Genomic DNA, 103,931 nt, shown 5'->3' on the forward strand with positions numbered 1-103,931 from the left:
AACACAAACCCCAAAACCCCCAAGAGGTTGAGGTCATAGGTTTAACACGGGCTGGAGGCCCCGCCCGGGCGGGCCCCCCCGGGCGGGCCCCCCCCGGCCGAGGCGCGTGTGCGCGCCGGCGCGGCGGGGTCCGTGCGGCGGCGCGGCGGGGTCCGTGCGGCGGCGCGGCGGGGTCCGTGCGGCGGCATGCGCCAACCTGGCCGACGCCCGGGTGCGCCGACGTGCGCAGCCCCGCGCGGGGCGGGCCCGCAAGCGTGCGGCGCCCACCCCGACGCGCGCTGCCCCCGCGGGGCAGGCTCCGACGCGCGCGCCGACCGCGCGCCCCGTCAGCGCTCCAGGACGAGAGCCAGCCCCTGCCCCACCCCGATGCACAGCGCCGCGAGCCCCGTGCCGGAGCCGGCCGCGGCGAGCTGGTGGGCGACCGCGCCGGCGAGGCGGGCGCCCGACGCGCCCAGCGGGTGGCCGATCGCGATGGCCCCGCCCCGGGGGTTGACCACCGCCGGGTCCAGTTCCGGCCACTCCGCGAGGCAGCCCAGCGCCTGCGCCGCGAACGCCTCGTTCAGCTCGAACACGTTCAGGTCGGCGAAGGACCGGTCCGCCTTCCCCAGCGCCCGCCGCACCGCCTCGACCGGGCCCAGCCCGAAGAGCTGCGGCTCGATCCCGGTCACGGCGGAGGCGCGGACCCGGGCCAGCGGCTCGCGTCCGGTCGCCCGCAGCCCCTCCTCGTCGACGAGGAGCAGCGCGGCGGCCCCGTCGTTGAGCGGGGAGGCGTTGCCCGCGGTGACCGTGCCCGTGGGGCGGAAGGCCGGCTTCAGCTTCGCCAGCGCCTCCATCGAGGTGGTGTCGCGGATGCACTCGTCCCGCGTCAGGTCGACGCCCTCGTAGCCGACCACCTCGGTGTCGTACAGGCCCTTCGCCCATGCCTCGGCCGCCCTGCGGTGGCTCTCCAGGGCGAAGGCGTCCTGCTGCTCGCGGCCGATGCCGTGCTTGTCGGCCACCTGCTCGGCGCCCTCGCCGAGCTGCACGGTCCACTCGGCGGGCATCTTGGGGTTGGTCATGCGCCAGCCGAGGGTGGTGGAGTGGAGCTGCTGGTGCCCGGCGGGGAAGGCGCGCTCGGGCTTCTGGAGCACCCAGGGCGCGCGGGACATGGACTCGACACCGCCGGCGATCGCCACCGAGGCGTCGCCGAGGGCGATGGCGCGGGCCGCCTGGACGACGGCCTCCAGGCCCGAGCCGCAGAGCCGGTTCACGGTGACCCCGGGCACGGAGACGGGCAGCCCGGCGAGGAGTACCGCCATCCGGGCGACATCGCGGTTGTCCTCGCCCGCGCCGTTGGCGTCGCCGAAGACGACGTCGTCGATCCGGGCCGGGTCGAGGTCCGGGGTGCGGTCCACCAGCGCCCGGACCACATGGGCGGCGAGGTCGTCGGGGCGGACGCCCGAGAGCGCACCCCCGAAGCGGCCGATCGGCGTGCGGACGGCGTCGACGATGTAGACGTCGCGGATGCTCATCGAGTTCTCTCCCGGGCCAGGACCCGGTCCCCCTGACGGACCGCGGTCCACTATCGAGTCGCCCGAGTCTGTGACGGGTGGTGCGCGGTGTCAACGTCCGCCGGGTTCGTGACCGGCCGCAGGGGGCGTGAAGACCGCCACGCCCGGCCGGGGACGCGCGCCTCAGAAGGCGTCCGCGTCGACCACCCGCACGGTCAGCCCGTAGTCCAGTTCCGCCCCGTCCACGAGCAGGGCCTCCACCGTGCGCGTCTCGGGGTCGATGTCGGCCTCGACGCCGTCGCCGACGAAACGCGGATAGCCCGAGGCGCCCTGCTCCCCGGTGGCGTCGACCACGGCCGACCGGATCGCGCTCTCGGCCGCCGCGACGGGGTCGTCGCTCTCGACGTGCTCCGGCAGGACGAGAATCCCGAAACGCTGCGGTTCGTTGCTCATGCAGGCGACGCTAGACACCCGGCCCCTCCCCCGCATGTCGTCGCGCCGCCCCCTCCCGGGGCCCGTCCGGGTCAGGCGGACTCGCGCGGGACGGGCAGGGCGGTCATCAGCTCGTAGCGGGCCGGCGGGAGGCCAGGCTCGCGCACGGCCCGGTCGACGAGGGCGGCGAGTGTGCCGCCGCCCATGGTGTCCAGGCGGACGGTGCTGAGCCGGGGCCGCAGCAGCCGGCCGAGGAGGAGGTCCCCGGCGCCGATCAGGGCCGTCTCGCGGGGCACGTCCACTCCCGCGTCCTGGAGGGCGCGCATCAGGAGCATGGCGTAGGCGTCGTCGTAGGCGTACACGGCGTCGAGGCCGAGGGAGCGCCAGCGCCCGGCGAGGGCGGCGGCCGACTGCTCCTCGTACGCCATCGGGAGCGGGACGGTCCGCGCGCCGGTCCCGGCGGCGGCGCCGCGGGCCCCGGCGAGCCGGGGCCGGGCGAGGCTCCCGGGGCCCGGCTCCTCGGGCAGGACCACGCCGATCGCGCGGCGGCCCCGGTGCAGCAGATGCCCGACGGCGCAGGCCCCGATGCGCCGCTGGTCCATCACCAGGGTGTGTGCGCCCTCGACCCCTTCGATGCCTTCGGCGGCGCCCGCCTCGCCCGCTCCGCCCGTGCCCAGGGTGACGACGGCGCGGGCACCGGAGCGCCGCAGGAGCATCACGCCGTGCGGGGTGGGCTGCGCCTCGCCGAGGCAGACGACGGCGACGGGGCGCAGCTCCGCCCAGGCCCGCGCGGCCTCGTCCCCGTCGAGGCCGAGGCTGCCGTACTGGACGACGGTGTAGTCCAGGAGCCGCAGCTCGGCGTGGAGTTCGTCGAGGAAGCCGGAGGGCAGCGCCCCGGCGGACTGGCGCGGCGCGGGTACGACGACGGTCCGGGTGCGGCCGGCGCGCAGGCTGCGGGCGGCGGCGTGCGGGACGTAGCCGAGTTCCTCGGCCGCCGCGCGGACCCGGTGCCGGGTCCGGTCGCTGATGCGGACCGAGGCGCTGTTGTTGAGGACGTACGAGACGGTGGCCCGGGAGACTCCGGCCAGCCGGGCGACGTCGGCACTGGTCGGGGCGGAGCGATTCACGGGCGGTTCGGGTGGTGGCTGCTGGCTCATCGCCCGGGCCATCCTTCCAGACCCGCGACACGTCGGATCACCCGCCTGGCCGGAATCAGGTGTCGTCGGCCTTCTCAACTCCCTTGTGGAGCAAGGGTGTTGGACATCGATGGTGGACGGGGGCCGGTGACCTCCGCGCACGGGCGACGGCCCGTGCAGCGGCGGATGGCCGGATCCGGCGGGAGAGGCCCGGAAAGTGTCCGGAAGGGCCCGGCGGACGTCCGGAAATCGAACGGTTGCGCAGGGGGCGGGCCCGGCTGGCACCGTACTCCCGCCGCCCGCGAGCCGCTTCGCCGGGCCCGGCAAGTCCCGGACCGGCCCGGCAAGTCCCGGACCGGTCGGTCCCGCGCCGGGCGGCCTCGGCCCGGTCGGTCCCGGACCGTCATCCCGGCCCGGACGGCTCCGGCCGGTCAGTCCCGCCCGGGCAGCCCCGGCCTGCGCAGCCCCGCGAACGCCGCGCGGAAGGCGCCCAGCGTCGCGCCCCCGCCCGTGCGGTCGAGCACCGCGAAGACGATCTCGTCGAAGTGGCCGCCGAACCGCGCGCCCGGCACCAGCAGCCCCCTGAACGCGCCCGCCACCTGCGCCGGGTCGCTGCGGAAGACTCCGCAGCCCCACGCTCCGAGGACGAGCCGCCGGTAGCCGCCCGCGACGGCGACCTCCAGCACGCGTTCGGCCCGGCGGGCCAGGACGGCGGGGATCCGGTGCGCCTCGTCCGGCGTGCGGCGGGCGATCACTCCCGCGTTCGGGGCGGGCGAGGTCAGGAAGCCGGCCTCGAACGGCTCCCGCAGCAGCCCGCCCCGGTCGTCCCGGAAGACGGGCACCGCCGGGGAGTGGATGACCCGGTCGGAGTAGAAGGGACTGCGGTCCTCGCGGTGGTGGGCGTAGTGCCCGGGGACCCGCAGGAGGGTCGTGTAGAGGGCGGAGGCCCGGCAGAGGGCCTCCTCCTGGGCCTGGGCGCCGTTGAGGTAGCCGCCGCCGGGGTTGCGCGCGGAGGCGAAGTTGAGCACCGCGACCGGGCCGGGCGCGGCCGAGGTCAGCCGGCGGGCGGCCTCGGTGCTGGACTCGCCGGTCACCTCGAAGGAGGTCGTCCGGTCGGTGCCGGGCACGACGTCCAGCGGGTCCGGGCCGTGCCCCCGGGTGGCGTCCGCCGATGCGGCGACGGCCTCGGCGATGCGGACCTCGTGGCCGTCCGGGAGGCGGTAGCCGCCCGCCGCGACGATCGCCTCGGTCTCCCGGGCGATGCCCCTCAGCCGCGCGCTCATCCTGTTCCCCCGGTGTTCACGATCCCGTTCACGACTGATCCGTCCCCCGTGTTCATGTCCGGCATCCTGATTGGTCCGGCGAGACGGGGGCAAGCGCATTTCGGCTGGCCGGAGGGCACTCTTGTGCGAACCGAAGGCCGTGGCTTTAGGTTGGCAGAGTCCCGCGCGGGATCCTTCGACCCCCGAGGAGTCGATCATGCGTCCGCCAGATACCGGGTGTTCCGAGGAGCGGCTGTCCGAGGAATCGGCCGAGGAGCTGCTGCGATGTATCTGCTTCAAGACGGGCCCGCCCCGCCGGGTCGGGGTGGAGGTCGAGTGGCTGGTCCATGATCCCGACCGCCCCTCCGTGCCCGTTCCGTCCGAACGCCTGGCGGCGGCGTTCGACGGGATACGGACCCTGCCGCTGGCCTCGGCCCTGACCTTCGAACCGGGCGGGCAGCTGGAGCTCAGCTCGCCGCCCGCCGGTTCGCTCGCCGAGTGCGTCGACCTCACCGCCACCGATCTCCGCGCCGTCCGCGCCGCCCTGCGCCCCGCCGGACTGGCCCTCGCGGGTTACGGTCTCGACCCCTGGCAGTCCCCGCGCCGACTGCTGCGAGAGCCGCGTTACGACGCGATGGAGCGCTTCCTCGACCGCTCCGGCCCCGCCGGGCGCACCATGATGTGCACCTCCGCCTCGGTCCAGGTCTGCCTGGACGCGGGCGAGGAGGAGCCGGGCCCCCTCGGCTTCGTCCGCCGCTGGCAGCTCGCCCATGTCCTGGGCGCCGTGCTGCTGGCCGCGTTCGCCAACTCCCCCGTCAGACAGGGCCGTCCCACCGGCTGGAAGTCGACCCGGCAGGCCGTGTGGAGCGCGCTCGCCCCGGTGCGGACGACGGCTCCGCCGCTGACGGCCGACCCCCGGGCGGACTGGGCGGCGTATGTGCTGGACGCGCCGGTGATGTGCGTGCGCCGGGCGGAGGGCCCCTGGCAGGTGCCCACCGGGCTCACCTTCCGCCAGTGGCTGCGCTCGGGCGCCCCGCGCCCGCCGGCCCGGGCGGACCTCGACTACCACCTGACCACCCTGTTCCCGCCGGTCCGGCCGCGCGGCCATCTGGAGTTGCGGATGCTCGACGCGCAGCCGGGCGAGGACGGCTGGACGGTCCCGCTCGCCGTGACCACGGCGCTCTTCGACGACCCGGAGGCGGCCGAGACCGTGTACCGGGCGGTCAAACCGCTGGCGGAGGCGGCCGGTTCGCTGCCCGCGCCGCAGAACCCGCTGTGGGTGACGGCGGCCCGCCGGGGCCTCGCCGACCCGGATCTGCGGGCCGCCGCCGTCCAGTGCTTCGGCGTCGCGCTGGAGTCCCTGGAGCGGACGGGGGCGCCGGACGCCCTGGCGGCCCGGGTCGCGGACTTCACCGAGCGGTATGTACGGCGCGGCCGCTGCCCCGGCGACGACCTGAGTCCTTCCCCCGTGGCCTGGGAGGCCGCCTCATGACCGACGAGCTGCGCCTGCGGGCGCTCGACGCGCTGACCGCCGCCCGGGCCCGGACCGCCGTGCTGACCTCCTGCGTCGACGACGGCGATCTGACCGCCCAGCACTCCCCGCTGATGTCGCCCCTGGTGTGGGACCTCGCGCACATCGGCAACCAGGAGGAGCAGTGGCTGCTGCGCACGGTGGGCCGGGCGGAGGCCCTGCGGCCGGACATCGACTCGATCTACGACGCCTTCGAACACCCCCGGGCGAGCCGGCCCACCCTGCCGCTGCTCGCCCCGGCGGAGGCCCGGACCTATGCCTCGGACGTCCGCGGGCGGGTGCTCGACATCCTGGAGAAGACGGAACTGGAGGGCTCCCGGCTGGTGGACGCGGGCTTCGCCTTCGGCATGATCGCCCAGCACGAGCAGCAGCACGACGAGACCATGCTGATCACCCACCAGTTGCGCAGGGGCCCGGCGGCCCTCACCGCGCCCGAGCCGCCCGACCATCCGCACGAGCCCCTGCCGGCGGAAGTGCTGGTACCCGGCGGCCCGTTCACCATGGGCACCTCCACCGAACCGTGGGCGCTGGACAACGAACGGCCCGCGCACCGGCGGGAGGTGGCCGCGTTCTGGATCGACACCGTGCCGGTGACCTGCGGGGCGTACCAGGAGTTCATCGCGGACGGCGGCTACGAGGACCCGCGCTGGTGGGCCCCGGCGGGCTGGGCGCAGATCCGTGAACACGGCATCGGCGCACCCCTGTTCTGGCGCCGGGAGGGCTCCGGCTGGGTGCGCCGCCGCTTCGGTGTCACGGAGGAGGTGCCGGCCGGGGAGCCGGTGCTGCATGTGAGCTGGTACGAGGCGGACGCGTACGCCCGCTGGGCGGGGCGCAGGCTGCCCACGGAGGCCGAGTGGGAGAAGGCGGCCCGCCACGATCCGGAGTCGGACCGCTCGCGCCGCTATCCGTGGGGCGACGCCGACCCGGGCCCCGCCCACGCCAACCTGGGGCAGCGGCATCTGCGCCCGGCGCGGGCGGGGGCGTACCCGGAGGGGGCGTCGCCGCTGGGGGTGCGGCAGTTGATCGGGGACGTGTGGGAGTGGACGGCGAGCGACTTCCTGCCGTACCCGGGCTTCGCCGCGTTCCCGTACCGCGAGTACTCGGAGGTGTTCTTCGGCCCGGAGCACAAGGTGCTGCGGGGCGGGGCCTTCGGGGTGGACGCGGTGGCCTGCCGGGGCACCTTCCGCAACTGGGACCTGCCGGTGCGACGCCAGATCTTCTCCGGCTTCCGCACGGCCCGGGACGCGGAGGTCCGCGGCGACGCCAAGGAGCCGCGCGGTTCGTCGGCGGGGCGCGGCTCTTCGACGCCGCGCGGCGCGGGAGGTTCCGTCTGATGTGCCGCCACCTCGCCTATCTCGGACCGTCCGTGCCGCTCGGCGCGCTGCTGGCGGAGCCGGAGCACGGGCTGGTGCGCCAGTCCTGGGCCCCGCGCCGGCAGCGGTACGGGACGGTCAACGCGGACGGCTTCGGCGTCGGCTGGTACGCGGGCGGGGACCCGGTCCCCGCCCGGTACCGGCGGGCCGGGCCGGTGTGGGCGGACCGGTCCTTCGCGGACCTGGCCCGGGTGGTGCGCTCCGGGGCGGTGCTCGCGGCGGTCCGGGACGCGACCCTGGCCGGGGCGGACGCGGAGGCCGCGGCGGCCCCGTTCGCCGCCGGGCCCTGGCTGTTCAGCCACAACGGGGCGGTGCCCGGCTGGCCGGACCCGATGGCGGACGTCGCCGCCGCGCTCCCGCCGGCCGCGCTGCTGTCGATGGAGGCGCGCACCGACTCGGCCCTGGTGTGGGCGCTGGTGCTGCACCGGCTGGACGCGGGCGACGGCCCGGACCGGGCCCTGGCCGAGACCGTCCGGGAGACGGCCGCGGCGGCCCCCGGCTCGCGGCTCAATCTGCTGCTCACCGACGGGCGCACCATCGCGGCGACCGCGTGGGGCGACACCCTCTGGTATCTCACCGGCCCCGCCGGCCGCACGGTGGTGGCCTCCGAGCCGTACGACGACGACCCCCGCTGGCAGGAGGTGCCGGACCGCACGCTGCTCACCGCGACGCGGACCGACCTCCGGCTGACCGAGCTCAAGGAGCCGACCCAGTGAGCCCGTTCCTGCTGACCCGTACCCTGCCCGAGGACGCCACGGACGCGGATCTGCGCGCCGATGTGCTCAACGGGCTGACCCGCACCCCCAAGGTGCTGCCGCCCAAGTGGTTCTACGACGCGCGCGGCAGCGAACTGTTCGAGGAGATCACCCGGCTCCCCGAGTACTACCCGACCCGCGCGGAGCGGGAGATCCTGGCGGACCGGGCCGGCGAGATCGCGGCGGCGACGGGCGCGCGGACGCTCGTGGAGCTGGGCTCGGGCTCGTCCGAGAAGACCCGCTACCTCCTCGACGCGCTCACGGACCTGCACACCTATGTGCCGGTGGACGTGAGCGAGAGCGCGCTGACGGGCGCGGCGGAGGCGCTGCTCGCGGAGCGTCCGGAGCTGTCGGTGCACGCGATCGTCGCCGACTTCACCCGGGGCCTGGTCCTGCCGGGCACGCCCGGGCCCCGGCTGGTGGCCTTCCTCGGCGGCACGATCGGGAACCTGCTGCCCGAGGAGCGCGCCCTGTTCCTGCGCTCGGTGCGCGACCTCCTCTCCCCCGGTGACGCGCTGCTGCTCGGCACGGACCTGGTGAAGGACGAGGACGTGCTGGTGCGGGCGTACGACGACGCGGCGGGGGTGACGGCCGAGTTCAACAAGAACGTCCTCGCCGTCCTGGCGCGGGAGCTGGACGCGGACGTGGACCCGGCGGACTTCGAGCATGTGGCCCGGTGGGACCGCGAGCAGGAGTGGATCGAGATGCGGCTGCGGGCGCGCTCGGCGCTGTCGGTGAAGATCCCGGAACTGGATCTGGTGGTGCCGTTCGAGGCGGGCGAGGAGCTGCGGACGGAGGTCTCGGCGAAGTTCCGTCAGGAGCGGGTGTGGGAGGAACTGGCTGCGGCCGGACTGGAGTTGGCGCACTGGTGGACGGACCGGGAGGGCCGGTTCGCGCTTTCGCTGGCGACGGCGAGCTGAGCGGTCCGGGCGAGTGAGCGCCGGTCGGCGCGGCAGGGTGCGGGGATCGGCGGCAGCAGCCGTATCTCCGCGGTGAGCCGCCCGGCCCGCGCGACCCGCCACAGCGAGACGGCCAGCGGGTCGTCCCCGACGAAGGCGGCGGCTCCGGTGGGCGTGTAGGCGAGGCGGACGGGCTGGACGGGGACGCCCGCGTCGAGCGCCGCCTGGAACGCGGCGGGCCGGAACCGCCCCTGCGCCCGGCCGCACCAGGTGGACCCCTCGGGAAACACGATCACCCGGGCGCCCCGGCGGAGCACGGCGGCGAGCTGTGCGACGGTACCGGGCAGCGCACGCAGCCGGTCCCGCTCCACGAACAACGTCCCCCCGCGCGCGGCGACCGCCCCGAGCACGGGCCAGCGCCGCACCTCCGCCTTGGCGAGCATCCGCCCGGGCAGCACGGCCGCGATCAGGGGGATGTCCAGCCAGGACACATGGTTGGACACGACGAGACACCCGGCAGCGGCCTCGACGCGAGGTTCCGGCGGGCCGCCCACCAGAAGTGGCGCCCCGGCGCCGGGCGGGCCCGGAGCCCAGGGTCCGGTCCGCCCGCGGGACACCGCCGGGCCCGGAACTCCGCCCGGCCCGGCGGCCGCACGCGGCGGCACCCCGGCACCGGGTCGGCCGCCGCCCACCGGGGGTGGCGGCGCCTGGACGGATGGCGGGGCCAGCCGGGGCACGGGCGTGCGGCCCGCCGAAGGGGGCGGCGCCTGGCCGCCGGGCCGACCGGCTGCCGGGCGTCGGGGCGGGCCCGGAGCCCAGGGGCCGGTCCGCCCGCGGGACACCGCCGGGCCCGGGCCCCCGCCCAGTCCCGAAGCCGCACGCGGCGGCACCCCGGCGCCGGGCCCGCCCTCGGCGACGATCCGGACGCGGACGCCGAACGCGCGCAGCACCGCGCGGGCCCAGGCGCGGGTGAGGCGGTGGCGGGCGGCGCGGCCCAGCAGCGCGGCGGCCGGGGCGAGGGCGATCCCCGCGGCGGTCACGGCGCAGCCGGCCGCCACCCGTCCGGCGGCCCGCAGGACACCCGCCGGACGCCCGTCCCCGGCCGCGCAACCGCCGGGCGTACAGGGCGCGGTGGGCAGCCAGGCCCCGGCCGCCCCGGAAGGCCCGCTCACGCGGGGGCCAGCGAGAGGAAGTGGCGCAGATAGCGGGGGTCGGTGCGACGCAGGGAGAGCAGGACGTACAGATCGGCGACCCCGAACTCCGGGTCGTGGGCGGGCGCCCCGCACACCCACGCGCCGAGGCGGAGGTAGCCGCGCAGCAGGGGCGGCAGTTCGGTGCGCCCGGCGGGCAGCGGGACACCGGCCGGGTTCCACAGCCGGTGCGGCGTGACCTGGTACTTCTCGGGGGCGAGATGGCGGCTGCGGACGGTCTCCCAGGTCGCGGCGGCGAGGGCGCCGCCGTCCGCGAGGGGCAGCGAGCAGCAGCCCGCCAGCCACTCGTGCCCGGCGCGGGTCATATAGCGGGCGAGGCCGGCCCAGATGAGGGCGATCACCGCGCCGTTGCGGTGCCGGGGGTGGACGCAGGAGCGGCCGACCTCGACCAGGTCGTGGCGGATCGGACCGAGCCGGGTGAGGTCGAACTCGCCCTCCGCGTAGAGCCGGCCGGCGATCCGGGCCCGGTCGGGCGGCAGGATGCGGTAGGTGCCGACGATCTCGCCGGTGGCCGCCTCGCGCACGAGGAGGTGGTCGCACCAGGCGTCGAAGGCGTCGCTGTCGAGGCCGGGTTCGGGGCCGTCGAGCCGTGCGCCCAGCTCCCCGGCGAAGACCTGGTGGCGCAGCCGCTGCGCGGCGCGCACCTCGTCCTGGTCGCGGGCGAGGGAGACCAGGTAGCGGGACCGGCCGTCCCGCTCCGGGGCAGCGGACACGACGGGAGCGGGCGCGGGGCCCGGCACGGCGGGTGCGGAGGCGGTCGCCGCAAGCGCAGAAGCGGCGGCGACGGACGCGGGTGCGGGACCCGGCACAGCGGGTGCGGGACCCGGCACGGCGGGCGCGGGGGCGACGGGGGTGGCGGGCATGGCGGCCTCCTGGGCGGACGAGGGGCCGGGCCGCGGGTGCGTCGGCCCGGCCCCTCGTTTCTTCCGCGCCCGGGAGGAATCGGCGTGACCGCCCGGCGGAGACCGGATGTGGGAACGCTGAACCCCGGGCGCGCCCCGCCGCGCCCCGACGTGCGCCCCCGCCCGCCCGTCAGGGCCGCAGCGCGGAGGTGATCCGGTCGGAGGCGCTGCGCGCGGCCGTCGCCGGGTCGGCGCCCTGGAGGACGGCGGTCATATAGGGCTTGATCGGGTTGTCCACCTCCACCTCGGCCCACTGCGGCGAACTCGGCGTGGCCCGCCCGCGCACCGCGCCCGCCGCCATCGCCGAGGTGCCCTCCGCCCCCTCCAGCTCCCCGGCCAGGGTGGTCTTGTTGGGCACATAGTTCATCGTGCGGGCCAGTTCGAGCTGCCACTCCTCGCCCGCGAGCGCGGAGACGACCTCCACCGCCGCCGCCCGCTCCTTCGACTTCTCGGGCACGATCAGGTCCGAGCCGCCGATGAAGACGGACCCGGGCGCCTCGGCCGACTTGCCGGGGACGGGGAAGAAGCCCAGCTTCCCCTTGAGTTCGGGGTTCGCCTTCTCGATGACGGTGGCCGCGCTCGGCACCGCGATCATCTGCGCGGTCCGGCCCTTGGCGAAGACCTGGGCCTGCGGCGGGGTCTCCTCGTCCGCGTCCTTGGGCCCGTCGCCGTGGGACTGGAGTTCCCGGTAGAACTCCATACCGCGCAGGGCCGCCTTGGAGTGCAGGGCGCCCTCCCACTCCCCGCCCTTCTCGACGGCGAGTTCACCGCCCTCGTCCCAGACGAAGCCCGCGAGGGTGTACCAGTCCTGGCCCGCCAGATAGATGCCGTCCTGGCTCGCGGTGTCCAGCTTCTCCGATATCTCCAGCCATTCGGCGCGCGTTGTCGGGGGCTCCTCGATGCCCGCCTCGGCGAACAGCTCCTTGTTGTAGATCACGACCCGGTTGGCCGCGTACCAGGGGATGCCGTACTGGGAGCCGTTGACGCTGCCGGGTTCGGCGAGGCCGGGCAGCCATTCGTCGCCGCCCAGATCGCGCACGGACTCCAGGGTGAGGTCGCGCAGCCCGCCGCTCTCCGCGTAACCGGCGACCTGGGTGTTGCCGACCTCGATGATCTCGGGGGTGTCCTTGCCCGCCAGGGCCTCGGTCACCTTCTTCCCGATGCCGGTCCACTCCTGGAAGGTGACATCCAGTTCGATGTCGGGATGCTCGTCCTCGAACGCCTCCGTGAAGCGGTTGAGGAAGTCCTCGGAAACGCTGTTCTGCATCAGCCAGACGCGGACCGTGCGCTGGTCGGAACCGCCGGGGACCATTCCGCACCCGCCCAGTGCGAGGGTGCACGCGAGCGCGGTGGACAGGACGAGGGCACGGTTCTTCACGAGGTCACCTTCTGCGTCGGGGCAACGAAGCGGAACCCGACGTGGGGGGAGGAGCTGACGCTCGCACGGGTGTGTGGCTGGATTTTGGTATGGACCAAAGGTCCGGTCAAGTCCGGAAAACCTGGCACCCCACGGCCGGGGGCCGGACTCGGTGATCACGGACGGCCACCGTGGGTGAGCCGCCCACTGGCCGAAACGTTCCGCCTCGGGATCGATCCTGCGGGTCGGTACGGAGCCGCGCCGCACGGCCGGGAGGCCGTCTCGCGGGACGGGAGCGGCTGGGGCACCGTGGAGGGAACGCACCGAGAGGAGCACGACACCCATGTCGAACCACACCTACCGCGTCACCGAGATCGTGGGCACGTCGACCGACGGCGTGGACCAGGCCATCCGCAACGGGATCGACCGCGCCTCGCAGACCCTGCGGGGCCTCGACTGGTTCGAGGTGACGCAGGTCCGGGGTCACATCGTCGACGGGCGGATCGAGCACTACCAGGTGGGCCTGAAGGTCGGATTCCGCCTGGAGGACGGCGCCTAGCGGACGCGGCGGGGCCGCACGGGGGCGGGGCCGCCTGGCCCCGCCCCCGTCTCAGGTCCGCCCCTCGCGCTCCTGCGCGTCCCGCATCGCGCGGCCCGTCGCCGCCGCGCCCCACTCCGCCCGCACCGTACGGAAACCGGCCCGGGCCGCGTCCTCGCACACCAGGGCGTCGTCGTCCACGAGCATCCGCACCTCCCGGGTCCGGGCGAGCCGGCGCAGGATCTCCAGCTTGGTCCTGCGGGCGGGCCTGCGGTCGGCGTTGCCCCGCATGAACACCCGCCCCTCGGGGAGTTCCCGCGCGGCCAGCCAGTCCAGGGTGTCCCGGCGGCAGCGCTCCGGCCGCCCGGTCAGGTAGACGACCTCGCACTCCCGCGCCGCCTCCCGGCACAGCCGGACGCCCTCCGCGAGCGGCGGGTCCTCGGGGGCGGCGGCGAAGAAACCGGTCCAGTCGCGCGGACTGCGCTCCAGGAAGTGCTGACGGTGCGCGGTGTCGGCGAGGGTCCCGTCGAGGTCGAAGACGGCCAGTGGCCTGCTGTCCCGTGTCACGGCCCCAGCCTAGAGCCGTCCGACCGCCCGGGCCGGGCCCGCACCCGCCCCGCCACCCGGGCGCGCCCCCGCCCGGGCGCACCGCGGCCGGTCGATGTCCGGGCCCGCCCCGGGCCCGGACGCACCACCCCCGCCCCGCCCGGAGGCCCCCGCCGGGAATCCCCGCTCCCCCGCCGCGTTGTACGAAGGGTGAGCGCCGTATCCGAGTTCCCCCCGCTGTCCCTCCTCGACCGGTCCCGCACCCGGGAGGGCGAGGACCCCGCCCGTGCCCTGCGGGAGACCGTGCGCCTCGCGCGGCACGCGGAGGCGCTGGGCTACCGGCGCTTCTGGGTCTCCGAGCACCACGGCGTGCCGGGCGTCGCGGGCTCCGCCCCGACCGTGCTGGCGGCCGCGGTCGCCGCCGCCACCGGCACCATCCGGGTGGGCACGGGCGGGGTGATGCTGCCGAACCACCGGCCCCTGGTGGTGGCCGAGCAGTTCGGGGTGCTGGAGTCCCTGTTCCCCGGCCGGATCGACATGGGCCTCGGGCGGTCCGTCGGCTTCACGGACGGCGTCCGCAGGGCGCTCGGCCGGGAGAAGGAGGACGCGGAGGACTTCGCGGGCCAACTCGACGAGCTGCTGGGCTGGTTCACCGGTACGCAGACCGCCCACCCGGGGGTGCGCGCCCGCCCGGCGGAGGGGCTGCGGGTGCCGCCGTTCGTGCTGGCCACCGGCGCGGGCGCGCGGACCGCCGCCGAGGCCGGGCTGCCCCTGGTCGTCGGCGACCTGCGCGGCCGGGACCGGCTGCTGGCGGCCGTGGACGCCTACCGCACCGGCTTCCGTCCCTCGGCGTGGGCGGAGCGGCCGTATGTGGTGGTATCCGGGACGGTCGCGGTCGCCGAAAGCGAGGAGGCGGCGCACCGGCTGCTGGCGCCGGAGGCGTGGTCGATGGCGTACTCCCGCACCCGCGGCACGTTTCCGCCCCTGCTGCCGCCCGAGCGGATCGAGGCCCTGGAGATGGCCGCGAAGGAACGCGACCTGTACACCTCCGGGCTGACGGGGCACATCGCGGGCACGGCGGACCGGGTGGCCGAGGAGCTGGCGAAGGCCGTGGCGGAGACCGGCGCCGACGAGGTGCTGGTGACCACGAGCACCCACGACCGGGCCGCCCTGCTGGACTCGCTGACCCGGCTGGCCGCCCTCGCGGGCCTCTCCCCCGCGCTGACCAGGCGGGATGCCGTCGACCCGGCCTAGACTTGGCCGTCATGCACACCCCCCACGACCCGTACGTCCGGGTCCGCGGCGCGCGGGAGCACAATCTGCGCGGCGTGGACGTCGACATCCCCCGGGACGCGCTGGTCGCGTTCACCGGGGTGTCCGGCTCCGGGAAGTCGTCCCTGGCCTTCGGCACGGTCTACGCGGAGGCCCAGCGGCGCTACTTCGAGTCCGTCGCCCCGTACGCGCGGCGGCTGATCCACCAGGTCGGCGCGCCGAAGGTCGGGGAGATCACCGGTCTGCCGCCCGCCGTGTCGCTGGAGCAGCGGCGCTCCGCCCCCACCTCCCGCTCCTCCGTCGGCACGGTCACCACCCTCTCCAACTCGCTGCGGATGCTGTACTCGCGGGCCGGTGACTACCCGCCGGGGGCCGCTCGGCTGGACTCGGACTCCTTCTCCCCGAACACGGCGGTGGGCGCCTGCCCCGAGTGCCACGGGCTCGGCCGGGTGCACCGCACCACGGAAGAACTGCTGGTGCCCGACCCCTCGCTGTCGATCCGGGAGGGCGCGATCGCCGCCTGGCCGGGGGCCTGGCAGGGCAAGAACCTGCGGGACGTGCTGGACGCGCTCGGGTACGACGTGGACCGGCCCTGGCGGGAGCTGGCGCCCGGGGACCGGGAGTGGATCCTGTTCACCGAGGAGCAACCGGTGGTCACCGTGCACCCGGTGCGGGACGCGGACCGTATCCAGCGCCCCTACCAGGGCACGTACACCAGTGCGCGCCGCCATGTGCTGCACACCTTCGCGGACTCCCGGAGCGCGGCGCTGCGGGCGCGGGCGGAGCGTTTCCTCGTCAGTGAGCCCTGTCCGGCGTGCGGGGGCAGCCGGCTGCGGCCGGAGGCGCTGGCGGTGACCTTCGCGGGCCGGACGGTCGCCGAGGCGGCGGCGCTACCGCTGACCGCGCTGGCGGAGCTGCTGACGTCCGGCCCGGACGGCGAGCCGGCGCGGGTGCTGACCGAGGATCTCCTCGCCCGGGTGGCGACCGTCACCGAACTGGGCCTCGGCCACCTCAGCCTGGACCGGACCACGCCCACCCTGTCCAGCGGGGAGCTCCAGCGGCTGCGGCTGGCGACGCAGTTGCGCTCCGGGCTGTTCGGGGTGGTGTACGTGCTGGACGAGCCGTCCGCGGGTCTGCATCCGGCGGACACCGAGGCGCTGCTGGTGGTGCTGGACCGGCTGAAGGCGGGCGGGAACTCGGTCTTCGTCGTGGAGCACCACATGGACGTGGTGCGGCGGGCGGACTGGCTGGTCGACGTGGGGCCGGGCGCGGGCGAGCACGGCGGGGAGGTGCTGCACAGCGGGCCGCTGGCGGATCTGGCGGGTGTGGACGCGTCGGTGACGCGGCGGTTCCTGTTCGGCGGCCGGGCCCCGGTGCGGCGGGAACGGCGGACGCCGTCCGGGTGGCTGACCCTGGGTCCGGTGACCCGGCACAATCTGCGCGAGCTGTCGGTGGAGCTGCCGCTCGGCGCGCTGACGGCGGTGACCGGGGTGTCGGGGTCGGGGTCGGGGAAGTCCACGCTGGTCGGCGCGATCACACCGGAACTGCCGGACGTGGGGCGGCTGGTGACGGTGGACCAGAAGCCGATCGGGCGGACGCCCCGCTCCAACCTGGCCACCTACACCGGCCTGTTCGACACGGTCCGCAAGCTGTTCGCGGCCACCCCGGGGGCCAGGGAGCGCGGGTACCGGGCGGGCCGGTTCTCGTTCAATGTGGCGGGCGGGCGCTGTGAGACCTGCCAGGGCGAGGGCTTCGTCACGGTGGAGCTGCTGTTCCTGCCGACGACGTACGCGCCCTGCCCCGACTGCGGCGGCGCGCGCTACAACCCCGAGACCCTCCAGGTGCGTTACCGGGAGCGGACCGTCGCCGAGGTGCTGGATCTGACGGTGGAGAAGGCGGCCGGCTTCCTCGCGGACGTGCCGGCGGCCGCGCGCAGTCTGCGGACCCTGCTGGACGTGGGGCTCGGCTATCTGCGCCTCGGGCAGCCGGCCACCGAGCTGTCGGGCGGTGAGGCGCAGCGGATCAAGCTGGCGAACGAGCTCCAGCGGGAGCGCCGGGGCCACACCCTCTATGTGCTGGACGAGCCGACGACCGGGCTGCACCCGGCGGATGTGGAGGTGCTGATGCGGCAGCTGCACGGGCTGGTGGACGCCGGGCACACGGTGGTGGTCGTGGAGCACGACATGGACGTGGTGGCCGGGGCGGACCGGGTGGTGGACATGGGGCCGGGCGGCGCGGAGGAGGGCGGCCGTGTGGTGGCGGCCGGGCCGCCGGAGACGGTGGCGGAGGCGGTGGGCAGCCGCACGGCGCCGTATCTGGCGGCGGCCCTGCGCGGCGGGGGCCCGGCCGGCGGTGCACAGCCGGCCGGGCCCCCACCTCCCGGGGCCGGGGGTCAGGCGGCCGTGTCGTAGGTGTAGTGGCGGGTGTGGTCGAGCATGTCGGCGGGGGTCACGTCGTTCCACGGCCGCATGGTGTCGTTGAGGGAGACCACGTTCGGGGTGCGCGTCGCGGGCAGATAGCGCGAGGCGGGGTGGCGGGCCTGCCAGTCGGCCCAGAGCTTGTCGATGAAGGCGTGGTGCATCCAGAACACCGGGTCGTTGGGCGAGACGCCGGTGCCCATCTGGCCGCCGACCCAGACATGGACCCGGTTGTGCAGGTTGACGCCGCGCCAGCCTTCGAGGTGGTTGCGGAAGCCGTCGGAGGCGCTGTTCCAGGGGGCCGCGTCGTAGACGGGCATGGCGAGGACGGAGTCGACCTCGGCGCGGGTGGGGAGCTGGGCGCCCCCGGCGCCGAGGGTGCGGCGCAGGAAGTCGCGGCCGTCGACGCGGACGGTGATGGGCCAGCGGCCGGAGGCCGCGCCGAAGGAGCCCTCCGTGACCTGCCCGTCGCGGGCGCGGCCGGTGCCGCCGAGGAAGTCCGGCGCCCAGAGCGAGGAGGCGGCGGTGCGGTCGGCGGTCCAGTCCCAGTAGGGCAGGGCCACGGTGGAGTCCACGGACTGGAGGGCCTGCTCGAACTCGATGAGGAATCTTCGGTGCCAGGGCAGGAAGGACGGCGAGCGGTGGCCCACCCGGGGCCCCTGGTCGGTGTCGCCCATGATGAAGCCGTTGTGCGTGGTGACGAAGGCGTCGTAGCGGCCGGAGCGCTTGAGCTCCAGCAGGGCGGCCACGAAGCGGCGCTTCTCGTCGGCGGTCAGCAGGGCCTGGTTCTTGCGTACGGTCATGGTGCGGGGCGCTCCGGCGTCAGGAGGAGAGGTCGAGGGGGACGAGGTCGGAGCCCTGGAGCTCCCGTACGGCGGCGCGGGCCACGTCGCGGGGGGTGCGGAAGGTCTCGTAGTGGTTGACGACGCTGATCCAGGTGCCGTCGGCGTTCCGCATCACATGCAGTTCGTCGCCGTCGACATGGACGCGGTAGCCGTCCCCGTGGCCGGTGTGGCCGGTCCCGTGGCCGGTCGTGCCGTGGCCGGTGTGGCCCGCCCCGTGCGCGGCGTGGTGGTCGTGGTGGCCGCCGCCGGTGGGAGCGGGGGCGCCCTGGATGCGGCGGCCCAGGTAGACCTCGTCGAAGACGGGCGGCCCGGCGGGGGTGCGCGGGCGCGGGGCGGACGAGGAGCGCGCGGTGCCGGCCGCGGCGCCGACGACGGCGAGGCCCGCTGCGGCGCCGGCGGCGCCCAGGGCTCGTCGGCGGGTGAGTCGGGACATGGAGGAACCCCCTGTGGGACATGCGTGCGGTGAGGCATGCGTGGTCGGACGGCGGTGTGGTCGGTACCGCCGCGGCATGCCTATCCGCTCGGGGGCGGAGGGGGTGAATCCGCCGGTGGGAGTTGGCCCGGATGCGGACAACTCGTCCCGCACCGTGCGGAATTCAACGAAGTCGATCTTGCTCCGGGCACACCCCGCCACCCCCGCCGGCAGAAATTCCTTCACCGCTAACGTCATCCAGCAGGAAAATCTCCTGCCTGAGTCCGGAACGAGTGGCCTTCTTCACTTCCCGAACATGTCCGGAACATATGCCGTCCCGGGGCTCACCGACGGGCCTTGCGGGTGGCCCGCAGCCACTCCCGGTTCATCGCCGCGATCGACGGCAGCGGGATGCCCTTCGGGCAGGCGGTCGCGCACTCGCCGGTCAGGGTGCAGCCGCCGAAGCCCTCCTCGTCCATCGCGGCCACCATGTCCAGCACCCGGGTCTCCCGCTCGGGCGCGCCCTGCGGCAGGACGTTGAGGTGGTTGACCTTGGCGGAGGTGAAGAGCATCGCCGAGCCGTTGGGGCAGGCCGCCACACAGGCCCCGCAGCCGATGCACTCGGCGTGCTCGAAGGCGGAGTCCGCGTCCGGCTTGGGCACGGGGGTGGCGTGCGCCTCGGGAGCCGCGCCGGTGGGGGCGCTGATGTAGCCGCCCGCCTGGATGACCCGGTCGAAGGCCGAGCGGTCGACGACGAGGTCCTTGACCACCGGGAAGGCCGCGGCCCGCCAGGGCTCGACGTCGATGGTGTCGCCGTCCGCGAAGGAGCGCATATGGAGCTGGCAGGTGGTGGTCCGCTCGGGGCCGTGGGCGTCGCCGTTGATGACCAGCGAGCAGGCGCCGCAGATGCCCTCGCGGCAGTCGTGGTCGAAGGCGACCGGGTCCTCCCCCCGCAGGATCAGGTCCTCGTTGAGGGTGTCGAGCATCTCCAGGAACGACATGTCCGGGGAGACGCCGTCGACCTCGTACTCGGCCATACCACCTTCGGCCTCGGCGTTCTTCTGGCGCCAGACGCGCAGGACGATCCTCATGCGTAGCTCCGCTGGGTGGGGTGGACGTACTCGAAGACGAGGTCCTCCTTGTGGAGGGCGGGCGCCTCGCCGGTGCCGCGGAACTCCCAGGCCGCCGCGTAGGCGAAGCCCTCGTCGTCCCGGGCGGCCTCGCCGTCGGGGGTCTGGGACTCCTCGCGGAAGTGGCCGCCGCAGGACTCGGTGCGGTGGAGGGCGTCGAGGCACATCAGCTCGGCGAGCTCCAGGTAGTCGACGACTCGGTTGGCCTTCTCCAGCGACTGGTTGAACTCCTCGCCGGTGCCGGGGACGGTGATCCGGCGCCAGAACTCCTCGCGGATCTGCGGGATGCGCGCCAGGGCCTTGCGGAGCCCCTCGTCGGTGCGGGCCATGCCGCAGTACTCCCACATCACCTCGCCGATCTCGCGGTGGAAGGAGTCGGGGGTGCGGTCGCCACGGACGGCGAGGAGCCGGGCGAGCCGGTCGCGGGTCTCGCCGGCCGCCTCGGCGACGGCCGGATGATCGCCGGCGACCGGGGTGAAGCCGCCGCGCGCCAGGTAGTCGTTGATGGTGGACGGCAGGACGAAGTAGCCGTCCGCGAGCCCCTGCATCAGCGCGGAGGCGCCGAGCCGGTTGGCGCCGTGGTCCGAGAAGTTGGCCTCGCCGATCGCGAACAGGCCCGGCACGGTGGTCTGGAGGTCGTAGTCGACCCAGAGCCCGCCCATCGTGTAGTGCACCGCCGGGTAGATCCGCATGGGCACCTCGTACGGATCCTCGTCGGTGATCCGCTGGTACATGTCGAAGAGGTTGCCGTACTTCGCCTCGACCGCCCCCCGGCCCATCCGGGCGATGGCGTCGGCGAAGTCCAGGTAGACGCCCTGCCCGCCCGGTCCCACTCCCCGGCCCTCGTCGCAGACGTTCTTCGCGGCGCGGGAGGCGATGTCACGCGGGACCAGGTTGCCGAAGGAGGGGTAGATGCGCTCCAGGTAGTAGTCGCGCTCCGCCTCGGGGATCTCGTGCGGCGGCCGGGTGTCGCCCTGCGCCTTCGGGACCCAGATCCGGCCGTCGTTGCGCAGCGACTCGCTCATCAGAGTCAGCTTGGACTGGTGGTCGCCGGTGCGCGGGATGCAGGTGGGGTGGATCTGGGTGAAGCAGGGGTTGGCGAAGTACGCCCCGCGCCGGTGGGCGCGCCAGACGGCGGTGGCGTTGGAGTTCATGGCGTTCGTCGACAGGTAGAAGACGTTGCCGTAACCGCCGGACGCCAGGACGACCGCGTCCGCGAGGTGGGTGGAGATCTCGCCGGTGACGAGGTCGCGGGCGACGATCCCGCGGGCCCGTCCGTCGACCACCACCAGGTCCAGCATCTCGGTGCGGGCGTGCAGGGTGACGGTCCCGGCCGCGATCTGCCGGGAGAGGGCCTGGTAGGCGCCGAGGAGGAGCTGCTGCCCGGTCTGGCCGCGGGCGTAGAAGGTCCGGGAGACCTGGACGCCGCCGAAGGAGCGGGTGTCCAGGAGGCCGCCGTACTCGCGGGCGAAGGGGACGCCCTGGGCGACGCACTGGTCGATGATCTCCACGGAGATCTGCGCGAGGCGGTGGACGTTGGACTCCCGGGCGCGGAAGTCGCCGCCCTTGACGGTGTCGTAGAAGAGGCGGTGGATCGAGTCGCCGTCGTTGCGGTAGTTCTTGGCCGCGTTGATGCCGCCCTGGGCGGCGATCGAGTGGGCCCGGCGCGGGGAGTCCTGGTAGCAGAACTGCTCGACGTGGTAGCCCTGTTCGGCGAGGGTGGCACCCGCGGCCCCGCCGGCCAGGCCGGTGCCGACCACGATCACGGTGTGCTTGCGCCGGTTGGCCGGGTTGACCAGCTTCGCCTGGAAGCGGCGGGTGTCCCAGCGGTCGGCGACGGGCCCCTCGGGGGCCTTGGTGTCGGCGATCGGCTCGCCGGCGGTGTAGTCCAGGTAGGTCATCTCAGCTCACGACTCCGGTCATGACGGCGACGGGTACGGCGACGAAGCCGGCGGTCAGGCCCAGCGCCAGCAGGTTGGCGGTGGCCTTCAGGGCGCGGTCCCGGCGGGCGTTGCCCGCGCCCAGGGTCTGGGCGGCGCTCCAGAAGCCGTGCCGGACGTGGAGGCCGACGGCGAGCATGGCGGTGAGGTAGATGACGTTGCCGTACCAGGTGGAGAAGGTGTCGACGACGTTCTCGTAGGGCCGCCCCTCCTGGAAGCCGCCGCTGTGGACGTGCCCGGTGGTCAGGTCGAGGATGTGCCAGACGATGAAGAGGGCCATGATGACCCCGCCCCAGCGCATGGTCCGGGTCGCGTAGCTCGCCCGGCGGCGCTTGTGCACATAGCCGGTGGGCCGCGCCCGCAGGTCCCGCCGGGTGAGCTGGTACGCGCTGACCGCGTGCGCGACGACGGCGGCGAGCAGCACGACCCGCACGATCCACAGCGCCCAGGAGTAGTGCAGGACCGGGGCGCCCATGGTGCGCAGCCAGTGTCCGTAGGAGTTGAACTCCTCGGGGCCGAAGAAGACCTTGAGGTTGCCCATCACATGGGCGACGAGATAGCCGAGCATCAGCAGCCCGCTGACGGCCATGACCGTCTTCTTGCCGATGGTCGACTGCCAGAAGGCGCGCACCGCGGACGGCCGCCGGCCCGCGCCGCCCGTCCCGGCCGTGCCACCCGTACCGCCGCCCGTGCCCGCCTGCGCCTTGCGTGTCCGCGTTGCCAGAGCCATGACGCCGACGCTAGGGCCGGGGCGGGTCAGTGGTCCAAGACATGATCCGGCTGATCCCGATAGGCAGGGCCTATAGAGTGGCGTTCATGCAGCTCCAGCAGCTCCGCTACTTCACCGCCGTCGCCGAGACCCTGCACTTCACCCGGGCAGCCGAGCGGGTGCATGTCTCGCAGCCCTCGCTCTCCCAGCAGATCCGGGCGCTGGAGCAGGAGCTGGGCGCGGACCTGTTCCGGCGGGCCCGGGGGAACATCGCCCTGACCGACGCCGGGGAGGCGCTGCTGCCGCTGGCCCGGCGGATTCTCGCGGACACCGAGACCGCGCGGCGGGAGGTGCAGGAGGTGGCCCAGCTGCGCCGGGGCCGGGTGCGGCTGGGGGCCACGCCGAGTCTGTGCACCGGGCTGCTGCCGCAGGTGCTGCGCACCTTCCACGACCGGCATCCGGGGATCGAGCTCCTGATCGAGGAGTCCGGCTCGCACGACCTGGTGCGGGCGCTGGCGCGCGGGGCGCTGGACCTGGCCCTGGTGGTGCTGCCGCTGCCGTCCTCCTCGCCGTCGCTGACCGCGGTGGAGCTGCTGCGGGAGGACCTGGTGGTGGTCTCCTCCCCGGCGGCCCCGGCCCCGGCGTCACCGCTGCGGATCGCCGATCTCGCGGGCGAGCCGCTGGTGATGTTCCGGCACGGCTACGACCTGCGGGACCTGACGGTGGCGGCCTGCCGGTCCGCCGGTTTCGAGCCCTCGTTCACGGTGGAGGGCGGCGAGATGGACGCGGTGCTGGGCTTCGTGCGGGCCGGGCTGGGGGTGGCCGTGGTCCCGGCGATGGTGGCCGAGGGGGCGGGCGGCGATCTGCGGGTGACCCGGCTGTCCGGTGCGGGGCTGCACCGGACGATCGCGCTGGCGCACCGCAGCGACGTGGAACCGCCGCGCGCGGCCCGGGAGTTGCAGCGGATGCTGCTGGCGTCCCGGGTGCACCGCCCGGTCCGGCCGGGCCGCGCGGGCTGATGCCTCGGCGGCGGTCCGCCGCCTTGCCGCGCCCGCGCTCAGACCGCGTCGGCCAGCAGCAGGGAGTGGATCCGGTCCGGCGCCCCGGGCCGGGCGTAGTACCAGCCCTGGGCCGTGTCGCAGCCCAGCTCCCGCAGCTGCTCCGCCTGCGCCCCCGTCTCCACGCCCTCCACGGTGACGGCCAGCTCCAGGCTGTGCGCGAGCGAGACGATCCCCTCCACGATCTTCAGGTCGACCGGGTCGCACGGGTGCTGCTGCATCCCCTGCGTGAAGGAACGATCCAGCTTCAGCACGCTCACCGGGAGCCGGCGCAGGTTGGCCAGGTTGGAGTACCCGGTGCCGAAGTCGTCGAGCGCGATGTCCACGCCCAGTTCCGCGAGTTGGCGCAGGGGCTTCAGCAGGTCCTCGTCCGCCCCTATCAGGGCCGACTCGGTGACCTCCAGGCACAGCGCGCCCGGGTCCAGACCGGACCGCTCCAGCACGTCGACCGTGTCCGCGACCAGCCCCGGGTGGGTGAGTTGCGCCGGGGAGAGGTTGACGTTGATCCGCAGCGGGCCGCCGTCGCTGTGCCGGGTGCTCCAGTAGCGGGCCTGGCGGACCGACTCCTCCAGCACCCAGCGGCCCAGCGGCACGATCAGCCCGGTGCGTTCGGCGAGCGGGATGAAGCGGTCCGGGCCGAGCACCCCGTGCTGCGGATGGCACCAGCGGACCAGGGCCTCGGCGCCGTGCACGGTGCCGTCCCCGAGGTGCACCAGCGGCTGGTACTCGATGAAGAACTCGCCCCGCTCCAGCGCGGCCGGCAGGGCGGTGGTCAGCCCGTGGCGGGTGATGGCCCGCGCGTCCGCCTCCGGGTCGGCCAGCTCGTAGCGGTTGCCGCCCGCCGACTTGGCCCGGTACATGGTGATGTCGGCGCTGCGCAGCACCTCCGCGCTGGTCCGCTCCCCCGCCGGGCCCTCGACGATGCCGATGCTGCCGCGCACGGTGAACTCGCGGCCGTCCACGTTGATCGGCGCGGAGAGCGCGCCCAGGATCCGGGCGGCCAGTTCGTCGACCTCGCGCTCGGTGTCGGGGCCGGTGGTCAGGGCCACGAACTCGTCGCCGCCGAGCCGGGCGACCATCTCGCCGGGGGCGGTGGCGCAGCTCTGGAGCCGGTCGGCGACCTCGACCAGCAGCCGGTCTCCGGTCGCGTGGCCGAGGCTGTCGTTGATGGCCTTGAAGCCGTCGAGGTCCAGGTAGCAGAGCCCGAAGCGGTTGCCGTCGCCGGCGGTGACGGCCTTCTCCAGGCGTTCGAAGAAGAGGGTGCGGTTGGGCAGCCCGGTGAGCGCGTCGTGGGTGGCCTCGTAGCGCAGCCGCAGATTGAGGAGCCGCCGCTCGGTGGTGTCCTCCATCAGGGCGAGCTGGTACTGCGGCACGCCCTCGGCGTCGCGCAGCAGGGAGACGGTGAGGTTGGTCCACAGGACCGTGCCGTCGCCCCGGTAGAAGGGCTTCTCGGTGCGGTAGTCCTCGCGTTCGCCGCGCACCAGCTCCCGGTACAGCTCCCAGACGTGGGGCCGGTCCTCGGGGTGGGCCCACTCGGTGAACCGGCGGCCGCGCACATGGTGCTCCAGGCCGCCGAACATCCGGGTCAGGGTGTCGTTGACCTCCAGCACATTGCCGTCGAGGTCCGCGATGGCGATGCCGATGGCGGCGCCCTCGAAGACGGCCCGGAAACGGACCTCGGTGTCGTGCATCGCCTGGAGGGCGTCGTTGCGGGCGAGCAGGGTGGAGCGGGCGATGGCCTCCTGCTCGGCGAGGGTCCGCTCGCGCAGCGCGTGGGCGAACCCGGCGGCCACCGCGTGCTGGAGGCGGGCGCACCGGGCGCGGCTCTCCTCGGCGCTGAGGCCGGGGTCGCCGCAGTAGAGGACGAGGTACGCGTCGATCACGCCGAGGGTGCGGCTGAGCGCGTCGGGGTCGGTGCAGTGGGCCTCCACCAGCGCCCGCCCGATCCGCTGCCCGGACTGGGGTGCGAACGGTCTCGCGTGCAGGGCCTCGCGCAGCTCCCGGGCCACGGGGAGCAGATGGCCCTCGAACTCGGGGCGGGTGAGCGAGGTGGCGGTGGCCGGGAAGATGGCCCGGCTCCAGATGGTCGCGAAGCGCCGGAGGCGGTCCTCGGGGGCGTCCGGTTCCACGGCTGGGCCCCCGGCCTGGGACGACGGCTGGTTCACGCCCGGCGCCCCACCCCTGAGAAGCCGGAGAAGGCGTAGGGGTCCTCCTGGCCGGCGTCGTCGCCGGGCCTCCAGCGCGCCAGGGGGACCAGCCCGGGTTCGACCATCTCGAATCCCTCGAAGAAGGCCGCGATCTCCTCGCGGCTGCGCATGACCAGCGGGTTGCGGATGTCGCGGTAGACCCCCACCGCGCCGCCCGCCTGCTCCTGGGGCACCGGGATGCCCTCGTAGGAGGCGTGGGTGAGGATCAGCAGACTGCCGGGCGCGAGCGCGTCGCGCAGGGCGGCGACGGCGGCGCGCGGGTCGTCGGCGTCCTCGACGAAGTGCAGTACGGCGACGAGGAGGAGGGCCACCGGCCGGTCCAGGTCGAGGAGTCCCTTGACCTCGGCGCTGTCCAGGATCTGGCCGGGCGCGCGCAGGTCGGCGGCGAGGACGGCCGCGTGCTCGTCGCCCTCCAGGAGGCTGCGGCTGTGGGCCACGGCGACCGGGTCGTGGTCGACGTAGACGACGCGCGCCCGGGGGTCGGACCGCCGGGCGACCTCGTGGACGTTGCCGAAGGTGGGGATGCCGGAGCCGATGTCGAGGAACTGGTCGATGCCCTCGGCGACGGCGAAGTCCACGGCGCGGCGCATGAAGGCCCGGTTCGCCTGCATGATCTTGGGCAGGCCCGGCAGGAACTCCATCGCCTTGCGCGCGGCTTCCCGGTCGGCCTCGAAGTTGTGCGAACCGCCCAGATAGAAATCGTAGATCCGGGACACGCTCGGCACCGATATGTCGATGCTCTGCGGTGCCCAGGCGGGTCGCTCCATCGATGTCTCCAACAAGTCGCCACGGCAGGGAGGCCACGTCCATGGCCGGTGTTCGAGCCGAGGCTACTGATCGCCCGCCAAGAGGGCGAGCCCAACCGGAAATTCGCGGTCCGTTCTTGGTCACACGTGCCGGTCACGGTCCTCTGTCATACGTGGACGTCATGCGCACGCGTCATGACGGGGCGTCACCGCCGCCCCGGCACGAGCCGCGGGCACGCGGACGGCCCGCCGCCGCGCCGAGGGACGCGAGGGCGGGCCGGCCACGGCCGGAGGCGCGACGTGGGGACTACTTGGGCGCTCCGACCGGCTTGCCCTCCGGGGAGATGGCGTACCAGGTGCCGCCGACGCCCTGGCCGTTGGTGTCGCCGGGCTTCTTGTCCCCGGCGAAGGTGTAGAGCGGCCAGCAGTCGATGGTCTGCTGCTTGATGCCGTCGGGCCGGTCGAAGGTGACATAGCCCTTCTTCAGGATGCCCTTGGTGTCGTTCTTGTCGACGGGCGCGACGACCGGCCACTTCTCCAGGCACTCACCGGTGCAGGCCGTCTTCATGGGCCAGGCGGAGTCCTTCATGAAGCGGTAGACGGTCATGCCGTTCTTGTCGACGACGACCTCGCCCAGCTTGGGGTCGTTGCGCACGGACAGCCCCGCCAGGTCGGCGGCCTCGCCGCCCGCGTCCTCACCGCCGGCGTCCCCGCCGCCCGCGCCCGGGGCGGCCTTCTTGCCGTCGGGGGCGGAGGCGTACCAGGTGCCGCCGACGCCCTGGCCGTTGACGTCACCGGCCTTGGTGTCCTTGGCGTAGCGGTACATCGGCCATCCGTCGATGGTGAGCTGCTTGCTGCCGTCCGCCCTGGTCACCTCGCCGATGAGGGAGGCGTCGACACCCGGGGCGGCGGTCGCGCCGCCGGCCGCGACGACGGGCCAGACCTTCGCGCAGTCGCCTTCGCAATTGGACTTCGGCGGCTTGGCCGTGTCCTTGTCGAAGCGGTAGAGGGTGAAGCCGGCGCTGTCGGTGACGACCTCGCCGATGTCGGGGCTGTCGAAGACGGCGAGCTGGCCGGCGGGCTTGGCCGCGGCCGCCGCCTCGCCTCCGCTGTCGGAGCCGTAGCCGCCGTAGCCGTCGCCGGGGGCCGCGGGGTTGGCCGCGCCGACCGCCTGGCCGTTGGGCGTCTGGTTGCCCTGGTCCTGACCGCACGCCGTCGTCAGCGCGAGTACAGCCGCCGCAGTCACCGCGAGCGAGGCGTTCCGCCAGGTGTTCATGTCCACTCCCGTTGTTCTTCAGGCTTCTCGAGCCGGTGGGGCGCCGCCGCGGCGCCCTTTCATGGCCCTAGGTACGGACACGGGGGCGAGGCGTGTTCAACCCGTTCGGAAATTTCTTCCGGGTCGCGGGAGCAAATGGTCGAAATCCCCTCGGCACCAGGCGAATTCCCCCACGCGGCGGAGCACGGAAATGGCTTGAACTGAACTCAACCGGAGGGCCCCGGCATCCCTCCGGGCCCCTCCGGGGGCCATCGGGGCGGGTTCACGGGCTCAGCGGAAGCCGTCGATGGCGGCCCGCACCCGCCCGCGCAGCGCCGAACTCCCCTTGTGCCCGGCGTCGTCGACGACGACGAGTTCGGCGCCGTCCCAGCCGCGGGCCAGCTCCCAGGCGGTGTCCAGGGGCGAGCTGAGGTCGAGACGCCCGTGGAAGAGGACGCCCGGGATGCCGTTCAGCCGCCCCGCGTTCGCGAGGAGTTCGCCCTCCGGCAGCCAGGCCCCGTGGGCGAAGTAGTGCGCGGTGATGCGCACGAAGGCGAGCCGGGCGGCGTCCGGGCGGCCGGCGTAGAGGTCGGGCGCGCCGTGCGGCTCCAGGGAGAGGACGGCGTCCTCCCAGCGGCACCACTCGGCCGCCGCGTGCTCCCGCACCGCCCGGTCGGGGCTCTCCATGCGCCGGGCGTAGGCGGCGACCAGGGCGCCGGGGCCCTCGGCCTCGGGCACGGCGGCCCGGAAGCGGTCCCACTGCTCGGGGAAGAAGCGGCCGGCCCCGTGGTACAGCCAGTCGGTCTCGGACCGCCGGGTGGTGGTCACCCCGTTGACGACGATGCCGGTGACCCGCTCGGGGTGGCGCTGGGCGTAGGCGAGGAGCAGGGTCGAGCCCCAGGAACCGCCGTACAGGACCCAGGAGTCGATTCCGAGCGCGGTGCGCAGCTTCTCCATGTCGGCGAGCAGATGGTGCGTGGTGTTGACGCTCATGTCGGCGGCCGGGTCCGAGGCGTGCGGGGTGCTGTGCCCGCAGCCGCGCTGGTCGAACAGGACGATCCGGTACGCCGCCGGGTCGAAGTAGCGGCGCATCCCCGGTGTGCACCCGGAGCCGGGGCCGCCGTGGACCACGAGCGCGGGCCTGCCCCGGGGGTTCCCGGACACCTCCCAGTGGACGAGGTTGCCGTCGCCGACGTCGAGCATCCCCTCCTCGTAGGGTTCGACGGGCGGATACAGCGCGTCGTCGTCCACGTCCCCGGCTCCTCGTCCTCTGTGTCCTCGCCCCTGCCCCGGCCGGCCACCCTATGTCCCGCCGCGCCATCGCCGTGGCCCACGCGCCCGCGCGCCTGTACCCCGCCGGGGCCGGTCTCCCACGCCGACCCGCCGTCCCCGTCCCCCTGTCGCACCAGCGGTATGACCCGTTTGCCCTACAGCGATCGCGGCGCACCGTGGCCGCTCGTAGCGTTTCGGTGATCGAGGAGCACCCCCCGACCTGCGCGGAAACGGTTCCCGCGGCTGCTCCTCGGGACCCGGAGGTCCGACCATGCGTGCGATACGTGCCGCATCCGCCGCTCTCGGAGCGGCCGCACTCGCCCTGTCCGCCCCCACCGCCGCCCACGCCGTGAACAACACGCCGTACGACTTCTCGGTGACCCCGTCCTCGGTGGCCGCCGGCGGCCGGGTGACGCTCACCGCGGGCGGCTGCCCCAGCACCACCACGGTGACCTCGGGTGTCTTCGACACCGTCACCATCCCCCGCAACGGCGCCGCGACGGCGGTCGTCGACTGGGACGCCCGGCCCGGCGCCGTCTACTCCGTGCAGTTCAACTGCACCGGACAGGTCGGCACCCTCGATCTGCGGATCGCCGGCGGCTCGTCCAGCCCCACCGCCAGCTCCACCCGCCCCGCCCAGACCATCGCCCCCTCGGGCGTGCGCGGCGGTGTGGGCGGCAGCGTCGACAGCATGAACACGGCGGAGATGGCGGCGGGCGGCGCCCTGGTCGCGGCCGCCGCCACGGCGACCGTCCTCGTGGTGCGCCGCCGTACCGCCGGCCGCCGTCACTGACGCGCCCGGCGTGCCCCCGCGGAGCCCGGCACCAGGGCCACCCACCCGTGGTGCACACCGAACGCCCGTCGCCCCGAGTCCTGTGCGGGTTCGGGGCGACGGGCGGTGGGCCGACCGGGAGGTTTCGGCCGATCAGACCTGGCCGCCGACCGTGCGGCGACGGCGGGCGATGAAGAGGCTGCCGCCCACCGCCGCCGTGGCGACCAGACCGGCGCCGATCGCCATCTCGGTGCTGCTGGGCCCGATGGACCCGCCGAGACCGCCCTGCGCACCGCCGCCGCGGCGGACGGTGAACGAGGCGCTGGCGGTCTGCGTGCTGTCGTTGCAGCGGACCGTCAGGTGGTAGTCGCCGGGCGAGGCGTTGTTGCGGACCCGGGCCGTGGCGGTCTGCTGACCGCGGTCGCCCCGGGAGAGGGTGGCGTCGGGGAAGGCGTTCGAACTGACGGTGCCACCGCGGTGGCAGCCGTCGACCGTGATCGTCAGGGTGCCTCCGGGGAACACCGTGGACGGGCTGACATGGACGTTCCTCGGGCCGTCCCCACCGCCGGCGGCGGCCAGTGGAGCGCCGAGCCCGACGGCCGCGAAGGCGGTCGCGGTCACCGCGAGAGCGCGTACAGCACGCATCGTTGAACCTCCAGGAAGACGCTCCGAAGCGGCGCTCCGGCAAAGTCGACGAGGACGTCTTCCATGACGAACCCTCACTGAGCACCGTCAACTACGCATTTCGGGCTTGGCCCGTCCCGGTGAGCCGACACGCCGTGCGGACGGACGGGTATCTGACGGAGTCGCAGGTCACAGACTGTCAGCAGTCGATTGTCCGATTACCCGGATGGGTCACCCCGACTGGCCCCGGCCACCCGTTCGCCCTTCCCTGATCGCCGCCCGGGGGAGGCGCACTTAGCGTGCCTGCATGCGCAATAAGGGGAGAACCGAACGGGACACCTTCGGCCGGCGGGTACCGCGCCCGTCGCCGTGGGGGATCCTGGCACTCGTCATGCTCAGCGGAATCGCCCTGATGAAGAACGGCGCGGACGTCGGCATGGGCCCGCCGCAGCCCGCCGCGGCGGCCTCCCGGAGCAATGGCACGGGAGAAACCTTCCTGCCGGTGCCGCTGGAGCCGCTGCCGTACGCACCGCCCGCCACGGTGCGCATCCCGTCGATCAAGGTCAACGCGCCGATCATGGACGTGGGCCTGGACGACAAGGGGTGGATCGCGGCGCCGCCCCCGCAGGACCCCAATCTGGCCGGCTGGTTCCAGAACGGCGTCGCCCCGGGCCAGCGCGGCACCTCCGTGATCGTCGGCCATGTCGACAACCAATCCGGGCCCGCCGTCTTCTACGGGCTGGGCTCGGTCGAGAAGGGCCAGCTGGTGGAGGTGCCGCGGCTCGACGGGCGGACCGCGGTCTTCGAGGTGTACGGCGTGGAGGTGTTCTCCAAGAACGACTTCCCCGGTGTGCGCGTCTACGGCGACACCGGGCAGCCGGAACTCCGGGTCATCACCTGCGGCGGGGGCTACTCGAAGGCCGACGGCTACGACGGCAACGTGGTGGTCTTCGCCCGGATGGTCAAGACCCGCTGACCGCGGCCGGGGGCCCGGCGACCGCCCCCGCCGCCGCTCCCCCGTCGCCACCGTCCCGCACCGCCGGCCCCCGGGTCAGCGGTGCGGGACGGTGATGTCGTAGCCCTCGTCGATCAGCCGGGGCAGATAGCGGCGCAGGGCGGCGACGCTCTGGGAGCGGTCCCCGCCCGCGTCGTGGGAGAGGACGACGACGCCGGGGGCCGCGCCGTCCAGGACCCGGCGGACGATCGTGTTGGTGCCGGGCTCGGTCCAGTCGAGGGTGTCCACGGTCCAGGCGAGCGGTTCCATCCCCAGTTCGGCGCCGATCTCGAACGAGTGCCGGTTCCACGCCCCGTAGGGCGCCCGGTACCAGAGCGGCGGCGCGCCGACCGCCTTCTCCACGACATCGCTGGTGCGGCCCAGCTCCCGGCGGATCGAGGACGGGGCCAGACCGGGCACCAGCGGGTGCGACCAGGTGTGGTTGCCGATCACATGACCGTCGTCGGACATCTCGCGCAGCAGGTCGGGGTTGTAGTCCGCCATCTCGCCGCAGACGAAGAACATCGCCCGCACCTCGTGCTCGCGCAGGGTTTTCAGGACGCCCGGGGTGTAGCGGGGGTCGGGGCCGTCGTCGAAGGTGAGCACCATCGTCCGGCCCTCGGCGGGCAGTTCGAGGAACGGGCGGGTGCGCACGGGCGGTGCCGCGCGGCGGGCGACGGGGGCCTGCGCGGTCATCGGCTGCAAGCGGTACGAGGACGCCCGCGGGGGCGGGGCCGCGGCGGCCCCCGGACCCTGGGCCGGGGGCGCCGGGGACGGCGGCTCGGACGGTCTCAGCGCCCGCTCGGGACCGCCACCGCTCTCGGCGGCGAAGAGCCCGCCGACGATCGCGGCCCCGCCGAGCGCGGCGGCCAGCCGGAGCGCCGAGCGGCGCGGGACGTGCAGCTCATCCTTTTTCATGGCCCACTGCTCGCACGCGCGGGGGCCGCCGCGGCCGACCGACACGGGCGGGCGGCGGATTCGACCCGATGGGAGCAACGGCGGCGCCGCCGTCCACGCCGCCGACGGGGCACGACCGCGCACCGCGCCGGGGGCCGGCCCGATAACCTCACCGGTGTGACGCGGCAACCGGCCCAGCGCTTCGAACGGGGCACCGACGGTCCGAAGGTGATCGTCGTCGGCCTGGACGGGTCCGACTCCTCGATGCGGGCCGCCGCCTACGCGAGCGGCCTCGCGCGCCGGCAGGGGGCACTGCTCGCCATCGTCTACGTGCAGCCGGTGATGCCGGCGGGGGCGGCGCTGGGCGCGCCGGGGGCCGTCACCACCGGGGAGACCGCCGAGGAGCTGGCGGCGGAGATCCGTGCGGCGGCGGAGCGGGTGCAGGGCATCTGGGACGTGCGCTGGGAGTTCCACACCCTCCGTGGGGACCCGTTCACGGGGCTGGTCGCGGCGGCCGGCGAACTGAAGGCGGACGCCGTGGTGGTGGGCGCCTCCGAGTCGGCGGGGCACCGGATCGTCGGCTCGGTCGCGGTCCGGCTGGTCAAGGCGGGGCGCTGGCCGGTGACCGTGGTCCCGTGACCGGGGCGGGCACGCGCTAGCGGCCTCGCACCAGGCCGTCGCGCTGGGCGCCCCGGCCGAGGGCGGCGGCGTCGATCTGGGCGAGGGCGGTGCGGTAGTCGGCCCGGCCGGGGTTGGCGTCGAGGGCGGCGGGCAGGGTGACGACCCGGCCGGCGACGGTGTCCATCCACTGCGGCACGTACTCGGCGCGGGTGACCTCCCAGCGTCCGCCGCGTGCGGTCGGGGGCGAGAAGGTGAAGCGGGCGAGGGTGCCCTGGTTGCCGCGCGGGTCGTGGGCACCGTCGTAGTTGATCATCGCGCCGGCGATCTGGTCGCCCATGCCGTACGCGATCCAGGTGCCGTTGACCTTCTCGTACGCCTGCGGGACATGGGCGTGGGTGCCGAGGATCAGGTCGATGTCGGGGCGGCCGCCGGTGGTGGAGGCGGTCAGGGAGCGGCCCAGGGAGAGCTGGCGCTCGTCGGGTTCCGTCTGCCACTCGGTGCCCCAGTGGAGGCTGACCACGACGATGTCGGCGCCCTCCCGCCGGGCGCGGCGGGCGTCGTCGAGGATGCGCTGCTCGTCGATGAGGGCGACGCTCCAGGGGCGGCCGGCGGGGACGGGGATGTCGTTGGTGCCGTAGGTGTAGGCGAGTTGGGCGACGGTGGCGCCGCCGGCGCTGAGCAGGGCGGGGCGGCGGGACTCGGCCTCGCTGCGGGCCGAGCCGGCGTGCCGGACGCCCGCCGCGTCGAGGGCGTCCAGGGTGCGGGCGATACCGGCGGCGCCGTCGTCCAGGGTGTGGTTGGAGGCCGTGGAGCAGGAGTCGTAGCCGGTGTCGGCGAGGGCGCGGGCGACCTCGGGCGGGGACTTGAAGGACGGGTAGCCGCTGTAGTCGCCGTCCGCGCCGTAGACCGTCTCCATATGGCAGATCGCCAGGTCGGCGCGGGAGACCACGGGGGCGACCCCGGCCAGCATGGGGCGGAAGTCGTAGCCCTTGCCGGCCGCGTCGGCGGCGGCCTGGGCGATCACCGAGTCATGGGGCAGGACGTCACCGCTGGCGACCAGGGTGAAGGGACGCTGGGCGGGGGTGGAGCCGGCGGCCGGGGTCGAGCCGGCGGTGGCGGTCCCGGTGGCCCGGGGCGGGTGCCCGGGGCCGGCGCACGCCGCCGCGCCGGTGAGGAGCAGGAGGGCGCAGGCGAGGGCGGTACGGCCGGGTCGCCGGGGGTGCCGGGGGGCCGGCGTCGTCCGTGGCATCACAGCATCCTCCGAATTATACGATTTACAGCTTTTGGGACTTTTTGACGACACAGGGGAGGGCGGGGGTGAGTCAAGCGACGCAGCGGTGAGTCGCCGGAACGGACCCGCCATGGCGGCACCGCGGACCGGGTGGGCACCGGCGGGTCCGGCCGACCGCTCACCGCACCACTCGCCGCTCGGAGCGACCGTTCGCCGACGCCCGCCGTCCGGCGACTGTCGCGGGGTGCGCGGATGCGTTCGTATACGCCACGGGACAGCGGCGACGGGTGAAAGGGTGTTGGCGAATGGCGACGGCGACCGCGACGACCGACGAACGGGCCATGGCGGAGCTCCAGCGCGAACACGGCCCCGCCCTGCTGAGCTTCCTGCTCGGACTCACCTACGGCGACCAGCAGCGCGCCGAGGACCTGCTCCAGGAGACCCTGGTGCGGGCGTGGCAGCACCCCGAGGCGTTCGACGCGCCCTATGAGTCGATGCGGCCCTGGCTGTTCACGGTCGGACGGCGGCTCGCCATCGACGCCCGTCGCTCACGACTGGCCCGGCCGGCCGAGATCGGCGACGGCGTCCTCGCCACCACCCCCGACCCGCTCGACCTCACCGAGTCCGCGGTCGCCGCGCTCGACGTACGGGCCGCCGTCGGGTCGCTCAGCCCCGAGCACCGGGCGGTGCTGGTGCAGATCTACTTCCACGGCCTGAGCGTCAACGAGGCCGCCGAGGTGCTGGGCATCCCGCCCGGGACCGTCAAGTCGCGCTCGCACTACGCGCTCCGCGCGCTCGCCCGCTGCCTGCCCGGGTACAGCCGGCGTCCGGTCACCACCGCCCCGAAGGCCACAGGGGGGACCCGGCGCCACTCCGACCACGGCCCGGGCCGCCCGGCATGCCGAACGTCACGCCGGAGTTGAGCCGAACGGGACACCTCGCCGTACCGGAAGGGGGAGGCTCGTGCTCGGGCCCCGGCCCCCCGCGGGCACGGCCTGCCGGCTCCGGTCCGTACCGGAACCGGGGCCCACGGCACAGGCGCGACCGGAGGACGGTGAGGACCATGCGGTTGGGAAGACCGGGCGGCACGGGCGGGCCTGGACTCGCCGTCCCGATGGCGTGGCTCTGCGCGGAGTACACGGCCGGGGAGATCCTGCGCGCGGCCGGGCTCGTGGGGCCCGGAACCATCGAGTTCCGGGCCGGTCACCGCTGCCTGGCGCTGACGATCCATCTGAGCGGCCGGGCGGGCCTCCCCTCCCCCGCCGCGGCCGGGCCGTGGCCCGACGAGCGGATCGACGCGGGGATCGACGGCTGGATCGAGCACACCGCGCACGGCCGCCCGTGGCCCCTCTGGGTCGCCCGGGAACTCGCCGACCGGGCCGGCCACGAACGGGACGGCGCCCCGGACCCAGACCTGGCGCTCGCCGTCGCCGCCTGGGAGTGGCTGCGCACCACCGAGGTGCACGCGGCCGACCTGGACGGCCTGACGCCCCTCACGCCCGGCGTCCCGCCGGTGGACGAGGGCCAGCGGGTGTGGACACCGGTCCGGCACCTGGGGCTCCCGCTCGCACATCTCGCACTGCACCTGTGGTGACGCCGGACCGCTGAACCGCCCGCCCGGCGCACCGTGCGCCCGTCCGCCCATCCGGCGCGCCGTGAGCCCGCCCGCCCGTCCGGCGCGGGCCCGTGCCCGCGCGACCGCGCCGTGGCTCAGCGCATGCCGCGTCCGCCCGCCGAGGAGTGCACGCCCGCCCGGTACTTGGGCACCCGGACGGTGATCTTCATTCCGGCGCCGACGGCCGTCTCGATGACCAGCCCGTGGTCGTCGCCGTACACCTGCCGCAGCCGTTCGTCGACATTGAGCAGGCCGATGCCCGAGGAGGCCCCCGCCTCCCCCGCGAGGATCGCCCGCAGGGCGTCCGGGTCCATGCCCACCCCGTCGTCCTCGATGGTCACCATGGCCTCGGCGCCCGCGTCCTGGGCGGCGATGGTGACCCGGCACTCGGAACGGGAGTCCTCCAGCCCGTGCTTGACCGCGTTCTCGACCAGCGGCTGGAGGCAGAGGAAGGGCAGGGTCACGGGCAGGACCTCGGGAGCCACCTGGAGGGTGACCTTCAGCCGGTCACCGAACCGGGCGCCGGCCAGGGCGAGGTACTGCTCGATGCAGCGCAGTTCGTCCGCGAGCTGGGTGAACTCGCCGTGCCGGCGGAACGAGTAGCGGGTGAAGTCGGCGAACTCCAGCAGCAGTTCCCGTGCGCGTTCCGGGTCGGTGCGCACGAAGGAGGCGATGGCGGCCAGCGAGTTGAAGATGAAGTGCGGGGAGATCTGGGCCCGCAGCGCGCGGATCTCCGCCTCGATCAGCCGGGTCCGCGAGCGGTCCAGTTCCGCCAGTTCCAGCTGGACGGAGACCCAGCGCGCGACTTCCGTCGCCGCCCGCACCAGCACCGCGGACTCCCGGGAGCCGTAGGCCACCAGGGTGCCGAGCACCCCCTCCTCGCCGGTCAGCGGGGCGATCACCACCCAGCGCAGCGGGCACTCCACGTCCGCGCACTCGGAGTGGACGCTGCGGCCCCGGCCCGACTCCAGGACCTCGGCGACCTTCGCCATCACCTGCTCGCGGTGGTGGTCGTCGCCCGGCCCGTCCCAGGCGAGCACGCCGTCCCGGTCGGTGAGGCAGAGCGCCTCGGTGCCCAGCAGGGACCGCAGCCGGCGGGCGGCCTTGCGGGCGGTGTCCTCGGTGAGCCCGGCCCGCAGCGGGGGTGCGGCGAGGGAAGCCGTGTGCAGGGTGTGGAAGGTGGCCAGCTCCACCGGGGTGCCGAGGTCGAGGTCGGGGCGGGCGGCCCGCCGGCCCGCGAACCTGCCGAGGGCGAAGCCGACGCCCAGCAGCAGGGCCGCGATCAGGACCGCCACCACGGCCTGTGCTCCGTTCACCGGCCCCCGCCCCTCGTCACCCGGTCCGCCGCTCTCTCGCCCCGCGCCGCCTCGCCCCGCGTGTCCTCCGTGCGCCCGTCGGTGCGGCCGCCGCCGGCCAGGTCCTCCGGGAGGTGCAGCCGCGCCAGGGTGGCGGCCGCGCCGGGCGGGATGTGGCGGGCGGTCGCCAGGGAGACGACCACCATGGTCAGAAAGCCCAGCGGCACCGACCACACCGCCGGCCAGGCCATCAGGGTGTGCCCCCAGCCCTCCGGGGCCAGCCCGGCGCGCGTCGCCATGACCGCCGTCAGGGCCGCGCCGCCGCCCGTGATCAGGCCCGCCGCCGCGCCCGGCGGGGTCAGCCCCCTCCACCAGATCCCGAGCACCAGCAGCGGGCAGAACGAGGAGGCGGAGACGGCGAAGGCGAGCCCCACCGCGTCCGCCACCGGTACGTCCCCCGTGACCACGGCCAGGGCCAGCGGGACCGCCATCGCGACCACGGTCGCCAGCCGGAAGTGGCGCACCCCGCGCGAGGGCAGCACGTCCTGGGTGAGGGTGCCCGCGACGGACATGGTCAGCCCGGACGCCGTCGACAGGAACGCGGCGAAGGCCCCGCCCGCCAGCAGCGCGCCGAGGAGATCGCCCGCGAGCCCGCCGATCACCCGGTCCGGCAGCACCAGGACCGCCGCGTCCGCCGCGCCGGTGAGGGCCAGCTCGGGGGCGTAGATCCGGCCGAGGGCGCCGAAGACCGGGGGCAGCAGGTAGAAGGCGCCGATCAGGCCGAGGACGACCAGGGTGGTGCGCCGGGCCGCCCGCCCGTTGGGGCTGGTGTAGAAGCGGACGGCGACATGCGGGAGCCCCATGGTGCCGAGGAAGGTCGCCAGGATGAGCCCGTAGGTGGCGTACAGCTGGGAGCCGTCCCGACCGCCGGACAGCGGCTGCGACCAGCTCACCGGGTCGGCGCCGGAGGCCGCCCGTTCCGGGACCTCCGCGCCCTTGGGCAGGCCCAGTTCGGCACCCGCCTCGATCCGGTGCGGCCCCTCCCCCAGGGTCACCCGCTCCCCCTGGTGGCGGACGCCGTCGACGGTGCCGGAGACGGTGAGGGTGAGCGGCCGGTCCAGTTCGACGCGGACGGTGTCGCCGACCCGGACGTCGGTGTGCTCGCGCAGCACGGCCGGCGCGTCGAACCGGGCGCGCGGGGCGTCGTCGCCCACCCAGGCGGCGACCAGGAAGAGGGCGGGCACCAGCAGGGCGGTGAGCTTCAGCCAGTACTGGAACGCCTGGACGAAGGTGATGCTGCGCATCCCGCCGGCCGCGACCGCCCCGGTGACGACCACCGCGACCACCAGCGACCCCAGCCAGTCGGGCGCCCCGGTCAGGATCTCCAGGGTGAGGCCCGCGCCCTGGAGCTGCGGCAGCAGATACAGCCAGGCGATCCCGACGACGAAGAGGCTGGCGAGCCGGCGCACGGCGGCGGACTCCAGCCGGGCCTCGGCGAAGTCGGAGAGAGTGTACGCGCCCGAGCGGCGCAGCGGGGCCGCGACCAGGACGAGCAGGACGAGGTATCCGGCGGTGTAGCCGACCGGGTACCAGAGCATGTCCGGCCCCTGGAGGAGGACCAGCCCGGCGATGCCGAGGAAGGAGGCGGCGGAGAGGTACTCGCCGCTGATGGCGGCCGCGTTGAGACCGGGCTTGACGGTGCGGGAGGCGACGTAGAAGTCGGAGGTGGTCCGGGATATCCGCAGGCCCAGGGCGCCGATGAGGACCGTGGCGAGCACCACGGCGGTGACGGCGGCCACCGCGTAGGTCTGGTTCACGGTCAGCGGCCCTCGACCAGCCGGGTGAAGTCCCGTTCGTTGCGTTCCGCGCGGCGCACGTACCAGCGGGCGAGGAGCCACATCACGGGGTAGACGCCGAAGCCGAGGGCGCCCCAGACGAGGGGCGCCGGGGAGTCGAGGCGGCCGCCGAGGGCGGCGGGCAGCGCGAAGAGCAGCGGCAGGGTGCCGACGAGCAGGGCCAGCATTCCGAGGGTCCAGAGCGCGGCCCGCAGCTGGCTGCGCATGAGGGACCGCACATAGGTGGTGCCGAGGGTGGTCTGCTCGCTGATCTCGTGGCGTGCCGGGGCGTGGCCGGGCGGGCGCCGGGTGCCGCGGGGCACACCGGTGACCACCTCGCGGCGCGGGGGGTGCTCTGCAGACATCGGCGTCCGCTCCAGCGTCTCTTCGTCGGTCGGCTCGGGCCCGGCACACCGGGCCCCCGGGGGAACAGGCCCCCGGGAGAAGGGGAGTCTACGCAGCGGCGATTACCGACGGTAGAGACCGGCGGTGACGGGCCCCGCACCGCCGGGCGTCCTGCGCAGGGGCCGGGCGGGCTCCGGGGCCGGACGAACGGCGCCCGGGCACGCCGAGCGGCCGGTGGGCCGGCTCGCGGGGGTCGTCGGCCCGGTCCGCGCGGCCGGAACCGGGCGTCGGCCGGGCTTCGGGTGCGCGGCGGGGCGGTGAGGCGGCTGCGCGCGGTGGGACTTCGGGCACGCAGCGCCCGGCTGCGCGCGCCCGAGGCAGGTCAGGCGCGGGGCAGTCAGGACGGGCGCCCGCCGGGGGCCGGTCAGGCGCGCGGGCCGCCGCCCGCCGGGCCCGCCGACTTGCCGCCGCGCGGTGCCATCAGCAGATCGCGGAGCTGGCGGGCGTGCCGGCGGCTCACCGCCAGCTCCGCCGAGCCGACCCGTACGCTCGTCGCCCCGGCGTCCAGCCGGAGTTCGTCGATCCGGGCGAGGGCCACCAGATGGCTGCGGTGGATGCGCACGAAACCGCGCGAGGCCCAGCGCTCCTCCAGCGTGGACAGCGGGATGCGCACCAGATGGCTGCCCTCGTCCGTGTGCAGGCGCGCGTAGTCGCCCTGCGCCTCGACATAGGCGATGTCGTCCACCGGGACGAACCGGGTCACCCCGCCCAGTTCGACGGGTATCTGGTCGCTGCCCGGTCCGGGCACCACCGGCGGCCCGGCGGTCCTGGCGCCGGGGACCGGGTCCGGCTGCCGTGCCCCGTCCCGGGTCTCCCGCTGGGCGAGGACCAGTTCCCGGACCCGGCGCACCGCCTCGGCGAGGCGTTCCCGGCGGACCGGCTTGAGGACGTAGTCCACCGCCTTGAGGTCGAACGCCTGCACGGCGAAGCCCTCGTGCGCGGTGACGAACACGATCTGGGGCGGGCGGGCGAACCCGGCGAGGAGCCGGGCCACGTCCAGTCCGGTGAGCCCGGCCATGTGGATGTCGAGGAAGACGACGTCGACCGCCTCCTCCCCGTCCGGCCCCGCGTCCAGGGCGCGCCCGATCCGGCGGAGCGCCTCCGTGGCGTCGGTGGCGCCCTCGGCGCTGCGGATCCGGGGGTCCGCGCGCAGGAGGTAGAGCAGCTCCTCCAGCGCCGGTTTCTCGTCGTCGACGGCCAGTACGCGCAGCATGCAGCGGAGTCTAGACACCCCGGCGGGCGCACGGGCGGGGGCCCGTTTGCGATCGCGTCCTTACCGTGACCAAGCGGTTGAGCAGAGTCCCCGTGCGCTGCGTATTCCAGGGTGACCGCCCGTAACACCAGCGCCCGAGGAGTGCCGATGACCCCCCAGCAGCCGCACGGCGATGTGGCAGCGTATGCGCTGGGCGTCCTGGAACCTGGTGACGCGTTCCGCTTCGAGGACCATCTCGCGGAGTGCGTGATGTGCGCGGTCCGGCTGACCGAGTTCACCGCCGTGGCGAGGGCCGTGGAGGATCTCGCGGGCCCCTCGCGCGAGCTGGTGACGCCCGCGCCGCAGCTCCTGGACCGCCTCACCGACCATGTCCGGGTCCGGCGCCGCCGGGAGAGCAGACGGCGGCTGCGGCTGGTCGCGGTGGCGGCGGCGCTGATCGTGGGACTGCCGGTCGGGGTCGCCGTGACGCAGGACTCCGGGCCGGTGGCCGTGCAGCGGGTGGTGGCGACCGACCCGGTCTCCGGGGTGCGGGCCTCCGTCGCCCTCCAGGACCACGGCTGGGGGACGTCCGTCGCCATGCGGCTCAGCGCGCTGCCGGGGCCGCGGACCTGCCGGCTCGTTGCGATCGGCAAGGACGGGACGGAGCATCCGGTGATGAGCTGGTGGGTTCCGGCGGAGGGCTACGGGGTCGGGGAGGCGACGGGCGAGAAGGCCGGTCCGCTGGACCTCCAGGGCGGAACGGTCCTGCACCCGGGCGAGATCGGGCGCTGGGAGGTCCGGGGGCAGAACGGGGAACGGCTGCTGTCCATCGGCGACTGACCGGGCGTGGCCCCCTGCCCCGGTGTCACTTCAGCAGGCGGGAGAGCCTGCGGTCCGCGAGCGGCTTGCCCCCGGTCTGGCAGGTCGGGCAGTACTGGAGGGACGAGTCGCTGAACGAGACCTCCCGCACGGTGTCCCCGCACACGGGACAGGGCTGCCCGGTGCGGCCGTGGACCCGCAGTCCGCTCTTCTTCTCGGACTTGAGGCTGCCCGCCGCGACCCCGCGCGAGCGCTCGACGGCGTCCCGGAGGGTGGTCCGCATCGCCTCGTAGAGGGCGGCGGTCTCGGCCTCGTCCAGGTTCTTGACCGGCTTGAACGGGGACATCCGGGCCGCGTGCAGGATCTCGTCGCTGTAGGCGTTGCCGATTCCGGCGATCATGCTCTGGTCCCGCAGCGCGCCCTTGAGCTGCCGCTTCTCCCCCGCGAGGACCCGGCGGAAGGCGTCGGGTCCGAAGTCGTCCGCGAGCGGGTCCGGGCCGAGGGAGGCGATCTGCGGCACATCGGCCACGTCCCGGACCAGGTGGACGGCGAGCCGCTTGGTGGTGCCCGCCTCGGTGAGGTCGAAGCCGCTGCCGTCGTCGAGCACGGTGCGCAGGGCGAGCGGGCCCTTGCCGGGGCGCGGGGGTGTCGCGGGGAACTCGTCCTTCCAGCGCAGCCAGCCGGCCCGGGCGAGATGGATCACCAGATGGAGCCCGCCGGCCCCGATGTCCAGCCACTTCCCGTGCCGTTCGACGCCGGTGACCTCGGCGCCCTCGATCGCGCTCAGGGGCGGGTCGTAGGTCTTGAGCACGCTGATGGCCAGGGGCACGACGCGGGCGACGAAGCGTCCGTCCAGACGGTCGGCGAGAAAGCCCCGCAGGGCCTCGACCTCGGGCAGCTCGGGCATGCCTCCACCCTGCCGCACGGCGCGGCGGCCCGCGCGGTGTGCGGCACGTCTTCTCGTGCCGGGCTACCGGGGTGCGGGGGCGCGGTCGTCGGCCGGGGCGGGCGCGGTCGGGGGCGCCCGGCCGACGCCGGGCTCGGCCCGCCCGGTCCGATGCCCCGGCCACGCGGGTACCGGGGTGCGGCCGGGCAAGGGCGCCGCGGGCCTGGCCCGTCGGGCCTTGTGGGCCCGGGCTACCGCTGGGGTGCCGGCACGGGGCGGCCGGAGGATCCCGGGGCCGGCCCGGCCGGGGCGGTGGGTGGTGCGTCCGCGTGGACCGCCGCGCCCAGCGCGGCGAGTTCCGTGGTCAGCGCCGCCGCCAGGCGGTCCACGTCCGGGACCGCCTCGCCGTCGGCGACCAGGCCCGCGTGGACGCGCCCGCCGTGGGTGGTGAGGGCGATCGCGAGGGACTGGCCCCGCGCGAGCGGGGCCATCGGGTACAGCGCGTGCAGCGGGCAGCCGCCGAAGGAGAGGGCCGCGCGCGGGAGCGGGACGCTGGTGACGAGGACGTCGAACAGCATCCGGGCCGCCCCGCCCGCCAGCGACGCGCCGAGGCGGTGGGCCAGGGGCGGGAGCTGGTCGGCGAGCAGGGCCACCGCCCCCGCGCCCCGTGCGGGCCCGGCCGCCTTGTTGCGGTCCATCGCCTCGCGCACCGCGCGCAGCCGCAGCAGCGGGTCGGGTTCGGCGACCGGCAGGTCCAGGAGGTAGGCGGAGAGCTTGTTGCCCGAGCCGGGCGGGCCCCCGGGGCGGCGGCGTGAGACGGGCACCAGGGCGCGCGGGCCGACGCCCGGGAGCGCGTCGCCGCGTTCGCGCAGCCAGCGCCCGAGCCCGCCGGCGACCACCGCGAGCAGCACGTCGTTGGCCGTGCCGCCCGCCGCGCGCCGCACGGCGTGCACCGCGTCCAGGGGCAGCACGGCGGTGCCGAGCCGGCGGGTGCCGCTGGGGGCGGCGCTCAGGGCCCGGGGCCCGCGCGGGTCGAGCCGGCTGGCCCGGACGACGGAGGCCCCGACGCCCACCGCCCGGCCCAGCTCCTCCATCCGCGACAGCGCGAACCCCGCGAGCCGCCCCGGTCCGGCCGACCAGGAGCGCGGGGGCACCGGGCGGGGGCGGCGGGTGCCGGTGGTGCGGGCGTCGGCGATCTCGTCGAAGATCCCCGCGCCGATGGCCACCGCGCGCATACCGTCCGCGAGGGCGTGGTGCAGCTTGACGAGGACGGCGAAGCGCCGCCCGTCCGCGGACCGGAGGAGATACATCTCCCAGGGCGGGCGGCCCCGTTCGAGGGGGCGCCCCATCAGCCCGCCCGCCGCGGCGGTCGCGGCGGCCTCGAAGTCCTCGCCGTCCAGGCGCACCTCGTGGACGTGCCGCCGGACGTCGAAGTCGCCGTCGGTGCTCCACGCGGAGCCGCCGACGGGCAGCAGGACGTCGCGCACCCGCATCCGCAGCCGGGGGACGGCGGCCGCGCGGGCGGCCAGCAGGGCGAGGAGGTCGCGCTCGGGAGCGGCGGGACGGGCGAGGCCGGCCGGGCCCGCGTCGAAGACCGCCAGGGCACCGAGGTGCATGGGATGGCCGTCCGATTCCAGGTGCCAGAACGCCAGGTCGAGCGGGGCGAGAAGCTCAGTGCTCACGGTGGTCCTCACTGTCACGGAGGCCGGGGGTGTCCGGAGACCCGGCGAGCACGAGTCAATCGCCTACGGTCGGTTACGGTCAAGTACGGTCCATTCACGTACGGTTAACAACCATCCGGTTGACACCGCCGGCGGCCGCCCGGCACGGCCCGTCAGGGCGCCTCGCGGTCCGGGATGGCGAACTCGCACCACACGCACTTGCCGCTGCCGCGCGACTCCACGCCCCAGGCGTCGGAGATCCGGTCCACCAGCATCAGGCCCCGCCCGGAGACCCCGGACTCCCCCGCGTCCCGGCGGCGCGGCAGGGCGCTGGAGCGGTCCTCGACCTCCACGCGCAGGCGACGTCCCGGACCGGAGAGCACCCGCGCGGTGACGACCGCGCCGCCGTCGGTGTGCATCAGGGCGTTGGTGATGAGTTCGTCGGCGGCGAGTTCGATCTCGTCGGCCCGGTCCCCGGCCCCCCAGGCGCGGACCGCGGCCCGGACCATGTGCCGGGAGGAGCGCAGCGCCTCGGGGTCGTTCTGGGCGACGTGCTGCTGGAGGCGGCCGCCGGCCTGCGGGGCGACGGCGCCCCGGCGGCGCAGGAGGAGCAGGGCCACGTCGTCGTCCCCGCCGCGTTCGTCCACGACCTCGCAGAGCCGGTCGGCGAGGAGCTGGAGGTCGCGGGGGCCGCTGTCGACCAGGGCGGTGAGCAGCTGCATGCCGTCGTCGAGGTCGGCGCCGGGCTGCTCGACCAGGCCGTCGGTGTAGAGGAGGAGGGTCTGGCCGGGGTCGAGTTCGACGGTGCTGACGGGGTACTCCAGCCGTCCGAACTCGGCGGACAGCCCGAGCGGCAGCCCGCCGTGCACCGGGAGCCTGCGGCAGCTGCCGTCCTTGTCGCGGAGCAGCGGGTCGACATGGCCGGCACGGACGATCTGGACCACGCCGGTGGACAGGTCCGCCTCCGCGTACGTGCAGGTGGCGAAGCGGTCGGTGTCGAGTTCGTGCAGGAAGACCGAGGCGCGGGCCATCACGGTGGCCGGGGTGTGGCCCTCGGCGGCGTAGGCCCGCAGCACGATGCGGAGCTGGCCCATCACGGCGGCGGCGTGGGTGTCGTGGCCTTGGACGTCGCCGATGACCGCGCCGACCCGGCCGCCGGGCAGGGCGATGATGTCGTACCAGTCGCCGCCGATGTCGCGGCCGAGGCGGGCGGAGCGGTAGCGCACGGCGATCTGGGCGCCGGGCACGTCGGGGATGCGCCGGGGCAGCATCGCCTGCTGGAGCCCTTCGGCGAGGTCGTGCTCCTGCTCGTAGAGCACGGCCCGCGCCAGGCTCTGGGCGATGCTGCTGCCGAGGGCGACCAGCAGATTGCGCTCGTCGGGCGTGAAGCCCTGCTTGTCCCGGTAGAGCAGGCCGAGCGCCCCGATCGGCCGGGCCTGGGCGATCAGCGGTAGATACGCGGCGGCCGAGATGCCGAGCCCGCTGATGTGCGGCCAGAGGACCGGGTAGGAGGCGGCGAAGTCCTCCTCGGACTCGATGAAACGGGGGGCGAGGGTGCGCACCACCTCGCTCATCGGGTACTGCTCGTCGACGCGGGTCCAGCGGGTGCCCGGCACGAAGGAGCCCTCCGGGCCCTCGGCGACCAGGTGGATGCGGCCCGCCTCCAGCAGGCCCATGACGAGACTGGTGGCGCCCAGCAGCTCCAGGCCGTCGGAGTCCTTGAGCAGCTCGATGACGTCCTCGACGGTGCGCGCGTGGGCGAGGGCGGCGGTGGTCGACTCGACGACGCTGGTCTGCATGCGGCGGGATTCGTCGAGGTCGAGCCGGGCCGCCGAGTCGGCGATCTCCTGGGTGGCGTCGCGGACGATCCCGATGATCCGGACCGGGCGCCCGGTCTCGTCCCGGCGGACGCAGGCCTGGGTGTGGGTCCAGCGCAGGGTGCCGTCCCGGCGGCGGACGCGGAAGTAGGCGCCGTAGTGCTCGGCGCCGCGCTTGAGGGCCTGGGTGACGAGGGTGTCCAGGCGGATGGCCTCGTCCGCGGGGACCCGGGCGGAGAGCGACTCGGGGCGGCCGCTGTACTCGTCGGGACGCATGTCGAAGACGTCGAGACCGATCGGGTCGAGGTGCATCAGACCGGTCCCGAGGTCCCAGTCGAAGCAGCCCATGCGATTGAGACCCAGACTCACATCCGCGTGTGCCGGCCAGTCGTCGGGGAGCGACAGGGCACCCGCTGCCCGATCAGCCATGCAGCCACTCTGCCATCATTCGCCCCATCCCACGACCGGATCGCCGTCACCCCGTGAGGGCGCCGGTCCCGGCGTCGGGGCCGGTGCCGGAGCCCGCGTCCGGGCCCGCGTCGGGCCCGGTGTCCGCCCCTGGGTCGGCCCCCGCGTCCGGCAGCGGAACGTCCGGCTCCACGGGGGCCGGCTCGGGCGCGGTCTCCTCCTGGGGGGCGGGCGGTTCGGGGGCGGGTTCGGCGGGCCGGCGGGGCGCGGAGCCGTAGGGGTCGGTCCCGCCGGAGGCCGGTGCGGTGCCCTGCGAGGCGCCGCCCGGCACCCCGGAGCCGGAGCCGGTGGTGCCCGAGGGGACGGAACCGGCGTCGGCGCCCGTCTCGGAGCCGTCGGTGCGCTTGAGGTCGGAGAAGACCTCCTCGGCGGCCACGGGTGGCAGCACCTCGGGGCGGGCGTCCTCCTCGCCCCGGGTGCCGGAGGGGCGCTCGATCCAGCTGCTGTCGGTGACGCTGACGATCACCAGGTTGTTGATCACCTGCGCGGCCGGTTTGACGACGACCGCCCGGTCCGCGCGGTACCCGGTCCAGGGGGTGCCCTGGGCCTCGGGCGCGCTCTTGGCGGCGACCGGGGGGCTCAGCGGGTTGCCGCCGGCGCAGCGCACCCGGGGCGCGCCGTAGTGGTCCACGAGGACCGCGGTGCCGGCCTGGAGGACGCCCTGCCGTGCCGCGGTCCTCCCGTCGGTGAAGCCGTGGGCGGTCACCCGGGTGTCGGCGCGCAGCACGACGGGGGTCAGGCCGCGCAGGAACGCCGGGACGTCGCCCTTGCCGACCCCGGCCGCCTCGGCGAAGGCGCGGGTGCGGTCCTTGTGCCGGGTGAGGTGCTTGATCTGGGCCGGGACGTCGCAGCTGGCGGTCTCGGGGATGCCGCCGTAGAGACCGGGGGTGGCACCGGAGAGGGTCCGCAGGGTGGTCCCGCCGCCGGAGGGGCTGCGGGGGGCGGCGGTGACGGGCGGGGGCGCGAAGGCGGCGGTGGAGACGGCGGTCGAGGGGGTGTAGGGGTCGGGGCCGGGTGCGGCGAGGGGCTGGAGGAGCAGCGCCTCCGGGCCCGCCGCGCCGTCCGCCCCGCCGCAGCCGGCGGCCAGGAGGCCCACGCACACCGCGGCGGCGGCCGCGGACAGGCGGCGCACCGGCGCCTTGAGCGGCTTCGGGGACCTGAGCGGCTTCGACGGCTTCGGCGACTCGGCCTTGGTCGGTGACATCGGTGGCATCGGTGACATCGGTGAACGCACCAGGTTCTCCCACTCTGCTGTGTCGCGCTTGTGTCGCGCTCCGCTCGGGCGGCGCTTGCTGTCTCGTGGTGACCTCTCATTTCTGACGGATCGCCAGACGAGTCGCGACTTGAACGCGTTCAACCGAGTGCGTAGGCTCACCGCCAGGGAGTTGAACACGTTCAATCCAGGGGGTGGGAGCCGGTGTCCGTACTGGTCAACCTGATCGTCGCGCTCGGCATGCTCTGTGTCGTACCGGCCGGGCTGCGGCTGATCGAACCCGCGCCGGGGGCCGCCATTCGGCGGGCATGGCCCCTGTTCGCGGTGGCGGGTTCGGTCTGTCTGTGGCTGCCGCGCGGGACGGCGGCGGTCGCCCTCGTCGGGGTGTACGCGGCGGGCACGGTCCTGCTCGCCTGCGAGGCGCCGCGCCGGCTGCTGCGGCGGGGCACGCCGCCGGGGCCGGCCGAGGCGGCGGTGCTGACCGCGCTCGTGGCGCCGTCGGTCGCCGCCGTGGCCCTTCTCGCGGAGCGGTCCGGGACCGAACTCCTCGGCTTCGACCTGGAGATCCTGGCGCTGACCGTGCCGCACTTCCACTACGCGGGGTTCGCCGCCGCGCTGGTCGCCGGGCTGGTGTGCCGGGCGTCCGGCGGCCGGCTCGCCCGTTTCGGCGCGCTGAGCGTCCCGGCCGGCACCCTGCTCGTCCTCGTCGGCTACTTCGTGGACGACTGGGCCGAGTTGGCCGGCGCCGTGGTGCTGACCGCCGGGATGTGGGCCGTCGCCCTCGTGACCTGGCGCGATGTGCGCGGCGGCGGGCGGGACCGGGTGACCCGGTGGCTGCTGGGCGTCTCGGCGGCCGTCCTGGTCGCGACCATGCTCCTCGCGCTGAGCTGGGCGGTCGGCCAGGCGACCGGACTGCCCCACCCGAACCTGGCCTGGATGGCCGCCACCCACGGCCTCGGCAACGCACTGGGCTTCGCGCTCTGCTCGGTGCTCGCCTGGCGACGACTGAAGGAGACCCCCGCGTGAACGCCCGACCGCATCCCCGACCGAATCCCCGCCCGCGTCCACGTCCCCGTACGACCGGTGGCGCGCCCGGGCCCGACCTCGTGCTGACCTATCCGGAACGGGGCGCCACCCGCCACGAGCCGCTGCCGGAGGGCTACCACCATCTGCGGCGCACGGAGTGGATCGGCCACGGGCGGGCCGCCTTCGAGGCGGCGGGCACGAGGGTCATGACCTGGGCCGCCCACCGCGCCACCGGGGCCCGGGTGGCGGCCACGGCCGGGCGGGCCGAGCCCGGAGTCCGGGTCCGGGTCTCACTGGGGGCCGGGCCGCTGCGGATGGCCGCGCCGTGCGAGGTGCTGTGGACGGTGGAGGAGCCGGACCGCACGGGTTTCGCGTACGGCACGCTCACCGGGCATCCCGAGTGCGGCGAGGAGTCCTTCCTCCTCGAACTGCGGGGCGACGGGTCGGTGTGGTTCACGGTGACCGCCTTCAGCCGGCCCGCCGCCTGGTACACCCGCCTCGCGGGGCCGGTGGTGCCGGTCGCGCAGCGGTGCTACGCGGGGCTGCTGGCGCGGGGGCTGCGGCGGGCGGTGGCGGCGGGCACGGGCTGAGCGCGGCGCGCCGGCCCTCGTGCCCGGACCGCGCACCCCGGGCCGCCGGCCACCGGTCGCACCGGGAGCCGACCCCCGGGGTTGGGAGGCGCCCGGGCCGCCTGCCGCCGCGATACTGGGAGGGATGGAGTGGTTCGGTGACGACGCCTACTGGCTGAGCCGGCTGGTGTTCCAGCGGGCGCTGGCCGCCGTGTACCTGGTCGCCTTCCTCGCCGCCGCCCTCCAGTTCCGGGCCCTGATCGGGGAGCGCGGGATGCTCCCGGTGCCCGCCCATCTGCGCCGGAACCCGGCCCGCGCGGCGCCGACGCTCTTCCGGCTGCACTACTCGGACCGCTTCTTCGCCCTCGTCGCCTGGGCCGGGGTGCTGCTGTCCGCGGCTCTGGTGGCGGGCGCGGCCGACCGCCTGCCGCTGGGTGTGGCGATGGCCTGGTGGGCGCTGCTGTGGGTGCTGTACCTGTCGATCGTCAATGTCGGCCAGACCTGGTACGGCTTCGGCTGGGAGTCCCTGCTCCTGGAGGCCGGGTTCCTGGCGGTCTGGCTGGGGAACGAACGCGTCGCGCCGCCGGTGATCGTGCTGTGGCTGCTGCGCTGGGTGCTGTTCCGGGTGGAGTTCGGCGCCGGGCTGATCAAGCTGCGCGGGGACCGCTGCTGGCGGAATCTGACCTGCCTCTACCACCACCACGAGACCCAGCCGATGCCCGGCCCGCTCAGCCGCCTCTTCCATCTGCTGCCCCGGCCGGTGCACCGGGCCGAGGCGGCGGCCAACCATGTGGTCCAGCTCGGCGTCCCGTTCCTGCTGTTCACCCCGCAGCCGGTGGCGGGCGTGGCCGCCGGGCTGATCGTGGTGACGCAGCTCTGGCTGGTGCTCTCGGGGAACTTCGCCTGGCTGAACTGGCTGACGATGGTCCTGGCCCTGTCCGCCGTGGACTTCTCGCCCCTGGTCGCGTCGCCCGCGCTCCCCGAGGCCCCGCTCTGGTACGCGGTCGCCGTGTGCGCGGTGGCCGCCGTGCTGCTCGTCCTGAGCGTGCGCCCGGCGCGCAATCTGCTCTCCCGCCGGCAGGCGATGAACCGGTCCTGGGACCCGCTCCACCTGGTCAACTCCTACGGGGCCTTCGGCACGGTGAGCCGGGTGCGCCAGGAGATCGTCGTCGAGGGGACGGCGGACGCGGTGGCCGGGGAGGGGACGGTGTGGCGGGAGTACGCGTTCAAGGGGAAGCCGGGTGCCCCGGGCAGGCTGCCGCGCCAGTTCGCGCCGTACCACCTGCGGCTGGACTGGATGATGTGGTTCGCCGCCCTCTCCCCCGCCTACGCCCGCTCCTGGTTCCCCGGTTTCGTCGAACGCCTGCTGGCGGGCGACCGGGACACCCTGCGCCTCCTCGCCGCGAACCCCTTCCCCGACACCCCGCCCGCCCTGGTCCGGGCCCGCCTCTACCGCTACCGCTTCACCACCCGCGAGGAACACCGCGCCACGGGCGCCCACTGGCACCGGGCGTACATCCGGGAGTTCCTGGGTCCCACGCGGCTGCGCTGACCCGGGGCTCCGGGCCCCGGGGTGCAGCTCACCGCAGGAGCCGGGCCCCGCCGGGGCCCGGCTCCTGCGGTGTCGCGGTTGTGCGCGGGCTAGTCGATGCCCGGCAGGATGTGCGGCTCGGCGAGGTCTTCCTCGTAGCCGGCCAGCCTGATCGGGGCCGAGCGGGCCCACACTTCGAGGTTACGGATCTCGTCGGCCTTGCCGGCCCGTTCGCCGCCGGAATCGGACGGCCGGGTCTCGTGCTTCAGATCTGGTGTCACCGCGCACTCCTCATGTGTCGCGTAACGGGAACAGGTTCGGTTGGGTCGCGGTGGCGCAGTCAACTCGTGCGGGACCGCGGCCGGGTTGAGGACCTGTCCCAGGAGGGCCGAGGGGGACCGAGTGAGTCCCTTGGAGGCCGTCCAGCTCCACACAGACTAACCAAATGAGCGGCCCCGTGCTCGATGGGGCCACTAGTTCCGCCCAATTCAGGCCAACGACCCCCTCCAAATGGACAGCGGCCGGTACGCCTGCTGGCGTACCGGCCGAAAAAGGCCACAAAAGGGGCGAGTTACGCGGAGTGTCCGATACCGGTCGATGTGCCGGTCCGACCCCGGGTCACCACTTGCCGGGGGCGTAGTCCTTGAGGAAGCAGCCGAACAGATCCTCGCCGCTCTCGCCGCGCACGATGGGGTCGTAGACCCGCGCCGCGCCGTCCACGAGGTCGAGCGGGGCGTGGAAACCCTCCTCGGCCAGGCGTATCTTGTCCGGGTGCGGGCGCTCGTCGGTGATCCAGCCGGTGTCGACGGCCGTCATCAGGATGCCGTCGGACTCGAACATCTCCTGGGCGCTGGTGCGGGTGAGCATGTTCAGCGCGGCCTTGGCCATGTTGGTGTGCGGGTGGCCCGCGCCCTTGTAGCCGCGGCTGAAGACGCCCTCCATGGCGGAGACGTTCACCACGTACTTGCGCCGGCCCGCGGCGGCGGCCATCGCCGGGCGCAGCCTGCTGATCAGGATGAACGGCGCCGTCGAGTTGCAGAGCTGGACTTCGAGGAGTTCGACCGGGTCGACCTCGGAGACCGTCTGGATCCAGCTGTTGGTGTCGTGGAGGTCGGGTACGAGGCCGCCGGCGTCGATCGCGGTGCCCGCGGCGATGCGCGCGGGGGTGGCCGAGCCGCTGACCAGGGCGAGGTCGGTGACGTCCTGCGCGCTCAGGCCCTCGCCGCCGGAGGAGGGCAGGGCGGCGACGGAGTCGACGGCGCCGCTGCCGAAGGTGCCGATCACCTGCGCCGGGGGCAGCTCGCCCGCGGGCAGCGGGGCGGACTCGGCGAGGACCAGCTCGCGGTAGGCGCCGGGCGAGCGGCGGACCGTCTGCGCGGCGTTGTTGATCAGGATGTCGAGCGGGCCCTCGGCGGCGACGGAGTCCGCGAGCGCGACGACCTGGGCCGGGTCGCGCAGGTCGATTCCGACGATCTTGAGGCGGTGAATCCACTCGTCGCTGTCCGGCATCGCCTTGAAGCGGCGGATCGCGTCGTTGGGGAAGCGGGTGGTGATGGTGGTGTGGGCGCCGTCGCGGAGCAGGCGCAGCGCGATGTACATGCCGATCTTGGCACGGCCGCCGGTGAGCAGGGCGCGCTTGCCGGTCAGATCGGTGCGGGCGTCGCGGCGGGCGCGGTTCTCCGCGGCGCACTCGCGGCAGAGCTGGTGGTAGAAGGCGTCGACCTCGGTGTAGCGGGACTTGCAGATGTAGCAGGACCGGGGGCGCTGGAGGACGCCCGCGATCTCACCGAGGACGGAGGAGGAGGGGAGCAGGCCCTGGGTCTCGTCGTCTATCCGCTCGGCCGAGCCGGTGGCGGTGGACTCGGTGACGGCGCGGTCGTGGGCGGTCTTGGCGGCCCGGCGCTCCTGGCGGCGGCGCTGCTTGACCATGCGGTAGATACCGGCGGTCGCCCGGCGGACGGCGATCGCGTCGGGGTGGTCGACGTCGATCTTGTCGAGCTCGTCGAGCACGCTCAGGCAGACAGCCAGACGCTCGGGGTCGATGCCCGGGCCGTACGCCACGGGGCTGTCCTCTGTCAGGGTCATCGCCTTCGCTGTTCCTCGGTCACTCGAATGCCGTCGTTCCAAAAGCGCGATTTTACTGACCGGAGGGGGTCCCGCCAAATGATCTCCGTCACGCCGGAGGCCGGGCCGGAGGAGGACGGGCCGGAGGGGGCGTCCGAGGAGCGGCCGATGACGTGCGCCCGGGGGCGCGCCCCGCGTGCGCCGCGGATGCGCCGGAGTGCGCCTGGCCAGGGCCTTCGGCGCCCCGCCGGAAGGTGGCCGGATCACGACCGTCCACATGGTCCAGACCTCTGGCGGTACGCAACCGCTTGCACACCGTGACCGCACGGGCACTCTCCCGGCCCGTGCGGGCGAAACGTGTTCCCACCGGTGAGCCGCGCACGCATTTTCGCGCCAGCTTTCACCGAGTCCACACACTTTTCGTGCTCCCCGCCCCACCATTGATCGCGCACAGGCCATGTCGAGGGGGCGGGGCATGCACGGACCGGGGGGTCCGGCATGCCCCGCGGGGGCGGATCGCGGGCCGGCCGCCGTGCGGACGGCGCACGGCGGCCGGCCCGCTCCGGGACGTCGCGGGACGCGAGGGACCTCCCGCCGGACGGGCCCCTGGGCGGTCAGGAGCCCGCGCACTCCATCGACGCCGGGTCGGACGCGTCCCGGAGCAGGGCCTCATGGGCCGCCCTGACCCGTTCCGCATCGGGCTTGAGCACCTTGCGGTCATAGGTGAGGAGCCCGTTCAACTCGCCCTCCACATCGGAGATCTGGGTGTAGACCGCGCCGTTGCTCCCCTTGCAGGCCAGCTCGCGCACGTTCTCCAGCTGGGCGAGGTACTCCTCCGTGTAGCGGTCCTGGTCGACACCGACATAGGTGTGCTGGACCGGCCAGGCGTGACCGGGCACGGCGAGGCCGAGGCCGCCGTACTCCCCGCTGACCAGGGCGCGCACCCCGTCGGCGGCCGGGAGCTGCGGGTCCGGGTAGCCGTGCGCGTCGGCGATGTCGCCGTTGCCGCCGTCGACGGCCCCGCAGCAGTTGAGCCCGCTCATGTTGTTGATCAGCCGCGTCGGGTCCCACGCCTTCGCCTGGTCGGCGACCCGGGCCTGGTCGTACTGGCCCCAGCCCTCGTTGAAGGTGACCCACATGACGACCGAGGGGCTGCTCGCGTGCTGGTCGATCATCTCCTTCATCTCCCGCTCGTACTGGGCGCGGGAGGCGGCGTCCGGGTTGACGGTGTTCATCGACGGCATGTCCTGCCAGACCAGCAGGCCGAGCCGGTCGGCATGGTGGAACCAGCGGTCGGACTCCACCTTGATGTGCTTGCGCACCGAGTTGTAGCCGAGCCTCTTGTGCGCCTCCAGGTCGTACGCGAGGGCCCGGTCGGTCGGCGGGGTGTGCAGGCCGTCCGGCCAGAAGCCCTGGTCGAGGGTGGCCATCAGGAAGACCGGCTCACCGTTGAGGACGATCCGGCGCCGGCTGTCGACCGTCTCGACGCCGATGGTCCGCATCCCGAAGTAGCTGCCGACCCGGTCGGTGCCGACCGTGACCTCCAGCCGGTACAGATGCGGGTCGTCGGGCGACCACAGGCGCGGGTCGCGCACCGGCACGGAGAGGGCCGAGCCGGTCCGGCCGGTCGCGGTGCCGACCTTCCGCTTCCCGTCGTACGCGGTGGCCGTGACGGGCACGCCGTCGCGCACCCCGCCCACCTCCACAGCGAGCCGCTCGCCCGCCACGTCCGGGGTGAGCTTCAGCGAGCCCGCGTGGTCCCGCGCGACGGGCTCCATCCACACCGTGCCCCAGATGCCGGAGGACGGGGTGTACCAGATGCCGCTGGGGTCCAGGCGCTGCTTGCCGATCGGCGGGTTCTCGCCGTCCCGGGCGTCGGTCGGGTCGTACACGCCGACGACGAGTTCCTGGGTGCGGCCCGGCTTCAGGGCGTCGGTGACATCGGCGCTGAAGCGGTCGTAACCGCCCTTGTGCCCGGCCGCCTTGACACCGTTGACGTAGACCTCGCTCTGCCAGTCGACCGCGTCGAAGTTCAGCTTCAGCCGCTTGCCGTCGCCGATCCGCCAGTCCCCGGGGACGGTGAAGGTGCGCCGGTACCACATACGGTCCTCGTGCCGCTCGATGCCGGAGAGCTGGGACTCGACCGGGTACGGGACGAGGATGCGCTCGCCGAGGGTGCGTCCGAACGGCGGCTTCTCCCCGGCCTCGGCCGCGGCGAACTCCCAACGGCCGTTGAGGTTCTGCCACTTCGTCCGGGTGAGCTGCGGTCGCGGGTACTCGGGGAGGGCGTTGCGCGGGCCGACCTCCTCGGCCCAGGGGGTGCGCAGACGGTGGGTGGAGCGGTTGGGTCCGCTGCTCCAGAAGGCGTCCACGGCGTCGCCGTTCTGCGCGGTGAGCCCGCCGGCGCCGTCGTAGCGGATGTCGGCCAGGCCCTTGCCCCTGCCGTCCTTGGTGCCGACGACGGGCTCCTTGAGGCTCACCAGGAGCCGGCGGGCGTCGGCGGGGTCGCGCCGGACCGTGCCGAGGGGCCATGCGGCGCCGCCGATCACCGCGTCCAGGTGGTCGGTGAGCCGGGACGGCGGGCGGTCGAGCTTCTGGGCGAAGTCCAGGCGCAGGGTGCGTCCGTCGGCGAGGACGGTGGCGGCGACCGCGCCGTCGTAGGACCAGCCGTCGGGGAGGCGGAACGCGGAGGACGGGACGGGCCGCTTGGCGCCGCCGGGCTCGGTCCAGCGCAGCCGCAGGTGGGAGCCGCCGAAGTGCTCGAAGTACTCGATCCGGATGTCGTACTCCTGACCTGCCGTGAGGTCGATCGGGTCGGCGGTCTGCTCCTTGTCCCAGTCGTCCACCCAGTGGTCGATGGCGAGGCGGCCGTCGACCCAGAGGCGGAAGCCGTTGTCGCCGATCATGGAGAAGGTGTGCGCGCCGCTGCGTTCCGGCACGATCTTCCCGGTCCAGCGGACGCTGACGTCGTCGGAGCGTCCGGTGGCGGCGGCGAGACGGGTCTCCAGGGTGTCGAAGTCGATGGACGGGTCGAAGCCGGTGGCCTTCAGTTCGGCGAAGTCGAAGGCGCCCGGGGCGGAGTGGGTGTAGTACTCGCCCTTGAGACCGTGCGGTGCGGGTGGCGGGTCGGCGGCGGACGCGGCCGGTCCCGCGGTCAGTCCGGCCAGGCCGAGGGCGGCGGCGAGCAGTAGCGCCGCGGTTCTGCGGATGCGCACGATTCCTCCTTGCTGCTGGATGCTGCTGAGGTGGCGTCGGTCGGCGGCTCTTGCGGGCCCCTTCGGCAACGTTGTCGGAGCGTTGTTCCGAGTCGGGGAGCCCGTTCTCTACAACGTTGGAATGAGCGGCAGTTGGCATCAGAGCACGCGGTTCCGGTTGCTGTCCAGGCTCATGACAACGACGGGAACGGTTGATTTTCCAACGTTGAAGAAGTGTGCAGGTGGGCGGTCGCCGGGCGCTGTGCGGGTCTCAGGCCGTGGGAGTGGTACGGGGCGGGTGGTCGAAGGCGCAGTCGCCGCAGAGGCCGCCGGCCGGGCAGCGGTAGTAGAGGCAGCAGGAGCGGCGGCGCGGGCCCCCGCCCGCCCAGAAACCGGGGCTCGCGCCCCGCTCCCCGTCGCCCGTGTCCCGGGCGCGCAGGGTCGTGGCCAGCTCGGGCCCGGTGAGCAGCCCGGAGGCCAACTCCCGTGCCCGGCGGCTGACATGGGGCCTGCCCTCGCGCTCCGCCCACACCGTCAGCTCGCGCACCGCGCCGGCCAGCGCCGACCCGGCGTTGCCCCACAGCAGCCGCTCGGAGATCCGGGTGTCCCGGCGGAACGCGGCGTGCAGCGGCACCAGATGGCGTTGCTGCACGGTCTCGCGCAGGGCCTCCACCCCGGCGGGCAGGGAGCCGGCGCGGCTCAGCAGCAGGTCGTCCGGCGTGGTCCGGCGCGGGTCCCAGTGCAGCCGCTCGGGGTCGAGGTCCGGCAGCCTGCCGTGCAGGGCGGCCGAGCCGAGGGCGATGGACCACAGCCGCGCGGCGAGGCCGAGATGGGCGATGGAGGCGGCGATCCGGCGCTCGGGGGCGGCCAGCCGCGCGGCGACCGCGTCCACGCGGACGGTCAGCGGCGAGTCCGGGCCGGGACCCGCCGCGTACACGGCCGAGAGCGGAGTGCTCCCCTCGCCCGGCCCGCCCGCGCGCAGGGCGAAGAACCCGCCCACCTCGGTGGTCTCCGCCAGGTCCGCCAGATCCATCCGTGCTCCTCCTCGCCCCTCCGGGCCGCCCCGCACGGCGGGCCCGGTCACGGGCAAGCATGGCGTGCCCGGCGGCCCGTCCGGCACCCGGCCTCCCGGTGGCGCCTAGGGGAGGGAGGCGGCGAGGTGCTCCCACGCCCGGTGCACCTCGTGCCCGACGATGCCGAACTGCGTGATCACCGCGACGCAGCGCCCCTCCTCGTCGTCGAGTTCGATCGCCGAGGTGGGGCCGTGGGCCGCCGTGGAGCGGACGAGGTGGCAGGCCCGGACGCCCGCGAGGTCGAACTCCACCGAGCCCTCCCCCACCGCCGCGAACACCCGCCCCCCGGCGGTCCGGTCGGTGACGTGCACCCGGCCGCCGCACGCCTGCATGGCCGACGGGGCGAAGACCGCGACGCCGATCGGCAGCCCGACGGAGCAGACGTGGTCGAGCACCGCGGGCAGGACACCGGCCTCGATGACGCGGTGCTCCCCGCGGTAGCGGTCGAAGGCGCCGCGCCGGGCGGCCCCGCCGTCCAGGAGGACCGCGTCGAGCTGCGCGAGCTGGTCGCCGTGCTCCCACTCCGGCACGGCGGGGGCGGCACCCGGCGCGGTGACCGGCGCCCCGGGGACGGCGGTGCGGGCGAGTCCGGCCAGCAGGCGGTCGCCCTCGGAGAGCAGCCGCCCCTGGTGCACGGTCCGGCCTGCCGCGTCGACCAGGCGTACGGCGACCGAGCCGGTGCGCCGGTCCCGCGCGATCACGGCCGACGCCACACCGGCGCCGTCGACGCGCAGCGCGATCGCGCCCGGGTCGACCGCGAACGCTTCGCCGCGCAGGGTCGGGACGGCGTAGGCGCCCGCCTGGTCGATCCGGGCGACCGGCCCGCCGGTGACCGCCTGGACGTGCCGGAAGAGCGTCAGGCACCGGGCCAGCTCCGGCATCCGGGCGTCGATCAGCCGTACGCTGCTGTGCCGCCTGCCGCAGCAGGTCTCGAACGCGCAGTGACCGGCGGGGTCCCGCGGTTCGGGGTGATGGTCCGTCATCCTCAGTACACGTCCCGCACATAGCGCTTGGCGCGGCGCAGGTCCGCGAGGTACTCGGCGGCGTCGTCGTCACCGCGTCCGCGCTGCTCGGCGACGACGCCGAGGAGGGCCGCGTCGACGTCCTTCGCCATGCGGGAGGCGTCGCCGCAGACGTACAGGTGCGCGCCGTCCTCCAGCCAGGCGTACAGCTCGCGGGACCGCTCGCGCATCCGGGTCTGCACATAGACCTTCTCGGCCTGGTCGCGCGAGAAGGCGAGGTCGAGCCGGCTGAGCACACCGCTCTCGCGCAGCGCGGTCAGCTCCTCCTCGTAGACGAAGTCGCGGGCGCGGTGCCGGTCGCCGAAGAACAGCCAGTTGCGGCCGGAGGCCCCGCGCGCGGCGCGCTCGTGCAGAAAGCCGCGGAACGGCGCGACGCCGGTGCCGGGGCCGATCATCACCATCGGGGCGTCGTCGTCCGCCGGGACGCCGAAGGAGGCGTTGGGCTGCACGAAGACGCCGGCCGCCGGGTCCGCGCCGAGCCGGTCGGCGAGGTAGGTGGAGGCGACGCCCCCGTGGCGGCGGTCCCCCCGCGTGTACCGGACGGAGGCGACGGTGACGTGGACGCGGCCCGGGTGGGCGAGCGGGCTGGACGAGATCGAGTACTGGCGTGCCTGCAACGGGCGCAGCAGCGGCAGCAGTTCCCCGGCCGCCGGTGCGGCGGGCCCGGCGTCCCGGAGGAGGTCGAGCACGTCCCGGCCATGGAGCCAGGAGTCGAGGTCCGGCCGGTTCCCGCGGGCGACGACCGCGGCCAGCCCGCTCGACGGCGCGCGCTCGGCCAGAGCGGCGATCAGCTCCTTGGACGGGGTGCGGATCTCGTGCCCGGTGCGCAGCGCCTGGGCGAGCGGCCGCCCGTCCGCTTCCTCCTCGCCGCTCGCCCCGAGGTGCGCCAGGAGCGCGCCGACCAGTGCCTCGTCGTTCACCGGGACCACGGCGAGGGCGTCGCCCGCCTCGTAGGTGAGGCCGCTGTCGGCGAGGTCGAACTCGTAGTGCCGGATCTCCTTCGCGCTGTCCGGCGAGGACAGCAGCCGGTTCACCGCGAGCCGGGAGCGGTAGGGGGTGCGCCGGTTCCACGGGGAGCGGGGCCGGGGGGTCGTCGCCGTGGCCGTGCCCGCTCCGGTGGGGGCCGGTGCCGTGCCGGGGGCGGCCCCGGTGGTGGTCGCTCCCGTCTCGGCGGCGAGCCGGTCCAGGACCGTGGCCGTCCAGGCGGCGGCGGGCTCCTCGAAGTCCACGTCGCAGTCCACGCGTTCGTGCAGCCGGGTCGCGCCGAGCTGCTCCAGGCGGGTGTCGATCACCTTCGCGGCCCGGCAGAACTCGTCGTAGCCCCGGTCGCCGAGCCCGAGGACCGCGTAGCGCAGGCCCTCCAGCCGCGGTGCCGTGCCGGACCGGAGGGCCTCCCAGAACAGCCCCGCGTTGTCGGGCATCTCGCCCTCGCCGTAGGTGGAAATGACGAGGAGGACGTGGGACATCGCGGCCAGCCGCTCGGGGGTGACGGCGTCCAGCGGGGTGGCGGTTCCGCCGAGGCCGCGGGCGCGGGCCCCGGCGACGAGTTCCCCGGCGAGGTACTCGGCGTTCCCGGTCTGGGTGCCGAAGAGGACGTCGATCGTGGCTGCGGGCGCCCCGGCCGCGGCGGTGTCCCGGCGGCCTGCGGCGGCGATGCCCGCGATGAACCCGGCGAGCCACGCCTCCTGCCCGGCGGTGAAGGGGGCGTCGGCCGGGATGAGGGCGCCCGTCGGGGGCATGAGGGTCACGCGGTCACCGTCTCGGTCGGGGCCTGCGGGGCACGGCGGCCGGCGATGTCGTCCAGCGCCGCGGTCGCGAGCAGTTCGTCGAACCGGGCGGCGCGCACCCGGCCGGTGTTCTTGAGGGTCTGGTGGATGATCCAGCCGTAGGTGCCGGGGGCGTCCACGCTGAGGTTGTTGCGCTGCCGCAGGGCGCGCTTGTAGTCGTCGAGGCGCTTGCTCGCGACGAGGGCGGCCAGCTCCTCGTCGTCGAACCGGTCCAGGGTGCCGCGCAGGTGCGTCACGACGCGCTGCTTGACGAAGTGGTCCTCGGTGAGCACGAGGTTGCGCACGGCCGCGGCGACGCGCGGGTCCTGCGGGCCGGTCGCGCCCGGCACCCGCTGGAGGGCGAGGCCCTGCGCGGCGGCGAGCACCGTGTACGAGGACAGCAGGGAGAACATCTCCTCGGTGCCCCGGCCGCCGCCCTCGCCGAGGGCCGGGGCCCGGCCGCCGAGGACGGTGCGGCGGTCGCGGTAGTCGACCTTGAACGCGCGCAGCTTGTCGGTGGCGATCGAGGTCGCCAGTTCGTCGAGGAGTTCGGTGCGGGTGGCGGCGGCCAGGATCTCCCCGGCGTCCTGGTAGAGCAGCAGCGCGCGGGGCATTCCGCAGTACACGTGCCGCCGTTCGCCCTCCCAGTCGGCCAGCAGCCGGGCGGCGAGCGGGGAGCCGGTGGCCTCCAGGTGCCAGGTCAGGAGCAGTCGTACGGCCGCCTCGTGGAAGGCGCCGTGCCCGGTGTCCGTCACCGGGAACACCAGCAGCGAGTCGGCGCTGACCCGGCCGGGCAGTTCGCCCGAGGGGTCGTACTGGTAGAGGAACCCGCCGCTCATGCCGTTGCCGAGGCCCTTGCCGAAGCCCCCGAGGTTGAGGACGGTGCCGCCGGTCATGTACTCGCAGCCGAAGTCGCCGAGTCCTTCGACGACAGCGGTGGCGCCGGAGTTGCGCACGGCGAAGCGGTCGCCGGCCTCGCCCTGGACGAAGGTCCGGCCGCCGGTCGCACCGAACAGCGCGAAGTTGCCGACGAGCACATTGCCGCCGGGTCCGGGGCTGCCGCCGCCGGGGGCGCGGACGACGATCCGGCCGCCGCTCTGGCTCTTGCCGACGCCGTCGTTGGCGGTGCCGGTGTGGTCGAGGGTGATGCCGTCGTTGCAGAACACGCCGTAGGACTGGCCGGCGGACCCGGTGGTGCGGATGTGCACGGCGCCGTCGACGAGACGGCGGCGGCCGCGGTCGTCGGTGGTGACGGCGGGGGCGTGCGCGAGGTCGTCCGGCCCGTGGTTGAGGAGCCGTTCGACGTCGATGCCGAGCTGCCCGCCGACCGACTTGTCGCTGTTGCGAAGGCGGATCCCCTCGACGAGCACGGACGGTTCGCGCCGTTCGAGGAGCGCGGCCCGGACGCGCTCGATCAGGGCGTCGTCGGTGGTGAAGTCCCTCTCCAGGTACCGCGGGTGCTCGACGGTCTTCTCGGGCAGGCGCGCGAGCAGCCGGCGGACGTCCAGGCGCCCGACGCCCGCCGGGTGGTCGAGCAGTTGCAGCAGGTCCGTACGGCCCCGGGCCTCGCGGAGCGAGCGCAGGCCGAGGCGGGCGAGGATGCCCCGCACATCGTGCGCGATGTTGAGCAGGTACTGCGCCAGCGCCCGCGGATCGCCCTCGAACGCCTCGGCGTTGGTGGTGAGCCCGGCGGGGCACTTCACATTGCAGTTCTTCGCCATGACGCAGCCGAGCATCATCAGCGCGGTCGTGCCGAACTCGAAGCTGTCGGCCCCGAGCAGCGCGGAGGTGACGACGTCCCCGCCGGTCTGGTGCGCGCCGGAGCAGCGCAGCACGACCTTCCGGCGGAGCCCGTGGGCGACCAGTGCCTGGTGCACCTCGGCGACGCCGAGCTCGGCCGAACGCCCGGCGTACTTCAGGCTGGTGACGGCCGCCGCGCCGGTGCCGCCGGTGTTCCCGGCGACGTTGATCACGTCCGCGCCGGCCTTGGCGACGCCGACCGCGATGGTGCCGATGCCCTCGGAGGACACCAGCTTCACCACGACCCGCACCCGCGCGGCCTTGCAGTCGTGGATGAGCTGCGCGAGGTCCTCGATGGAGTAGGTGTCGTGGTGCGGCGGCGGGGAGATCAGCTCGATGCCGGGGGTTCCGCCGCGCGCGGCGGCGATGTCGACGGTGACCTTCGGCGCGGGCAGCTGGCCGCCCTCGCCGGGCTTGGCGCCCTGCCCGATCTTGATCTCCAGTTCCCGGAGCATCGGGTCGGCGAGGTAGCCGGCCCAGATGCCGAACCGGCCGGACGCGAACTGCTTGATCCGGGAGCCCCGGATGGTGCCGTAGCGGGTGTGGTGCTCACCGCCCTCGCCGCTGTTCGACATGCCGCCGACCATGTTGGTGCCGTGCGCGGCGGCCTCGTGCGCGGTCGCCACGAGCGCGCCGTGGCTCATCGCGCCGGAGGCGAGGGCGCGGGTGATCCGGTGCGCCGGCTGCACCTCCTCGGGCGGCAGGCTCGCGGGGGCGCTCCGCAGGAGGGTGAGGAGTCGCGCGGCGGCTGCGGTGGCCCGGAGGAGGACGCCGTCGGGGGCCGCGTCGAGGGTCTGGACCTCGCCCGGGTACGCGAGGGCGAGGCCGTCGGCGAGGGCGGTGTGGCGCCGGACGCCGTCGGGGTCCAGGCACGGGGCGGGCGCCACCGGCGCGGCGGGCGGGGTGGGCCCGGTGGCCGGAGCACTCTCGGCGGCCCGGGCTGCGGCGGGCCCGGCGGGCGGAACGCATTCCGCGGTCGGGGCGGCGGCGGGCTCCGGGGCGGTGAGGCTCAGGCGGACGGTCACGGCGCCGCCGTCCTGCCGCTCCGCGCCGGACGCGGTGCCGCCACCGTCCGTGACGCTCGCGTGGACACCGCGGACCGTGATGCTCGCGTTGCCGGTCGTGGCGAACCGGCCCAGCTCGCGGGCGAACTCCTCCGGGGTGCGCAGGCCCGTGACGTCCGCGGGCAGCGCGAGGACGTCACGGAGCGCGGAGGGGCGCCGCGAGCGCTCCTCGTGGGTCGCGCGCAGGAAGGCGTGGTAGCCGGGCGTGATCCGGAACGCGTCGATCTCGGCGTCGCTGAGCGCGTCGTACCCGGTGTGGCGGTACGCGGCGTCGGTGATGCCGAACGCGTCGCCGAGCCGGCCGAGGGTGAGCAGGCGCAGCGCCTCCGGGTCGCCGGGACGGCCGAACGCGGGCGGCTCCTCGGTCATGCCGCCGAAGCCGCGCACGGCCGTGAGCCCGAAGGAGTGCCCGGCGCCGTCCGAGCGCTCCTTGAACAGGCCGAGCAGCGGGATCTGCTGCTCGGTCGCCACCGTGCGGGCGCGCTCGTGCCAGTCCGTCGCGGCCTGCGCGATGCGCTCGAAACCGACGCCGCCGACCGGGGCCTCCAGATGCGGGAAGATCCGGGCGAGCACGTCGTCACGGGTGTCGAGGTAGTTGGGTTCGAAGAACTCGCCGCCGATGTAGCTCTCGGCGGTGCACAGCCCGACCCGGCCCATGGTCTTGGCGAGCGACTTCTCGGCCGCCTTGCGGAACCGCGCCAGCGCCCGGTCGGTGCCGGTGAGCTCGCCGGCGGGCGCCGGGGCGCTCGGGTGCTTCTCCTCGGCGCGCAGCCGTGCGCTGAGGCTGTAGACGGCGGAGGCGCCGAAGCCGAGCGCGGTCGCGACGTGGTGCGAGGAGGGGAGCTGCCCGCTCTCGGCGACGATCGAGACGCGCAGCCGCAGTCCGGTCTCGATGAGGCGCTGGTTGACGGCCGCGACGGCGAGGACGACGGGCAGCGGGGCGCGCGCCGAGGAGATCGCCCGGTCGCTGAGGAGGGCGATGCCGCCGCGCTCGGCGGCGAAGTGCTCGACGTCGTCGCAGAGCCGCCGCAGCGCGTCCCGGAGGGCGTCGGCGTTCGCGGTGGTGTCCCCGGTGACCGGCTCGTAGAGCATGTCGAACCGCTCCAGCGGCACGATCCGCTGGTCGCGCAGCCGGACCATGTCGAGGTGTCCGAGGACGGGCGAGGAGAGCACCAGCTGCCGGCCGTTGGTGTTCCCGGTGCCGTCGGGCTTCGGCCCGAGGGCGACCCGCATGCTCATGCCGTCCGCCTCGCGGATGCTGTCCAGGGGCGGGTTGGTCACCTGGGCGAAGCGCTGCGAGAAGTACTTGGCCATACCGCCCTCGGTGTCGCTGAGCGCGTTGATGGCGTTGCCGTAGCCCATCGCGGAGATCCGCTCCGCGCCGCTCGCGAGCATCGGGTCGAGCAGGAAGCGGAAGCTCTCCTGGTTCAGCGAGTACGCCACGTACCGGCCGGCGAGGCTCAGGTCCCCGTCGTAGCCGAGGGTCGTCGTGCCGCGCTCGTACACGGGCGCCGGCAGGTCGTCGAGGTTCACCCGTGCCGCGGCGAGGAGTTCGGGGTACGGGCGGCGCGCGGCGAGGGCGTCGAGCACCTCGCGGGTGCGCATCCGGCGGCCGGTGCGGTGGTCGACGACGAGCATGCCCCCGGCCTCGATACGGCCCCGGTGCACCACCTCCTCGTCGGGGAACGCGACCTGTCCGGCCTCCGAGGACACCAGGAGGTACGCGGCGGTCTCCACGGTGCGCAGCGGGCGCAGGCCGAGCCGGTCGAGGCGGGCGCCGATGACGTCCCCGTCGCTGAAGATCACCGCCGCCGGGCCGTCGTTCTTCTCCTCGTACAGCGAGAAGTACTCCAGCATGTCCCGGACGGCGCCGGGCAGGGTGCGGTCGTTCTCCCAGGCGGGCGGCATCAGGGACACGACGGCCTCGACGAGGTCCAGGCCGTCGTCGAAGACCCGGCTCTGGAGGGTCTGGTCGAGGCGGCTGGAGTCGGACTGGCCGGGCGGGCGCACGATGCTCCGGGTGCGGGCACGGGCGAGGGCCTCGTCGGAGAGGCGGTTCTTGCGGTCGGTGTTGAGTTCGCCGTTGTGCGCCATGAGGCGGAACGGCTGGGCCATGGTGGGGTGCGGCTCGGTGTTCGTGGAGAACCGGGTGTGGAAGTAGAGGGAGCGGACGGAGTGCCGGGGGTCGCCGAGGTCGCGGAAGTACCCGATGACCTCGGCGGAGTTGAGCCGGCCCTTGAGGACCTGGGTCCGCGCGCTCAGCGACAGCGGGTACAGCCCGGTGTACGCGTCGTCGGCGTAGGCGGCGGCCTCGATCGCGAGCAGGGCGCGGTGGGCGGCGGCGTCGACCTCGGAGCGCGCCCAGTCCCGAGGGGCGCGGAACACCCATTGCACGATGGGCAGTTGGTACTGCTCGGCGGCGGGCGGGGCGACGGTGTGGTCGACGGGCACCTCGCGTACCAGCAGGACCTCCAGGCCCTGTGCGGCGATGCTCCGGCCGACGAGGTCCACCGCGCTCTCACGGTGGCCGGCGGTGGTCGGCACGAAGCAGTTGGCGGTGCCGAAGTGCCCGGCGCGCAGTTCCTCGCCGGTGAGCGCGCGGAAGAACTCCACCGAGAGGTCGATGCTCACGCCCGCGCCGTCCCCGACTCCCTCGGCGGACACCCCGCCGCGGTGCGGGATGGCGCGGAGTGCTTCGTCGCCCTTGCGGATGACGTCGTGGTCCGGGGTCCCGTCGAGGCGGGTGAGGAAGCCGACGCCGCAGGCGCTGTGGTCGCGGGCGGGGTCGTGGAGGCCGGGCGGGTTGTGGTTCAAGGGGCGAGTCCTCTGAGCGGATACCGGCAGCGGACGGCCAGGCTGCGTCGGTGGAGCGCTCGCCGCGGGCCGGCCGGTGCGACGGCCGGGCCCCGAGTGGTGCGGTGAGTAAGGTAAGCCTTACCTGATGTGATCCGCAAGCGAGCGGGGCGCCCGCGCGGTGCCCCTGAGGGCCCCTAGGGGGCGACAGGGGCGGCACGGAGCGCGCACGGGGCGCGCGCACACGGCGAAAGCGCCGATGCGGGCGCGCGCGGCGGGGCGGCGAAACGGATAATGGGGGAGGAAAAGAGCATGTCCGGCGGGCCGTTCGAGGGCCCGCGCGACCGGCCCCGCCCCGAGAGGTACGTCGCGTGTACTCCCGTAGTACCGCCGCAGTAGGACCAAGTGCCTGCTCAAGGACGACGACGTGAACGCCGAAGGGCGACAGGGTGGTGACCATGAGTTCCCTCTCGCTGTCCGTGCTCCTGTCCCTGGTCTCGGCGGTCGCGTACGCGGCCGGGGCCATCCTCCAGGAGCGGGTGGCGACGACGACGCCGTCCCGTCCCTACGCGCCCCTGCACCACCCCCTGTGGTGGGTGGCCGTGGCGCTGAACGGCCTCGGCGCCGTCCTGCACGTGGTCGCGCTCGCCTACGGGCCGCTGAGCGTGGTCCAGCCGCTGGGGGCGCTGACGATCGTGTTCGCGCTGCCGATGGCGGCCGTGTTCGTCCGCCGACGCGCGGGGGCGGCGGCCTGGCGCGGGGCGATTCTGGCGACGGCGGGCCTCGCGGGACTGCTGGCGCTCACCGGCGGCGACGGCGGGACCACCCCGGGCTCCGGGGAGCGGGCCGTGCTGGCGGCGGCGACGCTCGGCGCGGTGGCGCTGCTGTTCCTCGCCGCGCAGGGCGTGCACCGGCCGGTTCTGCGCAGTGTGCTGCTGGCGACGGCCGCGGGCGTCGCCTTCGGTATCGCGTCCGTGTTCACCAAGACGGTCGCGGTCGGCTGGGCGTGGGACGCGCCGCTGCGGGAGTGGCCGGGGATGGCCGTGATCGCGGTCCTGGCGGTGGGCGGGCTGCTGCTGTCCCAGGCGTCCTACCGGGGGTCGGGTCTGGCGACACCGCTGGCGACCGTCACCGTGGTCAACCCGGTGGTGGCCGCGATCGTGGGCCTCACCCTCTTCGGTGAGGACTTCCGCTACGGGGTGGTGGGGACCGCGCTGGCGGTGCTGTCCGGTGTGGTCGCGGCGGGCGGGCTGGCGCTGCTCACGGCGGAGCGCCTGCGCGGCGGTGGGAACGGGGGCGGGGGCGTCCCGGCGGCCGCGCCGGACGCGCGCTCAGCGGCCCGGGAGGCGGCGCCGGACACCCGGGCGGGCGGGGCGGCGGCGCACGGTGGTGCGGGCGCGGCGAACGGGCCGGCGGCCCGCGGCGGTCCGGGCGTGGCGGACGGCGCGGACGGCGCGGCCACGCCGGGCGGGCTGCTGTCGCGGCAGCGCGTACGGCGCGGGGCGGACTCCCGCGCGGGGCACCGGGCGGGACACGAGGCGGGCCGCCGGCCCGGGCACGGGGCGGACCGGCGCGGGGGCGGGGCGGCGGGTGGGTCAGATGGAGACGCCGCGGGCCCGGAGGTAGGCGAGCGGGTCGACGTCGGACCCGTAGCCGGGGCCGGTCCGGACCTCGAAGTGGAGATGCGGTCCGGTGCTGTTGCCGGTGGATCCTGAGCGGGCGATGCGCTGCCCGGCCGCGACCTGCTGCCCGGCGCGGACGTTGAGCGCCGAGAGGTGCGCGTACTGGCTGTAGCGCCCGTCGTGATGGCGGATCACGACCTCGTAGCCGTACGCGCCGGCCCAGCCGGCGGAGACGACCTTGCCGCCGGCGACGGACTTCACCGAGGTGCCCGTGGGCACCGGGAAGTCGACACCGGTGTGGTAGCCGCTCGACCAGGAGGAGCCCGACTTCCGGTACGCCGTGGAGGGGCCGACCGTGACCGGGGCGCTGAACGAGGCGGTCCGCGGCTGCGTCCGCACCTGCTGCTGGGGCGCCTGCTCGGGCTCGGGTCTCGGCTTCGGCGCGGCCTCGGGGGCCTTGGTGGCGGGCGCCTTCGTCTCGCCCGTACCGGGCTTCGAGCCCTTGGGGGCGGCCGGGACGGGACCGCGCCGGTCCGGGGCCTTCGTCGAGGGCGACTTGGTGGCGGGCGCCTTGCCCGCCGGGGCCCGGAGAACCAGGCGCTGGCCGGGGAAGATCAGGTCGGGGTCGTCGCCGACGACCGAGCGGTTCTGCTGGTAGAGCCGCTGCCAGCCGCCCCGGACCTGCTTGCTGTCGGCGATGCTGGAGAGCGAGTCCCCGCGGGCCACGGTGTAGCCCTCGCGCTGGGTGGGGACGGTGGTCGGGGACGCCGCCTGCGGTCTCGGTGCCGCCTTCCGCTGCGCGGGAGCCGTCGCGGGGACGACGCCCGGCGACTCACCACCGCGGGTGAGCCCGGCGCGCTCGGAGCAGGTGGGCCAGGCCCGGGGACCCTGCCCCTTGAGGACCTTCTCGGCGACGGCGATCTGCTGCTCGCGGGTCGCCAGGTCGGCCCGGGCCGCGTACCGCGTACCGCCGTACGCCTCCCACGTCGACTGGCTGAACTGGAGCCCGCCGTAGTAGCCGTTGCCGGTGTTGACGCCCCAGCGGCCGGAGGACTCGCAGGCCGCGACCTTCTCCCAGGTGTCGGCGGAGGCGGCGTCGGCCGGCGCCGCGCCGATGAGGGGGAGCGCCATTCCGGCCCCGCCGGCGGTGACCGTGAGCGACGCCCGGTTGATGCGACTCGGCTGATATCGGCGGTGCCGACCGGTTCCGGCCATGGTGTTCCCCCACTACCCGTCGTGGTGCGGTACCCGTGCGTGTCTCCGGGTGGTGCGGCAGGTGCTGCCGCACGCCGCAAAGTAGGGGGCGCGCACGGAGCGTGACAAGCGTTTCGGCCCAGAGTGACCGAATACCGACGTACCGGCCTGCGGGCTCGGCGCGAGCGGCTGGAAAGGAGCGTCCGCCCGAGTCTCCGCCCGAGCACCCGCCGGAGCGTCCGCCCGGGTGCCCGCCCCGAAGATCGGTGAATGGGCGCGGCCGCCGTAACGTATGAGCCCGGAGAAGCCCCGAGCACCCCCGAGCACCCGCACCGATACAACCGAACCCCGGAGAACCCGCAGCACCCCCGAACCGACCCTCGTACCACCCGGATTTCCAGGAGCAGACCTCATGAGCGGAACCGCCCAGATCGGCGTCACAGGGCTTGCGGTGATGGGCCGCAACCTCGCCCGCAACTTCGCCCGCAACGGCCTCGCCGTCGCCGTGCACAACCGGACCGCGTCCCGGACGCGCGCCCTGGTGGAGGAGTTCGGCGAGGAGGGGACCTTCGTCCCCGCCGAGAGCGCCGAGGAGTTCGTCGCCGCGCTGGAGCGCCCCCGCCGGCTGGTGATCATGGTCAAGGCGGGTGCGGCGACGGACGCGGTCATCGAGGAGTTCGCGCCGCTGCTGGAGGAGGGCGACGTCGTCATCGACGGCGGCAACGCCCACTTCGAGGACACCCGGCGCCGGGAGCGGGAGTTGCGGGAGCGCGGCATCCACTTCGTCGGCGTCGGCATCTCGGGCGGCGAGGAGGGCGCGCTGCACGGGCCGAGCATCATGCCGGGCGGCTCGGAGGAGTCCTACGCGTCGCTGGGCCCGCTGCTGGAGCGGATCGCGGCGAAGGCCCCCGACGGCACGCCCTGTGTCTCGCACATCGGCCCGGACGGCGCCGGACACTTCGTCAAGATGGTCCACAACGGCATCGAGTACGCGGACATGCAGCTCATCGCCGAGGCGTACCACCTGCTGCGGTCGGTGGCGGGCTACTCCCCCGCGCGGATCGCGGAGACCTTCCGCACCTGGAACACCGGGCGGCTGGACTCGTATCTGATCGAGATCACGGCGGAGGTGCTGGCGCACACCGACGCGGCGACCGGGAAGCCGTTCGTGGACGTCGTCCTGGACCAGGCCGAGCAGAAGGGCACCGGGCGCTGGACGGTGCAGATCGCCCTCGACCTGGGCGTCCCGGTCTCGGGCATCGCGGAGGCGGTGTTCGCCCGGTCGCTCTCCGGGCACGCGGCCCTGCGCGAGGCCTCGCAGTCACTGCCGGGGCCGGTGGTGGAGCCGCTGGGCGGGGCCGAGGCGGACGCCTTCGCGGCGCGGGTGGAGCAGGCGCTCTACGCGTCCAAGATCGTGTCGTACACGCAGGGCTTCCACCAGGTCCTGGCGGGCAGCGAGGCGTACGACTGGGACGTCGACCCGGGCGCGGTCGCCGCGCTGTGGCGGGCCGGGTGCATCATCCGGGCCGCCTTCCTGGACCGGATCCGCGCGGCGTACGAGGCGCAGCCGGACCTGCCGAGCCTGCTGTCGGACAAGCAGTTCGCCCAGGAGATCGGCGCGGCGCAGGACGACTGGCGCGAGGTGGTGGCCACGGCCGCCCGCCAAGGCGTCCCGACGCCGGGCTTCTCGGCGGCGCTCGCGTACTACGACGCGCTGCGGGCGGAGCGGCTGCCGGCGGCGCTGACGCAGGGGCAGCGCGACTTCTTCGGCGCGCACACCTACCGGCGGACGGACCGGGAGGGGTCGTTCCACACGCTGTGGGGCGGGGACCGGGACGAGGTCGCGACGGACTGACACCGGCCGCACGGCGGAACGGGCCGGTCCCGCGCGCACTCGGCGCGCGGGACCGGCCCGTTCCGTGCCGTGGTGGCTCCGCCGGGTCAGGCGGGACCGGGCTGGGGCTCCGGCGGCGGCACCGGGTCCGGCGCGGGCCCCGGCGGCTGCGGGATCGGGTCGGGGTTCGGACCGGGCACGGGCGAGGGAGCCGGGACGGGACCGGGCAGCGGGCCCGGATCGGGCGGCGTCCCGGGGTCCGGCGTGGGCACCGGCGGTGCGGGGTCGGGGTACGGGTGGGTCATGCCGAGCCTCCATGGTGCGACGTCGTGCGTTCCCAATGTCCTCCGGTGCGCGTTCCCACGCTCGCCGGATCCAGTCACGGGGTGTGGGGACGGCCCGTGACGCCCGCCGGGCGCGGGCGGAGGCTGTCATGCCCGCGCCACGGTCTCGGCCGCCGCGCGCAAGCCGAGGGCGGGGCTGGCGAGGACCGGGAGCGGGGTGGTCGCGCGGGCGGCCGCGTCGGCCATGGACGCCTGGGCCAGTACGACGGCGTCGGCGTCGGCCTCGTCCAGGCCGGTGACGGCCCGGGCGACGGCGTCCAGGTAGCCGTCCCGGTCCCCGGCCTCGAACCGCTCCCACGCGTCCTCGACCAGCGCCGTCCGGATTCGGGGCGTCCCGGCTCCGGCGGCGCGGGCCTCGTCCCGGATCAGGTCGACCGTGGGCGCGAGGGTGCTCTCGACGGCGGCGACGACCACGACCCGCCCGTACCGGGCGGCGGCCGCCGCCATCGGCCGGTCGACCCGGAGGACGGGGACCCCGGCCTGGGCGCCGGCCGCCTCGGCGACCCCGCCGATCGTCGAACAGGTGCACAGCACGGCCCGCGCCCCCGCCGCGGCCTCCCCCACCGCCCCGGCGACCTCCGCCGCGACGGCGTCCGTCCCCTCGCGCCGGGCCCGTTCGAGCAGCTCCGGGCGGACCAGGTGACGCAGCTCCAGCCCGGGGTGGTCACGGTCGCGGAGGGCGTCGAAGACGGGGACATGGACGGGCGAGGTGTGGAGGAGGGCCAGCATGCGGGGATGGTAGGACGGCGCGGGCCCCGCCTGGCCCCCGGGCCGCCTCAGACGACGGCGTGCGGGCTGCGCGCGGTGTCCGAACCGGGCACGGGCGCGGAGGCGTCGTCCCCTAGGGCGACGATCCGGTTCTCCGCGTCGACATGGACCACCCGCGGCACCAGGCCGCGCGCCTCCGCGTCCTCGACCTGCGCGTAACTGATGAGAATCACCAGGTCCCCGGGCTCCACCAGGTGCGCGGCGGCCCCGTTGATCCCGATGACGCCGCTGCCGCGCTCGCCCTCGATGACATAGGTCTCCAGGCGCGCGCCGTTGGTGATGTCGACGATGTGGACGAGCTCCCCGGGCAGCAGATCGGCCGCGTCCATCAGCTCGCGGTCGACGGTCACCGATCCCACGTAGTGCAGGTCGGCCTGGGTGACGGTGGCGCGGTGGATCTTCGACTTGAACATGGTGCGCAGCACTGTGGACTCCTGAAGGACGGCTCCCTGCCTGCGTTTTTGCAGGTCAAGGGCATTCTTCACTGTACACCGGCACTCGTCGGACTCGAAGATTCCGAGGAAGACGGATTTCACCCGGGCAAGGGCAGGAACCCGCACCGCCTCCTCTCGTTGCGACGGCGGTGGGCCCGTACGCGGTGCGGTCCTCATCCTCGTACCAGTCCGCGCCGGTCGGCCGGTCCCGGAGGTCTTCGAGGCTGAACTCGTCGTGAGCGCGACGGCGGCCCAGGGATTCGAGGTCGGGCGCCGCCCGCCCTTCCCTCGGCCGTCTCACTCGTCGGGCGGCGGTCACGATCCGAGGATCGTGCGCTTCTGTTCCTCGAACTCGGCCTCGGTGAGGACGCCCTGGTCCTTGAGTTCGCCGAGCTGCTTCAGCTGCTCGATCCTGCCGGTCATGTCGGGGGCTGCCGGAGCCGCGGGCGGTTCCGGCTGGTACGCCTGCTGGTATCCCGGCTGCGGCGAGGGCGCCTCGTATCCCTGCTGTGCCGCCCACCGCCCCTGCTGACGGCGCGACACACGGTTCGACACGGCGGTCGCCGTTCCGGCGACGACGGCGGTGCGTGCGACCCCGCGGATGAGACCTGGCATGGCTGTGTCCCTTCTGCGCTGCTGAGCACGGTCTAGGTCTGGGTGAGCGTGGTCCCGTGGGCCGCCTCGGTCTCGTCGAGGGAGGCGAGGAGGTCGGTCACGGGGATCCGCCCGGAGGCGACCATCCGGGCTCCGCCACGGCGCAGAGCCGCGGCGAAAGGCGCGGCCCACAGGTTCTCGTAGACCAGGACGCCGGCGGAACTGCCGGGCTCCAGCACGGTGGCCGCCTCGTCGAGGTCGTCCTGGCCGAGGAGTCCGGACGACGCCCCCTCGAAGACGGCGAGGTCGAGCCCGCCGTCCCCGGTGAGGTCGGCGATCTCCACGCCCCTCACGGTCCCGTCGTCGTCCTTTCTGACGAACATCAGGTCGAGGATCCGGATGAGGCCACGGTCCACGAGATCGGCGAGGAGAGGAAAGCCCTCGCCGGTCGTCCGGCCGCCCGGGAACTCGACGACCAGGTAGTCGATCGGGCCCACTTCGCCCGCTGCTTCGAATGCGTCGCTCACGGCGTCACCTCCGGTGCTTGTCACTTCGCGTCGCTCCCCCGGCACCCCCGTGTCATGCGGTCAGTCGGTCATGAACCAGCCGCGCACCTGCGCCTCGTGATCGACGTAGCGTTCGCCGGAGACGTCGACGACGACCTTGTCGATCGTTCCGCCGGTGAACGGGAACGGCCCCCGGTAGTCAGGGGTGACCGGCGAGCCGTCGTCGCGGCCCACACAGATTCCGTCCCCGACGACGCAGAACGCGCCGGGCTGGGTGACGATGTCGTCGCGGCCCACCTCCTGGTCGTCCATGTAGAGGGTGAGGGTCCCCGACGCGCCGGGCATCGTGGGATCGCTGCTGCGCCCGTTCGCCGCGAACTCGGCCGTGAGCACGTGCCTGCCGGGCGGAATCTCCCGATCCCCGTCCACGACCTGGAGATTGCTGCCGACCCAGTTGTACGCATAGTGCAGGCGGTGGTCCTTGACGTAGAGGCTGTGGCCGCCGGCGCCGCCGCCGTGGGCGTAGAGAACGCCTTCGGCATCGGCCGATCCCATCTCCACCCCCGCGGCGATGGTGTACGACCGTCCGCTGGTCACCACGCCGGACTGCTCGGGCACCGCCGCGGAGTCGGGGTAGTACACGTAGCGGTCGCGCTCGGGACTTCCGTGCGGGCGCTCGGCCAGCACCTGTTCCAGGGCACTGCGGTCGTCCAGGGGAAGCCCGTTGTAGACGCCCGCGTAGTAGTACCAGAGGCTCTTGAGGGTCTCCAGGCGTTCCGGCTCCCGGGCGGCCAGATCCACCGACTGTGCCCGGTCGGTGGTCAGGTCGTAGAGCTCCCACACATCGTGCGCGAAGTCGCCCCAGCCGCTCAGCGGCGGGTGAACCGTGCAGGCCAGCCAGCCTTCGTGGTAGATCGACCGCTGCCCCAGCATCGCGTAGAACTGGGTCTGCCGTCCGGGCGCGGCGGGATCGGTGAGCGACGCCTTGAAGCTCTCGCCCTCGATCGGGTTCTGCGGGTAGCCCTTGAGCACGTCGGGCGGCTCGATGCCGAGCAGGTCGTAGAGCGTGGGGACGACGTCCACCGCGTGGACGTACTGCTGGCGGACCTCCCCGCGGCCCTCGATCCCCGCGGGCCAGGCGACCAGGCACATGTCGGCCACGCCGCCCTCGTATCCGGCCCAGCGCTTCCAGTACGGGAACGGGGTGTCGAACGCCCAGGCCCACCCGGTGTTGTAGTGGTTGTACGAGGTCGGGCCGCCGAGCTCGTCGATGTGTTCGAGGGACAGCGCGGTCGGTGTGGGCATGCCGTTGAAGAACCGCCACTCGTTGAACGTGCCGTCCGGTCCGCCTTCGCCGCTGGCCCCGTTGTCGGAGACGGCCACGATGATCGTGTTGTCGAGTTCGCCGACCGATTCGAGGAAGTCGAGCACCCGGCCGAGCTGGTCGTCGCTGTACGAGACGTACCCGGCGAAGACCTCGGCCATCCGGGTGAACAGCCGCCGCTCGTCGGCGCCGAGGTCGTCCCAGGGCCGGACGGTGTCGAGCATCGGCCACGGCTGGCCGTCGGGTCCGGTCGCCGCCGGCTCGCCGTGCGGGTTGATCGCGGAGAGTTCGGTGTCCTCCGGCAGCAGCCCCAGCTCCTTCTGGCGCCGCAGAATTCCGGGCCGGATCGCCTCGTACCCCTCGTCGAAGACGCCCTTGTACCGGTCCGCCCATTCCTTGAAGACGTGGTGCGGGGCGTGGGCCGCGTCGAGGGAGAGGTACATGAAGAAGGGCTTGTCGGGGTCGACGGCCCGGGCGTCGCGGATGAACTCGATGGCCTTGTCGGAGAAGTCCTTGGCGATGTGGTAGCCCTCCTCGGGCGTGGCCGGCGGGTCGACGGGGTGGTTGTCGTAGATCAGGTCCGGGTACCAGCAGTTCGACTCTCCGCCGAGGAAGCCGTAGAACCGCTCGAAGCCGCGCCCCAGGGGCCAGCGCCCCTTGTACGCGGCCATGTTGGTCTCCTCGCCGGGGGTGAGATGCCACTTGCCGACGCAGTACGTGTTGTAGCCGCGTTCCCCCAGGACCTCCGAGATGAACCCGTTCTCGAACGGGATGCGGGTGGAGATGCCGGGGAAGCCGGAGCTGAACTCGGCGATCGTCGCCATTCCGTTCGACGTCGCATTTCTGCCGGTCAGCAGCGAGGCCCTGGTCGGGGAGCACAGCGCCGTGGTGTGGAAGTTCGCGTAGCTCACTCCCATGCCGGCGATCCGTGACATCGCCGGAGTCCGCACCGGTCCGCCGAAGCAGTCCATCGTGCCGTAACCGACGTCGTCCCACGCGATGACCAGCACGTTCGGAGCGTTCTCGGGTGCCTTCGGCGCGAGAAACGGTGCCCAGTCCGGCTCGGCGTCACGGATGTCCAGGGCGATCTTCCCCTTGAAGCGCTTGGCCATGACGAATCTCCTGGGTGTCCCGGGTCCTGGCACGTTGCCCTTCCACGGTCACCGGGGACGGCTCGCCCCGCCTCACCCCTGGCGGGTGACAGGGCGAGGAGCCGCGCCCGTTCCCGTTCGCCGCCCCCGATCGGGCGCGGCGAGCGGTGGCGAACCGGCGCGCCGGCATCACCCGCCGCGGGTGATCACTCCTCCCGTTCCGGTTCACATGCTCGAAGAAGCGGCGTCGGCCGCTGCGTCGCACCGACGAAGTGAGGGAGACCCATGGCCACGACCCACAGCAGCTCGGACACATCGAAGGCGGCCGGCGGGCTGACCACGTTCGCCGGCGTCCTGCTGTTCATCGCCGGCGTCCTCGACCTCCTCCGGGGGATCATGGGGATCGTCGAGGACGACGTCTACGTGTCCACCCCCAACTACCTCTTCAAGTTCGACCTGACCAGCTGGGGCTGGCTCCAGCTGCTCCTCGGAGCGATCGCCGTCGTCGTCAGCCTGGGCCTGTTCACGCGCGCCACATGGGCCCGGATCGTCGGGGTCGGCATCGCGGGCCTGCTGATCATCGCCAACTTCCTGTCGATTCCCTACTATCCGTTCTGGTCGATCGTCCTGATCGCGCTGTACGCCTTCGTGATCTGGGCCCTGTGCGTCGTGCGACGGGACCCCTGACGGAGTGCGCCGAAGCGGCCGGCGCGGGTACCGCGCCGTCCGGGCCGGGAGGGGGCGTACGAGGGAACCTGACCGCGTCACCCGTGCCGGGTGACGCGGGCAGGCGGGCGGGTGTCCCATCCTGAGCCGATGAGCACTGTGGAGCTGCCCGATCCGACTGTCCGGCGCCGGCCGTTCCATCTGCTGGCCAAGCCGGCGGGGGCGATCTGCAACCTGGACTGCACCTACTGCTTCTTCCTGTCCAAGGAGCTGCTCTACGAGGGCAGCAGGTTCCGGATGGCGGACGAACTGCTCGACGCCTACATCCGGCAGCTGATCGAGGCACACGGCCCGGCGCCCGAGGTCACGGTGGCATGGCAGGGCGGTGAACCGACACTCATGGGGCTCGACTTCTTCCGCCGGTCGGTCGAGTACGAGCGGCGGTACGCCCGTCCCGGGCAGCGCATCGTCAACACCATCCAGACCAACGGCACGCTCGTCGACGCCGAATGGGCCCGCTTCTTCCGTGACAACGGCTTCCTCGTCGGCCTGTCCATCGACGGTCCCCGCGAGTTGCACGACGCCTACCGGGTCGACAAGGGCGGCAAGCCCACCTTCGACCGGGTGATGAGCGGGCTGACGCACCTGCGCGAGCACGGTGTGCGGTGGAACGCGCTGGCCACGCTGCACGACGTGAACGCCCGTCACGGCCGCGAGGTCTACGCGTTTCTGCGCGACGTCTGCGGCGCCGCGCACATGCAGTTCATCCCGATCGTGGAGCGTGCCACCGCGCGCGCACTGCCGCTGGCGAACGACGGCTGGGGCGTCCGCGCCGGGGACCGGCCCCTGTACCGGCAGGAGGGGGACCGCGTGACCGACCGGTCCGTCACGGCGGAGCAGTACGGTCGCTTCCTCGTCGAGGTCTTCGAGGACTGGGTGCGGCACGACGTCGGCCGGGTGTACGTCCAGATGTTCGACGTGGCCCTGGCCAACTGGTACGGCGAACCGCCGTCCCTGTGCGTGCACTCCGAGACCTGCGGCGGCGCCCTCGCGCTGGAGCACAACGGGGACCTCTACTCCTGCGACCACTTCGTCGAGCCCGACCACCTGCTCGGCAACATCGGGGACCGGCACATGCTGGAGCTGGTCGCCTCACCGCAGCAGCGGAAGTTCGGCCGGGACAAGCGCGACACCCTGCCCCGGTACTGTCTCGACTGCGACGTCCGCTTCGCCTGTCACGGCGGTTGTCCCAAGGACCGTTTCGACGCCACGCCGGCCGGCGAGCCGGGCCTCAACCACCTCTGCGCGGGCTTCAAGGCGTTCTTCCACCACGTCGACCGCCCGATGCGCACCATGGCCGGACTGTTGCGCCGGGGGCTGGCTCCCGCACTGATCATGCGCGAGTACGCGGACGCCGACGCGCACCGGCCGCACAACGCGCCCTGCCCGTGCGGGGGCGGACGCAAGTGGGCCCGCTGCCACGGGAAGCCGGTCGAGGCGACCCGGCCGCGGAGCCGTGCGTCGACCTGACCGGGTGGCCTCCGTCCCCCGTGTTCCTCACAGCAGACGGAGTGCCCGGGCCCGGCGCACGGCTTCGCCCCGACGGACCACCCCGAGTTTGCGGTAGATGTTCCTCAAGTGGGTCTTGACCGTGTTGACGGACAGCAGCAGTTCGCCGGCGATCTCCTGCGTCGACCTCAGCTCCGCCAGTAGCTCCAGGACCTCACGTTCACGGTGTGTGAGCGGATCGGTCACGGGAGCGGGGGCCGGCTCGCCGGAGTGCGAGGTCTGCGTCTCCGGTAGCAGACCCTCCGGAAGCCAGCCGAGAGTCTGCCCCGTCGCGGGCAGGTGGTCGAGCGTTCCCCGGAGCCAGGCGCCGGCCTCCAGAAAGGGACGTCTCAGGCGCTGGGGCCGCGCGACGGACAGGGCCCGGGCGACCAGGTGCCGGGCCGTGGCCTCGTCCCCCAGGATGCGGGCGAGCTCGGCCCGCACCAGCAGGGTCCGGACGGTGAGACCCGGGCCGTGGCCGTTGGGGCCGGGCAGGGTGTCGACCAGAAGACGGGCCGCCTCCTCGTCGCCCGCCGCCAGGAGGGCGTGAGCGGCGGCGATCGCGTACTCCGGTCCCACTTGCTGACGTCCGGCCAGCACCCCGACCGCTGCCGACGGTTGCCCTCGGGCCAGGTGTCCGGCGGCCGCGGCCAGTGCCACCTGCCCGTCCACCCAGGGTGGGGGCTTCGCGGTGGACGGTGTCTCCCGCAGGTCGTCGAGCACGCGCAGGGCCTCGGCCGCATGGCCCCCGGCGAGCAGCAGCCGTGAGCGCGTGACGGCCAGCCAGAAGACGCCGACCGGGTCTCCGTGGGCGGGTGACGGCGGGACGGCCCGGTCGACGTGCGTCCGGGCGGAGGAGAGATCGTCGCGTTCGATGTCCACGGACGCCAGCACCAGGCGCCCGAGCGACGTGCGGGCCGGGGGCCGCACGCCGGACCGCTCCGCCTCGACGATCGCCTGCCGCGCACGGCCCTCGGCACGGTCCGGCCATCCGTCCAGGAAGTCGATCAGGGCGAGGCGGTCGAGGGAGTCGTGCCGCGAGAGGGCCGTGGAGGGGCCGTCGGACGCGTCCACCGCGGCCGCCAGTGCCGATCGTGCCGAGCCGAAGCGGCCCGCCCACAGCCGGGCCGATCCCAGGGCGGCCAGCCACAGCCCGCGGATCTCCGGATGCGCCTCCAGCCGCTCCGAGAGGTCCTCCCGCCCGCCGAGTTCCTCCGCCCGCCGGGCAGCGCTCTCGGCCATGTCCACCGAGCCGAGCAGGTGTCCGGCCAGCACCCGTAGCAGCGCACAGCTCAGGTGGGCGGCCGACGCCTGCTCCGTATCGGCCGCAGGCAGGTGGGCCTCGGCACGGTCCAGGGACGCCAGCCCCCGGTCGGTGTCCTGCCGGGCCAGTTCGCAGGCGGCACGGACCAGATCGGCGGCGGGACCCTGCGTGTCCGGTGCCATCGCGGTGAACAGTTCGCGCAGACGGTCCGCGTCCGGGCCCGTGAGGAGCTGCCCGATCGCCAGCTCGTCGACGAGCCGGTCCGCGGCGTACGTCCAGTCGCCCGCGTCGGCGGCATGCGGCAGGGCCGTCGTAAGCAGCCCGGCACCGCTCAGCCAGCGGGCGGCCATGCTGTGCAGTTCCCGCTCCAGCCCAGGGTGTGCCGTGCGCAGGCGGGCCCGGAGAGTCTCGGAGAACAGCGGGTGCATCCGGTACCAGGAGTGGCCCGCCGGCTCGACGAACGCGTTCGAGCGCTGCAGCTCCGCGAGAACGAGAGCAGCGTCGTCCCGGCCGGTGAGGGCGTTCGCCAGGCCGGGATGGACCCGCTCGCAGATGCTGGTCCGCAGCAGCAGGTCCTGGCTCACACGGGACTGGGTCTCCAGCACCTCGGACAGCAGGAAGTCCGCGATCGTGCTATCCCCCGTCTCGAACTCCTTCAGGAAGCGCTCCGGGTCGTCTGTCCGCTGCGCAGCGTGAATGCACAGCCGTAGCCCCGCGGCCCATCCCCCGGTGCGTTCCGTCAGCGTCCGGGCGGCCTCGTCCGACAGGGACAGGCCGTGCCGGCGCGCCAGAGCGGCCGTCTCACCGGGAAGGAACGCCAGGTCGGCGGCTCGGATCTCGGTCAGTTCACCGGAGGCGCGGTACCGGTGGAGGGGAAGCAGCGGCTCGGTACGGCTGACGAGGAGCAGGCGCAGTCCCTGGCCGGCGTGGTGGAGGACGAACTGCAACCCGTCGGCGATCTCGGGCGCGGCCACCCGCTCGAAGTCGTCGAGAACGAGGATCACCGGCTCTCTCCGGGCGTTCAGATGTGCCGCGAGCCGCGACAGAAGCGAGTCGTCCACCGCGCCGGGGCCGGCGGGACCGGCGACGCCTTCGGGAAGGGCCACCCCCTGGTGCCGCAGGGCCGCCAGGACGTAGGCCCAGAAGATGCCCGGAGCGTTGTCCCCGGACTCGGCCGTCAGCCACACCACCCGGCCGGCGGGGGGCGCCGCTCGGCCCGCCCAGTCGGCGACCAGCCAGGTCTTGCCCGCCCCCGCCGGCCCGTTGACCAGCACCAGGCGGTCGGGGCCCGCCATGGCCCGAGTGAGGCAGTCGGTCGCGCGGGGCCTGCGGATGTATGTCCCGGACACGCCGGGGACGGTGAACCGGGCAGCGAGAACGGGGTGGCCGTTCGGTGCCAGGTTCCCGGCGGCACCTGTGCGGACGGAGCCGCGGGATGCGTGGGACATGACACTCCCACGGTGGCAGAACCGGCCGCGGAGTCAAATCGGCCGGACCGCTGTCGCGGGCCCTGCCGGCGTCCGATCCGGGCACCCCGGCACTACCCGGCTCGCGCCTCGGCCGTCCGCCCTGGTCCTCGCCGAGGGTTCGGAAACGCCTGGGAGGCCGCGAAGGGGGCCCTCGGAGTTCCTCGGCCGCCTGGTCCCCGAACTCCTGGGGACCAAGGGCGCCGGAGCACTGCGCGGGCGGGCCGCGCGCCGGCATGCGGCATGGTCTCGACGGCCCGCCCGGCGAGGGCGGGGATGGTGGTCGTGCACCTTCGACTCCGGCTTCTCGGATCGGCCGGACCGCCAGATCGCCAGATCGCCGCGATGGTGTCCCTCGTGACCCCGGTGCTCGACCGTCTGCGCAGTCTGACGAAGCGGGGATACAGCGCTCAGATCGCCATCGCGGGAGTGGTGCTGAGCCGTACCCGGTTGACCTTGCCACCGGAATCGACCCAGGGCTTCCGGTCTCCGTCACCACGCTGAACGAGGACAACGAGCCGGCGACCGACCCTCTGGACTGGCTGGACCGACGCGGGACGGGCGGATCGGGCGGGCCCGATGAGCAGGCCCGATGCGTCCGTTCGGCTGGTGGAGGAGACGCGGGCCCCGGCGCGCGTTCGCCGTTCCGGTAGCGTCGGTGAGAGTCGACGCAGGTCACAGAAGTGACGTTGCGCATCCCGGTACTTGTGAGGCGTGTCGTATGAGCCTGTCCATCCGTAACCAGCTCCCCGGTACCGTCACCGCCGTCACCACCGGTGAGGCCATGGCCTCGGTGAAGGTGCGCCTGGACGGCGGTCAGGACATCACCGCCGCGATCACCGCGGACGCCGTGAAGGATCTGGGGCTGGCCGAGGGCACCGCCGTCAGGGCGTTGGTGAAGTCCACCGAGGTGGCCCTCGCGACCGGCCCGGTCGAGGGCGTGTCGATCCGCAACCAGCTTCCGGGCTCCGTCACGGAGGTCGCGACCGGTGCCGCGATGGGGTCGGTGAAGGTGTCCGTCGAGGGCGGCGAGCTGACCGCCGCGATCACCAAGGAGGCCGTGGAGGACCTCGGCCTGGCCGCCGGCGCCTCCGTCGTGGCGCTGATCAAGTCCACGGAGATCGCCCTCGCCACCGCCTGATCGTCCGGTCCCGGGCAGGAGCCGGTCCCCGGACGCGGCTCACGGCCGGCGCGGGGCCAGGGGCAGCGGCTCACGGTCGGCGCGGGGCCAGGGGGCAGCGGCTCACGGTCGGCGCGCACGGCCTGTGAGTCGATCGGCGCGCCGTTGACATGAGGCCGGCCGGGGCCCGAAACACCGGCGGCGGAGGGTGGCGCCATGTCTGCCGTGCCCACCGCCGCCGTGACCGCACCGCCCCCGTCCACCACGGAAACCGGGCGGGCGGTTCCCTGGGCCGCGGCCCGCATGCGCGCGCACCGCGCCGCGCGGCCCGCTCCCCCGCGCCGCGTACCCCTGCACGACGCCGCCGGGCTCACGCTCGCCGGCGACCTCCGCTCCCTCCGCCCCCAGCCGGCCTTCGACACGGCGGCGATGGACGGGTACACCGTGTCCGGTCCCCCGCCCTGGACCGTCCGCGGAACCGCTTGTGCGGGCACGGCCTGGCAGGGGGTTCTCGGGTCGGGGGAGTGCGTGCGCATCTCCACGGGGTCCCTCGTCCCGCCCGGCGCGGACGCGGTCGTACCGGTCGAAGTCGCGAGGAGCACCGGTGGGCGGGTGTTCGGCACCGCACCGGCGGAGGGCCGCCACATCCGGCGTACCGGCGAGGACGCGGCAGCCGGCGTCTGTCTCGCCCCGGCCGGTACCCGCATCGGTCCGGCGCTCCTGGGACTGGCGGCCGCCGCGGGCCACGACACCCTGCCGGTACGGCCCCGGCCCCGCGTCGCCGTGCTGGTCACCGGCGACGAGCTGGACCACTCGGGCGTCCCGGAACCGGGGCGGGTGCGCGACGCGCTCGGGCCTCTCCTTCCCTCTCTCGTCGCCGAACTGGGCGGTGAGACGGTCGCGTTGCGCCATGTGCCCGACCACCCGCACGGCGAACTGGCCCGTGCGGTCCGTGCGGTCCGTGCTCACGGCGAGGCCGCCGATGTCGTCGTGGTCACCGGCTCCACCTCGGTCGGTGCCACCGACCAACTGCGGGGCCTCCTCGCGGACGGCGGGGCCCGGACGGTCGTCGACACGGTCGCCTGCCGTCCCGGCCACCCCATGCTGCTCGCCGAACTCGCCGAACCCGGCGAACTCGGCGAACTCGGCTCACGCCGCTGGGTGGTGGGGCTGCCGGGCAATCCGTACGCGGCTCTGGTCTCGGCCCGGACCCTTCTCGGCCCCCTCCTCGCCGGTCTTTCCGGCCGCCCGCTCCCCCGGCTACCCCGCCTCCCCGTGCACGGCGAGGCCAAGGGCGCGCCCGGCGGCACACGCCTCGTGCCCGTCTCATGGACCGACGACGGGTGCCGGATCGCGGCGGGGCATCGCGCCGCCTTCCTGCGCGGCGCCGCGATCGGGGACGCGCTGGCCGCGCTCGGGCCCGGCTGGCGGGACGGGAGTCCCGCGCCGGTACTGCTGCCCTGGGCCTGAGGCCGGGTGGCGGAGGTCAGAGCGGGACGACCGTGGTCTCGGTCGCCTTGATGCCCGTCCAGACGGACACCCCGTCCGCGAGGCCGAGTTCGGCGGCGGCCTGGGGGGGTGATCTCGGCGACGAGGTCGGGCGCGGCGTCGGAGGTCACGAGGACGCGGAGGCGGCTGCCGCTGGCGGTGATCTCGCGTACGGTGCCCGGCCAGACGTTGCGGGGGCTGCCGGTGGGCCGCTCGCGGCTGACGGACGCGGACAGGCATGACGGTGTTCAGCTTCCACGAGCCGAACCGCCGTGAATGCGAGCAGCGGGTCAGCAAGCCGGAAGCCGTCCGGTTCTTCGAGCCGGCCGTTACGGAGTTCCACCGTCGGGACCTGGACCGGCCCTTGGAGTGGGAGCGGGATGCAGTATGTGACCGTCACCGCACCCCGGTTTCGCCCTGAGTCCACTGGAGGTACGCTCGGCCGACCTGCACATCCGCCGTGCATGGCAGCCACCACCATGGATGGCTCCGGGTTGGAGCCTGCTGGCTACACCGCATCCTCTCGTTGCAACGGCGGCAGAGGGGATGGACGCGACGACCGCCTCTCAGGCGTTCTCGTCATGGATCCGCGCGCCCAGATCCTCCACCCACGCCAGCGCCCACGCTTTGAGTTCTTCGATCTGCCGGGCGGTGAGCCCGTACGCGGTGTAGTCCTCATCCTCGTACCAGTCGGCGCCGATCAGCCGGTCGCGGAGGTCTTCGAGGCTGAACTCGTCGTGGGCGCGACGGCGGCCCAGGGATTCGAGGTCGGCGGTGGAGCGGTGGCGGGAGGCAGCCTGGACATCGATGAGGTCGCGGACGGTGCCGCGGTCGGCGAGGGCACGGACCTTCGTGCCGATCACGTCGTCGAGGACCGGAGGGTAGGGGGAACCGAGGTCGAGGATGTCGGCGAGGAGACGCTCGTGGAGCGGAGTGAGCTTCACGCGGCGGTCATGTCGGCCGACGCGGTACAAAGCAGCTCGGGGAAGGCGTCCTCCCAGACCTCGCGGATGTAGGGACTGATCAAGCGCCGCAGCACGGGCCACTGCTCGGTGAGCAGCCGGTGGTGCAGGAGAGCCACCAGGTCCTCACTCAGTCCTTCGGCGAGGACGGTCCGGTAGAGCGTCATGCGGGACTTCGGACGGTCCAGGCTGTAGCTCGTCCGCCCGGACCAGACGATGTGGAGCGGCAGGTCCACGTTGCCCTCGACGGGGCCGGCCAGCTCCTGCAAGCACTCGGGCAGTCGGCTGCGGTAGCGGTCCCGCAGGACCTCGGCGCGAGGGGCGGTGGTCGTCGTGTCCATGCATCCAGTATCGCTGCTGGGAGGCGGCTGCACGGCGGATACGGGGATCCCCTGTCGTGCGGGTCGGGCGCCCGCCCTTCCCTCGGACATCTCCGCCAGGGCGCTCAGCGCACCGTCGACTACCCGCGCAGGCCCCAGGTGGCGCGGCAATCGGCTGCCCTGCAGACCCGGGACCCGCCCGCCTGCGGGCGCAGGTGATCATGACACAGCAGGTCACGCGGAGGGCCGCCGCGGTGGAATCGGCTGCGGCTTCGGTCTCTCTGTCGGAAGTGACGACGGTGGCGAAGCCGAGGTCCATGTCGGCGGCACGTGGGCGGGAAGGACACCGGCGCGATCGAGGTCAGTACCCACCGCCGCGGACGAGCTGTCGAAATAACGCAGCGAGCGTCCCAAGCGGGAACCAGGCCCCTGTGTCCAGGTCCCCGTCATGGCGGCCACCTGGACAGCAAGCTGGGACGCTCCCGCGCCCGATGCTGACCGCTTGCTGACTCGAGCGGGTCCATCAAGCCTCTGAACTGCGAAAACACCCAAACGCTAGATCTTCGACTTGAACATGGTGCGCAGCATCGGTCTACTCCTGAACCTCGGCTCCCCCGCCTGCGTTTTTGCAGGTCAAGGGCGGCTTCCGTTCCTTGTGACGAGTCACGTGTCCGGGGACGGCGGTCCCCGGTTGTGGACGACCGTCGCGGGCGGGCTTCTCCGACCTTCCGGGTCCCGTCGTGACGACGGCACAAGCCTTCGAACGGCGTCCATGATCACCGTCACTCCGGCGGCCACGACAGGGCGTCGTGCACCGGATGCCCGGCCTTCAACGTTGCAGGAGGGAACGCGACGGTGGCAGCATGCGCCTGTGATCGACAACGGGGATGAGAAGGCCAGGCCGCGACCGGTCTCCCGACTGGCCGAACTGAATCAGCATGCCGCACCACCCGCGGACAGCGAAGGGCCCGCCGCTCCTCCCGCGCCGCCGATGACGGAACTCGCTCTGGCGCAGATGAGGGTTGCTCAGTTGCTGGAGGACTTCAGGGGAGCAGCGGTCCTGGTGCCGTTCGACGACCAGGACAGCCTGTGGACCGCGGACTTCGGCGGTGTGCGATGGATCTGCGCGTTCACCGACGAGGCAGCGCTGGCTCGTTTCGCCCGCGTTCAGAACGGCGCCTCTCGGGAGTGGGTCTACCAGACGATTCTCGGCGCACGGCTGCTCGACGAGATGGTGCCGCTCCTTCCGGGCCCGGCAGGCGTCGCGCTCGACGCGGGCAGCGATGACGGCATGGTGTTCCCGCCGGTGGCGGGCATCGTGCCCGACGCCGTGGCGGTCGACCTCGGACGGCCGGGATGAGCGGGGACGAACCGATACTGGATGCCCCCACTTGGGCACTGGTGGAGATCGCCAACGGGATCGACCTGGCGCACGCGGAGTTGAAGGATCTCGGCATGATCGGCGAAGCGTCGGTCGGTCGTGGCTTCTCCGATCTCGCCCTGTCGGGGCTGGAGCTGGGCCACAGCGGCCTGGCGGCGGAGTTCGAGACCTTCTGCAACCGCTGGGAGTGGGGGGTGCGGGCGCTGACCCTGAAAGGGAACGTCTTCGCCCAGGGAGTCGGACTGTCAGCGGGCTCCTATGCCGAGCAGGAGCGGTACGTCAAGGACTCCATCAAGGTCGGTGTGAACGCACTCAACGGCAATCCGCACCTGTCCGAGGACGAGGTCAAGCAGATGAGCTGGGAGACGATCTGGGACCAGCGCGCGTGGGACAACGCCGACTGGAGCGGGGAATCGTTCTCCCAGGCGCACGAAGACGTCAAGCAGACCTGGAAGAACACCCCGCGCGTGGGACAACGCCGACTGGAGCGGGGAATCGTTCTCCCAGGCGCACGAAGACGTCAAGCAGACCTGGAAGAACACCGGCTACGACGTCATGGACGCGCAACTGGACTCCATGGAGCGCTCCGGACTGATCGACCCGGCGGTGCGTGACCGCATGGACGAGGAGCTCAAGGAAGTCTTCGATCCCGACCAGGCGACCATCGACCAGGCTGAGCAGCCCCGCTGGGGAGAGAGCCGCTGATGCCTGACTTCGGAGTCATCGGCGACCTCGCGGGCAAAGGGTTCGACAAGGTCGTCGACACGGTCGACAGCGGCATCGACAAAGGCAAGGAAGTCGTCGGCGAGGGCGTCGACTGGGCTACCGACAAGGCCGGCCAGGGCCTGCGCCACTACGGCTACGACGGCGTCGCCGAGGCGGTGGAGGACTGGGGGGGACGAGACGGCCTCCTCACTCGGCGCCGAGGTCGGGGAACAGCAACTCGGACAGACCGAGGAAGCCAATGAACTCGTCCACGGGAAACCGGACCAGATTGCCGCTGCCGTCAAGAACCTGAGGGACTTCCAGCGGGCCTTCGACCTCGTCGGTGGCGGGATGAAGAAGCTCGACCCGAGTGCGTGGAAGGGAGAGGCCGCCGACACCTTCCGGAAGAAATTCGCTCCCCTCCCCACTGACTGGCTGCGGGCCGCGGACGCTTTCGAGGACGCGGCCAAAGCCCTGGAGACCTACTCCAAGGCCGTGGTCAGCGCACAGGGCAAGGCACGGGAGGCAGTCGCCCTGTACAAGGAGGGCGAGAAGGATTCGAAGGCCGCCGTCGACAACTACAACAAGAAGGTCGACGCCTACAACGCGGCACGCAACGGTGACAGCCCGCTGCCGCATCCAGGAAAGTTCTCCGACCCCGGCGCCTCCAAGCGCTCCCAGGCACGGGAGATCCTGGCGGACGCCCGCAAGGCGCGGAACGAAGCGGCGGATCTAGCGAAGGGCGCGGTCAGGGCGGCGATGGCGCACGCGCCCCAGGAACCCACGGGCAGGGAGAAGGCCAAGCTCGAGTTGATGGACTGGGGCATGGGTCAGGGCGTCGAACTGGCCCACTTCGGTGGCGGCATCATCAAGGGCACCGCGGGACTGGTGAACTTCGTCCGCGCGCTGAATCCGCTCGACGTCTACAACCTCACGCACCCCGCCGAGTACTACAAGGGCGTCAACATGACGCTTGCCGGCCTTGCCACCACCGTCGCCAATCCCGATCGCGCCCTCAAGAACGCCTGGGACGCCGCGAAGGGGGACCCCTCCGAGTTCCTCGGCCGTCTGGTCCCCGAACTCGTGGGGACCAAAGGCGCCGGAGCGCTGCGCGGCGGTCTGCGCGCCAGCATGCGGCATGGTCTCGACGGCCCGCCCGGCAAGGGCGCGCTGGACAACCTGACGAGCCGGGGAACGGGGGGAGAAATGCCCTCCCCCGAGGACATCAAGCGTGCCGTCATGGAGAGCAAACCGGAGATCATCTCCCGCAAGTGGCCGGACGACGACGGTCGCTACTACGCGACCCGGGTACTGGGTGGCGGACGCCCGGACGGCGAGACCGTGCTGGCAGGCCATGGCTATCTGCATCGGGCCGCAGGTGAAGTCGTCGTACCGGAGGGGACCACGATCAAGTTCTACATACCGGACGAGGGGAGAATCCCCGGTCTCAACGGCGTCGCGGTGGAGGGCGGCTCCTATCCGAGTGGGGGCTGGGTCGAGACATTTCACGCCGGAGACCGCATACCCAACTACACCCTCGCACCCCCCGAGGCCAAAGGCCCGGGCGGATTCACCGTGTACGAGAATTCAACGACCGTCGCCAGAAAGACGAATCTTGATGAACTGCTCACCGAAAACATGGGAAACGTGCACTGGGCGGCATGCCGGGAGCACCTGTAAGGTTGCTTCCGCCCGGAAGCACGACGGAGATTCACGATGACGGCCAATGCAGGTTATACCTGGGTTCTCACTCGGGTGGAACTCGTCCTCAGCAGCCCCGAGCTCGACCCCGACGACGTCACACGCCGCCTCGGTCTGCAGCCGACCGGCGCGCTGCGCCCAGGGCCCCGTCGATGGAATCCGGGAGACACCAGTGGGTACTGGGGATTCGAGAACAGCGAGCGATCGGCAAGGAGCCTGCGGGAGCAACTGGACGAAGTCCTGTCCGCCGCCGAATCGTGTCTCGGCCCGCTCCGGGAAATTCTCCGTGAAGGCGTCGAGGCCAGCGTGACGATCCATGGTTACGCGGACAACGATTCAGAGATCGTCTTCTCCCCCACTGAGATGGACCGCATGGCCCGCCTGGGTATTCCCCTCGTCCTTTCTCCGAGCCTGAACGAGCGATGACCGATACCGCGATGACCGACATGCCGAACGAACCGGACCAGAGGACGGCTCCCCGCTCCTGGGACTCCGTCACCACCTCTCTCGCCGTGACCGCGGCCGATCTCGACGCCGACCTGGTCCGCAGGACGCTGGGCATCGCTCCGGGCGCGGACAGCCACGAGTCGGCTGTGATCCACGCGGGACCGGGATGGTGGTCGTGCACCTTCGACTCCGGCTTCTCGGATCGGCCGGACCGCCAGATCGCCGCGATGGTGTCCCTCGTGACCCCGGTGCTCGACGGTCTGCGCAGTCTGACGGAGCGGGGATACAGCGCCCAGATCGCCATCGCGGGAGTGGTGCTGAGCCGTACCCGGTTGACCTTGCCACCGGAGTCGACCGCGCAGTTGGCGTCACTGGGGCTTCCGGTCTCGGTCACCACGCTGAACGAGGACAACGAGCCGGCGCCCGACCCTCTGGACTGGCTGGACTGATGCCGGTCCGGCAGGCCCCGGCGCCGACACGGGCCGGAGGTCAGAGCGGGACGACCGTGGTCTCGGTCGCCTTGATGCCCGTCCAGACGGACACCCCGTCCGCCAGGCCGAGTTCGGCGACGGCCTGGGGGGTGATCTCGGCGACGAGGTCGGGCGCGGCGTCGGAGGTCACGAGGACGCGGAGGCGGCTGCCGCTGGCGGTGATCTCGCGTACGGTGCCCGGCCAGACGTTGCGGGGGCTGCCGGTGGGCCGCTCGCGGTGCAGTGACACCGCTTCCGGGGCGACGATCGCGAGGGCCGGGGTGCCGGGCGGCGGGGGCTCGGCTGCGACGAGGGTGCCGCCCCCGTCCAGGGCGACGCCGTCGGGGGTGGCGGTGCCGGGCCAGGCGTTGCGGCCCAGCATCCGGGCCACCCACGGGGAGCGGGGGTGCCGGGTGACCTCGGCCGGGGCGGCGTCCTGGAGGGCGCGGCCGTCCTGGAGGACGAGGACACGGTCGGCCAGCGAGACGGCCTCGACGGGGTCGTGGGTGACGATGAGGCAGACGCCGCCGAAGCCGGCCAGGTGGGTGCGCAGGGTGTGGCGGACATGGGCGCGGGTGGTCTGGTCGAGAGCGGCGAGCGGTTCGTCCAGGACCAGGAGACGGGGGCGGGCGGCGAGGGCGCGCGCGAGGGCGACCCGCTGGGCCTGGCCGCCGGAGAGCTGCGGCGGCTTGCGGTGCCCCAGGTGCCCGACGCCGAGGCGGTCGAGCCATGCCTGCGCGTCGCGGCGGGCCTCCGCGCGGTGGACGCCCTGGGCGCGGAGCCCGTAGGCGGTGTTGGCGAGGGCGGTCAGATGCGGGAAGAGCGCGCCGTCCTGCGGGACCCAGGCGACACGGCGGCGGTGCGGGGGCAGCGCGGTGACGTCCGTGCCGCCGAGCCGGAGCTTCGCGTGGGCGCGGGGGGTGAGGCCGAGGAGGGCACGCAGCAGGGTGGTCTTCCCGGCGCCGTTCGGTCCCACGACGGCGATGGTGGTGCCCGGTTCGGCCGCCAGGTCGAGACGGGTGAACCCGGTGACCTCGGCGTGGAGGGACCAGCGTTCGCCGGACGGGGCGGCGGGGACGGCCCGGTCCAGGGGTTCGACGACGGCCGGGTCCATGGCGTCCGGGACGGAGTCGGCGGCGGTGCCGGTGGCGGCGGCGCGTGCGCGTTCGCTCGGCGTGCCCGTCCAGCGCCCCCGCAGCGCCACGAGTACGCCCATGGCGATGGCGAGGAGCAGCAGGGAGACGGAGGTCGCCGCCTCCGGTTCGTCCTGGAGGAGCAGATAGACCTGGAGCGGCAGGGTCTGGGTGGAGCCGGGCAGGTTGCCGGCGAAGGTGATGGTGGCGCCGAACTCGCCCAGCGCACGGGCCCAGGTGAGCGCCGCTCCGGCGAGGACACCGGGCGCCACCATGGGCAGGGTGACGGTGAAGAACACCCGGACCGGTGAGGCGCCGAGGGAGGCCGCGGTCTCCTCGTACCGGGGGCGCAGTCCGCCGAGCGCGCCCTCCAGGCTGATGACGAGGAAGGGCATGGCGACGAAGGTCGCCGCGATCACCGCGCCCGAGGTGTGGAACGGCAGGGTGAGGCCGAAGGTGCCCTCCAGCCAGGGGCCGAGGAGTCCGCGGCGGCCGAAGGCGAGGAGCAGCGCCACGCCCCCGACGGTCGGTGGCAGCACCATGGGCAGCAGCACCAGCGAGCGGACGAACGCCTTGCCGGGGAACGGCACCCGGGCGAGCAGCCAGGCCAGTGGGACGCCGAGGAGCAGGGAGAGTCCGAGCGCCCAGAAGGAGACGAGGAGCGACAGCTTCAGCGCCTGGACGGTGCCGGGTGAGCGGAGGTGCCCGGCGAGTTCGCTCCACTCGGTGCGGACGAGGATGCCGATCAGCGGGAGGGCCAGGAAGGCCACCGCCAGGAGCGCGGGCAGAGCCAGGGCGAGGGGCGGGCGGGCGCCCGGGGTTCGTACGCCTGCTCGTTTCATCGAAGATCCCGAAGAGGTGTGGACGAGGGGCGGAGGGGCTGCCCGGTCCCCCGGTGCGGGCAGCCCCTCCCGTCTGGGAGATCCGGACGCTTACGGCTTCTGGAAGCCGGCGTCCTGAAGGATCTTCTGCCCCTCGGGCGAGGACAGCCAGGCGACGAACGCGGCGGCGGCCTCGGCGTTTCTGGAGTCCTTCAGGGAGGCGGCCGGGTATTCGGCGATGGCGTTCTGGTCGTCGGGGATGGTGACGGCGTCGACCTTGTCCTGCGCGCTCTCCGCGTCCGTCTTGTAGACGAGGCCGGCGTCGGCCTCGCCCAGTTCGACCTTGCTGAGCACGGCGCGGACGTTGGGCTCCTGGGAGACCGGCTTCACCGTGATCTTCTGGGCGTCCAGGATCTGCTCGCTGTACTTGCCGGCGGGCACCTCGGGGGCCGCGAGGACGACCTTCAGCTTGGGGTCGGCGAGGTCCTTGAGGTCGTCGACCTTGTGCGGGTTGCCCTCGCCGGTGGCGATGACGAGCCGGTTCTTCGCGATGATCGCCGGGGTGTCGGTGTCGGCCTTCACCTTGTCCATGCTCTTGGTGTCGGCGGTGACCAGGACGTCGGCGGGCGAACCCTGGGAGACCTGGGCGACGAGTTCCTGCGAGCCGGCGAAGGAGAACGTCAGCTTGGTGCCGGGGTTCGCCTTCTCGTACGCGGTGGCCGCCGTCTTGAAGACGTCGGTGAGCGAGGCGGCCGCGAGGACGGTCAGGTTCGCCGGGGGCGCGGCGCTGGTGGAGCCGGTCGCGGTGGATCCGCCGGCGTCCTTCGTGGTGTCGTCGCTCGCACAGGCGGCGAGCGGCACGAGCAGGGCGGCGGTGAGCACGGTGGCGGCGGTACGGCGTCTGGCGGGGGTGAAGGACATGAGGGTCTGAACTCCTGGATGAGGAACGGTGGTTGAGGGAACAGGCCGGCCGCGCCGACGGCCGGGGCGCGCGGGACGCGGTGCGTTCCGCGTGGTGCGTACTGCGTGAGGGGTGGTCAGGTGCGGTCGATGTGCACGCTGGTCGACTTCACGCGGGCGGTGGCCTGCATGCCGACTTCCAGTCCGAGTTCCTCCACGGCCTCCCGGGTGAGGAGGGAGACCAGCCGGTGCGGGCCGGCCTGGATGGTGACCTGGGCCGCGATGTCACCGAGCTTGATCGCCGTGACGATCCCGGGGAACGCGTTGCGGGCCGAGGTGTACGAGGCGTCGCCGTCGTCGTCGCTCTGCGCGATCTCCACGGAGAACGCGGCGAGGGACTTGCCGTCGATGACGCGCCGACCGCTCTCGTCGCGGTGGGTCGCGACCCGGCCCGCGTCCGCCCAGCGCCGCGCCGTGTCCGGGCTGACGCCCAGGAGCCGCGCGGCCTGCCCGATGGTGTAGGACTGCATATGCGACACCGTAGGCCGGTTCCGCTCTCACTTGCAACAAAGTCGTGGGACCCTCCATCGCGAATGAGAGGCCCTTCGGAGGAAGCGACGAGGCGGGCACCCCGCGGCCCCGTCAGCGGGGCTCGTCACCCGGGCTCGCTACCGGGGCTCGTCGCCGGGCGGCGGCGCCCCGGTGACGCCCGATCCGCATGACTGATGTCCTCACCATCGCCCGGCCCGGTGACCGGTGCTTCCCGCCTGGCGGTCGAGGGCGAGCCAGACGCGGTCGCGGGTCACCGGCAGCTCGGTGAAGCGGATGCCCGTGGCGTCCCGCAGGGCGTTGGCGAGGGCGGGGGCGACCGGGTTGAAGGGGCTCTCGCTCATGGACTTGGCGCCGAGGGGGCCGATGGCGTCGCCGGTCTCGGTGAAGTGCACCTCGGTGCGCGGCACGTCCGCGTACTGCGGAAGCCGGTAGCGGCGGAAGGCGGCCGTGGTGACCTCGCCGCGTTCGTCGGTCCGCACGGTCTCGAAGAGGGTGGCGCCGAGCGCCTGCGCGACGCCGCCCTCGACCTGGCCCCGGCACTGCATGGGGTTCATGACCTTGCCGGCGTCGGCCGCGTGGACGCTGCGCAGGATGCGGAGCTCCCCGGAGCTGGGGTCGACGGCGATGCGGAACCACTGCGCGTTGAAGGCCACCGCTCGTCGACGCGTGCCGCAGACACCGCATCGCCCTCATCGCGGTGCCCCCGCGCACCAGCTTCCGGGCCGTCACCGAGGCCGTGTACCTGCGCCAGTGGGGAGAGCTCAGCCGCCACCCCGCCGGGCACCACAAGCTGCCGGAGAACGTCCGCGTCGACCTCGACCGCGCGCTGGAACACGGCGCGACGGCCGGTGACCTGCTCGACCGGGCCTTCGCCCACCTCGGCACGCCCGCCTGCCACCTCCTCACCGCGACGGGCCGGACCGTCGCCCGCACCGGCGACACCACGGCGCTCGGGGCGCGGGAGGCGCGGGAAGCCCTGACCGGCGCGCGGGGCACGACGCTGCGGATCGAGGCGGACGGCACCGCCTTCGACACCTGGTATCTGCACCTGCCCGAGGAGGGCCGGGTCCCGCCGAGGGTCCTCCAGGAGATAGGCGAACTCCTGGGCCGCCACCGGCGCCGCGAGGACCGGAGCCGGGCGGGTCGCGGCCCCGCCGCCGCGCGGCTGCTGGAGGCCGTCGGCGGCCCACGCGCGGACACCGGCCGTCTCCAGCGGGCGCTGGCCTCCTGCGGACTGGCCGGCCGGTCCTCCTACACGGTCCTGGCGGCGACGCTGCGCCCGGACGGGGACCGCGCCGGGGAGCATGGCGGGGCCGATGGCGTGGATGACGGCGTGGCCGCGCTCACCGAGGCGCTCGGCCATCTCCCGTCCGCCGCGTTCGCCGTGGCGGCGGGCGACGGGGGCGAGGCGGTGGCCGTTCTCGCGTACGAGGGCGACGGGACCGGGACCGGGGGCGAGGCGCGGGCGGGCGCCGCGCACGAGGGGGATGCGCGCGCGGGGAACGCGCGCGCGGGGGCCGCACACACAGGGGACGCGAGCAGTGCCGTGCTCGAACGGCTTCGTGAGGTCGCGCAGTTGATCCGGTCCTGCCGGCCGGAGAGCACCTGGCATGTCGGCCTGAGCGACCCGGTCGACGCCTCCGCCCTGAACACCGCGCTGACGCAGGCCCGTTACGCTCTCGCCGGGGCCCGCGCCATGTCACCGCGGTCACCGCGGTCGCCGCGGTCGCCCCGGGTCGCCCGGCTCAGCGACCTCGGCGGGCTGGCCGTACTCCTCGCCGGTGTCCCCGCCTCCGTGCGCGCCGTCTTCCGCGAGACCGTCCTGGGCCCGCTGTCGAAGGCGGGACGGGGGTCGGGGGGCATGCTCCTGGAGACCCTGGAGGTCTTCCTGGGGCACGACTGCTCCTGGGCACGGACCGCCGAGGCCCTGCACGTCCACGTCAACACGGTCCACTACCGGGTCGAACGGATCGAGGCCCTCACCGGCCGCGATCTCTCCCGCCTCGACGACCGGGTGGACCTGCGCGCGGCGCTCCTCTGCCGCTGAGGCCCCGCCTGTACCGCTGAGGCCCCGCCTGCCCCTCTCCCCGCCGGACCCGGTTCAGGGCAGGTCGATATGGACGCTGGTCGACTTCACCCGGGCCGTGACCGTGACGCCGACGTCGAGCGCGAGTTCCTCGACGGCCTCGCGGGTCACCAGGGACACCAGCCGGTGGGGCCCCGACTGCACCTCCACCTGCGCGGCCACGTCGTCGACCCGTACCGCGGTCACGATCCCCACGAAGGAGTTCCGCACCGAGGTCGACACACCGTCCTCGGGGACGGCGTGCAGCCCGGCGCCCCGCTCCTGGGCGAACCGGGCCAGGTCGACGCCCGTGATCACCCGGTGTCCGGACCCGTCGCGCTCCATGCCCAGCCTGCCCCCGTCCGCCCACCGGCGAACGGTCTCCGAACTCACCCCGAGCAGCCGCGCGGCCTGCCCCATGCTGTACGACGCCACCTCCGCACTCTAGAGCCTTTCATCCGGATCGGATCGGGTCGGGCTCGCGTGCTCCGGGGGTGCGCCGGTCCGCGCGGCGCCCCGGGGGCGGCGGTCAGTAGACGTCGCGTACATAGCGCTTGTCCGCGGCCATCTGTTCGACGTAGGCGGACGCCTCCTCGTCGCTCATCCTGCCGTGGCGGGCGACGAGTTCACGCAGAGCCAGGTCGACGTCCTTCGCCATCCGGGCCGCGTCACCGCAGACGGCGACGTGGGCGCCGTCCCGCAGCCAGGACCAGAGGGCGGCGCCGTGTTCGCGCATGCGGTCCTGGACGTAGACCTTGGCCCGCTGGTCGCGGGAGAAGGCGGTGTCGAGCCGGTCGAGGTGGCCGCTCGCCAGGTGGGCACCGAGTTCCTCGCGGTAGTAGAAGTCGGTGGCCTCGCGCTGCTCGCCGAAGAAGAGCCAGTTGCGGCCCGTGTGGCCGCGGGCGAGCCGGTCCTCCAGGAAGCCGATGAACGGCGCCACGCCGGTCCCGGGACCGACCATGACCAAGGGCGTGGCGGAATCGGCCGGCGGGCGGAAGCGTGGGGAGCGCTGCACGAAGACCTGCACCGGGCCGTCGTCGGCGTGATCGGCGAGATGGGCGGAACAGACACCGGTGCGGTCCCGGCCGCGGTCGTTGGAGTAGCGGACCACCGAGACGGTGAGCCGGACCTCGTCCGGATGCGCGAGTGGGCTGGAAGAGATCGAGTACAGACGCGGCTGGAGGCGTTTGAGCACGCCCACCCAGTCGGCGGCCGAGGCCCGGACCGGGTAGGTCCCGATCAGGTCGGGTATCTGGAGACCCCAGCTCCACTTGGCCAGTTCGTCCTCGTGGCCGGGGCGGAGCAGCCGCCTGAGTTCATGGCCGCCGGTGCGGGCGGCCACGAAACGGAGCAGGTCCGGGGTGATACGCGCGATGTCGAGCCGGGTCCTCAGCGCTTCGGCCAGGGGCAGCGGACCGGCGTCGCCGACCGCGACCGGTTCGGCGGGGTCGAGCCCGGTCAGCGCCAGCCATTCGGTGACGAGTCCGGTGTTGTTGGCGGGCCACACGCCGAGTGCGTCGCCCGTCTCGTAGGCGAGTTCCCCGCCACGGGTGTCGAAGGCGAACTGCCGTACCTCCTTCTGCGAACCGGGCAGGCTCAGCAGCCGGTTCCCGACGAGGAGTGTGGTGAACGGCGAGGTCCTGGAGGGCGGTGCGGGAGCCGCGGCCGGCCTTGAGGCGGGGGTGCGCGAGGGGGTTCCCGGTCCCGGGACCGGGACCGGAGCGCGGACGGAGGCAGGGGCGGGGGCGGTGAGCAGCGGCAGGAGGGCGGCGAGCCAGGCGGCGGAGCGCTCCTCGTGGTCGGGTTCGCAGTCGGTACGGGGATGCAGGCGGCCCGCTCCGAGCTCGGCCAGCCGCTCGTCCAGGCGGCGCCCGTGGCCGCAGAAGTCGTCGTAGCCGGAGTCGCCGAAGGCGAGAACGGAGAACCGCACGCCCTCCAGCCGGGCCGCGTCGGGCGAGCTGAGGGCCTGCCAGAACGCGGCACCGTTGTCCGGGGCGTCTCCGTCCCCGAAGGTGCTGGTCAGCACCACGACGTCCGTGTCGGGTCCGATGTCCGCGGGGTCGATGCCCTCCATGGGGAGGAGAGCCGCTTCCCGCCCGGCCTCGGAACACCGGGCGGCGACGGTCGTGGCGAACTCCTCGGCGGTACCTGTCTGGGAGGCCCACAGGACGAGAAGCCGCCGGGACGGAGGGACGGACTCCTCGGGTCCGTCCCTGTGCGCCGTCCCCGGCGAGGGCGCGGCCTCCCGCGCGGAGCCGTCCACGCGGGAGAACAGTCCGGCCAGGACCCCGTCCACCCAGAGGCCGTGGTCGGGGGCGAAGGGCGCGGAGGCCGGCAGGACCGGCACACGGCCGTCGGCGGGTGCACTCGACAGCCCCGTCAGATAGCCGGCGAGGTACCGGCGCTCCGGTTCCGTGAAGGCCGGGGGCGTGAGGTCCCCGACGCCGAGCAGCGCGGTGAGGGCGCGCGTCCGTTCCTCGGTGGCGGCGGATTCCGAGGCGGTCTCCGTGGCGGTGGTTTCCGTGGCAGTCTCCGTCGTCCCCGGCTCGGCGGAATCCCCGGCGGGCCGGACCGGTGGCACGGGCGCGGTCGTCTTCGTCAGCGCCACCGCGCACGCTTTGAACTCGGGCTGGAAGGAGAGCGGGTCGACGGCGTCGTTGGTGACGGCGTTGACGCTCAGGTACTCGCCGAACAGGTCGTTCCAGTGGAACGGGGCGAAGCAGTTCCCGGGCAGGACCCGGTCGGTGACCACGGTGGGCAGGACGGCGCGTCCGCGCCGCGAGGCGATCTCCAGGTGGTCGCCTTCGGCGACACCGAGGAAGAGGGCGTCCTCGGGGTGGATCTCGACGAAGGGACCGGGGTTGAGCTTCGTCAGTCTGGCGACCTTCCCGGTCTTCGTCAGTGTGTGCCACTGGTGCTGCAGGCGGCCGGTGTTGAGGACGAAGGGATAGTCGTCGTCGGGCAGTTCGGCGGCGGGGAGGTGCGGCCGGGCGAAGAAGCGGGCACGGCCGCTCGGCGTGGGGAAGGCCAGCCGGGGACGCGTACCGTCCTCCCGTACGAGGAGGGTCTGGCTGACACCGTCGTTGAGGTAGCGGATCGGGTTGCGGTCCGGCCCGTCGTACGCCGGGGCGGGCCACTGCACCGGGGTGCTCCGCAGCCGCTCGTAGGAGACGCCCCGCAGGTCCCAGCCGGTCTGCGGGTTCCACGCGCGCTTGAGTTCCTCGAAGACCTCCTCGGCGGAGCCGTAGGTGAAGCCCTCGGCGGAGCCCATCGCGCACGCCACCCGGGCGATGAGCTCCCAGTCGGGCAGCGCCTGCCCCGGCGGGTCCACGACGCCCCGGACCAGGGTGAGGTTGCGCTCGGAGTTGACCATGACCCCGTCGGACTCCGCCCACAGCGTCGCGGGCAGCACGACGTCCGCGTACCCGTTGGTCTCGGTCTGTGCGAACACGTCCTGTGTGACGACGAGTTCGGCGGCTTCGAGGGCCGCGATGACGGTCTTGCGGTTGGCGACGGAGGCCACCGGGTTGGTGCAGATGATCCAGCACGCCCTGATGTCCCCGACCGCCATCCGCTCGAACATCTCCACCGTGCCGCGGCCGACGTCGGTGCGCAGCGAGCCTTCGGGGATGCCCCACAGCCGCTCGACGCAGGCACGGTCCTCGTCGACCAGCACCGAGCGCTGCCCGGGCAGTCCGGGCCCCATATAGCCCATCTCCCGTCCGCCCATGGCGTTGGGCTGGCCCGTGAGCGAGAAGGGCCCGGACCCCGGCCGGCAGATCGCTCCGGTCGCGAGGTGCAGGTTGACCAGCGCGTTGGTGTTCCATGTGCCGTGCGTCGACTGGTTGAGCCCCATCGTCCAGCAGCTCATCCACTCACCGGCCTCCCCGATCCACCGCGCGGCCCGCCGGATGTCGTCCTCGGGGATGCCGGTGACCTCGGCCACCCGGGCAGGGGGATGGTCGGCGAGGAAGGCGGGCATCTCCGCCCAGCCCTCGGTGAACTCCGCGACGAACTCCTCGTCCACGTGGCCGTTCGCGACGAGCAGGTGCAGCAGTCCGTTCAGCAGGGCGAGGTCCGTGCCCGGTTTGATCTGGAGGAAGAGATCCGCCTTGTCGACGGTGGCGTTGCGCCGCGGGTCGACGACGATCAGCTTCGCCCCGGACGCCTTGATCCGGTCCCTCATCCGCAGGAAGAGGATCGGGTGGCAGTCGGCCATGTTGGAGCCGATGACGAAGAACACGTCCGCCTGATCGAAGTCCGTGTAGGAGCCCGGGGGCCCGTCCGCGCCCAGCGACAGTTTGTAGCCCGTTCCCGCGGACGCCATGCACAGGCGGGAGTTGGACTCGATCTGGTTCGTCCGCACGAAGCCCTTGGCCAGCTTGTTCGCCAGGTACTGCGCCTCCAGGGACATCTGCCCGGAGACGTAGAAGGACAGGGCGTCGGGCCCGTGCTCGTCCAGGATGGCGCGGAGCCGCGCCGCCACGTCCGCGACGGCGGTGTCGACGTCCGTCGCGACCGGCTCGCCGCCCCGCTCGGCCCGTACCAGGGCCGACGCGGCCCGTCCGGGCGCGGCCATCATGTCGGCGCTGGTGGAGCCCTTGGTACACAACCGGCCGAAGTTCGTGGGGTGGGCCTTGTCCCCGGAGGCCTTCGTGGCCCTTCTGCGCCCGGTCACCCCGTCCCGCGCGACATCGAGGACGATGCCGCAGCCGACCCCGCAGTACGAGCAGGCCGTACGGACGGACCCGGCCCCCGATTCCGCCGACGCCACCGGAACCCCTTCCCTCGGCTCACCTCGGCCTCCGTGGGTGAGCTCCCACACCGGTGACGATAGGCAGCCGGGATTTCCGGACGATCACATGCTCCGCACGCCGGGGGTTACGCCCCCCGCACGTGGGCTCTCGGCAGTCGGTGAGGCCCGGGCGTCAGCGGGTGGCGAGCCGTTCCAGCAGTGCCGTGCTCCGCGCCGGCAACGCCCTTTCCTCGTCCGTCAGTTCGGCCTCGACGGCCTGTGCGAGCCAACCCGCCCTCCGGCCGGGCGGGGCGGTGCCGCGCATCGGGTGTGTTGGCGTGGCGTCCACGGTGTGTTGGCCCCGCGTCGCAGGGTGGCGCGGAAGGGGGCTAAGGCCCGTGCGCCGCGCGTAGGTTCAGGGGGCCGGGCCGCGGCGCGGGCCGGTGGCCGGGGTGGGCTCCACGGGGGTGGGCCCACGGCCCTCGGACAGCGCCCGCGTCCGGTACTCCGTCGGGGAGCACCCGTACGCGGTACGGAAGGCGCGGGTGAACTCGGGTGCGCGCGGGAAGCCCCAGCGGGCGGCGACGGCATGGACGGGCTCGGTGCCCGTCCGGGGGTTCGCCAGGTCGCCCCCGGCGCCGTCGAGCCGCCGGGCGCGGATGTACGCGGCGACCGTCTCGCCGTGCGCCTCCTGCTGGAAGATCCGGTGCAACTGGCTGAGGGAGATGTGGTGGGCGGCCGCGACGGCGGGCGGGGTGAGCCCCGGGTCGTGCAGGTTGCGGCGGATGAAGGCGGTGACGCGCCGGAACGTCACCTGCCGGCGGGTCTCCGGCGGGAGCGCCGCCTCGGACTCCAGGGTGTGGGCGGCGAGGGCGGCGACCAGGTCGAGCACGACCGTGCCCAGGCGCGGCGCGTCGGCCGGGCGGAGGTGGTCGGCCTGCCGGTCCAGGCCGGTCAGGCAGTCCCGCAGCAGGGCGCCGATACCGTCCGCTCCGGGCAGGGCGCGGCCCAGCAGGGCGTTCACCCGGTGCGCCGGAAGCGGCAGCAGCGCCTTGGGGAAGTCCACGCCGACGCCCCGGACCAGGGCGCTGTCCCCGTGGCGGGCGGGGCCGAGGTCGTACGGGTGGGAGCTGTCGACCAGATGGAGATCGCCCGGGCCGAAGATGTCCGCCCGGCCGCCGTGGTCGAGGCCCAGCCCGCCGTCGAGGAGCAGGGAGAGGTGGTACAGCTCGGGGTCGGAGCGGCGCACCATCGCGGGGCCGCGCCGGTAGCGGGCCGGGAGGGAGGCCATCGGCCAGACGGTCACCGGGCCGAGTTCCATCACCCGGCACTCCGCCCAGAAGGCGTCGGCGTGCGCGCTGCCCATGTCGCTGGCGCGCGTCCGGCCGAGCAGTTCCCGCCAGTGGTCGAACCGGTCGCGCACCGGCACGTCCTCGCTGCGGAACACCGTCCCGATCATCGTGGCTCGCCTCCCCCGTCCTCTGCTCCCGTCCCCTGCCCTGTGCCGTTCGCCGGCTACGCGTCGCTCTGGACGATCTGGATCAGGTTGCCGCAGGTGTCGTCCAGGACGGCCGTGGTGACCGGGCCCATGACGACGGGCTCCTGGGTGAAGTGGACCCCGAGGGCACGCAGGCGTTCGAACTCGGCCGGGACGTCGGCGACGGCGAAGGAGGCGGCCGGGATGCCGTCCGCGACGAGGGCCGTGCGGTAGGGACCGACGGCCGGGTGGCGGGAGGGCTCCAGCAGGAGTTCGGTGCCGTCGGGGGCGTCCGGTGAGACGACGGTGAGCCAACGGTCGGTGCCGCCCACCGGTACGTCGTGCTTCTTCACGAAGCCCAGCACCTCGGTGTAGAAGCGCAGGGCCTTCGCCTGGTCGTCGACGAAGACGCTGGTCAGATGGATTTTCATGGGGTGCTCTCCGAGGGGTGGGGCCTGAGCCACCGGGTCGCGATGTGCTCCAGGGGGGCGGTGTCCAGGTCGTGGTACTTGTAGCGGCCCTCGCGCCGCGTACGCACCAGTCCCGCGGACTCGAGGACGGCCAGATGCTGGCTGACGGCCTGGCGGGACAGGCCCAGGCCGTGCTTCATCGCCAGCCGTCCGCATATCTCGAACAGGGTCTGGCCGTCCCGTTCCACGAGTTCGTCGAGGATGCGCCGACGCGTCGGGTCGGCGAGCGCCTTGAAGACGTCCTCTGCCATGGGTCCACCATAGGCAAGTGTCCGCTTGCCTATCAAGCCCTCCCGGCCGGTACGGCCGGTGAGCACAGGCCGCCGCGAGCCGGGCCCGCCATCGGTCCGGGGATGCGTCAGACGGAGGCGGCCGGGGCGCGCAGGCCGTGCAGCAGGACGTCGACGGCGAGGTCGAGCGCCTCGTCGAGCGGGGTGTCGTCGAGCAGGGAGCCCAGGGCGAGGGTCGCGAGGCCGTGCACGGTCGAGAAGGCGACCTGGGCGAGGCGGTGCGGGTCGCCGGGGCGCACCAGGCCCTCGCGCTGCCCCTGTTCGACCAGCGCGGCGGCGAGACGCAGGCTCTCGTGGCCGAGTTCGCGCAGGCAGGACGTCGGGTCCTGTTCGGTCTTGGCGGCGAACATCAGCCCCAGCAGGGCGGGGCGTTCGACGGCGAAGCGGACATAGGCGCGGGCCGCTCCGGTCAGCCGCGACTCGGTGTCGCCGGGGGCGCCCGCCGCCTCGGACAGGCGCCGGTTGAGTTCGGTGAAGCCGTCGGCGGCCAGGGCGTCCAGCAGCGCCCGCCGGTCCCGGAAGTGGCGGGACGGGGCCGCGTGGCTCACCCCGAGGTCGCGGGCGAGGGCACGCAGGGAGAGTCCGTCGGGGCCCGACTCGGCGAGGACGGCCGCCGCCCGCTCCAGCAGCGCGGCACGCAGATTGCCGTGATGGTAGGTGGTGTCGGCGGTGTCGGCCACGACCGGTCCTCTCATGTTGCCATTGACTACAATGGTGCCACTGTCTACATTCATGATGACGCACACCCGAGAACGGAGTGGTTCACCATGCCCATGATCTACCGGGGAACGGTCGCCCTGATCACCGGAGCCAGTTCCGGCCTGGGGGCCGAGTTCGCCCGCCAGTGGGCCCGCCGCGGCGCCGATGTGGTGCTCGTGGCACGGCGCGCCGACCGTCTGGAATCCCTGCGCGCGGAGCTGGCGGCGCAGCACGGCGTCACGGCGCACACGGTGGCGGCGGATCTCGCCGAGCCGGGCGCCGCGGCCGCGCTGAAGGCGGAGCTGGACCGCCGGGACATCGCCGTGCAGACCCTGGTGAACAACGCCGGATTCGGGAGCTACGGGCCCTTCGCCGAGGAGGACCCGGACGAGGTCGGCCGGATGGTCGCACTGAACTGCGGGGCGGTCGCGGAGCTGACCCGGGCCTTCCTGCCCGGGATGGCCGCCGACGGCCGCGGGGCGCTGGTCACGGTCGCCAGCACCGCCGCGTACCAGCCCACGCCGGGCATGGCCCTCTACGGGGCGACCAAGGCGTTCGTCCTGAGCTTCACCGAGGCGGTCGCCTACGAGACGCGCCGCTCCCCGCTGCGGGTGCTGGCGCTCTCGCCCGGGCCGGTGGGCACCGAGTTCTTCGATGTCGTCGGCAGCGAGCAGGCGAAGGTGGGCCGGCTGGCGACGCCCGAGGAGGTGGTGACGACCGCCCGGCGGGCGCTGGAGCGGCGGAGCGCCCCGCCGAGCACGGTCGCGGGGCTGGGCAACCGCCTCTCCGCCCTCGGGGCGCGGCTCGCCCCGCGCCGGGTGGCGCTCGCCGTGGCGGGGCGGGCACTCAAGGCGTGACGGGCTCGGGCTCGGACCGGGGCTCGGACTCCCCCAGGGTGCGGCGGTAGGCGCGGCCGCGCTCCATCAGGGTGTCGAGGGCGTCGCGGGTGCGCAGCAGTTCCTCGATGTGCGCGCTGAGCCGGTCGCGCTCCCGCTCCATCCGCTCCATGGCCGCGTCGGAGTTCTCCTCGCTGGGGGCGTCCACGCAGGGCAGCAGTTCGACGATGGTGCGGCTGGAGAGTCCGGCGGCGTAGAGGCTGCGGACGAAGGCGACGCGTTCGGCCTGCTGTTCGTGGTAGCGGCGCTGACCACCGGGGGTGCGGGTGCCGTGGATGAGGCCCTGCTCCTCGTAGTAGCGCAGCGAGCGGACGCTCACACCGGTCCGTTCCGCCAGTTCGCCGATCCGCACGGTACGGCCTCCTCGCCCTCGACGCCGCCCCGGGACCGGCCGCACCGGCAGGGCGGGAGCGTGATCCGGGTCACAGGGGCTTGAACCTCACATCGACGTCAGGTTCTAACGTGGCCAGCGTACCCCCCACCGGACCCGGAACCCGAGGAGATCCCCCGATGTCCACCGTCGCCGCACCCACCACGACCTCACTCTTCTCCCCCTACGCACTGGACGGACTCACCCTGCCCAACCGGCTGGTGATGGCCCCCATGACCCGTGTGCGGGCCGCGGCCGGCGGGCTGGCGACGCCGTCGATGGCGACGTACTACGCCCAGCGCGCCACCGCGGGCCTGATCGTCAGCGAGGGTGTCCAGCCGAGCCTGCTCGGGCAGTCCAACCCCGGCACCCCCGGACTGCACACGGCGGAGCAGACCGCCTCCTGGCGGCAGGTGACGGAGGCCGTGCACGCCAACGGCGGGCGGATCTTCGCCCAGATCATGCACGGCGGCCGGGTCTCCCACCCCGACACCACCGGGCTCCAGCCGGTCGGCCCGTCGGCGGTCGCCGCCGTGGGGGACGTGTTCACGCCCAACGGCCCCCGGCCCGCGCCCCTTCCGCGCGCCCTGACCACCGAGGAGGTGCCCGCCGAGGCCGCCTCCTACGCCGCCGCCGCGCGCCGGGCGGTGGAGGCCGGCTTCGACGGCGTGGAACTCCACGGCGCCAACGGCTACTTGATCTCCCAGTTCCTGTCGAGCAACGCCAATCTGCGCACCGACCGCTATGGCGGCTCCGTGGCCCACCGCATCCGGTTCGCGGTCGAGGCCGTGGCGGGGGTGGTGGACGCGATCGGGTCCGCCCGCACCGGCATCCGCCTCTCCCCCGGCGCCACCTTCTGGGGCGTGGCGGAGCGGGACGTGCCCGAGCTGTACGGGGCGCTGCTGGCCGAGCTGGACCGGATCGGCCTCGCCTACGTCCATCTGGAGGCCACCAGCGACGACGAGGTGCTGCTCGGGCTGCGCCGGGCCTGGCAGGGCACGCTGATCATGAACCCGGCGCTGCCGATGGGCCCGGCGCGGGCCGGGCGGGCGGACGCGGACCGCTGGCTCGGTCACGGCGCGGACCTGATCAGCTTCGGCCGCGCCTTCATCGCCAACCCGGACCTGGTGGAACGGCTGCGCGCCGGGCTGCCGCTGGCCGCCGACGACGAGGCGACGTACTACCAGGGCGGTGACGCGGGCTATCTGACGTACCCCGCGTACGCGCACACGGCCTGAGAAAGTGTTGGGTAAGCCGTTGATCACTCGTGGTTGAGGTCTTCGGTGAGGCGTCGGGCTGCTTCGGTCTCGATGGGGCCGTGCGGCTCGATGT

General features: G+C 73.9%; 84 protein-coding genes and 6 pseudogenes. 33 read left to right on the top strand and 57 right to left on the bottom strand.

Annotated features, from left to right (window positions below; translation table 11 throughout):
* Nucleotides 1-326 precede the first annotated feature (326 nt).
* The 4 genes from ABZ457_RS15355 to ABZ457_RS15370 form a co-directional block, all read right to left on the bottom strand.
* Nucleotides 327-1,511 (bottom strand): thiolase family protein, encoded by a 1,185-nt coding sequence (locus ABZ457_RS15355; protein ID WP_359157988.1) that lies wholly within the window; start codon nt 1,509-1,511, stop codon nt 327-329.
* A 162-nt stretch (nt 1,512-1,673) separates the two neighbouring features.
* Nucleotides 1,674-1,943, bottom strand: a complete 270-nt coding sequence (locus tag ABZ457_RS15360) for a hypothetical protein (protein WP_359157989.1) — start codon at nt 1,941-1,943, stop codon at nt 1,674-1,676.
* 71 nt (nt 1,944-2,014) lie between these two features.
* Nucleotides 2,015-3,079, bottom strand: coding sequence for a LacI family DNA-binding transcriptional regulator (locus tag ABZ457_RS15365; RefSeq protein ID WP_359157990.1), 1,065 nt, complete (start codon nt 3,077-3,079; stop codon nt 2,015-2,017).
* Nucleotides 3,080-3,489: 410 nt separating this feature from the next.
* Nucleotides 3,490-4,341 carry a TIGR02452 family protein gene (locus tag ABZ457_RS15370; RefSeq protein WP_359157991.1) on the bottom strand — a complete coding sequence of 284 codons (852 nt, stop codon included), beginning with the start codon at nt 4,339-4,341 and terminating at the stop codon, nt 3,490-3,492.
* Nucleotides 4,342-4,537: 196 nt separating this feature from the next.
* On the opposite strand from ABZ457_RS15370, the gene egtA reads away from it, so the two are divergent.
* Genes egtA through egtD form a run of 4 tightly spaced genes read left to right on the top strand, consistent with a single transcriptional unit; the run spans nt 4,538 to nt 8,899 of the window.
* On the top strand, nt 4,538-5,812 hold the full coding sequence (gene egtA / locus ABZ457_RS15375; protein WP_359157992.1) for an ergothioneine biosynthesis glutamate--cysteine ligase EgtA: 1,275 nt from the start codon (nt 4,538-4,540) through the stop codon (nt 5,810-5,812).
* Nucleotides 5,809-7,185, top strand: coding sequence for an ergothioneine biosynthesis protein EgtB (gene egtB / locus ABZ457_RS15380; protein WP_359157993.1), 1,377 nt, complete (start codon nt 5,809-5,811; stop codon nt 7,183-7,185). The genes egtA and egtB overlap by 4 nt, the downstream gene beginning before the upstream one ends.
* Nucleotides 7,185-7,940: an ergothioneine biosynthesis protein EgtC gene (gene egtC, locus ABZ457_RS15385; RefSeq protein WP_359157994.1), complete on the top strand. Its 756-nt coding sequence runs from the start codon at nt 7,185-7,187 to the stop codon at nt 7,938-7,940. Before egtB ends, egtC begins: the two co-directional genes overlap by 1 nt.
* Nucleotides 7,937-8,899, top strand: a complete 963-nt coding sequence (egtD, locus tag ABZ457_RS15390; RefSeq protein WP_359157995.1) for an L-histidine N(alpha)-methyltransferase — start codon at nt 7,937-7,939, stop codon at nt 8,897-8,899. Before egtC ends, egtD begins: the two co-directional genes overlap by 4 nt.
* Here egtD and ABZ457_RS15395 read toward each other — a convergent pair.
* The 3 genes and pseudogenes from ABZ457_RS15395 to ABZ457_RS15405 all read right to left on the bottom strand — a co-directional run.
* A pseudogene (locus tag ABZ457_RS15395) lies at nt 8,794-9,393 on the bottom strand (lysophospholipid acyltransferase family protein); the annotation flags it as partial. The gene egtD and the pseudogene ABZ457_RS15395 sit on opposite strands and share 106 nt — an antisense overlap.
* 653 nt (nt 9,394-10,046) lie before the next feature.
* Entirely contained in the window at nt 10,047-10,952 is a 906-nt protein-coding gene (locus ABZ457_RS15400; RefSeq protein WP_359157996.1) for a GNAT family N-acyltransferase, read from the bottom strand.
* Between the two features lie 169 nt (nt 10,953-11,121).
* Nucleotides 11,122-12,369 (bottom strand): extracellular solute-binding protein, encoded by a 1,248-nt coding sequence (locus ABZ457_RS15405; protein WP_359157997.1) that lies wholly within the window; start codon nt 12,367-12,369, stop codon nt 11,122-11,124.
* Between the two features lie 322 nt (nt 12,370-12,691).
* Between ABZ457_RS15405 and ABZ457_RS15410 the strand changes: the two genes are divergently transcribed.
* Entirely contained in the window at nt 12,692-12,907 is a 216-nt protein-coding gene (locus ABZ457_RS15410; protein WP_018848217.1) for a dodecin, read from the top strand.
* 51 nt (nt 12,908-12,958) lie between these two features.
* Here the strand turns inward: ABZ457_RS15410 and ABZ457_RS15415 are convergent, their stop codons facing one another.
* Nucleotides 12,959-13,453, bottom strand: a complete 495-nt coding sequence (locus ABZ457_RS15415) for a hypothetical protein (protein ID WP_359157998.1) — start codon at nt 13,451-13,453, stop codon at nt 12,959-12,961.
* Between the two features lie 189 nt (nt 13,454-13,642).
* Here ABZ457_RS15415 and ABZ457_RS15420 point away from each other — a divergent pair, with 189 nt between their 5' ends.
* Nucleotides 13,643-14,686 carry an MsnO8 family LLM class oxidoreductase gene (locus ABZ457_RS15420; protein ID WP_359157999.1) on the top strand — a complete coding sequence of 348 codons (1,044 nt, stop codon included), beginning with the start codon at nt 13,643-13,645 and terminating at the stop codon, nt 14,684-14,686.
* Nucleotides 14,687-14,697: 11 nt separating this feature from the next.
* Entirely contained in the window at nt 14,698-17,115 is a 2,418-nt protein-coding gene (locus ABZ457_RS15425) for an excinuclease ABC subunit UvrA (RefSeq protein ID WP_359158000.1), read from the top strand.
* On the opposite strand, the gene ABZ457_RS15430 is transcribed toward ABZ457_RS15425, so the two are convergent.
* The 5 genes from ABZ457_RS15430 to ABZ457_RS15450 form a co-directional block, all read right to left on the bottom strand.
* On the bottom strand, nt 17,097-17,924 hold the full coding sequence (locus tag ABZ457_RS15430; RefSeq protein ID WP_359158002.1) for a tyrosinase family protein: 828 nt from the start codon (nt 17,922-17,924) through the stop codon (nt 17,097-17,099). The two genes, ABZ457_RS15425 and ABZ457_RS15430, sit on opposite strands and share 19 nt — an antisense overlap.
* A gap of 19 nt (nt 17,925-17,943) precedes the next feature.
* Nucleotides 17,944-18,399 (bottom strand): tyrosinase cofactor, encoded by a 456-nt coding sequence (locus tag ABZ457_RS15435; protein WP_359158003.1) that lies wholly within the window; start codon nt 18,397-18,399, stop codon nt 17,944-17,946.
* Between the two features lie 323 nt (nt 18,400-18,722).
* Nucleotides 18,723-19,469, bottom strand: coding sequence for a succinate dehydrogenase/fumarate reductase iron-sulfur subunit (locus tag ABZ457_RS15440; protein ID WP_359158004.1), 747 nt, complete (start codon nt 19,467-19,469; stop codon nt 18,723-18,725).
* The gene (locus ABZ457_RS15445) at nt 19,466-21,409 is read right to left on the bottom strand and encodes a fumarate reductase/succinate dehydrogenase flavoprotein subunit (protein WP_359158005.1); all 1,944 of its coding nucleotides are present in this window, start codon (nt 21,407-21,409) and stop codon (nt 19,466-19,468) included. The genes ABZ457_RS15440 and ABZ457_RS15445 overlap by 4 nt, the downstream gene beginning before the upstream one ends.
* 1 nt (nt 21,410) lies before the next feature.
* Nucleotides 21,411-22,178 (bottom strand): succinate dehydrogenase, encoded by a 768-nt coding sequence (locus ABZ457_RS15450; protein WP_359158006.1) that lies wholly within the window; start codon nt 22,176-22,178, stop codon nt 21,411-21,413.
* A gap of 86 nt (nt 22,179-22,264) precedes the next feature.
* On the opposite strand from ABZ457_RS15450, the gene ABZ457_RS15455 reads away from it, so the two are divergent.
* Nucleotides 22,265-23,176: a LysR substrate-binding domain-containing protein gene (locus ABZ457_RS15455; RefSeq protein ID WP_359158008.1), complete on the top strand. Its 912-nt coding sequence runs from the start codon at nt 22,265-22,267 to the stop codon at nt 23,174-23,176.
* Nucleotides 23,177-23,214: 38 nt separating this feature from the next.
* Here the strand turns inward: ABZ457_RS15455 and ABZ457_RS15460 are convergent, their stop codons facing one another.
* The 4 genes from ABZ457_RS15460 to pip form a co-directional block, all read right to left on the bottom strand.
* Entirely contained in the window at nt 23,215-25,380 is a 2,166-nt protein-coding gene (locus ABZ457_RS15460; protein ID WP_359158009.1) for an EAL domain-containing protein, read from the bottom strand.
* On the bottom strand, nt 25,377-26,189 hold the full coding sequence (locus ABZ457_RS15465; RefSeq protein ID WP_359158010.1) for an SAM-dependent methyltransferase: 813 nt from the start codon (nt 26,187-26,189) through the stop codon (nt 25,377-25,379). Before ABZ457_RS15465 ends, ABZ457_RS15460 begins: the two co-directional genes overlap by 4 nt.
* 286 nt (nt 26,190-26,475) lie before the next feature.
* On the bottom strand, nt 26,476-27,444 hold the full coding sequence (locus tag ABZ457_RS15470) for an SCO0930 family lipoprotein (protein ID WP_359158011.1): 969 nt from the start codon (nt 27,442-27,444) through the stop codon (nt 26,476-26,478).
* 270 nt (nt 27,445-27,714) lie between these two features.
* Nucleotides 27,715-28,674, bottom strand: a complete 960-nt coding sequence (gene pip / locus ABZ457_RS15475) for a prolyl aminopeptidase (protein WP_359158013.1) — start codon at nt 28,672-28,674, stop codon at nt 27,715-27,717.
* Nucleotides 28,675-28,966: 292 nt separating this feature from the next.
* Here pip and ABZ457_RS15480 point away from each other — a divergent pair, with 292 nt between their 5' ends.
* Nucleotides 28,967-29,488, top strand: coding sequence for a hypothetical protein (locus tag ABZ457_RS15480; protein WP_359158015.1), 522 nt, complete (start codon nt 28,967-28,969; stop codon nt 29,486-29,488).
* Between the two features lie 132 nt (nt 29,489-29,620).
* On the opposite strand, the gene ABZ457_RS15485 is transcribed toward ABZ457_RS15480, so the two are convergent.
* Nucleotides 29,621-30,112, bottom strand: a complete 492-nt coding sequence (locus tag ABZ457_RS15485) for a hypothetical protein (protein ID WP_359158016.1) — start codon at nt 30,110-30,112, stop codon at nt 29,621-29,623.
* 286 nt (nt 30,113-30,398) lie between these two features.
* Here ABZ457_RS15485 and ABZ457_RS15490 point away from each other — a divergent pair, with 286 nt between their 5' ends.
* The gene (locus tag ABZ457_RS15490) at nt 30,399-31,067 is read left to right on the top strand and encodes a class F sortase (protein ID WP_359158018.1); all 669 of its coding nucleotides are present in this window, start codon (nt 30,399-30,401) and stop codon (nt 31,065-31,067) included.
* 75 nt (nt 31,068-31,142) lie between these two features.
* On the opposite strand, the gene ABZ457_RS15495 is transcribed toward ABZ457_RS15490, so the two are convergent.
* Nucleotides 31,143-32,003, bottom strand: coding sequence for a polysaccharide deacetylase family protein (locus tag ABZ457_RS15495; RefSeq protein WP_359158020.1), 861 nt, complete (start codon nt 32,001-32,003; stop codon nt 31,143-31,145).
* 156 nt (nt 32,004-32,159) lie between these two features.
* Here ABZ457_RS15495 and ABZ457_RS15500 point away from each other — a divergent pair, with 156 nt between their 5' ends.
* Nucleotides 32,160-32,621, top strand: a complete 462-nt coding sequence (locus tag ABZ457_RS15500) for a universal stress protein (RefSeq protein WP_359158021.1) — start codon at nt 32,160-32,162, stop codon at nt 32,619-32,621.
* Nucleotides 32,622-32,637: 16 nt separating this feature from the next.
* On the opposite strand, the gene ABZ457_RS15505 is transcribed toward ABZ457_RS15500, so the two are convergent.
* Nucleotides 32,638-33,852 (bottom strand): CapA family protein, encoded by a 1,215-nt coding sequence (locus tag ABZ457_RS15505; protein WP_359158022.1) that lies wholly within the window; start codon nt 33,850-33,852, stop codon nt 32,638-32,640.
* Nucleotides 33,853-34,139: 287 nt separating this feature from the next.
* Here ABZ457_RS15505 and ABZ457_RS15510 point away from each other — a divergent pair, with 287 nt between their 5' ends.
* Together ABZ457_RS15510 and ABZ457_RS15515 are read left to right on the top strand one after the other, a co-directional pair.
* On the top strand, nt 34,140-34,757 hold the full coding sequence (locus ABZ457_RS15510) for a sigma-70 family RNA polymerase sigma factor (protein WP_359158023.1): 618 nt from the start codon (nt 34,140-34,142) through the stop codon (nt 34,755-34,757).
* A 140-nt stretch (nt 34,758-34,897) separates the two neighbouring features.
* Nucleotides 34,898-35,428, top strand: a complete 531-nt coding sequence (locus tag ABZ457_RS15515) for a hypothetical protein (protein WP_359158024.1) — start codon at nt 34,898-34,900, stop codon at nt 35,426-35,428.
* A 116-nt stretch (nt 35,429-35,544) separates the two neighbouring features.
* Here ABZ457_RS15515 and ABZ457_RS15520 read toward each other — a convergent pair whose 3' ends face one another.
* The 4 genes from ABZ457_RS15520 to ABZ457_RS15535 form a co-directional block, all read right to left on the bottom strand.
* On the bottom strand, nt 35,545-36,765 hold the full coding sequence (locus ABZ457_RS15520) for a histidine kinase (RefSeq protein WP_359158025.1): 1,221 nt from the start codon (nt 36,763-36,765) through the stop codon (nt 35,545-35,547).
* Complete coding sequence (locus ABZ457_RS15525; protein WP_359158026.1) at nt 36,762-38,561, bottom strand: cation acetate symporter; 1,800 nt, start codon at nt 38,559-38,561, stop codon at nt 36,762-36,764. The genes ABZ457_RS15520 and ABZ457_RS15525 overlap by 4 nt, the downstream gene beginning before the upstream one ends.
* Before the next feature lie 2 nt (nt 38,562-38,563).
* The gene (locus tag ABZ457_RS15530; protein WP_020610319.1) at nt 38,564-38,944 is read right to left on the bottom strand and encodes a membrane protein; all 381 of its coding nucleotides are present in this window, start codon (nt 38,942-38,944) and stop codon (nt 38,564-38,566) included.
* A 404-nt stretch (nt 38,945-39,348) separates the two neighbouring features.
* Nucleotides 39,349-40,197 carry a LytTR family DNA-binding domain-containing protein gene (locus tag ABZ457_RS15535; RefSeq protein WP_359158027.1) on the bottom strand — a complete coding sequence of 283 codons (849 nt, stop codon included), beginning with the start codon at nt 40,195-40,197 and terminating at the stop codon, nt 39,349-39,351.
* A 147-nt stretch (nt 40,198-40,344) separates the two neighbouring features.
* Here ABZ457_RS15535 and ABZ457_RS15540 point away from each other — a divergent pair, with 147 nt between their 5' ends.
* On the top strand, nt 40,345-41,016 hold the full coding sequence (locus ABZ457_RS15540) for a hypothetical protein (RefSeq protein WP_359158028.1): 672 nt from the start codon (nt 40,345-40,347) through the stop codon (nt 41,014-41,016).
* Nucleotides 41,017-41,041: 25 nt separating this feature from the next.
* Here the strand turns inward: ABZ457_RS15540 and ABZ457_RS15545 are convergent, their stop codons facing one another.
* The 4 genes from ABZ457_RS15545 to ABZ457_RS15560 all read right to left on the bottom strand — a co-directional run bounded on the left by ABZ457_RS15545 (nt 41,042) and on the right by ABZ457_RS15560 (nt 47,031).
* Nucleotides 41,042-41,902 carry a DNA-formamidopyrimidine glycosylase family protein gene (locus ABZ457_RS15545; protein ID WP_359158029.1) on the bottom strand — a complete coding sequence of 287 codons (861 nt, stop codon included), beginning with the start codon at nt 41,900-41,902 and terminating at the stop codon, nt 41,042-41,044.
* 230 nt (nt 41,903-42,132) lie between these two features.
* Nucleotides 42,133-43,563 (bottom strand): wax ester/triacylglycerol synthase family O-acyltransferase, encoded by a 1,431-nt coding sequence (locus ABZ457_RS15550; protein WP_359158031.1) that lies wholly within the window; start codon nt 43,561-43,563, stop codon nt 42,133-42,135.
* Between the two features lie 152 nt (nt 43,564-43,715).
* Nucleotides 43,716-45,788: a SpoIIE family protein phosphatase gene (locus tag ABZ457_RS15555; protein WP_359158032.1), complete on the bottom strand. Its 2,073-nt coding sequence runs from the start codon at nt 45,786-45,788 to the stop codon at nt 43,716-43,718.
* 46 nt (nt 45,789-45,834) lie between these two features.
* Nucleotides 45,835-47,031: a DUF6777 domain-containing protein gene (locus ABZ457_RS15560; RefSeq protein ID WP_359158033.1), complete on the bottom strand. Its 1,197-nt coding sequence runs from the start codon at nt 47,029-47,031 to the stop codon at nt 45,835-45,837.
* A 213-nt stretch (nt 47,032-47,244) separates the two neighbouring features.
* Between ABZ457_RS15560 and ABZ457_RS15565 the strand changes: the two genes are divergently transcribed.
* The 3 genes from ABZ457_RS15565 to ABZ457_RS15575 all read left to right on the top strand — a co-directional run bounded on the left by ABZ457_RS15565 (nt 47,245) and on the right by ABZ457_RS15575 (nt 50,187).
* Entirely contained in the window at nt 47,245-48,066 is an 822-nt protein-coding gene (locus ABZ457_RS15565; protein ID WP_359158034.1) for a YndJ family protein, read from the top strand.
* 80 nt (nt 48,067-48,146) lie between these two features.
* Nucleotides 48,147-48,656 carry a DUF1990 domain-containing protein gene (locus ABZ457_RS15570; protein WP_359158036.1) on the top strand — a complete coding sequence of 170 codons (510 nt, stop codon included), beginning with the start codon at nt 48,147-48,149 and terminating at the stop codon, nt 48,654-48,656.
* A 124-nt stretch (nt 48,657-48,780) separates the two neighbouring features.
* Nucleotides 48,781-50,187: a lipase maturation factor family protein gene (locus tag ABZ457_RS15575; protein ID WP_359158037.1), complete on the top strand. Its 1,407-nt coding sequence runs from the start codon at nt 48,781-48,783 to the stop codon at nt 50,185-50,187.
* Nucleotides 50,188-50,276: 89 nt separating this feature from the next.
* Here ABZ457_RS15575 and ABZ457_RS15580 read toward each other — a convergent pair whose 3' ends face one another.
* The 7 genes from ABZ457_RS15580 to ABZ457_RS15610 all read right to left on the bottom strand — a co-directional run bounded on the left by ABZ457_RS15580 (nt 50,277) and on the right by ABZ457_RS15610 (nt 64,963).
* Complete coding sequence (locus ABZ457_RS15580) at nt 50,277-50,447, bottom strand: hypothetical protein (protein WP_018848251.1); 171 nt, start codon at nt 50,445-50,447, stop codon at nt 50,277-50,279.
* 337 nt (nt 50,448-50,784) lie between these two features.
* The gene (locus ABZ457_RS15585; protein WP_359158038.1) at nt 50,785-52,251 is read right to left on the bottom strand and encodes an SDR family NAD(P)-dependent oxidoreductase; all 1,467 of its coding nucleotides are present in this window, start codon (nt 52,249-52,251) and stop codon (nt 50,785-50,787) included.
* Between the two features lie 593 nt (nt 52,252-52,844).
* Complete coding sequence (locus tag ABZ457_RS15590; protein WP_359158040.1) at nt 52,845-55,445, bottom strand: PA14 domain-containing protein; 2,601 nt, start codon at nt 55,443-55,445, stop codon at nt 52,845-52,847.
* Nucleotides 55,446-55,695: 250 nt separating this feature from the next.
* Nucleotides 55,696-56,457, bottom strand: a complete 762-nt coding sequence (locus tag ABZ457_RS15595; protein ID WP_359158041.1) for a (2Fe-2S)-binding protein — start codon at nt 56,455-56,457, stop codon at nt 55,696-55,698.
* Between the two features lie 105 nt (nt 56,458-56,562).
* A complete protein-coding gene (locus ABZ457_RS15600; RefSeq protein WP_359158042.1) occupies nt 56,563-57,480 on the bottom strand; it encodes a hypothetical protein in 918 nt (305 codons plus the stop codon).
* Between the two features lie 2 nt (nt 57,481-57,482).
* Entirely contained in the window at nt 57,483-59,258 is a 1,776-nt protein-coding gene (locus ABZ457_RS15605; RefSeq protein ID WP_359158089.1) for a sulfite reductase subunit alpha, read from the bottom strand.
* Nucleotides 59,259-59,263: 5 nt separating this feature from the next.
* Entirely contained in the window at nt 59,264-64,963 is a 5,700-nt protein-coding gene (locus ABZ457_RS15610; protein ID WP_359158043.1) for a glutamate synthase-related protein, read from the bottom strand.
* A 437-nt stretch (nt 64,964-65,400) separates the two neighbouring features.
* Between ABZ457_RS15610 and ABZ457_RS15615 the strand changes: the two genes are divergently transcribed.
* The gene (locus ABZ457_RS15615; protein ID WP_359158045.1) at nt 65,401-66,657 is read left to right on the top strand and encodes a DMT family transporter; all 1,257 of its coding nucleotides are present in this window, start codon (nt 65,401-65,403) and stop codon (nt 66,655-66,657) included.
* Here the strand turns inward: ABZ457_RS15615 and ABZ457_RS15620 are convergent.
* Entirely contained in the window at nt 66,538-67,779 is a 1,242-nt protein-coding gene (locus ABZ457_RS15620) for a transglycosylase family protein (RefSeq protein WP_359158046.1), read from the bottom strand. The two genes, ABZ457_RS15615 and ABZ457_RS15620, sit on opposite strands and share 120 nt — an antisense overlap.
* A 391-nt stretch (nt 67,780-68,170) precedes the next feature.
* Here ABZ457_RS15620 and gndA point away from each other — a divergent pair, with 391 nt between their 5' ends.
* Nucleotides 68,171-69,613 (top strand): NADP-dependent phosphogluconate dehydrogenase, encoded by a 1,443-nt coding sequence (gene gndA / locus ABZ457_RS15625; protein WP_359158047.1) that lies wholly within the window; start codon nt 68,171-68,173, stop codon nt 69,611-69,613.
* Between the two features lie 410 nt (nt 69,614-70,023).
* Here gndA and ABZ457_RS15630 read toward each other — a convergent pair whose 3' ends face one another.
* From ABZ457_RS15630 to ABZ457_RS15650, 5 genes are all read right to left on the bottom strand, one after another.
* Nucleotides 70,024-70,665, bottom strand: a complete 642-nt coding sequence (locus ABZ457_RS15630; RefSeq protein WP_359158048.1) for an aspartate/glutamate racemase family protein — start codon at nt 70,663-70,665, stop codon at nt 70,024-70,026.
* Between the two features lie 47 nt (nt 70,666-70,712).
* Entirely contained in the window at nt 70,713-71,129 is a 417-nt protein-coding gene (gene panD / locus ABZ457_RS15635; protein ID WP_359158049.1) for an aspartate 1-decarboxylase, read from the bottom strand.
* Nucleotides 71,130-71,453: 324 nt separating this feature from the next.
* Nucleotides 71,454-71,753, bottom strand: a complete 300-nt coding sequence (locus ABZ457_RS15640) for an SHOCT domain-containing protein (protein WP_359158050.1) — start codon at nt 71,751-71,753, stop codon at nt 71,454-71,456.
* 32 nt (nt 71,754-71,785) lie between these two features.
* Complete coding sequence (locus ABZ457_RS15645) at nt 71,786-72,259, bottom strand: DUF6325 family protein (RefSeq protein WP_359158051.1); 474 nt, start codon at nt 72,257-72,259, stop codon at nt 71,786-71,788.
* Nucleotides 72,260-72,319: 60 nt separating this feature from the next.
* The gene (locus tag ABZ457_RS15650; RefSeq protein ID WP_359158052.1) at nt 72,320-74,674 is read right to left on the bottom strand and encodes an arylsulfatase; all 2,355 of its coding nucleotides are present in this window, start codon (nt 74,672-74,674) and stop codon (nt 72,320-72,322) included.
* Nucleotides 74,675-74,938: 264 nt separating this feature from the next.
* Here ABZ457_RS15650 and ABZ457_RS15655 point away from each other — a divergent pair, with 264 nt between their 5' ends.
* Nucleotides 74,939-75,340, top strand: coding sequence for a hypothetical protein (locus ABZ457_RS15655; protein WP_359158053.1), 402 nt, complete (start codon nt 74,939-74,941; stop codon nt 75,338-75,340).
* 129 nt (nt 75,341-75,469) lie between these two features.
* Complete coding sequence (locus ABZ457_RS15660) at nt 75,470-76,849, top strand: anaerobic sulfatase maturase (RefSeq protein ID WP_359158055.1); 1,380 nt, start codon at nt 75,470-75,472, stop codon at nt 76,847-76,849.
* Between the two features lie 27 nt (nt 76,850-76,876).
* Here ABZ457_RS15660 and ABZ457_RS15665 read toward each other — a convergent pair whose 3' ends face one another.
* Nucleotides 76,877-79,480, bottom strand: coding sequence for a LuxR C-terminal-related transcriptional regulator (locus ABZ457_RS15665; protein WP_359158057.1), 2,604 nt, complete (start codon nt 79,478-79,480; stop codon nt 76,877-76,879).
* Between the two features lie 838 nt (nt 79,481-80,318).
* Here ABZ457_RS15665 and ABZ457_RS15670 point away from each other — a divergent pair.
* Together ABZ457_RS15670 and ABZ457_RS15675 are read left to right on the top strand one after the other, a co-directional pair.
* Nucleotides 80,319-80,738 carry a TOBE domain-containing protein gene (locus ABZ457_RS15670; protein WP_359158058.1) on the top strand — a complete coding sequence of 140 codons (420 nt, stop codon included), beginning with the start codon at nt 80,319-80,321 and terminating at the stop codon, nt 80,736-80,738.
* Nucleotides 80,739-80,933: 195 nt separating this feature from the next.
* Nucleotides 80,934-82,187, top strand: coding sequence for a molybdopterin molybdotransferase MoeA (locus ABZ457_RS15675; RefSeq protein WP_359158059.1), 1,254 nt, complete (start codon nt 80,934-80,936; stop codon nt 82,185-82,187).
* Between the two features lie 16 nt (nt 82,188-82,203).
* On the opposite strand, the pseudogene ABZ457_RS15680 reads toward ABZ457_RS15675, so the two are convergent.
* From ABZ457_RS15680 to ABZ457_RS15690, 3 genes and pseudogenes are all read right to left on the bottom strand, one after another.
* A pseudogene (locus ABZ457_RS15680) lies at nt 82,204-82,432 on the bottom strand (TOBE domain-containing protein); the annotation flags it as partial.
* A gap of 339 nt (nt 82,433-82,771) precedes the next feature.
* Nucleotides 82,772-83,149, bottom strand: a complete 378-nt coding sequence (locus ABZ457_RS15685; RefSeq protein WP_359158060.1) for a nucleotidyl transferase AbiEii/AbiGii toxin family protein — start codon at nt 83,147-83,149, stop codon at nt 82,772-82,774.
* Nucleotides 83,146-83,508 (bottom strand): hypothetical protein, encoded by a 363-nt coding sequence (locus tag ABZ457_RS15690; RefSeq protein ID WP_359158062.1) that lies wholly within the window; start codon nt 83,506-83,508, stop codon nt 83,146-83,148. The genes ABZ457_RS15685 and ABZ457_RS15690 overlap by 4 nt, the downstream gene beginning before the upstream one ends.
* Nucleotides 83,509-84,358: 850 nt before the next feature.
* Between ABZ457_RS15690 and ABZ457_RS15695 the strand changes: the two genes are divergently transcribed.
* The 7 genes and pseudogenes from ABZ457_RS15695 (at nt 84,359) to ABZ457_RS15725 (ending at nt 88,170) form a co-directional block, all read left to right on the top strand.
* Nucleotides 84,359-84,847 (top strand): SseB family protein, encoded by a 489-nt coding sequence (locus ABZ457_RS15695; RefSeq protein WP_359158064.1) that lies wholly within the window; start codon nt 84,359-84,361, stop codon nt 84,845-84,847.
* Nucleotides 84,844-85,573 (top strand): annotated as a pseudogene (locus ABZ457_RS15700) (hypothetical protein). The gene ABZ457_RS15695 and the pseudogene ABZ457_RS15700 overlap by 4 nt, the downstream one beginning before the upstream one ends.
* Nucleotides 85,573-85,836 (top strand): putative T7SS-secreted protein, encoded by a 264-nt coding sequence (locus ABZ457_RS15705; protein ID WP_359158066.1) that lies wholly within the window; start codon nt 85,573-85,575, stop codon nt 85,834-85,836. The pseudogene ABZ457_RS15700 and the gene ABZ457_RS15705 overlap by 1 nt, the downstream one beginning before the upstream one ends.
* A pseudogene (locus ABZ457_RS15710) lies at nt 85,814-86,296 on the top strand (putative T7SS-secreted protein); the annotation flags it as partial. The gene ABZ457_RS15705 and the pseudogene ABZ457_RS15710, both read left to right, overlap by 23 nt.
* A gap of 516 nt (nt 86,297-86,812) precedes the next feature.
* The gene (locus ABZ457_RS15715) at nt 86,813-87,253 is read left to right on the top strand and encodes a putative adhesin (protein ID WP_359158090.1); all 441 of its coding nucleotides are present in this window, start codon (nt 86,813-86,815) and stop codon (nt 87,251-87,253) included.
* A 36-nt stretch (nt 87,254-87,289) separates the two neighbouring features.
* A complete protein-coding gene (locus ABZ457_RS15720) occupies nt 87,290-87,700 on the top strand; it encodes a DUF4279 domain-containing protein (RefSeq protein WP_359158067.1) in 411 nt (136 codons plus the stop codon).
* A complete protein-coding gene (locus tag ABZ457_RS15725) occupies nt 87,697-88,170 on the top strand; it encodes a hypothetical protein (protein ID WP_359158068.1) in 474 nt (157 codons plus the stop codon). The genes ABZ457_RS15720 and ABZ457_RS15725 overlap by 4 nt, the downstream gene beginning before the upstream one ends.
* 40 nt (nt 88,171-88,210) lie before the next feature.
* Here ABZ457_RS15725 and ABZ457_RS15730 read toward each other — a convergent pair whose 3' ends face one another.
* The 4 genes and pseudogenes from ABZ457_RS15730 to ABZ457_RS15745 form a co-directional block, all read right to left on the bottom strand.
* A complete protein-coding gene (locus ABZ457_RS15730; RefSeq protein WP_359158070.1) occupies nt 88,211-90,166 on the bottom strand; it encodes an ABC transporter permease in 1,956 nt (651 codons plus the stop codon).
* Nucleotides 90,167-90,256: 90 nt separating this feature from the next.
* The gene (gene modA, locus ABZ457_RS15735) at nt 90,257-91,066 is read right to left on the bottom strand and encodes a molybdate ABC transporter substrate-binding protein (RefSeq protein WP_359158071.1); all 810 of its coding nucleotides are present in this window, start codon (nt 91,064-91,066) and stop codon (nt 90,257-90,259) included.
* Between the two features lie 116 nt (nt 91,067-91,182).
* Complete coding sequence (locus tag ABZ457_RS15740) at nt 91,183-91,575, bottom strand: helix-turn-helix transcriptional regulator (protein WP_359158073.1); 393 nt, start codon at nt 91,573-91,575, stop codon at nt 91,183-91,185.
* Nucleotides 91,576-91,776: 201 nt separating this feature from the next.
* A pseudogene (locus ABZ457_RS15745) lies at nt 91,777-92,256 on the bottom strand (molybdopterin cofactor-binding domain-containing protein); the annotation flags it as partial.
* Between the two features lie 38 nt (nt 92,257-92,294).
* Here ABZ457_RS15745 and ABZ457_RS15750 point away from each other — a divergent pair.
* Nucleotides 92,295-93,644, top strand: coding sequence for a helix-turn-helix domain-containing protein (locus tag ABZ457_RS15750; protein WP_359158075.1), 1,350 nt, complete (start codon nt 92,295-92,297; stop codon nt 93,642-93,644).
* 54 nt (nt 93,645-93,698) lie between these two features.
* Here ABZ457_RS15750 and ABZ457_RS15755 read toward each other — a convergent pair whose 3' ends face one another.
* The 7 genes and pseudogenes from ABZ457_RS15755 to ABZ457_RS15785 form a co-directional block, all read right to left on the bottom strand.
* Nucleotides 93,699-94,097, bottom strand: a complete 399-nt coding sequence (locus ABZ457_RS15755) for a helix-turn-helix transcriptional regulator (protein ID WP_359158076.1) — start codon at nt 94,095-94,097, stop codon at nt 93,699-93,701.
* A 94-nt stretch (nt 94,098-94,191) separates the two neighbouring features.
* The gene (locus ABZ457_RS15760; RefSeq protein WP_359158077.1) at nt 94,192-98,436 is read right to left on the bottom strand and encodes a bifunctional nitrate reductase/sulfite reductase flavoprotein subunit alpha; all 4,245 of its coding nucleotides are present in this window, start codon (nt 98,434-98,436) and stop codon (nt 94,192-94,194) included.
* Nucleotides 98,437-98,590: 154 nt separating this feature from the next.
* Nucleotides 98,591-98,701, bottom strand: a pseudogene (locus ABZ457_RS15765) (MarR family transcriptional regulator); the annotation flags it as partial.
* 111 nt (nt 98,702-98,812) lie between these two features.
* Nucleotides 98,813-99,856: a helix-turn-helix domain-containing protein gene (locus tag ABZ457_RS15770; RefSeq protein WP_359158078.1), complete on the bottom strand. Its 1,044-nt coding sequence runs from the start codon at nt 99,854-99,856 to the stop codon at nt 98,813-98,815.
* Nucleotides 99,857-99,912: 56 nt separating this feature from the next.
* Nucleotides 99,913-100,305, bottom strand: coding sequence for a VOC family protein (locus ABZ457_RS15775; protein ID WP_359158080.1), 393 nt, complete (start codon nt 100,303-100,305; stop codon nt 99,913-99,915).
* Nucleotides 100,302-100,595 (bottom strand): metalloregulator ArsR/SmtB family transcription factor, encoded by a 294-nt coding sequence (locus ABZ457_RS15780; protein ID WP_359158081.1) that lies wholly within the window; start codon nt 100,593-100,595, stop codon nt 100,302-100,304. The genes ABZ457_RS15775 and ABZ457_RS15780 overlap by 4 nt, the downstream gene beginning before the upstream one ends.
* Nucleotides 100,596-100,702: 107 nt before the next feature.
* Nucleotides 100,703-101,329 (bottom strand): WHG domain-containing protein, encoded by a 627-nt coding sequence (locus tag ABZ457_RS15785; protein WP_359158083.1) that lies wholly within the window; start codon nt 101,327-101,329, stop codon nt 100,703-100,705.
* 72 nt (nt 101,330-101,401) lie between these two features.
* Between ABZ457_RS15785 and ABZ457_RS15790 the strand changes: the two genes are divergently transcribed.
* Nucleotides 101,402-102,190, top strand: coding sequence for an SDR family oxidoreductase (locus ABZ457_RS15790; RefSeq protein ID WP_359158085.1), 789 nt, complete (start codon nt 101,402-101,404; stop codon nt 102,188-102,190).
* Here the strand turns inward: ABZ457_RS15790 and ABZ457_RS15795 are convergent.
* The gene (locus tag ABZ457_RS15795) at nt 102,180-102,581 is read right to left on the bottom strand and encodes a MerR family transcriptional regulator (RefSeq protein WP_359158087.1); all 402 of its coding nucleotides are present in this window, start codon (nt 102,579-102,581) and stop codon (nt 102,180-102,182) included. The genes ABZ457_RS15790 and ABZ457_RS15795 overlap by 11 nt on opposite strands.
* A gap of 158 nt (nt 102,582-102,739) precedes the next feature.
* On the opposite strand from ABZ457_RS15795, the gene ABZ457_RS15800 reads away from it, so the two are divergent.
* A complete protein-coding gene (locus ABZ457_RS15800) occupies nt 102,740-103,837 on the top strand; it encodes an alkene reductase (RefSeq protein ID WP_359158088.1) in 1,098 nt (365 codons plus the stop codon).
* The last annotated feature ends 94 nt before the right edge of the window (nt 103,838-103,931 follow it).

It is taken from the genome of Streptomyces sp. NPDC005805, from assembly GCF_040630445.1.
Lineage (GTDB): Bacteria > Actinomycetota > Actinomycetes > Streptomycetales > Streptomycetaceae > Streptomyces.

Coding starts and splice junctions, on each gene's coding strand:
- ABZ457_RS15355 (WP_359157988.1), bottom strand. CDS start 1,511: ATGAGCATCCGCGACGTCTACATCGTCGACGCCGTCCGCACGCCGATC.
- ABZ457_RS15360 (WP_359157989.1), bottom strand. CDS start 1,943: ATGAGCAACGAACCGCAGCGTTTCGGGATTCTCGTCCTGCCGGAGCAC.
- ABZ457_RS15365 (WP_359157990.1), bottom strand. CDS start 3,079: ATGAGCCAGCAGCCACCACCCGAACCGCCCGTGAATCGCTCCGCCCCG.
- ABZ457_RS15370 (WP_359157991.1), bottom strand. CDS start 4,341: ATGAGCGCGCGGCTGAGGGGCATCGCCCGGGAGACCGAGGCGATCGTC.
- egtA (WP_359157992.1), top strand. CDS start 4,538: ATGCGTCCGCCAGATACCGGGTGTTCCGAGGAGCGGCTGTCCGAGGAA.
- egtB (WP_359157993.1), top strand. CDS start 5,809: ATGACCGACGAGCTGCGCCTGCGGGCGCTCGACGCGCTGACCGCCGCC.
- egtC (WP_359157994.1), top strand. CDS start 7,185: ATGTGCCGCCACCTCGCCTATCTCGGACCGTCCGTGCCGCTCGGCGCG.
- ABZ457_RS15400 (WP_359157996.1), bottom strand. CDS start 10,952: ATGCCCGCCACCCCCGTCGCCCCCGCGCCCGCCGTGCCGGGTCCCGCA.
- ABZ457_RS15410 (WP_018848217.1), top strand. CDS start 12,692: ATGTCGAACCACACCTACCGCGTCACCGAGATCGTGGGCACGTCGACC.
- ABZ457_RS15425 (WP_359158000.1), top strand. CDS start 14,698: ATGCACACCCCCCACGACCCGTACGTCCGGGTCCGCGGCGCGCGGGAG.
- ABZ457_RS15430 (WP_359158002.1), bottom strand. CDS start 17,924: ATGACCGTACGCAAGAACCAGGCCCTGCTGACCGCCGACGAGAAGCGC.
- ABZ457_RS15435 (WP_359158003.1), bottom strand. CDS start 18,399: ATGTCCCGACTCACCCGCCGACGAGCCCTGGGCGCCGCCGGCGCCGCA.
- ABZ457_RS15440 (WP_359158004.1), bottom strand. CDS start 19,469: ATGAGGATCGTCCTGCGCGTCTGGCGCCAGAAGAACGCCGAGGCCGAA.
- ABZ457_RS15445 (WP_359158005.1), bottom strand. CDS start 21,409: ATGACCTACCTGGACTACACCGCCGGCGAGCCGATCGCCGACACCAAG.
- ABZ457_RS15450 (WP_359158006.1), bottom strand. CDS start 22,178: ATGGCTCTGGCAACGCGGACACGCAAGGCGCAGGCGGGCACGGGCGGC.
- ABZ457_RS15455 (WP_359158008.1), top strand. CDS start 22,265: ATGCAGCTCCAGCAGCTCCGCTACTTCACCGCCGTCGCCGAGACCCTG.
- ABZ457_RS15465 (WP_359158010.1), bottom strand. CDS start 26,189: ATGGAGCGACCCGCCTGGGCACCGCAGAGCATCGACATATCGGTGCCG.
- ABZ457_RS15470 (WP_359158011.1), bottom strand. CDS start 27,444: ATGAACACCTGGCGGAACGCCTCGCTCGCGGTGACTGCGGCGGCTGTA.
- ABZ457_RS15480 (WP_359158015.1), top strand. CDS start 28,967: ATGCGTGCGATACGTGCCGCATCCGCCGCTCTCGGAGCGGCCGCACTC.
- ABZ457_RS15485 (WP_359158016.1), bottom strand. CDS start 30,112: ATGCGTGCTGTACGCGCTCTCGCGGTGACCGCGACCGCCTTCGCGGCC.
- ABZ457_RS15490 (WP_359158018.1), top strand. CDS start 30,399: ATGCGCAATAAGGGGAGAACCGAACGGGACACCTTCGGCCGGCGGGTA.
- ABZ457_RS15495 (WP_359158020.1), bottom strand. CDS start 32,003: ATGAAAAAGGATGAGCTGCACGTCCCGCGCCGCTCGGCGCTCCGGCTG.
- ABZ457_RS15505 (WP_359158022.1), bottom strand. CDS start 33,852: ATGCCACGGACGACGCCGGCCCCCCGGCACCCCCGGCGACCCGGCCGT.
- ABZ457_RS15510 (WP_359158023.1), top strand. CDS start 34,140: ATGGCGACGGCGACCGCGACGACCGACGAACGGGCCATGGCGGAGCTC.
- ABZ457_RS15515 (WP_359158024.1), top strand. CDS start 34,898: ATGCGGTTGGGAAGACCGGGCGGCACGGGCGGGCCTGGACTCGCCGTC.
- ABZ457_RS15530 (WP_020610319.1), bottom strand. CDS start 38,944: ATGTCTGCAGAGCACCCCCCGCGCCGCGAGGTGGTCACCGGTGTGCCC.
- ABZ457_RS15535 (WP_359158027.1), bottom strand. CDS start 40,197: ATGCTGCGCGTACTGGCCGTCGACGACGAGAAACCGGCGCTGGAGGAG.
- ABZ457_RS15540 (WP_359158028.1), top strand. CDS start 40,345: ATGACCCCCCAGCAGCCGCACGGCGATGTGGCAGCGTATGCGCTGGGC.
- ABZ457_RS15545 (WP_359158029.1), bottom strand. CDS start 41,902: ATGCCCGAGCTGCCCGAGGTCGAGGCCCTGCGGGGCTTTCTCGCCGAC.
- ABZ457_RS15555 (WP_359158032.1), bottom strand. CDS start 45,788: ATGGCTGATCGGGCAGCGGGTGCCCTGTCGCTCCCCGACGACTGGCCG.
- ABZ457_RS15560 (WP_359158033.1), bottom strand. CDS start 47,031: ATGTCACCGACCAAGGCCGAGTCGCCGAAGCCGTCGAAGCCGCTCAGG.
- ABZ457_RS15575 (WP_359158037.1), top strand. CDS start 48,781: ATGGAGTGGTTCGGTGACGACGCCTACTGGCTGAGCCGGCTGGTGTTC.
- ABZ457_RS15585 (WP_359158038.1), bottom strand. CDS start 52,251: ATGACCCTGACAGAGGACAGCCCCGTGGCGTACGGCCCGGGCATCGAC.
- ABZ457_RS15595 (WP_359158041.1), bottom strand. CDS start 56,457: ATGGATCTGGCGGACCTGGCGGAGACCACCGAGGTGGGCGGGTTCTTC.
- ABZ457_RS15600 (WP_359158042.1), bottom strand. CDS start 57,480: ATGACGGACCATCACCCCGAACCGCGGGACCCCGCCGGTCACTGCGCG.
- ABZ457_RS15605 (WP_359158089.1), bottom strand. CDS start 59,258: ATGCCCCCGACGGGCGCCCTCATCCCGGCCGACGCCCCCTTCACCGCC.
- ABZ457_RS15615 (WP_359158045.1), top strand. CDS start 65,401: ATGAGTTCCCTCTCGCTGTCCGTGCTCCTGTCCCTGGTCTCGGCGGTC.
- ABZ457_RS15620 (WP_359158046.1), bottom strand. CDS start 67,779: ATGGCCGGAACCGGTCGGCACCGCCGATATCAGCCGAGTCGCATCAAC.
- gndA (WP_359158047.1), top strand. CDS start 68,171: ATGAGCGGAACCGCCCAGATCGGCGTCACAGGGCTTGCGGTGATGGGC.
- ABZ457_RS15630 (WP_359158048.1), bottom strand. CDS start 70,665: ATGCTGGCCCTCCTCCACACCTCGCCCGTCCATGTCCCCGTCTTCGAC.
- ABZ457_RS15640 (WP_359158050.1), bottom strand. CDS start 71,753: ATGCCAGGTCTCATCCGCGGGGTCGCACGCACCGCCGTCGTCGCCGGA.
- ABZ457_RS15650 (WP_359158052.1), bottom strand. CDS start 74,674: ATGGCCAAGCGCTTCAAGGGGAAGATCGCCCTGGACATCCGTGACGCC.
- ABZ457_RS15655 (WP_359158053.1), top strand. CDS start 74,939: ATGGCCACGACCCACAGCAGCTCGGACACATCGAAGGCGGCCGGCGGG.
- ABZ457_RS15660 (WP_359158055.1), top strand. CDS start 75,470: ATGAGCACTGTGGAGCTGCCCGATCCGACTGTCCGGCGCCGGCCGTTC.
- ABZ457_RS15670 (WP_359158058.1), top strand. CDS start 80,319: ATGAGCCTGTCCATCCGTAACCAGCTCCCCGGTACCGTCACCGCCGTC.
- ABZ457_RS15675 (WP_359158059.1), top strand. CDS start 80,934: ATGTCTGCCGTGCCCACCGCCGCCGTGACCGCACCGCCCCCGTCCACC.
- ABZ457_RS15690 (WP_359158062.1), bottom strand. CDS start 83,508: ATGGACACGACGACCACCGCCCCTCGCGCCGAGGTCCTGCGGGACCGC.
- ABZ457_RS15705 (WP_359158066.1), top strand. CDS start 85,573: ATGCCTGACTTCGGAGTCATCGGCGACCTCGCGGGCAAAGGGTTCGAC.
- ABZ457_RS15715 (WP_359158090.1), top strand. CDS start 86,813: ATGGAGAGCAAACCGGAGATCATCTCCCGCAAGTGGCCGGACGACGAC.
- ABZ457_RS15720 (WP_359158067.1), top strand. CDS start 87,290: ATGACGGCCAATGCAGGTTATACCTGGGTTCTCACTCGGGTGGAACTC.
- ABZ457_RS15725 (WP_359158068.1), top strand. CDS start 87,697: ATGACCGATACCGCGATGACCGACATGCCGAACGAACCGGACCAGAGG.
- ABZ457_RS15730 (WP_359158070.1), bottom strand. CDS start 90,166: ATGAAACGAGCAGGCGTACGAACCCCGGGCGCCCGCCCGCCCCTCGCC.
- modA (WP_359158071.1), bottom strand. CDS start 91,066: ATGTCCTTCACCCCCGCCAGACGCCGTACCGCCGCCACCGTGCTCACC.
- ABZ457_RS15740 (WP_359158073.1), bottom strand. CDS start 91,575: ATGCAGTCCTACACCATCGGGCAGGCCGCGCGGCTCCTGGGCGTCAGC.
- ABZ457_RS15770 (WP_359158078.1), bottom strand. CDS start 99,856: ATGATCGGGACGGTGTTCCGCAGCGAGGACGTGCCGGTGCGCGACCGG.
- ABZ457_RS15775 (WP_359158080.1), bottom strand. CDS start 100,305: ATGAAAATCCATCTGACCAGCGTCTTCGTCGACGACCAGGCGAAGGCC.
- ABZ457_RS15780 (WP_359158081.1), bottom strand. CDS start 100,595: ATGGCAGAGGACGTCTTCAAGGCGCTCGCCGACCCGACGCGTCGGCGC.
- ABZ457_RS15785 (WP_359158083.1), bottom strand. CDS start 101,329: ATGAGAGGACCGGTCGTGGCCGACACCGCCGACACCACCTACCATCAC.
- ABZ457_RS15790 (WP_359158085.1), top strand. CDS start 101,402: ATGCCCATGATCTACCGGGGAACGGTCGCCCTGATCACCGGAGCCAGT.
- ABZ457_RS15800 (WP_359158088.1), top strand. CDS start 102,740: ATGTCCACCGTCGCCGCACCCACCACGACCTCACTCTTCTCCCCCTAC.